Origin of the sequence: Pseudomonas indica NBRC 103045 (genome assembly GCF_002091635.1) — a bacterium.
GTDB classification, from domain to species: Bacteria; Pseudomonadota; Gammaproteobacteria; order Pseudomonadales; family Pseudomonadaceae; genus Pseudomonas_M; species Pseudomonas_M indica.
The window spans coordinates 220,554-333,246 of sequence record NZ_BDAC01000004.1; the positions used below are offsets into that span (position 1 = coordinate 220,554).

General features: G+C 65.1%; 104 protein-coding genes, 2 tRNA genes and 2 pseudogenes (2 of these 108 only partly in view). 49 read left to right on the top strand and 59 right to left on the bottom strand.

Annotated features, from left to right (window positions below; all coding sequences use genetic code 11):
- From PIN01S_RS07340 to PIN01S_RS07355, 4 genes are all read left to right on the top strand, one after another.
- Positions 1–680 carry the 3' portion of an ABC transporter permease gene (locus PIN01S_RS07340; RefSeq protein ID WP_084334849.1) on the top strand. 118 nt of this gene lie to the left of the window's left edge, so 680 of the gene's 798 nt are visible here — the last part of the coding sequence; its start codon lies beyond the left edge, outside the window; its stop codon occupies positions 678–680.
- The gene (locus PIN01S_RS07345) at positions 677–1,666 is read left to right on the top strand and encodes an ABC transporter ATP-binding protein (protein ID WP_084334851.1); all 990 of its coding nucleotides are present in this window, start codon (positions 677–679) and stop codon (positions 1,664–1,666) included. Before PIN01S_RS07340 ends, PIN01S_RS07345 begins: the two co-directional genes overlap by 4 nt.
- The gene (locus PIN01S_RS07350) at positions 1,667–2,320 is read left to right on the top strand and encodes an HAD family hydrolase (RefSeq protein WP_084334852.1); all 654 of its coding nucleotides are present in this window, start codon (positions 1,667–1,669) and stop codon (positions 2,318–2,320) included.
- A 264-nt stretch (positions 2,321–2,584) separates the two neighbouring features.
- Positions 2,585–2,989: a nuclear transport factor 2 family protein gene (locus tag PIN01S_RS07355; RefSeq protein ID WP_084334854.1), complete on the top strand. Its 405-nt coding sequence runs from the start codon at positions 2,585–2,587 to the stop codon at positions 2,987–2,989.
- Between the two features lie 275 nt (positions 2,990–3,264).
- On the opposite strand, the gene PIN01S_RS07360 is transcribed toward PIN01S_RS07355, so the two are convergent.
- The 8 genes from PIN01S_RS07360 to moeB form a co-directional block, all read right to left on the bottom strand.
- Positions 3,265–4,365, bottom strand: coding sequence for a hypothetical protein (locus PIN01S_RS07360; protein WP_084334856.1), 1,101 nt, complete (start codon positions 4,363–4,365; stop codon positions 3,265–3,267).
- Positions 4,362–5,594 (bottom strand): MFS transporter, encoded by a 1,233-nt coding sequence (locus PIN01S_RS07365; RefSeq protein WP_084334858.1) that lies wholly within the window; start codon positions 5,592–5,594, stop codon positions 4,362–4,364. Before PIN01S_RS07365 ends, PIN01S_RS07360 begins: the two co-directional genes overlap by 4 nt.
- A 12-nt stretch (positions 5,595–5,606) precedes the next feature.
- Positions 5,607–6,821 carry an acyl-CoA dehydrogenase family protein gene (locus PIN01S_RS07370; protein WP_084334860.1) on the bottom strand — a complete coding sequence of 405 codons (1,215 nt, stop codon included), beginning with the start codon at positions 6,819–6,821 and terminating at the stop codon, positions 5,607–5,609.
- 55 nt (positions 6,822–6,876) lie between these two features.
- Entirely contained in the window at positions 6,877–8,526 is a 1,650-nt protein-coding gene (locus tag PIN01S_RS07375) for an AMP-binding protein (protein ID WP_084334862.1), read from the bottom strand.
- Positions 8,523–10,382 carry a CoA transferase gene (locus PIN01S_RS07380; RefSeq protein WP_084334864.1) on the bottom strand — a complete coding sequence of 620 codons (1,860 nt, stop codon included), beginning with the start codon at positions 10,380–10,382 and terminating at the stop codon, positions 8,523–8,525. Before PIN01S_RS07380 ends, PIN01S_RS07375 begins: the two co-directional genes overlap by 4 nt.
- A gap of 217 nt (positions 10,383–10,599) precedes the next feature.
- Positions 10,600–10,878, bottom strand: coding sequence for a MoaD/ThiS family protein (locus PIN01S_RS07385; RefSeq protein ID WP_084334866.1), 279 nt, complete (start codon positions 10,876–10,878; stop codon positions 10,600–10,602).
- Between the two features lie 57 nt (positions 10,879–10,935).
- Positions 10,936–11,367, bottom strand: coding sequence for a M67 family metallopeptidase (locus tag PIN01S_RS07390; protein ID WP_084334867.1), 432 nt, complete (start codon positions 11,365–11,367; stop codon positions 10,936–10,938).
- A gap of 38 nt (positions 11,368–11,405) precedes the next feature.
- A complete protein-coding gene (gene moeB, locus PIN01S_RS07395; RefSeq protein ID WP_084334869.1) occupies positions 11,406–12,578 on the bottom strand; it encodes a molybdopterin-synthase adenylyltransferase MoeB in 1,173 nt (390 codons plus the stop codon).
- A gap of 287 nt (positions 12,579–12,865) precedes the next feature.
- Here moeB and PIN01S_RS07400 point away from each other — a divergent pair, with 287 nt between their 5' ends.
- A complete protein-coding gene (locus PIN01S_RS07400; RefSeq protein WP_084334871.1) occupies positions 12,866–13,792 on the top strand; it encodes an SAM-dependent methyltransferase in 927 nt (308 codons plus the stop codon).
- A gap of 145 nt (positions 13,793–13,937) precedes the next feature.
- Here the strand turns inward: PIN01S_RS07400 and pigE are convergent, their stop codons facing one another.
- The 5 genes from pigE to PIN01S_RS07425 all read right to left on the bottom strand — a co-directional run bounded on the left by pigE (position 13,938) and on the right by PIN01S_RS07425 (position 23,288).
- Entirely contained in the window at positions 13,938–16,457 is a 2,520-nt protein-coding gene (gene pigE / locus PIN01S_RS07405; protein WP_084334873.1) for a prodigiosin MAP biosynthesis aminotransferase PigE, read from the bottom strand.
- Positions 16,458–16,482: 25 nt separating this feature from the next.
- Positions 16,483–18,798: a decarboxylase gene (locus tag PIN01S_RS07410; protein ID WP_244505934.1), complete on the bottom strand. Its 2,316-nt coding sequence runs from the start codon at positions 18,796–18,798 to the stop codon at positions 16,483–16,485.
- Positions 18,799–18,985: 187 nt separating this feature from the next.
- Positions 18,986–20,257, bottom strand: coding sequence for an MFS transporter (locus PIN01S_RS07415; RefSeq protein WP_084334877.1), 1,272 nt, complete (start codon positions 20,255–20,257; stop codon positions 18,986–18,988).
- Positions 20,254–21,306, bottom strand: coding sequence for a methyltransferase domain-containing protein (locus PIN01S_RS07420; RefSeq protein ID WP_084334879.1), 1,053 nt, complete (start codon positions 21,304–21,306; stop codon positions 20,254–20,256). Before PIN01S_RS07420 ends, PIN01S_RS07415 begins: the two co-directional genes overlap by 4 nt.
- A complete protein-coding gene (locus PIN01S_RS07425; protein WP_084334881.1) occupies positions 21,303–23,288 on the bottom strand; it encodes a TonB-dependent receptor in 1,986 nt (661 codons plus the stop codon). The genes PIN01S_RS07420 and PIN01S_RS07425 overlap by 4 nt, the downstream gene beginning before the upstream one ends.
- A gap of 178 nt (positions 23,289–23,466) precedes the next feature.
- Here PIN01S_RS07425 and PIN01S_RS07430 point away from each other — a divergent pair, with 178 nt between their 5' ends.
- Positions 23,467–24,450 (top strand): helix-turn-helix domain-containing protein, encoded by a 984-nt coding sequence (locus PIN01S_RS07430; protein ID WP_084334883.1) that lies wholly within the window; start codon positions 23,467–23,469, stop codon positions 24,448–24,450.
- A 45-nt stretch (positions 24,451–24,495) separates the two neighbouring features.
- Here the strand turns inward: PIN01S_RS07430 and PIN01S_RS07435 are convergent, their stop codons facing one another.
- The gene (locus tag PIN01S_RS07435; RefSeq protein ID WP_084334885.1) at positions 24,496–25,458 is read right to left on the bottom strand and encodes an NAD(P)H-quinone oxidoreductase; all 963 of its coding nucleotides are present in this window, start codon (positions 25,456–25,458) and stop codon (positions 24,496–24,498) included.
- Between the two features lie 264 nt (positions 25,459–25,722).
- On the opposite strand from PIN01S_RS07435, the gene PIN01S_RS07440 reads away from it, so the two are divergent.
- Together PIN01S_RS07440 and PIN01S_RS07445 are read left to right on the top strand one after the other, a co-directional pair.
- On the top strand, positions 25,723–27,807 hold the full coding sequence (locus tag PIN01S_RS07440) for a carboxy terminal-processing peptidase (RefSeq protein WP_084334887.1): 2,085 nt from the start codon (positions 25,723–25,725) through the stop codon (positions 27,805–27,807).
- A gap of 124 nt (positions 27,808–27,931) precedes the next feature.
- Positions 27,932–29,692, top strand: a complete 1,761-nt coding sequence (locus tag PIN01S_RS07445) for a bifunctional diguanylate cyclase/phosphodiesterase (protein WP_084334889.1) — start codon at positions 27,932–27,934, stop codon at positions 29,690–29,692.
- Between the two features lie 12 nt (positions 29,693–29,704).
- Here the strand turns inward: PIN01S_RS07445 and PIN01S_RS07450 are convergent, their stop codons facing one another.
- The 7 genes from PIN01S_RS07450 to PIN01S_RS07480 all read right to left on the bottom strand — a co-directional run bounded on the left by PIN01S_RS07450 (position 29,705) and on the right by PIN01S_RS07480 (position 32,891).
- A complete protein-coding gene (locus PIN01S_RS07450; protein WP_084334891.1) occupies positions 29,705–30,175 on the bottom strand; it encodes a tetratricopeptide repeat protein in 471 nt (156 codons plus the stop codon).
- Complete coding sequence (locus PIN01S_RS07455; protein WP_084334893.1) at positions 30,176–30,541, bottom strand: hypothetical protein; 366 nt, start codon at positions 30,539–30,541, stop codon at positions 30,176–30,178.
- The gene (locus PIN01S_RS07460) at positions 30,538–30,855 is read right to left on the bottom strand and encodes a helix-turn-helix transcriptional regulator (protein ID WP_084334895.1); all 318 of its coding nucleotides are present in this window, start codon (positions 30,853–30,855) and stop codon (positions 30,538–30,540) included. The genes PIN01S_RS07455 and PIN01S_RS07460 overlap by 4 nt, the downstream gene beginning before the upstream one ends.
- A gap of 148 nt (positions 30,856–31,003) precedes the next feature.
- Positions 31,004–31,432 carry a YkvA family protein gene (locus PIN01S_RS07465; RefSeq protein WP_084334897.1) on the bottom strand — a complete coding sequence of 143 codons (429 nt, stop codon included), beginning with the start codon at positions 31,430–31,432 and terminating at the stop codon, positions 31,004–31,006.
- Positions 31,433–31,801: 369 nt separating this feature from the next.
- Positions 31,802–32,545: a BamJ family beta-barrel-assembly machinery protein gene (gene bamJ / locus PIN01S_RS07470; RefSeq protein ID WP_084334899.1), complete on the bottom strand. Its 744-nt coding sequence runs from the start codon at positions 32,543–32,545 to the stop codon at positions 31,802–31,804.
- Positions 32,546–32,723: 178 nt separating this feature from the next.
- Positions 32,724–32,800, bottom strand: a tRNA-Asp gene (locus PIN01S_RS07475).
- A 15-nt stretch (positions 32,801–32,815) separates the two neighbouring features.
- Positions 32,816–32,891 (bottom strand) — tRNA-Val (locus tag PIN01S_RS07480).
- Positions 32,892–33,111: 220 nt separating this feature from the next.
- Here PIN01S_RS07480 and rdgC point away from each other — a divergent pair.
- From rdgC to PIN01S_RS07500, 4 genes are all read left to right on the top strand, one after another.
- Positions 33,112–34,032, top strand: a complete 921-nt coding sequence (gene rdgC, locus PIN01S_RS07485) for a recombination-associated protein RdgC (protein WP_084334901.1) — start codon at positions 33,112–33,114, stop codon at positions 34,030–34,032.
- A gap of 74 nt (positions 34,033–34,106) precedes the next feature.
- The gene (locus tag PIN01S_RS07490) at positions 34,107–35,054 is read left to right on the top strand and encodes a bile acid:sodium symporter family protein (protein ID WP_084334903.1); all 948 of its coding nucleotides are present in this window, start codon (positions 34,107–34,109) and stop codon (positions 35,052–35,054) included.
- Positions 35,055–35,201: 147 nt separating this feature from the next.
- The gene (gene sugE, locus PIN01S_RS07495; protein ID WP_084334905.1) at positions 35,202–35,516 is read left to right on the top strand and encodes a quaternary ammonium compound efflux SMR transporter SugE; all 315 of its coding nucleotides are present in this window, start codon (positions 35,202–35,204) and stop codon (positions 35,514–35,516) included.
- 401 nt (positions 35,517–35,917) lie between these two features.
- Positions 35,918–37,252: a choice-of-anchor Q domain-containing protein gene (locus PIN01S_RS07500; protein ID WP_084334907.1), complete on the top strand. Its 1,335-nt coding sequence runs from the start codon at positions 35,918–35,920 to the stop codon at positions 37,250–37,252.
- Between the two features lie 46 nt (positions 37,253–37,298).
- Here PIN01S_RS07500 and PIN01S_RS07505 read toward each other — a convergent pair whose 3' ends face one another.
- Positions 37,299–39,176: an MFS transporter gene (locus PIN01S_RS07505; protein ID WP_084334909.1), complete on the bottom strand. Its 1,878-nt coding sequence runs from the start codon at positions 39,174–39,176 to the stop codon at positions 37,299–37,301.
- Positions 39,177–39,316: 140 nt separating this feature from the next.
- Positions 39,317–41,398 carry a TonB-dependent receptor family protein gene (locus PIN01S_RS07510; RefSeq protein ID WP_084334911.1) on the bottom strand — a complete coding sequence of 694 codons (2,082 nt, stop codon included), beginning with the start codon at positions 41,396–41,398 and terminating at the stop codon, positions 39,317–39,319.
- A 791-nt stretch (positions 41,399–42,189) separates the two neighbouring features.
- On the opposite strand from PIN01S_RS07510, the gene PIN01S_RS27310 reads away from it, so the two are divergent.
- The 3 genes from PIN01S_RS27310 (at position 42,190) to PIN01S_RS07520 (ending at position 43,338) form a co-directional block, all read left to right on the top strand.
- Positions 42,190–42,324 (top strand): hypothetical protein, encoded by a 135-nt coding sequence (locus PIN01S_RS27310; protein ID WP_255251334.1) that lies wholly within the window; start codon positions 42,190–42,192, stop codon positions 42,322–42,324.
- A 72-nt stretch (positions 42,325–42,396) separates the two neighbouring features.
- Entirely contained in the window at positions 42,397–43,080 is a 684-nt protein-coding gene (locus PIN01S_RS07515; RefSeq protein ID WP_084334913.1) for a Crp/Fnr family transcriptional regulator, read from the top strand.
- 66 nt (positions 43,081–43,146) lie between these two features.
- The gene (locus tag PIN01S_RS07520; protein ID WP_084334915.1) at positions 43,147–43,338 is read left to right on the top strand and encodes a DnrP protein; all 192 of its coding nucleotides are present in this window, start codon (positions 43,147–43,149) and stop codon (positions 43,336–43,338) included.
- 15 nt (positions 43,339–43,353) lie between these two features.
- Here the strand turns inward: PIN01S_RS07520 and PIN01S_RS07525 are convergent, their stop codons facing one another.
- The 6 genes from PIN01S_RS07525 to PIN01S_RS07550 all read right to left on the bottom strand — a co-directional run bounded on the left by PIN01S_RS07525 (position 43,354) and on the right by PIN01S_RS07550 (position 48,818).
- Positions 43,354–45,195, bottom strand: a complete 1,842-nt coding sequence (locus PIN01S_RS07525; RefSeq protein WP_084334916.1) for a nitric oxide reductase activation protein NorD — start codon at positions 45,193–45,195, stop codon at positions 43,354–43,356.
- A 77-nt stretch (positions 45,196–45,272) separates the two neighbouring features.
- Positions 45,273–46,691 carry a cbb3-type cytochrome c oxidase subunit I gene (locus PIN01S_RS07530; protein WP_084334918.1) on the bottom strand — a complete coding sequence of 473 codons (1,419 nt, stop codon included), beginning with the start codon at positions 46,689–46,691 and terminating at the stop codon, positions 45,273–45,275.
- Between the two features lie 4 nt (positions 46,692–46,695).
- Positions 46,696–47,136 carry a c-type cytochrome gene (locus PIN01S_RS07535; RefSeq protein ID WP_084334919.1) on the bottom strand — a complete coding sequence of 147 codons (441 nt, stop codon included), beginning with the start codon at positions 47,134–47,136 and terminating at the stop codon, positions 46,696–46,698.
- 96 nt (positions 47,137–47,232) lie between these two features.
- Complete coding sequence (locus PIN01S_RS07540; RefSeq protein WP_084334921.1) at positions 47,233–47,478, bottom strand: cytochrome C oxidase subunit IV family protein; 246 nt, start codon at positions 47,476–47,478, stop codon at positions 47,233–47,235.
- A gap of 7 nt (positions 47,479–47,485) precedes the next feature.
- Positions 47,486–48,064, bottom strand: coding sequence for a cytochrome c oxidase subunit 3 family protein (locus PIN01S_RS07545; protein WP_084334923.1), 579 nt, complete (start codon positions 48,062–48,064; stop codon positions 47,486–47,488).
- Positions 48,048–48,818 carry a CbbQ/NirQ/NorQ/GpvN family protein gene (locus PIN01S_RS07550; RefSeq protein WP_170837177.1) on the bottom strand — a complete coding sequence of 257 codons (771 nt, stop codon included), beginning with the start codon at positions 48,816–48,818 and terminating at the stop codon, positions 48,048–48,050. Before PIN01S_RS07550 ends, PIN01S_RS07545 begins: the two co-directional genes overlap by 17 nt.
- A gap of 288 nt (positions 48,819–49,106) precedes the next feature.
- Here PIN01S_RS07550 and nirS point away from each other — a divergent pair, with 288 nt between their 5' ends.
- The 10 genes from nirS to PIN01S_RS07600 all read left to right on the top strand — a co-directional run bounded on the left by nirS (position 49,107) and on the right by PIN01S_RS07600 (position 57,877).
- Positions 49,107–50,825 (top strand): nitrite reductase, encoded by a 1,719-nt coding sequence (gene nirS / locus PIN01S_RS07555; RefSeq protein ID WP_084334927.1) that lies wholly within the window; start codon positions 49,107–49,109, stop codon positions 50,823–50,825.
- Between the two features lie 56 nt (positions 50,826–50,881).
- Positions 50,882–51,202, top strand: a complete 321-nt coding sequence (locus PIN01S_RS07560; RefSeq protein WP_084334928.1) for a c-type cytochrome — start codon at positions 50,882–50,884, stop codon at positions 51,200–51,202.
- Positions 51,199–52,377, top strand: a complete 1,179-nt coding sequence (locus tag PIN01S_RS07565) for a cytochrome D1 domain-containing protein (RefSeq protein WP_084334929.1) — start codon at positions 51,199–51,201, stop codon at positions 52,375–52,377. The genes PIN01S_RS07560 and PIN01S_RS07565 overlap by 4 nt, the downstream gene beginning before the upstream one ends.
- Positions 52,378–52,379: 2 nt before the next feature.
- A complete protein-coding gene (locus PIN01S_RS07570) occupies positions 52,380–52,838 on the top strand; it encodes an Lrp/AsnC family transcriptional regulator (RefSeq protein ID WP_084334930.1) in 459 nt (152 codons plus the stop codon).
- Complete coding sequence (ahbB, locus tag PIN01S_RS07575; RefSeq protein ID WP_084334932.1) at positions 52,835–53,332, top strand: siroheme decarboxylase subunit beta; 498 nt, start codon at positions 52,835–52,837, stop codon at positions 53,330–53,332. The genes PIN01S_RS07570 and ahbB (PIN01S_RS07575) overlap by 4 nt, the downstream gene beginning before the upstream one ends.
- The gene (locus tag PIN01S_RS07580) at positions 53,325–53,768 is read left to right on the top strand and encodes an Lrp/AsnC family transcriptional regulator (RefSeq protein WP_084334934.1); all 444 of its coding nucleotides are present in this window, start codon (positions 53,325–53,327) and stop codon (positions 53,766–53,768) included. The genes ahbB (PIN01S_RS07575) and PIN01S_RS07580 overlap by 8 nt, the downstream gene beginning before the upstream one ends.
- Positions 53,743–54,255, top strand: coding sequence for a siroheme decarboxylase subunit beta (gene ahbB, locus PIN01S_RS07585; RefSeq protein ID WP_084334936.1), 513 nt, complete (start codon positions 53,743–53,745; stop codon positions 54,253–54,255). Before PIN01S_RS07580 ends, ahbB (PIN01S_RS07585) begins: the two co-directional genes overlap by 26 nt.
- Before the next feature lie 118 nt (positions 54,256–54,373).
- Positions 54,374–55,552 (top strand): heme d1 biosynthesis radical SAM protein NirJ, encoded by a 1,179-nt coding sequence (gene nirJ / locus PIN01S_RS07590; RefSeq protein ID WP_084334938.1) that lies wholly within the window; start codon positions 54,374–54,376, stop codon positions 55,550–55,552.
- A 13-nt stretch (positions 55,553–55,565) separates the two neighbouring features.
- Positions 55,566–56,402, top strand: a complete 837-nt coding sequence (gene cobA, locus PIN01S_RS07595; RefSeq protein WP_084334940.1) for a uroporphyrinogen-III C-methyltransferase — start codon at positions 55,566–55,568, stop codon at positions 56,400–56,402.
- The gene (locus tag PIN01S_RS07600; protein ID WP_084334942.1) at positions 56,393–57,877 is read left to right on the top strand and encodes a nitrite reductase; all 1,485 of its coding nucleotides are present in this window, start codon (positions 56,393–56,395) and stop codon (positions 57,875–57,877) included. Before cobA ends, PIN01S_RS07600 begins: the two co-directional genes overlap by 10 nt.
- A 155-nt stretch (positions 57,878–58,032) precedes the next feature.
- Here the strand turns inward: PIN01S_RS07600 and PIN01S_RS07605 are convergent, their stop codons facing one another.
- From PIN01S_RS07605 to PIN01S_RS07650, 10 genes are all read right to left on the bottom strand, one after another.
- Complete coding sequence (locus PIN01S_RS07605) at positions 58,033–58,359, bottom strand: AzlD domain-containing protein (protein ID WP_084334944.1); 327 nt, start codon at positions 58,357–58,359, stop codon at positions 58,033–58,035.
- Positions 58,359–59,072 carry an AzlC family ABC transporter permease gene (locus PIN01S_RS07610; RefSeq protein WP_084334946.1) on the bottom strand — a complete coding sequence of 238 codons (714 nt, stop codon included), beginning with the start codon at positions 59,070–59,072 and terminating at the stop codon, positions 58,359–58,361. The genes PIN01S_RS07605 and PIN01S_RS07610 overlap by 1 nt, the downstream gene beginning before the upstream one ends.
- Before the next feature lie 143 nt (positions 59,073–59,215).
- A complete protein-coding gene (gene pqqE / locus PIN01S_RS07615; protein ID WP_084334948.1) occupies positions 59,216–60,361 on the bottom strand; it encodes a pyrroloquinoline quinone biosynthesis protein PqqE in 1,146 nt (381 codons plus the stop codon).
- A complete protein-coding gene (pqqD, locus tag PIN01S_RS07620) occupies positions 60,333–60,611 on the bottom strand; it encodes a pyrroloquinoline quinone biosynthesis peptide chaperone PqqD (RefSeq protein ID WP_084334949.1) in 279 nt (92 codons plus the stop codon). The genes pqqE (PIN01S_RS07615) and pqqD (PIN01S_RS07620) overlap by 29 nt, the downstream gene beginning before the upstream one ends.
- A complete protein-coding gene (pqqC, locus tag PIN01S_RS07625) occupies positions 60,608–61,360 on the bottom strand; it encodes a pyrroloquinoline-quinone synthase PqqC (protein ID WP_084334950.1) in 753 nt (250 codons plus the stop codon). Before pqqC ends, pqqD (PIN01S_RS07620) begins: the two co-directional genes overlap by 4 nt.
- 26 nt (positions 61,361–61,386) lie before the next feature.
- Positions 61,387–62,301, bottom strand: coding sequence for a pyrroloquinoline quinone biosynthesis protein PqqB (pqqB, locus tag PIN01S_RS07630; protein ID WP_084334952.1), 915 nt, complete (start codon positions 62,299–62,301; stop codon positions 61,387–61,389).
- Positions 62,302–62,385: 84 nt separating this feature from the next.
- Entirely contained in the window at positions 62,386–62,457 is a 72-nt protein-coding gene (gene pqqA / locus PIN01S_RS07635) for a pyrroloquinoline quinone precursor peptide PqqA (protein ID WP_003243383.1), read from the bottom strand.
- Positions 62,458–62,612: 155 nt separating this feature from the next.
- Positions 62,613–63,662, bottom strand: a complete 1,050-nt coding sequence (locus tag PIN01S_RS07640) for an endonuclease/exonuclease/phosphatase family protein (RefSeq protein ID WP_084334954.1) — start codon at positions 63,660–63,662, stop codon at positions 62,613–62,615.
- Between the two features lie 834 nt (positions 63,663–64,496).
- Positions 64,497–66,017, bottom strand: coding sequence for an acetaldehyde dehydrogenase ExaC (gene exaC, locus PIN01S_RS07645; protein WP_084334956.1), 1,521 nt, complete (start codon positions 66,015–66,017; stop codon positions 64,497–64,499).
- Positions 66,018–66,492: 475 nt separating this feature from the next.
- The gene (locus PIN01S_RS07650; protein WP_084334958.1) at positions 66,493–68,115 is read right to left on the bottom strand and encodes a methyl-accepting chemotaxis protein; all 1,623 of its coding nucleotides are present in this window, start codon (positions 68,113–68,115) and stop codon (positions 66,493–66,495) included.
- A 380-nt stretch (positions 68,116–68,495) separates the two neighbouring features.
- On the opposite strand from PIN01S_RS07650, the gene pqqA (PIN01S_RS27410) reads away from it, so the two are divergent.
- The 6 genes from pqqA (PIN01S_RS27410) (at position 68,496) to PIN01S_RS07680 (ending at position 72,524) form a co-directional block, all read left to right on the top strand.
- Positions 68,496–68,570 carry a pyrroloquinoline quinone precursor peptide PqqA gene (pqqA, locus tag PIN01S_RS27410; protein ID WP_076714217.1) on the top strand — a complete coding sequence of 25 codons (75 nt, stop codon included), beginning with the start codon at positions 68,496–68,498 and terminating at the stop codon, positions 68,568–68,570.
- A 53-nt stretch (positions 68,571–68,623) separates the two neighbouring features.
- Positions 68,624–68,917 carry a pyrroloquinoline quinone biosynthesis peptide chaperone PqqD gene (gene pqqD, locus PIN01S_RS07660; RefSeq protein WP_084334960.1) on the top strand — a complete coding sequence of 98 codons (294 nt, stop codon included), beginning with the start codon at positions 68,624–68,626 and terminating at the stop codon, positions 68,915–68,917.
- Positions 68,886–70,019, top strand: a complete 1,134-nt coding sequence (gene pqqE / locus PIN01S_RS07665; RefSeq protein WP_084334962.1) for a pyrroloquinoline quinone biosynthesis protein PqqE — start codon at positions 68,886–68,888, stop codon at positions 70,017–70,019. The genes pqqD (PIN01S_RS07660) and pqqE (PIN01S_RS07665) overlap by 32 nt, the downstream gene beginning before the upstream one ends.
- A 103-nt stretch (positions 70,020–70,122) precedes the next feature.
- Positions 70,123–70,614: a urate hydroxylase PuuD gene (locus PIN01S_RS07670; RefSeq protein WP_084334963.1), complete on the top strand. Its 492-nt coding sequence runs from the start codon at positions 70,123–70,125 to the stop codon at positions 70,612–70,614.
- The gene (gene serC, locus PIN01S_RS07675) at positions 70,595–71,674 is read left to right on the top strand and encodes a 3-phosphoserine/phosphohydroxythreonine transaminase (RefSeq protein WP_084334965.1); all 1,080 of its coding nucleotides are present in this window, start codon (positions 70,595–70,597) and stop codon (positions 71,672–71,674) included. The genes PIN01S_RS07670 and serC overlap by 20 nt, the downstream gene beginning before the upstream one ends.
- Positions 71,667–72,524 carry a beta/alpha barrel domain-containing protein gene (locus tag PIN01S_RS07680; protein WP_084334967.1) on the top strand — a complete coding sequence of 286 codons (858 nt, stop codon included), beginning with the start codon at positions 71,667–71,669 and terminating at the stop codon, positions 72,522–72,524. Before serC ends, PIN01S_RS07680 begins: the two co-directional genes overlap by 8 nt.
- A gap of 88 nt (positions 72,525–72,612) precedes the next feature.
- Here PIN01S_RS07680 and PIN01S_RS07685 read toward each other — a convergent pair whose 3' ends face one another.
- Positions 72,613–73,509, bottom strand: a complete 897-nt coding sequence (locus tag PIN01S_RS07685; RefSeq protein ID WP_084334968.1) for a LysR family transcriptional regulator — start codon at positions 73,507–73,509, stop codon at positions 72,613–72,615.
- 170 nt (positions 73,510–73,679) lie between these two features.
- On the opposite strand from PIN01S_RS07685, the gene PIN01S_RS07690 reads away from it, so the two are divergent.
- The 4 genes from PIN01S_RS07690 to PIN01S_RS07705 all read left to right on the top strand — a co-directional run bounded on the left by PIN01S_RS07690 (position 73,680) and on the right by PIN01S_RS07705 (position 77,632).
- Positions 73,680–74,942: a D-amino acid dehydrogenase gene (locus PIN01S_RS07690; RefSeq protein ID WP_084334969.1), complete on the top strand. Its 1,263-nt coding sequence runs from the start codon at positions 73,680–73,682 to the stop codon at positions 74,940–74,942.
- A gap of 17 nt (positions 74,943–74,959) precedes the next feature.
- Positions 74,960–75,316: a RidA family protein gene (locus tag PIN01S_RS07695; RefSeq protein ID WP_084334971.1), complete on the top strand. Its 357-nt coding sequence runs from the start codon at positions 74,960–74,962 to the stop codon at positions 75,314–75,316.
- 12 nt (positions 75,317–75,328) lie between these two features.
- Entirely contained in the window at positions 75,329–76,045 is a 717-nt protein-coding gene (locus PIN01S_RS07700) for a gamma-glutamyl-gamma-aminobutyrate hydrolase family protein (RefSeq protein WP_084334973.1), read from the top strand.
- A gap of 135 nt (positions 76,046–76,180) precedes the next feature.
- Complete coding sequence (locus tag PIN01S_RS07705) at positions 76,181–77,632, top strand: alanine/glycine:cation symporter family protein (protein ID WP_084334975.1); 1,452 nt, start codon at positions 76,181–76,183, stop codon at positions 77,630–77,632.
- A gap of 280 nt (positions 77,633–77,912) precedes the next feature.
- Here PIN01S_RS07705 and PIN01S_RS07710 read toward each other — a convergent pair whose 3' ends face one another.
- Complete coding sequence (locus PIN01S_RS07710) at positions 77,913–79,688, bottom strand: PQQ-dependent methanol/ethanol family dehydrogenase (RefSeq protein ID WP_084334977.1); 1,776 nt, start codon at positions 79,686–79,688, stop codon at positions 77,913–77,915.
- 280 nt (positions 79,689–79,968) lie between these two features.
- Between PIN01S_RS07710 and PIN01S_RS07715 the strand changes: the two genes are divergently transcribed.
- Both PIN01S_RS07715 and PIN01S_RS07720 read left to right on the top strand, forming a co-directional pair.
- Complete coding sequence (locus PIN01S_RS07715; protein WP_084334979.1) at positions 79,969–81,201, top strand: ABC transporter substrate-binding protein; 1,233 nt, start codon at positions 79,969–79,971, stop codon at positions 81,199–81,201.
- Positions 81,202–81,443: 242 nt separating this feature from the next.
- The gene (locus PIN01S_RS07720) at positions 81,444–81,791 is read left to right on the top strand and encodes a YciI family protein (protein ID WP_084334981.1); all 348 of its coding nucleotides are present in this window, start codon (positions 81,444–81,446) and stop codon (positions 81,789–81,791) included.
- A gap of 9 nt (positions 81,792–81,800) precedes the next feature.
- Here the strand turns inward: PIN01S_RS07720 and PIN01S_RS07725 are convergent, their stop codons facing one another.
- The 5 genes from PIN01S_RS07725 to PIN01S_RS07745 form a co-directional block, all read right to left on the bottom strand.
- Positions 81,801–82,730 carry a quinoprotein relay system zinc metallohydrolase 1 gene (locus PIN01S_RS07725; RefSeq protein WP_084334983.1) on the bottom strand — a complete coding sequence of 310 codons (930 nt, stop codon included), beginning with the start codon at positions 82,728–82,730 and terminating at the stop codon, positions 81,801–81,803.
- A 132-nt stretch (positions 82,731–82,862) separates the two neighbouring features.
- A complete protein-coding gene (locus tag PIN01S_RS07730) occupies positions 82,863–83,612 on the bottom strand; it encodes a quinoprotein dehydrogenase-associated SoxYZ-like carrier (RefSeq protein WP_084334985.1) in 750 nt (249 codons plus the stop codon).
- 61 nt (positions 83,613–83,673) lie between these two features.
- Positions 83,674–84,555, bottom strand: coding sequence for a substrate-binding periplasmic protein (locus PIN01S_RS07735; RefSeq protein ID WP_084334986.1), 882 nt, complete (start codon positions 84,553–84,555; stop codon positions 83,674–83,676).
- 4 nt (positions 84,556–84,559) lie between these two features.
- Positions 84,560–84,997 (bottom strand): cytochrome c-550 PedF, encoded by a 438-nt coding sequence (gene pedF / locus PIN01S_RS07740; protein ID WP_084334988.1) that lies wholly within the window; start codon positions 84,995–84,997, stop codon positions 84,560–84,562.
- 531 nt (positions 84,998–85,528) lie between these two features.
- On the bottom strand, positions 85,529–85,966 hold the full coding sequence (locus tag PIN01S_RS07745) for a cupredoxin domain-containing protein (protein ID WP_084334990.1): 438 nt from the start codon (positions 85,964–85,966) through the stop codon (positions 85,529–85,531).
- 157 nt (positions 85,967–86,123) lie between these two features.
- Here PIN01S_RS07745 and PIN01S_RS07750 point away from each other — a divergent pair, with 157 nt between their 5' ends.
- The 6 genes from PIN01S_RS07750 (at position 86,124) to agmR (ending at position 91,509) form a co-directional block, all read left to right on the top strand.
- Positions 86,124–87,320, top strand: coding sequence for an ABC transporter substrate-binding protein (locus PIN01S_RS07750; protein WP_084334992.1), 1,197 nt, complete (start codon positions 86,124–86,126; stop codon positions 87,318–87,320).
- A 43-nt stretch (positions 87,321–87,363) separates the two neighbouring features.
- Positions 87,364–88,326 carry a YVTN family beta-propeller repeat protein gene (locus PIN01S_RS07755; RefSeq protein ID WP_084335035.1) on the top strand — a complete coding sequence of 321 codons (963 nt, stop codon included), beginning with the start codon at positions 87,364–87,366 and terminating at the stop codon, positions 88,324–88,326.
- Entirely contained in the window at positions 88,323–89,042 is a 720-nt protein-coding gene (locus PIN01S_RS07760; RefSeq protein ID WP_084334994.1) for an ABC transporter ATP-binding protein, read from the top strand. Before PIN01S_RS07755 ends, PIN01S_RS07760 begins: the two co-directional genes overlap by 4 nt.
- Entirely contained in the window at positions 89,039–89,875 is an 837-nt protein-coding gene (locus PIN01S_RS07765; RefSeq protein ID WP_084334996.1) for an ABC transporter permease, read from the top strand. Before PIN01S_RS07760 ends, PIN01S_RS07765 begins: the two co-directional genes overlap by 4 nt.
- A gap of 301 nt (positions 89,876–90,176) precedes the next feature.
- The gene (locus PIN01S_RS07770) at positions 90,177–90,722 is read left to right on the top strand and encodes a PQQ-dependent catabolism-associated CXXCW motif protein (protein ID WP_084335037.1); all 546 of its coding nucleotides are present in this window, start codon (positions 90,177–90,179) and stop codon (positions 90,720–90,722) included.
- 121 nt (positions 90,723–90,843) lie between these two features.
- Positions 90,844–91,509, top strand: a complete 666-nt coding sequence (gene agmR / locus PIN01S_RS07775; protein WP_084334998.1) for a response regulator AgmR — start codon at positions 90,844–90,846, stop codon at positions 91,507–91,509.
- A 65-nt stretch (positions 91,510–91,574) separates the two neighbouring features.
- On the opposite strand, the gene nahK is transcribed toward agmR, so the two are convergent.
- From nahK to PIN01S_RS07825, 10 genes and pseudogenes are all read right to left on the bottom strand, one after another.
- Positions 91,575–94,214, bottom strand: a complete 2,640-nt coding sequence (gene nahK / locus PIN01S_RS07780) for a hybrid sensor histidine kinase/response regulator NahK/ErcS' (RefSeq protein ID WP_084335000.1) — start codon at positions 94,212–94,214, stop codon at positions 91,575–91,577.
- Complete coding sequence (gene nosP / locus PIN01S_RS07785) at positions 94,144–95,307, bottom strand: nitric oxide-sensing protein NosP (RefSeq protein ID WP_084335002.1); 1,164 nt, start codon at positions 95,305–95,307, stop codon at positions 94,144–94,146. Before nosP ends, nahK begins: the two co-directional genes overlap by 71 nt.
- A gap of 1,021 nt (positions 95,308–96,328) precedes the next feature.
- The gene (locus PIN01S_RS07790; RefSeq protein WP_084335004.1) at positions 96,329–97,507 is read right to left on the bottom strand and encodes a porin; all 1,179 of its coding nucleotides are present in this window, start codon (positions 97,505–97,507) and stop codon (positions 96,329–96,331) included.
- A 457-nt stretch (positions 97,508–97,964) separates the two neighbouring features.
- The gene (gene pqqF, locus PIN01S_RS07795; protein WP_169715794.1) at positions 97,965–100,499 is read right to left on the bottom strand and encodes a pyrroloquinoline quinone biosynthesis protein PqqF; all 2,535 of its coding nucleotides are present in this window, start codon (positions 100,497–100,499) and stop codon (positions 97,965–97,967) included.
- A gap of 287 nt (positions 100,500–100,786) precedes the next feature.
- The gene (locus PIN01S_RS07800) at positions 100,787–101,407 is read right to left on the bottom strand and encodes a DUF2238 domain-containing protein (protein WP_244505933.1); all 621 of its coding nucleotides are present in this window, start codon (positions 101,405–101,407) and stop codon (positions 100,787–100,789) included.
- A gap of 89 nt (positions 101,408–101,496) precedes the next feature.
- Complete coding sequence (gene ubiT, locus PIN01S_RS07805; protein WP_084335008.1) at positions 101,497–101,970, bottom strand: ubiquinone anaerobic biosynthesis accessory factor UbiT; 474 nt, start codon at positions 101,968–101,970, stop codon at positions 101,497–101,499.
- Positions 101,964–102,854 (bottom strand): U32 family peptidase, encoded by an 891-nt coding sequence (locus PIN01S_RS07810; protein ID WP_084335010.1) that lies wholly within the window; start codon positions 102,852–102,854, stop codon positions 101,964–101,966. Before PIN01S_RS07810 ends, ubiT begins: the two co-directional genes overlap by 7 nt.
- 10 nt (positions 102,855–102,864) lie before the next feature.
- Complete coding sequence (gene ubiU, locus PIN01S_RS07815; protein ID WP_084335012.1) at positions 102,865–103,860, bottom strand: ubiquinone anaerobic biosynthesis protein UbiU; 996 nt, start codon at positions 103,858–103,860, stop codon at positions 102,865–102,867.
- 296 nt (positions 103,861–104,156) lie between these two features.
- Positions 104,157–104,627, bottom strand: a complete 471-nt coding sequence (gene recX / locus PIN01S_RS07820; protein ID WP_084335014.1) for a recombination regulator RecX — start codon at positions 104,625–104,627, stop codon at positions 104,157–104,159.
- Positions 104,628–104,635: 8 nt separating this feature from the next.
- Positions 104,636–105,187 (bottom strand): annotated as a pseudogene (locus PIN01S_RS07825) (recombinase RecA family protein); the annotation flags it as partial.
- 266 nt (positions 105,188–105,453) lie between these two features.
- On the opposite strand from PIN01S_RS07825, the gene PIN01S_RS07830 reads away from it, so the two are divergent.
- From PIN01S_RS07830 to PIN01S_RS07845, 6 genes are all read left to right on the top strand, one after another.
- The gene (locus PIN01S_RS07830) at positions 105,454–107,082 is read left to right on the top strand and encodes a hypothetical protein (RefSeq protein ID WP_169715795.1); all 1,629 of its coding nucleotides are present in this window, start codon (positions 105,454–105,456) and stop codon (positions 107,080–107,082) included.
- Complete coding sequence (locus tag PIN01S_RS26225) at positions 107,075–108,955, top strand: hypothetical protein (protein WP_124082590.1); 1,881 nt, start codon at positions 107,075–107,077, stop codon at positions 108,953–108,955. The genes PIN01S_RS07830 and PIN01S_RS26225 overlap by 8 nt, the downstream gene beginning before the upstream one ends.
- Position 108,956: 1 nt before the next feature.
- Positions 108,957–109,496 carry a hypothetical protein gene (locus tag PIN01S_RS26230; RefSeq protein ID WP_032489556.1) on the top strand — a complete coding sequence of 180 codons (540 nt, stop codon included), beginning with the start codon at positions 108,957–108,959 and terminating at the stop codon, positions 109,494–109,496.
- The gene (locus PIN01S_RS26235; RefSeq protein ID WP_108193586.1) at positions 109,493–110,779 is read left to right on the top strand and encodes a site-specific integrase; all 1,287 of its coding nucleotides are present in this window, start codon (positions 109,493–109,495) and stop codon (positions 110,777–110,779) included. The genes PIN01S_RS26230 and PIN01S_RS26235 overlap by 4 nt, the downstream gene beginning before the upstream one ends.
- A gap of 176 nt (positions 110,780–110,955) precedes the next feature.
- Positions 110,956–111,315: a hypothetical protein gene (locus tag PIN01S_RS07840; RefSeq protein WP_019396667.1), complete on the top strand. Its 360-nt coding sequence runs from the start codon at positions 110,956–110,958 to the stop codon at positions 111,313–111,315.
- Positions 111,316–111,612, top strand: coding sequence for a hypothetical protein (locus PIN01S_RS07845; protein ID WP_019396668.1), 297 nt, complete (start codon positions 111,316–111,318; stop codon positions 111,610–111,612). It begins immediately after the preceding gene.
- Between the two features lie 84 nt (positions 111,613–111,696).
- Here PIN01S_RS07845 and PIN01S_RS07850 read toward each other — a convergent pair whose 3' ends face one another.
- The 3 genes and pseudogenes from PIN01S_RS07850 to PIN01S_RS07860 form a co-directional block, all read right to left on the bottom strand.
- The gene (locus PIN01S_RS07850; protein ID WP_019396669.1) at positions 111,697–112,275 is read right to left on the bottom strand and encodes a plasmid pRiA4b ORF-3 family protein; all 579 of its coding nucleotides are present in this window, start codon (positions 112,273–112,275) and stop codon (positions 111,697–111,699) included.
- Between the two features lie 3 nt (positions 112,276–112,278).
- Positions 112,279–112,494: pseudogene (locus tag PIN01S_RS07855) on the bottom strand (transposase domain-containing protein); the annotation flags it as partial.
- 109 nt (positions 112,495–112,603) lie between these two features.
- On the bottom strand, positions 112,604–112,693 hold the end of the coding sequence (locus PIN01S_RS07860) for a site-specific integrase (protein WP_025986894.1). It continues 111 nt past the right edge of the window; the window shows 90 of its 201 coding nt (coding positions 112–201); the start codon falls outside the window, past its right edge; its stop codon occupies positions 112,604–112,606.

Genomic DNA, 112,693 nt, shown 5'->3' on the forward strand with positions numbered 1-112,693 from the left:
GGTCGGCGACCATCCTGCCGGACGGGCTGACCTTCAAGTGGTACCTGCAACTGTGGAGCGACGAGCGCTTCCTGCGTGCCTTCGGCCAGTCGCTGCTGGTGTGCTTCGGCGCCCTGGCCCTGGCAGTGGTGCTGATCCTGCCGCTGCTGTTCGTGGTGCACTACCATTTCCCGCGGCTCGACGCCCTGATGAACATCCTCATCCTGCTGCCCTTCGCGGTGCCGCCGGTGGTGTCCTCGGTGGGCCTGCTGCAACTCTACGGCTCAGGCCCGCTGCCCATGATCGGCACGCCCTGGATCCTGATCGGCAGCTACTTCACCATCGCCCTGCCCTTCATGTACCGGGCGATCACCAACAACCTCCAGGCAATCAACCTGCGCGACCTGATGGACGCTGCCCACCTGCTCGGCGCCAGCACCTGGAAGGCCGCGTTCCTGGTGGTGCTGCCGAACCTGCGCAAGGGCCTGATGGTCTCGCTGTTCCTGTCGTTCTCCTTCCTGTTCGGCGAGTTCGTCTTCGCCAACCTACTGGTGGGCACCCGCTACGAGACCCTGCAGGTCTACCTGAACAACATGAAAAACAGCAGCGGCCATTTCAACAGCGCGCTGGTGATCTCCTACTTCTTCTTCGTCCTGGTCTTCACCTGGGCCGCCAACCGTCTGAACAAGGACAAGACATGAGCTTCCTTTCCATCCGGGGCCTGCACAAAAGCTACGGCGCCACGCCCATCTTCCGCAACATCGACTGCGAGATCGGCAAGAGCGAGTTCGTCACCCTGCTCGGCCCGTCCGGCTGCGGCAAGTCGACCCTGCTGCGCTGCATCGCCGGGCTGACCGACGTGAACGGCGGCCAGATCCTCCTCGACGGCCAGGACCTGGTGCCGCTGTCGCCGCAGAAGCGCGGCATCGGCATGGTGTTCCAGAGCTATGCGCTGTTCCCCAACATGACCGTGCAGCAGAACGTCGCCTTCGGCCTGCGCATGCAGAAGGCCGTCGGCAGCGAAATGCAGAAACGCGTGGCCGAGGCGCTGGCCCTGGTGGAACTGAGCGACTTCGCCGAGCGCTACCCGAGCCAGCTCTCCGGCGGCCAGTGCCAGCGCGTCGCCCTGGCCCGCTCGCTGGTCACCCGACCACGCCTGCTGCTGCTCGACGAACCGCTCTCCGCCCTCGACGCGCGCATCCGCAAGCACCTGCGCGAGCAGATCCGCAGCATCCAGCAGGAGCTGGGCCTGACCACTGTTTTCGTCACCCACGACCAGGAAGAAGCCCTGACCCTGTCCGACCGCATCTTCCTGATGAACGCCGGCCGGATCGTCCAGAGCGGCGACGCGGAAACCCTCTACACCGCACCGGTGGATGCGTTCGCCGCCGGCTTCATCGGCAACTACAACCTGCTCGACGCCGACAGCGCCAGCCGCCTGCTGGCCCGTCCGGTGCACAGCCGCGTGGCGATCCGCCCGGAAGCCATCCAGTTGGGCGAGGCCGGCGTCATCGATGCCGAAGTGCGCGGCCACAGCCTGCTCGGCAACGTCATCCGCTACCGGGTGGAAGCCCGTGGCGTGGAACTGGTGGTGGATGTGCTCAACCGCTCGGCCGCCGACCTCCACGCCAGCGGCCAGCGCATCGGCCTGACCATCGACAGCACCGCCATCCGCGAGGTGGCCTGAATGCCGCTCGCCATTTTCGACCTCGACGAAACCCTGATCGACGGCGACTGCGCCAGCCTGTGGAGCCGGGAAATGGCCCGGCTCGGCTGGGTGGACGAGGAATCCTTCCTGCGCAAGGATGCCGAACTCATGGCCGAGTACGCCTTCGGCAAGCTGGCCATGGAAGACTACATGGCTTTCAGCCTGGCCCCGCTGGTCGGCCGCAGCCGCGAAGAAGTGGATTACGTGGTGGCGCCCTTCGTCGAGGAGGTCATCGAACCGCTGATCTTCAGCGACGCCATGCGCTGTGTGGCCGCCCACCGCGCCGCCGGCGACCGCATTCTGATCGTTTCCGCCTCCGCCGAATTCCTGGTCAGCGCCATCGCCGAGCGGCTGGGCGTCGATGAGGTGCTGGCCATCGACGTGGAAGAACAGCACGGCTTCCTCACCGGCCGCACCCAGGGCGTGCTCACCTACCGCGACGGCAAGGTGCAACGGCTGGAAGCCTGGCTCGCCGAACAGGGCGAGAGCCTGGATGGCGCGCACTTCTACTCCGACTCGCGCAACGACCTGCCGCTGCTGACGCGGGTGGACTTCCCCCATGTGGTCAACCCCGACCCGGTGCTGCATGAACATGCGGAGCGAGCCGGCTGGCCGATACTCGATTGGAGTTGAGGTGGGGATGAGCCAAGCCCTTCGCTTTCCCGGATTGCGCTGAGGCTTATCCGGACTACGTCCGTGTAGGGGCGAATTCATTCGCCCAACGAAACACCGCGGGCGGTGGATTGCCCAAGTGTAGGAGCGAGCTCTGCTCGCGAATGGGACCACACAAAAGCTTCGCCAGCAGGGCTGGCTCCTACGAAAAGCGGGTCAAAAACGCTCGCCGATTCCGCTTGAGCGCCTACACTGACCCGGTCGCCGATAGTCCTGGAGCACCCCATGAACGCAGCCGACAACAAGCGACGCCTGCAGCATGTCTTCGCGGAAACGGCCAACGGCAACGGCCGCCCCTTCATCGACTGCCTGTCGGATGATGTGCGCTGGACCATCATCGGCTCGACGGCCTGGTCCAGAACCTACGAAGGGAAAGCGGACGTCATCGGGAATCTGCTCAAGCCTCTGGGTGCCCAACTGGGCAACCGCAATGTCATCGTCCCGCTGCGCTTCATCGCCGAGGACGATCTGGTCGTGGTCGAAGCCCAAGGTCGGAATACGACACAGGCCGGCACGCCATACCACAACAGCTACTGCTGGGTCTGCCGCATGTCCGGGGGACGGATCGTCGAGATGACCGAGTACGCGGACACCCAGCTCATCGACTGCGTATTGCAGAGCCCTGGATAGGGCCGTCCCCACCCCGCTCGCCAGGTTGCCCGTGTAGGGCACCTCTAAAAACTACCTGCGTTGTCATCACTGCGTTAAAAACAAGCTCGAATGCGAGCCCAGGCTAGGCGCCCCCATCAAAATGCTCATTTACAGCTCGTAAAGTCGAATGCGACCCCAGTCGCTTTTTCGCTTGTTTTTGTGGGGCCGCCGAGGCCTTGTGCTGACTGCCTCGCCTACGTTTTTAGAGGTGCCCTGTAGGGGCGAATTCATTCGCCCGCAGCGCCCCGTCCCACTCAGAAGTCCAGCGCTCCCATGCGTCCATCCAGCACCAGCAGCGCGGCGAGGAGGAAGAAGCTGGAGCAGGCCGACTCCACCAGCACCTCGCCTTCGCGGGTGCGGTAGCGCATGCCGCCGAAGAGGCCCGGTGTCGCGCCGCCGACCGTGACGTACCGGCTGCGCACCACCGCCGCCAGCAGACGCTCGGCGTGTTCGCACCAGGGCTCGAGCTGGCCGGGCTGGCCGTCGAGGCCGAGCATGGCCAGGGCGGCGATCACCGCGGCGGAGGGATCGTCGCCTGCGTCGGGGTGGTCCAGGCGGTTCGCCGGCAAGGGTTCGGGGCGCGTTTCCAGCCAGTATTCGCAGGCCCGTCGCGCCTCCGTCAGGAAGGGTTCGCCATAGAGCCCGGCGGCCTGGACCAACCCGAGCATCGCCCAGGCCTGGCCACGCGACCACAGCCCTGCCTGCTCCTCCGGCACTACCCGTTCCTCCCGGCAGTGCACGCTGCCGCAGTAGGCGCCGCGCCAGGTGCCGCAGGCGGCCAGGGTGCCTTGAAGGTGCTGGCCGGCAAGATCGCGCACAGCGCACTGCGGATGCCGCGCCAGCAGACGCAGGGTCGGGGCCAGGGTGTCGATGGCGATGCGCCGGTCGCCCTCCGGCCCGCCGCCCATGTCGGTGCCCAAGGGAATGCAGCCGAGCGCGCGACTGAAGGCCGCCGCCATAGCCGCACCGGCCTGGTCCAGCAGTTGACGGGACTCGAGATGATCGAACCAGAGCGCCCCCGGTGCCAGGCCGTACCAGAAGATCATGCTGCGGTTGAGGGTCGGCGCCTCCAGCTTGGACGCCAGCCGCCGGCCGATCCGAATCGCCTTGTCGCGGTCCGAAGAAGCGCCGGTGACCCGGGCCCGAAGCCACCAGAGCCCGGCCCAGAAACCGCCCAGCCAGGACCCACCGGACGATACCGACCAGCGATCCTCCAGCCCCGGCGAGTACAGCGGAAAATCCTCGCCGCAGGCCCGCTCGATCCCCTCCAGGCGCAGCAGCAGCGAGTCGATGGTCCGGGTACGCTCCGCCCGGCTCAGCGTGGCCGAGGTAACCTCATGCAGCATGCCGTTCATTTCGCCCCCGCCGGACTGGAAAACGCTTCGGCCCCACCCTCGGACGAACGCCGCACCCGCGCCAGCAACAGCGCCAGCAGGCAACCCAGCACCAGCACGCCGACCAGCGCGGTCCAGGCGCCATCGAAGCCCCAGGGACCGGCGGACAGCGCGCCGAAACTCGGCGGACCAAAGGCGAAGCCGCCGAAGAAGCCCACCGAAAGCATGCCCGCCGAAGTGGCCGGAGTACCGAAGGCGCGGTCGCGCAGCAGCATGCTCATGGCGATGGCGTTGGTGGCCACCGCCGTCAGGCCGATGCCGATGGTCCCGGCCCAGAGCATCCAATGCCGCTCCGGGGTCGCCTGCGCGGTCACGCCGATGGCGCAGGCGGCCAGGGCCAGGAGGATCAGCAGCAGCCAGGATTCGTCACGCATCCGTCCGCCAATGGGCGTGAGCACCACGCGGGCTAGGATGCCCATTACGCCGAATACCGCCACCAAGCTGCCGGCCACGACCGAGGACATGCCTTGGCGGGTGGCGAACACGCCGAGGAAGGTGATGTAGGCGGACAACGCGACACCCGCGCAAAGCTGGATCGCCATCAGCAGCGCCAGCACCCGGCTCGGCCGGGCCAGGCCAAAGCTGGCCGGCTTGCCCGCTGCCGCCTTCGGCGCGATGCGCGGGGCGCCCAGGGCCAGCAGCAGGCCCAGCGGTACCAGCAGCAACAAGGCCGCGCGCCAACCGAACTGCTGGGCGATGCCGGGCAGCACCAGCCCGGCGAACAGCGCCGCGACCTGCACCCCCGCCTGCTTCAGGCCCACCACCGCCGCCTTTTTCTGCGGCGGCACCCGTTCGGCGATCAGCAGGTTGGTCGCCGGGTTGGACAGGGCCTGAGCGATGCCGCACACCGCCACCGCCAGCACCACCCCGCCGAAGCCGGGCGCCACGCCGATCAGGCCGTAGGCCAGGGTCGCCACCAGAAACAGCAGCGCCAGCGCACGCCGGGAGCCCAGGCGATTGACCAGCGGCCCGGCCCACAACGACAGCAGTGCGGCGAAACCGAAGGCGCTCATGGTCAGGTAGCCGAGCCAGCCGGGCGCCACGCCCAGGTCCGCCACCAGGAACGGACCGAGGGTGCCGATGGCGTAGAAGATCAGCATCGGCAGCGCCATCGCGCCGGTCAGCACGGTACGCAGCAGGAAGGCATCCAGCGCGCTGTCGGCGGCCGGCGGGGAAGTGTCGGGGGTCATGGCATTACCTCGTTACTGCGCTGCCGGGGTTCCGGACAGCGACGGCCAGTCGAAATCCAGGCTGTCCGCGTCCTGGTAGGCATCCAGCAGGCGGCGGCCGACCGCGCTGACCAGGGCGTCGTCGGTGCCGTCGAGGATGTGCGTGGCGCGTGCCGCCCGGTAGATGCCGGACAGCGGCGTCAGGCTGCTCAGCCCCTCGGCGCCGTAGACCTGGATCGCCGAATCCACCGCCCGGCTGAGCGCCTGGGAGGCGGCGACCTTGGCCACGTTGACCTCGATGGCGTTGGCCACCCTGGCATCGAACTTGCGCGCCGCGTCGCGCAGCAGGCCACGGGCGCTGGCGATAGCCTGGTAGGCCTCGAACACGCGCAGACGCACCAGTTGCTTGTCACCCAGCCGCGCCTGCTCGCCGCGCGCCGAACGGATGCGCGTGCACATCAGGTCGAAGCTGCGTTGCGCCAGGCCCAGCCAGTGCACGGCACGCAGCAGGCGGCCGAGGCCGAGACGCTCCTGCATCAGCGCCAGGCCGGCACCGGGCTGGCCGAGCAGGTTGTGCCGGGGTACGCGCACGCCGTCGAAGACGATCTCGCACTGGCCCTGGAAGCGGCCGAGGATGTCCACCTCGCGGGCGATGGAGAAGCCGGGAGCATCGGTGGGCACCAGGATCATCGACAGCGCCCCGTCCACGCCGGCGCCGTCGGTACGCGCCACCACGGTGACGAAGGTGGCGCGGTCGGCGCGGCAGATGAACCACTTGCGCCCGTCCAGGCGCCAGTGGTCGCCCTCCGCCGTGGCGGTGGTGGCGATGGTCGCCGGAATCGAGCCGATGCTGTCCGGCTCGGACATGCCGTAGGCGGACACCCCCTCCCCGGTGAGCAACGACGCAAGGAAGGCGGCGCGGATTTCCGCACCGCCGTGGCGCGTCAGCATGTGCGTGTCGAGGGCGAGTTCCGTGCCGAAGATCGCCCCGCCGTACTCGGAGCGCCCCTCCTGCTCGGCCACCGTCAGGTACGCCTCCAGGCTGCTCATCCGGCCCGGGTAGAACAGGCCCCAGAGACCCTGCTCGCGGGCAGCGGCGGTCAGTTCGTCCTGGCAGGCCCTGGCGCTCTCGCGCGGGCCGGCCAGTTCGGCTTCGCGGGGCAGGATGCGCTCGTCGACGAACGCCCGGACCCGCTTCGCCAGTTCCTGTGCGTCCTCGGCGGGACGCGATTGCAATGGCTGGTTCATGTTCGGTTCCTCAGAGGGTGTAAAAAATCGAGGCAAGAGTTTTTTTCACACCCTCTCAGCAGGCGATGCCCACACCGCTTTCGAGGAAGGCGACTTCGGCGGCCAGCGCCTTCTTGTCCACCTTGCCGGCCGGGCTCAGCGGCAGGTGCCGGTAGAAGCGCAGGTACTCGGGCAGCTTGTTCACCTCCAGCCCCTGCTGGCGCAGATAGTCGGTCAGTTCGGCGAGGGAGAAGCGCGGCGCGCCCTCGCGTAGGGTCACGCAGATGCACACGCGCTGGCCGAGGTCCGGGTCCGGCACCGGTACGCAGGCGGCGCTGACCACGTCGGGATGGCCGGTGGCGAGCATCTCGATCTGCACCGGGCTGATGTTCTGCCCGCCACGGATGATGATGTCCTTCTTGCGCCCGGCCAGGACCAGGTAACCGTCGCGGTCGATGTAGCCGAGGTCGCCGGTGCATACCCAGCCTTCGGCGTCGCGGTAGCGGGCGTCCAGCTCCGGCGCATTGACGTATTGCATCGGGCTCAACGGTCCGCGCGCCTTAATCTCGCCGACCTCGCCCTGGGGCAGCTCGACGCCCTGATCGTCGACGATGCGGATCTCGCAGACGCTCGGGTTGGGCCGGCCGACGCTGCGCAGCACCACCTCCAGCGGATCGTCCAGGGTGTTGTGGCAGTTCACCCCGTCGGCCGAGCCGTACAGGCTGATGAAGCCGCAGCCGAATGCCTCGACGCAGCGGCGCACGCTGGCCTCGTCGATCAGCGAACCACCGCTGATCAGGCCGACCAGGCTGGATTTGTCCACCTCGGCCAGCAGCGGATCGGCGGCGATGCGCTGGAGCATGGTGGGCACACCGAGGATGTGGGTGGGACGCAGGGTCTCGATGGCGCGAATCGCCGCCGGCACGTCGAACTTCGGCAGGACGACGATGGAGCCGCCCAGCCAGGACAGGCTGCCGAAGGTGGCGGTGGAACCGAACGAGGAGCCCAGCGGCACCAGGTACATGCCCCGGAAGCTCTCGCCGTCCTCATGCAGGCGCTGGAGGAAGCGGCCACGGCCGCCGACCAGGGCGTTGTGCGAGTAGGCCACCAGCTTCGGCTCCGATTCGGTGCCGGAAGACACCAGCAGGCGCACCGGCGAGTTCGGGCAGACCTTGGGCAGCGTCTCGGTGCCCAGCGGCTCGGCATCCATCAGGCGATCCAGCGACGACCAGCCGCGCCGTGCCTCGCCCTCGACGATGAGGATGCGCAGCGACAGCAGGGTCGGACGCAGGGACTCGATCAGCTCGCACAGGTCGATGCCGCCGAACTCGGCCGGCACCACCACCGCGCGGGCGTCGCAGCGGCGCAGCAGGGATTCGATGTCCAGCCGCCCGCGCCCCGGCGGGAACGGCGCCACCACTGCGCCGAGGGCGGCGGCGGCCAGGTCGATGGCACAGCAGCGCCAACTGTTGGTGAGCTGGTAGGCGACCACGTCACCCGGCACGATGCCCTGTGCGCGCAGGCCGGCGGCCAGGCGCAGGGAGCGGTCGAGCAGTTCGCCGTAGCTGATGCTCTCCTCCGGCGACAGCACGGCGAGCTTCTCGGGATGACGCTCCGCATGCTGGCGGAACAGTTGGAAAACCGATTTGTTCGGGTAGGTTCCATTGCGCACCCACTCGCGGCGCACGTCCATGGGAACCAGATCGATGATGCCTGTGTTGTTCATGTGAAACTCCAGGGAGACTTGACCAGGGTGTAGGCTTCCGTACGCAAACACGGCGCTATCCGCCCGTCTTCGTGAACTGCCGACAGGTCTTCTCGAACGGCGGAAGCGGCCAGGCCGAACTCCCGCAAAAGGCTTTGCCAGGCCTGCGCATCGCGCGACGCCAGGCAGCGGACGATCTGCTCGTCGCGCAGCGCCGGCTCCGCATCCAGCGGGCAATCCAGGGCATAGCGCAGGCGCTCCACTTCGGCTGCATCGCGGCATTCGATGGCCAGCAGCCCGGCTGCGGTGGGGTAGACCCCGGCGACGGGCGGCTCGACCGGCGCCTTGCCGTCGCGCAGGGCCAGCAATTCGGTGGTGCACAGCAGGGTCGCGGCGCCGAGCAGCGAGCTGTCGACCCGCCCCGCCTCGCCGCGCAGTCCGCGCTTGAGCAACGCCACGCTGACGCCCTGGGCGGCGACCACGCCGCCCAGCACGTCCAGCACGGTGAACAGCGATCCGCCGGCACTGGCCGAACGGCGGGCGATCTGCCGGGCGACGCCGGAATACGCCTGCACCATGAAGTCGGTGCCGGGCATGGCGTGCAGGCGGGCATCCTCGCCCCAACCGCCGGCATAGGCGTAGATCAGCGCCGGATTGACCCGCGCCAGGTCGGCGTGATCCAGGTTCAGTTCGGCGGCCTTACCCGGCGCCCAGTTGTGCAGGAAAACGTCGGCCTGGCTGGCCAGCTCCAGCAGCTCGGCGCGGCCACGGGCCGACTTGATGTCCAGCTCGCACACCTGCTTGTGGCGGTTCAGTGCGTCGAAGCGCACCGAGCAGCCATCCACCAGGGGCGGCATGCCGCGCAGCGGGTCGCCGCCGGGCAGCTCGATGCGGATCACCTCGGCGCCGAGCAGCGCCAGCAGGTGACCGGCCAGCGGCCCCTGGATGCGCCGGCAGGACTCGATCACCCGCAGGCCGCTCAGCGGCAGGTCGCCGCGCCCGCCCAGGGTGGTCGGCGGCAGGCCGCTGGTGCCGGGGGTGAAATGCCAGGGACCGTGCTCCAGCAACAGCGGCAGGTCGTCGTCTTCCAGCCGCTCGATCAGGCTGCGCAGCGGGCAGATGGACAACCCGGCCTCGGCGCAGCGCTCGGCGATCACCGCATAGGGCAGCCGCGACAGCGCCTCCATCAACTCTGCCGGCATCGGCGAAACCGCCTTGGCATAGCGCAGCAGGAAGGCGCTCCAGCCCTTGCCGGCCAACTCGCCGGGGATGCCGAGACCGTTCCAGAAGCGCCGCCAGGGTTCGGCATCCAGGGTCTCCAGCTCGAACACCACGCCATCGGCGGAGGTGAATGGCGGACGCTCACGCGGCGAGGTACAGCCGGGCAGCAGCCGCTCGGCCCCTTCCGGCGCGGTGGCACCGGCCAGGTACTGGCCGATGGCGAGGGTCGCGGCGCCGGCCAGGGAGACATCCACCCGGGTGTGGCCGCTGCCACGCAGTTGGCCGATGGCCGCGGCGAAGGTGCCTTGCAGGGCCAGGCTGGCGGCCAGGGTGGACACGTAGTCCACCCCCAGCGGCCGCGCCCCGCCGCTGGCGCGGCCATGCACGGCCATCAGCCCGGAGGCGGCCTGTACGGTCAGTTCGCTGGCACCGTCCGGACGGCCGTCGGCCCAGCCGAGCAGGCGCCCAGCGATGGGCGCAAGACCCGGCACCTCGAAGCGGAAATCCAGCCCGTCGGCACAGGTGCCAGGCTGGAAGACCACGCCGATGCCCAGGGCACCTGCCTGGTTGAACACAGCCGATGCCGCGGGGGCGAAGGCCGCCGGGACATGAGCGAAAGCGCCGGACAGCGTGCATCCGGCCAGGGGAAAGGTCATAAGGTTCACGCCGAATCGATCCATGAAAAAACCCGCGTGCCGACTACGGCACGTGGCCACCAATCAATGAAGAGCGGTAAACCTGTTCACGATCTCGCGAGCTAGAGCCAGGCAAGGCAAAAATGGCTGAGGAAGCGGAGTTTGCTGGCTGCAAATGAGCATTCCGAAGCCATTTTTAACGCAGCATGGCCGACGCGCAGCAGATCGTGGGCAGGTTTCAGCCACCGGCGACGGCGGGCAGGATGCTCACGTTGTCGCCATCCTTCAGCGCCGTACCCAGGTTGTCGGCGAAGCGGATGTCGTTGTCGTTCACGTAGACATTGACGAAACGGTGCATCTCGCCGCCGTCCAGCAGACGCTCCTTGATGCCGGGATACTGGCTGTCCATGCGCTCGATGAGCTCGCGTACGGTGGCGCCTTCGATCTCGATGCGCTTCTGGTCCTGGGTCAGCGGACGCAGCAGGGTGGGAATGGAAACGGAAACGGAAACGGGCATGCCTGACTCCTTGGGGCCTGTTGGCGAAAAACGATGGGATGAAGAAAAAGGTCCGGCTCAGCCGGCCAGGGCGGTGGGGTACTGCGCCACGGCCTGGATGGTTTCCTCGGTGGCCTTGCCGTCGACGATGCGGAAGCTGCGCACCGGCGCACCGGCGTTCTCGGCGGTGCAGAGAATCACGTAGTGCGCCTGGGGTTCACCGGCGAGCCGGATATCGTCGCGGCTGGGGTAGCCGGCCGAATGGGTATGCGAGTGGTAGATCACGCACGGCTCTTCGCCGAGCGCCTCCATCTCCCGCCAGACCCGCAGTTGTTCCTGCGGGTCGAACTGGAAGAAGGTCTCCGACTGCGCGACGTTGCGCATCGGAATCATCCGGGTCGGCCGCCTGGAGCCGATCGGCCCGGCGATCACGCCGCAGGTTTCGATCGGGTGGTCCTCGCGCGCCTGGGCGAGCATGGCGTCGAGCAGTTCGGAAAGAATGATCAGCATGGCGTCCTTACTCCCGTGGTCGGGTGGTCCTGATCGAGTCAATAGCTGGGCAGCGTCGTATCCACGTCGCGGACCCAGGCGAGAATCCCGCCTTCCAGATTGCGCACGTCGCTGAAGCCCAGGCGTTGCAGTTCCAGCAGCACCGCCTTGGAGCGCAGCCCGCTCTTGCAGTGCAGGATCAGCGGGGTGTCCTTGCCGAAGCGCGCCTCGATCTCGCGGGCGAGCGACGGGCTCTTCGGCATGTGCCGGGCGCCGTCGATATGCACGATGTCCCACTCGGTGCGTTCGCGGACGTCGATCACCTCGTGATGCGCCCCCCGCTCGCGCAGCGCCTTCAGCTCGACGGCGCTGATCGAGGGGATGTCCGAATCCTGCACACCGAGAGGCCGGTTCAGGCCGCAGAAGACCTGGTAGTCGCTCAGCTCGGTGATCGACTTGCGATCCGGGGCGCGGCGCAGGGCGATCTGCCGGTAGGTCATGTCCAGGGCGTCGTAGACCATCAGCCGGCCGAGCAGCGGTTCGCCGATGCCGGTGATCAGCTTCACCGCCTCGGTGGCCATGATCGAACCGATGGAGGCGCAGAGAATCCCCAGCACCCCGCCCTCGGAGCAGGACGGCGCCAGTTCCGGCGGTGGCGGCTCGGGGTAGAGGTCACGGTAGTTGAGGCCGACGCCACCGGGCGCGTCCTCCCAGAACACCGAAGCCTGCCCCTCGAAACGGAAGATCGAGCCCCACACGTAGGGTTTGCCGGCCAGCACGCAGGCATCGTTGACCAGGTAGCGGGTGGCGAAGTTGTCGGTACCGTCGAGGATCAGGTCGTACTGCGCGAACAGTTGCACGGCCATTTCCGGTTCGAGGCGGTCGGTATGCAGTTCCAGGTTCACATGGGGGTTCAGCTCGCGGATCGCGGCGGCGGCGCTCTCGACCTTCAACTGGCCGACGGTGGAGACCTTGTGGATCACCTGGCGCTGCAGGTTCGATTCATCGACCACATCGAAGTCGATGATTCCCAGCGTGCCGACCCCGGCTGCGGCCAGATAGAGCAATGCCGGCGAGCCCAGGCCACCGGCGCCGATCACCAGCACCCTGGCGCTCTTGAGACGGCGCTGGCCGTCCACGCCCACATCCGGAATCAGCAGGTGCCGGCTGTAGCGGACAACCTCTTCCTTGCTCAACGTCGCGGTGGGTTCAACCAAAGGTGGAAGTTTCATCATCGGGTCCCTGACTGTCTGAATGCGAAAGAGTCTCGAATAACGCCCCGGTCCGATCAATTGATGGCCCGGCCAAATTCGTATGCCGTCGGGACCTATTCATATGCAGGGCGGAGAGCCCTCCTCCACGGGACGGAATACCGCAAAAAAGCTGGCCTTTGGCCTGCTACCGCCCAGCGGCCGATGGTCCATCGGGGGCGAATATTTCGGTCGACTTCACGCCTTGGATTTGCCTACCCGGTCACACTGCCGCCGGACATTTCCCTTAACGGTATGGATGGCCTCCGATGAACACTCCGAACACGCCCCCACCCCGCGACAATCTGATTTCCCACGGCACCGGCGCATCCGCCGCCTTCGACGAGCGGCTACAGGCGATCGGCCTGCGCCTGCGCACGGCCGGCGACCACCCCAGCGCGACGGTCGAGCGCCAACTGCAGCTACTGGATGAACTGGCCGGAATCGAACTGGGCCGCTTCCTTCTCGAACATCGCGGTCTCGACGCCTACTGGACGCACCGCGTGGTGACCCACCTCCCCGGCGGCCAGACCGCCTCGCCGATGGAACGCTGGCTGCTCGAGCAGGCACCGTCCGCCCGGGCGACGCGCGAGCGCTTCGGTATTTTCCGCAGCCAATTGCAGGCCCTGCTCCGCCCGGGCGCGGTCATGGCATCGGTTCCCTGCGGGCTGATGGGCGAGTTGCTGTTGCTGGAGCACGGCCCCGATGTCCGCCTGATCGGCATCGACCTGGACCAGCAGGCCCTGGACGGCGCACGGAAACTGGCGGAGGAGCATGGCCTGACCGGCTCCCTCACGCTGCGTCGCGAAGACGCCTGGGCCCTGACGCTGAAAGAGGAAGCCGACGTGCTGGCGAGCAACGGCCTGAACGTCTACGAGCCGGACGACACGCGGGTCGTCGCGCTCTACCGCACCTTCTTCGATGCCCTGAAACCGGGCGGTACCCTGGTGACCAGCTTCCTCACGCCGCCGCCGGTACTGTCCCCGGAGTCCCCCTGGAGCATGGCGGAAATCGACCCCGAGGCGCTGGCCTTCCAGCAATTGGTGTTCATGCGGATCATCGAAGCCAAGTGGAACGCCTTCCGCACCCACGCCCAGACCCGCGCCCAGCTCGAAGAGGCCGGTTTCACCGACATCCGCTTCATCGACGACCGCGCCCGCCTGTTCCCCACCGTGGTGGCGAGCAAGCCGGCGTGAGTGGGCAATAGCAGGAAAGCCGCATAGCGGGCGAATGAATTCGCCCCTATGGGTGTTCGAACGTTATCCGGCTACGGTTCCTTGGCAGAGGCGAATTCGTTCGTCCGGCAGCGCCTCGCCGGATGAACGAACCCGCCCCTCACGCTTACTCCAGGAACGTCGACATGTCCTTGCACACCGCTGCGAAGGCGTCGACGAAGCGCTGCGCCTCCTGCTCGCTGAGCACCAGCGGCGGCTGGATGCGCATGACCCGGTTGTTGTTGGCGGTGACGAAGGTGAGGATGCCGTGCTCCTTCGACAGCTTGGTCACGAAGCGCAACACGAACATCTCCTCGAAGTTCTTTTCCAGCTCCTCGATGGCTTCGCGGATCAGCCGCTTGGCCTTGCCCGACATCATCCGATAGGTGCCTGCCGCGTTACCCGGCATGCGGCTGGCGAACTCGCGGACGAACGCCTCCACCCCGCCGCCGAAGCTGTTCTGGAACTCGATGGCGATCATCAGCCCGCGCCCGCGAACCTCGCGGATGAACGGGTAGCCGGCCACCGCCTCGCTGAGCGCCTCCTTGAGCATGCCGCCGACCCGCGCCGCATTGCCCGGCAGGTCTTCGGCGGCGATCACGTCCAGGGTCGCCAGGGCCGAGGCCGCCGCCAGGTTGCCGCCGCCGAAGGTGGAGGTGTGCAGGGCGAAGCTGTCGATGTTGCCGTAGGCGCGGTCCCAAAGGTCCGTGCGCGACAGTGTCGCGCCGATGGGCACGGCACCGCCGGAGAGGGACTTGGACAGCACCAGGATATCCGGCTCGACGCCCTCCCACTCACAGGCGAACAGCTTGCCGGTGCGGCCCAGGCCGGTCTGGATCTCGTCGAGGATGAGGATGCAGTCATGGTCGCTGCACAGCTCGCGGACGCGCTTCAGGTAGCCCGCCGGCGGCACCACCACCCCACCCTCGCCCTGGATGGGTTCCAGGATGAAGGCGCCGACGTCGCCTTCCAGCAGGGCCTTTTCCAGCGCCTCGGTGTCGCCGAAGGGGATCGAGTCGCAACGCGGCAGCAGCGGCTTGAACGGCTGCCGGTGCTTGTCGCGGCCGGTGACGGAGAGCGCGCCGAGGGTCTTGCCGTGGTAGCCGTTGTCGCAGTACAGCACCCGCGAAACCCGCGAGCGGTCCATGGCGGCGATGGCCAGCTTCAGCGCCGCCTCCACCGCCTCGGTGCCCGAGTTGCTGAAGAACACCCGGCCCAGGTTGCCCGGTGCCAGCTCGCTCAGGCGCTGCGCCAGCAGGCTGGTCTGCAGCGGCACCGAGACGTACTGGACGAAGGTCGGGTGCTCCTGTTGCAGGTAGCGCTGCAGGGCGGCGTTGATCTGCGGGTGGTTATGACCGGTGTTGAGGCAGCCGTAGCCGGCAACGAAATCGAGGTAGCGGCTGCCGTCCAGGTCGGTCAGCCAGCAGCCGCGCCCGTGGCTGAACACCCGTTCGATGTGGTTGAAGGCGTAGAACTCGCGAAGGATCGGGTTGATGTGCTCGCCGAAGCAACGCAGCGCCTCGCTGCGCAGTTGCGGCTTCTCCTCCAGGGTCAGCGGCTGGCTGCGCGGGTGATGGAAACGCCGTAGCCCATCGAAGTCCGCCTGGGTCAGGCGTTCGCCGTAGGAGGCCATCGGTGTTGGCAGCAGCCCGTGGCCTTCCGCCAGGCGGCCGATTTCCAGCACCTTGTCTTCCGGTAATTCGCGGCCGATGGAGAATGGCTCGGCGCGCCCCTCCAGGCCCAGCACCAGGGTTTCCGCCAGGCAGCCGTTGAGGAACTTCTTCGGCGACAGGCCCATGCTCTCGCCGCCGAAGCGCAGCGAAGAACCGGCCGAGACCAGACCGCCGTCGACGATCAGGATGTCGCTGCGATCCTGCCGGTAGGGCATCACGTCGCGCGGCAGCGCCGCGTCCACCACCACCGAGCCCGGCGCCAGGCGGTACGGGTCGATGACGCCGCCGCTGGAGGTGGCGGCGACGTAGAAGCGCACGCTGTCGTAGCAGCTCTGCATGTCGTTGCTCAGCCGCACGCGGCCGCGCAGGTCTTCCGGCAAGTACTCCAGTCCCTGGCGCGCCTGTTCCTCGCCGCCGCGGTGGATCAGGCACAGACGGCAACCGTCATGGCCGAGCAGCTTGGCGATGGCCAGGGCGATGGAGCCGGGATAGCCGACCACTGCCACCTCGGTGTCCACCGGGTTCACGTCCAGGCGTTCCATGGCTTCCAGCACGTTGCGGTAGGCCGCATAGGCGGTCAGCGAGTTGCCGGTGGTGACCGGTACGCCGGTACGCTCCAGGGTTTGCAGGCCACGGTTGCCGACGATGGCGGTGAAGCCGCCGAGGCCGACCAGTTGGGCGCCCTGCTCCTTCAGGCTGTCCACCCCTTCGATCACTCGCCGGGCGATGGCACGCGGCTGGGCGAGCATTTCCTCGGCGGTCAGCGGCATGTAGTGGACGATGCCCTCGCAGACCGCGCCGCGCGCGCTGACGATGCGGCCGAAATCGGCGAAGGGCACCAGGTTGCGCCATTGCCAGAGGTCATGGCTGTAGCCGCGGTCCTGCTCGGCGATGTTGCGGTCGAGCAGGTCGAGGAGTTTCACGTGACGCTTGAGCGCTACCGAAGTGGGGTGCGCGATGAATCCGAATTTCATGGTTCGAGAGTCCTTGTGGCCAGTGTCACTGGCGGTTCCAGGCGGTTTCGGAGACCAGGCTGAGGCCGTCTCCGTCGGAGTTGTGGGCGAGGGTCACGTCGATGATGTTGAGCTGGCCGGGGGCGGTCAGCACGTTGCGCAGGAAGTCCGGGTCGAACTGCACCACCCGGCTGCGGTTCACGCTGATGGGTCCGACCCGCTCCACGGCCGGCGACGGCGCCGGCGCGGTCACCGCCACCTGGCGCGCGCCGTTGTGCGCGTAGCGCTTGTCCAGGTAGGTCTGGATCATCGAGAGCACGCCGTTGGTCAGGTAGAACAGCGTGACGCTCTTCGTTGCCCCGCGCGGGTCCTGGGCCAGGCTGGCGGCCAGACGGGTCTCGATGTCCGGCACCAGCGCCCGCGCACCGTCGCCGATGAAGGCCAGCACGTTGCCCTCGGTGGTGATGGCGATGTAGGGCAGCGCCATCAGTCCGTCGCCCATTAGCGCCCGGCCGTACCAGCCGGAGAACCCCGGCCCGGTGCGCGGCACGTTGCGCAGCGCGGAAATGCCGCAGCGACCGACGTCGTAGATGCCGGTGTAGAGGTAGTCATGACGCTCGATCAGCTCGCGCACCAGATCGCCCAGTCGCAGGAAGAAGTAGTTGGCGGTCATCGGCAGCGTGGCGATGTGATCCACCGGCACCGCCTCGGGAATCGCCCGCACGCTGGCCAGCCTGGCCCGGCGCAGGGCCAGGACTTCCGGGTCCACCGCCAGGTTGGCCTGGACGTGACCGAGAAACAGATCCAACGGAATATCCAAAGCCAGATCGGTGAACGGCGACAGATGACGCGGCTCATGGTTGACCTGCACAACCCGGACCTGCCGCTTCAACTTGCCTTCGGAAAACGGCGTGGCGGCTTGGTCCACCTTGCTCTTGAGAAAGAACAGGCACTGCTCGTCCGGCCCGACCACTTCGTGATCCTTGTGCAGGAAGCGGTAGACGCGCCGACTGAAGCCGTACAGCGACAGCGGCCCCAGGTAGTTCGGCACCGGCCGGCCCTGGTGGTACGGCCCGACGCTGCCCGGCTGGGTAATGGTGTCGGCCAGGGCGATGCCGGCCGCCTCGGCGATGGCATAGACCCGTTCGCGCTGTGCGTCGGAGAGCTTGCCGCACTGCCAGAGCATCTGCAGCGGCGCCTGGTTGATCAGCCGCAGCGCCTCCTCCAGGGCGGCGCGCTGAGCCTCGCTCAGCACGGGCCGGGGCTGCTCGCCGACAGGTGGCAGCGGTACGCCCAGTGCCTCGAGCGGACGCGACTCCAGCACCGCCTGGGTGGCCAGCACGAACACCGGTTCGGCGCGCTCGGCCAGCAGGGCGAAGGCCTCCGACAGCTTGGCCGCCACTTCGTCCACCTTGCGGATGAACACGTAGCGCAGGCCCCGGGCGGCGATCACCTGGCGGCCGTCGTGGTCCGCATCCAGGGTGCCCTGGAAGGCGAACCAGGCGTTGTCCGGGCTGTCCGCGCAGATGATCAGCCCCGGTGCGCCGGCCCTTTTCAGGTTGGCCAGGGTGCCACGGAATTCGTCGATCATCCCGGAGGTCACCGCGATCACGTAGGCACGCCCGTAGAGCTGCCAGCCGGCCAACGCCGCGACGGCCAGGCCGTGCTCGTTGCAGCCGTGCAGGCAGCGCACGCCGCTGCCGGCGGTGGTCTGCTGCATGGACTGGATCAGCCCGGCCACCATCGACCCGGTGTAGGAATGGAAGTCCCAGCCGTCCTGCCAGCGGTCGGCCATGAAGCGCGTCACCTCGGTCGCAATACTCACCGGCGGCAGCGCATGGCTCACCGAGCGGGCCAGCATGCGGTTGAAATGCACGTGCTCGAGGTGGTCCACGGCGATCCGCAGCAGATCGGCGCGGCTGGCCGCCCGGTCTTCCAGCGGCACGCGCAGGTGGCGGTTGCCGCCGGCCCGTACCATCCAACCCGGCAGCGCCGGACGGGAGCAATACAGCACCGCCGAATGCGGCGACAGGCGCGGGCCCTCGTCCTCATGCCGGCAAGCGGCGAACAGATCGTCGAACGGGTCTTCGTCCGCCTCCTCCTGCCGGCAGGCATCGACGATGAACAGCCCCACCCGCGAGCGCTCGCCATGCCGCGTCAACTGTGCCCGCGCAACCTCCAGCGTGGGGAAGTGCAGTAGCTCTACCTCCAGCGGCTGGCGGTTGGCCACCGCGTTCTCCTGCAGATAGTTCTCGGCCTGGACCATCAGGGTTTCCAGCACCTCCTCGCTACGCGGCCGCCCGCCCATCGCACGGCACATTTCCTCGATGCAGGCGGTCGCGTTCCACGGTTCGGTCGACACGGGGACCAAGCCCCTCCTCAACTGTTCGACGACGAAGGCGACATCTTCGAACAGCGTTTGCGTCTGGGTGACCAGACACACTCCCAACATTCCCCTCATAGGTCCTTCCCTCTGCACAGCTTTTTATCGCCGCGGTATCTTCCGCGGCTGCCTCTGCGCGCCTGTACAGCTCACGCGCATTACTCCTTCAGGGGCGGCGTCCTCCCTGCTCCATGGCGGTCAGCCGCGCCGCGCCCCCGTTTCGTTCCGTTACCCGTGCCAGGGTCCGCCCGGCGCCCACGGCCAGGGCAGAGACCCCGAGCATCGCCAGGGTCAGCCCCAACAGCATGCCGGTGTAGCCCAGGCGATCGAGCAGCATCCCGGCGGCCACCGGTACCGCCAGCCGGGAGACCACGAACAGGCTGGCCTGCAGGCCGTAGTCGGCGGCCTGGCGTTGCTGGCGGGTGAAAAACATCATCAGGCCGAAGACCAGCGCGGAAATCGCCCCCATGGCCGCCGCCACCAAAGCCGCACCGAGCACCAGCCCGAGCGTGCCGGCGCCGGCCCAAACCACACAGGTCAGGCTGGCCAGGGCGACCAGGGCAAAGCCGGTGAACAGCGGCATGGCCCGGGCGACGCCGAGCAGGCGGATCAACCTCCCGCTCGCCACGCTGGCCAGGGCGCCGATCACTCCGCCGCCGACCCCGGCCACCCAGGCCACGCGGTCGGGCGGCATGCCCTGGTCGAGCAGCAGGGGCTTGAGGTACAGCCAACTGGCACCGATGAACGGAAAGCAGGACAGCAGCAGGCAGGTCCAGAGCGCCGCGCCGGGCTGCTCGAAATAGCCGCGCCAGCCATCGCCGTGGGGCGTCTCCGCCACGACCGGGCGCGTCTCGGCTGGAACCTCGCCGAGCAACGGAAGCAATGCCGCGCCGATCAGCAAGGCGGCCACCATCAGCAGGAACGGCGCCTGCCAGCCCCAGCGGTTGTGCACCAGCAGCATCAGGCCGCCTCCGGCGATGGCGGCCAGGAACAGCGCCGCCGAGCGGATCGCCCCGGCGCGCATGCGTTCGCTTTCCGGCAGCAATTTGATCGCCAGGGCGTTGACCGGGATGTCCACCCAGGTCGCCAGCACCCCGGCAAACAACGCCAGGGCGAAGAACAGGCCGCGGTTGCCGAGCAACTCCTGGCGGCCAATCAGCGCCAGGATCGCCGCCAGCAGCAGGCACAGCAGCAACGCCCAGCTCCGGTAGTGGCCGCCGGCGAAGCGCCAGCGCTCCACCGGCATGGCCAGGAGGAACTTGAACACCGCCGGCAGCCCCGCCAGTTGGAACAGGCCGATGTCGGTGCCCGACCAGCCGTGCTGGCGCATCACCAGCGGCAGCCCGAGCAACAGGTAGATGCTCGGCACCGCCAGGGCGAAGTTCAGCCAGCCGAACACTGCCTGGCGCCCGAACAGGCGCAGGACAGGCGCGCTCATCGCTGACTCCGGCGACCGATCACGGCGGTGACCGGCGTCATCGGGAACGGCACCTCGCGGAGGGTTTCCAGCGCCGTGAAACCGGCCCGCTCCAGGGCGCGGCACAGGCCACCGGCGCGGGTCACCTGGCGGCCGAGCATGCGCATGGACAGGTAGTAGGGCAGCACCTCCCGCGCCGCGTCCGGGCTGTCGGGGATTTCCGCCTGGGCGCAGACCAGCACCCCGCCCGGCCGCAGGGCGGCGTGGATCTTCTCCAGGGCGCGGTCGAGATCGGGCACGAAGTGCAGGACGGAGGAACACCAGATCAGGTCGTAGCCCTCGCCTAGGGGATCGCGAGTCAGATCGCCGCCGCGCCCACGCAGGCGCTCGCCGAGCCTGGCACGGGCGATGTTCTCCTCGGCCACGCCGATGGTTTCCGGGAAGTCGAATACCTCACCGTGCAGCGCCGGATTGGCCTCTGCCAGGGCGATGGCGACCAGGCCGGGGCCCCCACCCAGGTCGAGCAGCCGCTCGGCGCGGGCAAACTCGGGCAGCCGCGAGACCACCGCCAGCGCCGCCTCGGCCGTGGCCGCGCGCTGTTCCTGGGCGATCTGCAGGCGTGCCGCCGCCTGCCAATTGGCCGCCGTCCCGACCAATCGCGGCGCGGTGCTCGCCTCGCCGGTGCGGACCTGTTCGCCCAACTGGCTGCCGAAATGGCGCAGCGCCTGCAGGCGGAAGCTCCAGGCATCGCCGCAGTAGTGGTCCGAATCCTGGTCCAGGTAGCGCCGGGCCACCGGTGCGGCCCGGTAGCGCCAGTCGCCGGGCGCCGCGTCGGCGCCCTGGCGTTCCAGCAGGCGCATGCTCCAGAGCATTTCCAGCAGGTGCGCCGTGTTGACCGGGTGCAGGCGCAGGCGCTCGGCCACCACCGTGGCCGGCAAGGGCTCGGCAAGCAGGTTGAACAGGCGGAATTCCAGGGCCACGCGCAGGGCGTCGGCCTGCACCGAGGCCAGGGCGATCTCCCAGTAGGGTTGCAGGGGGTGGCGGGCATTCATGGACGAGTGATGGTTCATAACTGGTAGCTCAGGCGCAGGCCGATTTCGCGCGGTTCGCTGTACACCCGCGCCATGCCGTTGAGGTAACCGACCGCGTCGTAGCGCTTGTCGGTGGCGTTTTCCACGTAGACGGCGAGGCCGTAGTGGTCGAAGCGGTAGCCGGCGCTCAGGTCGAGCAGGCCGTAGCCGCCGCGGCTATACCGGTTGGCCGGATCGAGGTAGGTGCGCCCCACCCCGCTCAGCCCGGCCTGGGCGTACCAGCCTTCGGCCGCGTCGTAGCGCAGGCCCAGGTAGCCAGTGAGGTCGGGGGCGAAGGGATTGCGGTTGCCTTGGTAGTCGGCGCTGCCGTCCCGGAAGCGTTCGAAGCGCGTGCGGTTGAGGCCGAGGGACGCCTGCACGCGCCAATGGGCACCGAGCAGGTAGTCGGCCTCCAGCTCCAGGCCGGTGGAGCGCGCCTCGGCGGCGTTGGTGATGTAGACCACCCCGGGCTGGACGACCTGCTGCACCTGCATGTCGCTGACGTCCATCCAGTAGAGCGCGGCCGAATAACGCAAACGGCGGTCCGCCGCCCAGCCCTTGAGGCCGATCTCGTAGGCATCGACCTGCTCCGGGTCGTAGCCCGGATAGCCGGCCGATGCGGCGAACGCGTTGAAGCCACCGGCGCGGAAACCTTCGGAGTAGCTGGCGTAGAGCTGGGTATCGGCGGTCCAGGCGTAGTGCAGTGCCAGCTTGGGCGTGAAGCGTTGCCATTCGTCGCTGCGGCTGCCACCGTTGCGGGGCGACAGGCTGACCTTGTCCTGCTCGACACGGGCGCCCAGGGTCAGCGACCAGCGCGACGCCAGGGGCAGGGTCCACTGGCCGAACAGGGCGGTGGAGTTGCCGCCCAGGTCCACCCGGGTGCGGGTCAGGCCCAGGGGCAGTTTCTGGCGGAAATCCAGGTCGTGGTCGTCGCGATCCGCATAGAGTCCGAGCAGCCACTGGCTCTGCTCCCACTCGCCTTCCAGGCGGAACTCCTGGGACAGCGTGCTCAAGTGGTGGTCGCGCTCCACGTGCAGCACATCGGCGGGAAGGAAGTCGGTGTCCTGGCGGACACGGTCGTAGAAGTCGTTGCGCGCGGTGATCGAGCGCAGGCGCAGGCCGGAGTCCAGTTCGTGGACCACGTCCAGCGACAGGCTGCGGCCGCTCGAATGGTTCCAGCTCGAGGTACCGGAGCGGACCTCGCGGTGCGCCGCCCCCGCCGCACCCCACTGCGAGCCGCCGTCGCGGTAGTCCTGGCGGCTGTAGCGCAGGGTGGCGCTGGTGGTCACGACCGGCGTCCAGCGCAGCACGGCCCGGCCGTTATGGCGCTCGCGGTCGTCCTCGTCGCCGCCCCGGTAGGCGTTGTCGATGAAGCCGTCCTGCTCGCGCCACTCCCCGGCGATGCCGGCGTACAGGGTATCCGCCACCAGCGCCTGGCTCTGGTCGAAGCGCAACGAGCGCTTGTCGCGGCTGCCCAGGGTGGCATCGACCAGGGCATAGGGTTCGTCGCCGGGCTGGCGGGTATGGATGCTCATCACCCCGGCCTCGGCGTTGCGTCCGTACAGCGTGGATTGCGGACCACGGAGAATTTCCACCCGTTCCACGCCCAGCAGGTTGTTGTCGAAGCCCTGCCCCATCAGGGTCGGCACGCCATCCACCAGCATCAGCATCGACGAGGAAAAGGCCGTGGCGCTGGAGGTCAGGCCGCGCATCACCGGCACGTTGGTGCCGGACTGGCCGAACGGCTGGAAACCGAAACTCGGCGTGCGCCGGGCCAGGGCCTCCAGGTCTTCCACCCCGGCATCGCGCAGATCCTCGCCCTGCAACACCGAGAGGCTGGCCGACACTTCCTCCTGGCGCTGTTCGATCTTGTTGGCGGTCACGGTCATGGCCGGCAGCTCCTGCTGCGTTTCGGCCACCCCCAGCGCCGGCACCAGCACGCCCCCCAGCAGACCAAGCCCCATGCGGACACTTTTATTCATCTCTCCCCCGAGTAAAACAAAAGCAAACGGAGTCACAGAAGCACCCACAAACAAGGCATCTGTCACAAAGTTCGTGCTATTGACGTCACCGGAATCTTAGAGATAAATAAGAATGCGTATCATCTAGATTTGTATGATTTCAGGATTTTCCCGTATCGAAACTGGAGAAGGACACCTCATGGCTGCTTTTCAAAGGATTTCCCAGCCATACCGGTTAGCGATGACCCAGGCGCGCGTTACCCGCCGGGAAACCTCCGGCTGGGAGCGTCACCAGCTTCCGGAAGAGTTGGGCGAGTGCTATTCGGAACGTTTCGCTCTGGATAACGACCTGATGGTGGTGCGCTCGCGTTATCACCCCACCCACGACCTGATCGAAGAAACCATCAACCCCCACGGCCGCCCCATGCTGGTCATCACCTTCGGTCTGCAAGGGCATTCCGGCTACAAGGGCTGCAACGGCGATGCCCTGTGCTTCCGCGCCGGCTACACCACTGTCACCACCTTCCAGAGCAGCCACGGCGAGCGCTGCTACGATGCCGGCGCGACGGTCTCCCAACTGCGCCTGCTGGTGGGCGAAAACACCCTGCGCAAGTACGTGGGTACGGAACGGGCCGACGGCCTGCTGGGCAGCGGCAACATCCGCCAGTTGGCGTTCCGCAAGTCGTCCGGCGCCAGCAACGCCCATGCCGGCGCGCTGACCCGCTACCTCAGCGACCCGCAGAGCGCGGCTCCGCTGGATATGCATATCCATGCCCTCAGCCTGCTCGCCGAGCAGCTCCACCTGCTCAGCCCGCCGGCACCGGAGACGCTGCAGTTCAGCCCCCGCGACGTGGAGAAACTGGAGCGTGCCCGCGATCTGATGATCGAGAAGATGGACCAGCCGCTGACCATTCCCTACCTGTGCGCGGCGGTGGGGCTGAACGAATTCAAGCTCAAGGAGGGCTTCCACTACCGCTTCAACACCACGCCGCACCGCATGCTCCACGAGCTGCGCATGCGCAAGGCCTATGCCCTGCTGGAAAGCGGCTGCCAGGTGGCCCAGGCGGCCTATCAGGTGGGATATCGCTACCCGAACAACTTCAGCGCGGCGTTTTCCGCCTTCTTTGGCAAGGCGCCGAAATCCGTGTTCGGCAAGCGGCGGCGGGAGACGAGCAGCGTCTAGGCAAGGCCCTCCCCCTCTCCCGCCTGTGGGAGAGGGGAAGCCAGGTCAGGCGAGCGTTTCGTCCAGTACCAGCACCACCTTGCCGGCGATCCGGTTGCTCGCCAGGGCGTCGAAGGCGGCGTCGGCGTCCTTCGCCGGGAAGCGCTTCTCCAGCCGCGGTTGCAGGCGGCCTTCGTCGAACAGCGGCCAGACGTTGCGGCGCAGCTCGCCGATCAGCTCGGCCTTGTACTGATCGTCGCGGTTGCGCAGGGTCGAGCCGATCAACTGGACGCGCTTGCCGAGCAGCAAGGCCAGGTCCAGCTCCGCCTTGCGCCCGCCCATCAGGCCGATGTTCACCCAGCGGCCGTCGCGGGCCAGCAGGTCGAGATTGAGGGCCGCGTAGTTGCCGCCGACCGGGTCGAGGATCATGTCGAACGGGCCGAAATCGCGCAGATCGTCGAGATTTTCATCGCGCAACGCGCCGCCCTGGGCACCCAGGGACTCGCAGTAGGCCAGCCGCTCGGCCGACCCGACGCTGACCCAACAGGGATTGCCGAACGCCTTGCACAACTGGATTGCCGCCGATCCCACACCGCTGGCACCGGCATGCAGCAGGACCTTTTCGCCCGGTTGCAGCGCGCCGAGGCGGAACAGGTTGAGCCAGGCCGTGGCATAAACCTCCGGCAGGGCCGCCGCTTCGGCCAGCGACAGGCGCTCCGGCACCGGCAGCACGTGACGGGCATCGACCACCACGTCCTCCGCCATGCCGCCGCCGGCGAGCAGCGCACAGACCCGGTCGCCGACCTGCCAGGCACTGCCCGGCCCCACTTCGGCGATCACCCCGGCGCATTCCAGGCCGAGGGTATCGCTCGCCCCGGGCGGCGGCGGATAGAGCCCCGCCTTCTGCAACAGATCGGCCCGATTCAGCCCGGCGGCGGCTACCTTGATGCAGACCTGGCCCACATCGCAGAGCGGAACCGGTCGATCCATCCACTCCAAGCGTCCTTCCACACCTTGCAATGCCTTCACGCTGCCTCCATAGTGAGTTCTGACCAGCCCAGCGCTAACAGACTGTGTGAACCATGACGGACTGCACGCGTGACGCGGCGTCGAACCAGGCTCGCAAACTCCGCTTTCCCGCCGGTTCCCAGCTTCGTCCCACCCTTGCCCCGCACGCCTTCGCACAGCCCGCCAAGTCGGGCTTTCGCGTTATGCCGCCTCGTTCCAGACGGAACCGGGCGCCCTTATAGACGGCCTAATATGCGTCATCACTTGCCCGCACGTCGAATCAGTATGAAACGCCTCCTGCCCAGCACCGCCCTTGCCTTCATCCTTGGCTTCAGCGCCATGCCGCTGTTCGCCAAGACCACCGCCGGCCCCGATGGCTGGGATGCGTTGCAGCCCGACCGTGAGCAGGTGATCGCCAGTCTCAACGTGGTGGAACTGCTCAAGCGCCATCACTACAACAAGCCGCCGCTGAACGACGAGCGTTCGGAAAAGATCTACCAGGGTTACCTGAAGATGCTCGATCCGTCGCGCAGCTATTTCACCGCCGCCGACATCGCCGAGTTCGACAAATGGCGGACCCAGTTCGACGACTTCCTCAAGAGCGGCAATCTCGAACCGGGCTTCACCATCTACAAGCGCCACCTCGATCGCCTCAAGGAGCGCCTCGACTATGCACTGGCCCTGCTCGACAAGGGCGTCGACAGCTTCGACTTCAGCGTCGATGAAACGCTCCTGGTCGACCGCAAGGACGCCCCCTGGGCGAAAGACAAGGCCGAGCTGGACGACCTCTGGCGCAAGCGCGTGAAAGACGAAGTGCTGCGCATGAAGATCGCCGGCAAGGACCCGAAGAACATCCAGGAACTGCTGACCAAGCGCTACAAGAACCAGCGCGCGCGCCTGGAGCAGACCCGCGGCGAAGATGTCTTCCAGAGCTACATCAACGCCTTCGCCCAGTCCTACGACCCGCACACCAACTACCTGTCGCCGGACAACGCGGAAAACTTCGATATCAACATGAGCCTGTCGCTGGAAGGCATCGGCGCGGTGCTGCAGAGCGACAACGAGCACGTCAAGGTGGTCCGCCTGGTGCCGGCCGGCCCGGCCGAGAAGAGCAAGCAGATCGCTCCCGCCGACAAGATCATCGGCGTTGCCCAGGGCAACGGCGAAATGGTCGACGTGATCGGCTGGCGCCTGGACGAAGTGGTCAAGCTGATCCGCGGGCCGAAAGGCTCGGTGGTGCGCCTGGAAGTGATCCCGGCGAGCAACGCGCCGAACGATCCGACCAGCAAGGTGGTGTCCATCACCCGCGAAGCGGTGAAGCTGGAAGAGCAGGCGGCGAAGAAGTCCGTCCTCAAGCTGGAGCATGACGGCCGCGAGTACAAGCTGGGCGTCATCGACGTGCCGGCCTTCTACCTGGACTTCAAGGCCTTCCGCGCCGGCAACCCGGACTACAAGAGCACCACCCGCGACGTCAAACGCCTGATCACCGAACTGCAGAAGGACAAGGTCGACGGCATCGTCATCGACCTGCGCAACAACGGCGGCGGTTCCCTGCAGGAAGCCACCGAGCTGACCAGCCTGTTCATCGAACAGGGCCCGACCGTACTGGTGCGCAACAGCGACGGCCGCGTCGACGTGCTCGCCGACGAGAACAGCGGCGCCTTCTACACCGGCCCGCTGGCCGTGCTGGTCAACCGCCTGTCGGCCTCCGCCTCGGAAATCTTCGCCGGTGCCATGCAGGACTACCACCGCGCGCTGATCCTTGGCGGACAGACCTTCGGCAAGGGCACGGTGCAGACCATCCAGCCGCTCAACCACGGCGAGTTGAAGCTGACCCTGGCCAAGTTCTACCGCGTGTCCGGGCAGAGCACCCAGCACCAGGGTGTGATTCCCGACATCACCTACCCGGACGTGGTGGATACCAAGGAAATTGGCGAAAGCGCCCTCCCCGAGGCCATGCCCTGGGACAGCATCCGCCCGGCGATCCGCCCGGAAATGGACCCGTTCAAGCCGTTCCTGACCGAGCTCAAGGCCCGTCATGACGCCCGCACGGCGAACGATCCCGACTTCGTCTTCACCCGCAAGCGCCTGGCCCTGGCCCAGCAGCTGATGCAGGAAACCACCGTCAGCCTTAACGAAAGCAAGCGCCGCGCCCAGCAGACGGACATCGAGGCCCAGCAACTGGCCATCGAGAACGCCCGGCGCAAGGCCAAGGGCGAAGAGCCGCTGAAGGAGCTGAAACAGGAAGACGAGGAAGCGCTGCCGCTGGACGACGAGAAAACCAAACCGGAAGACGATGCCTATCTCTCCGAGAGCGGTCGCATCCTGCTGGATTACCTGGGCCTCAGTGCCACGGTGGCCAAGCACTGAAAACCGGCGCCCGGGCAGCGGGCGCGCGGTGAAGCAATTGTCATAAAAGGGTCACGCGTTTGTCGTGAAATGCAGAGGCCGGCACCAATGCCGGCCTTTTGCCATCCGGCCTACGAGACCTGCCATGACCGTCACCGAGCAGTTGAGCGCACTGGCCCAGATCCTCGCTCACGGCGACCTGAACAGCCTGTTCCAACCCATCGTGTCGCTATCCGAGCGACGTATCCTGGGCTATGAGGCCCTGACCCGCGGCCCGTCCAACAGTTCGCTGCACTCCCCCGTCACCCTGTTCGCCGTGGCCCGTCATGCCGGCCGTCTCAACGAACTTGAAATCGCGTGCCGGCGCCGCGCCTGCACCCGCTTCCACGAACTCAAGCTGAACGGCAGCCTGTTCCTCAACGTATCCCCGGAATCGCTGCTCGATCCATCCCACCAGCCCGGCCGCACCCTGCAACTGCTGGAAGCCTTCGGCATCCCGCCGAGCCAGGTGGTGATCGAGCTGACCGAGCAGACCCCCACCGAAGATTTCGGCCTGCTCGACACCGCCCTGCACCATTACCGCGCCATGGGCTTTTCCATCGCCCTCGACGACCTCGGCGCCGGCTACTCCAGCCTGCGCCTGTGGTCCGAACTGCGCCCGGACTATGTGAAGATCGACCGCCACTTCATCGACGGTATCCACCAGGACGCGGTGAAGCGCGAATTCGTCGGCTCCATCCTGCAGATGGCCAAGGCCTCCCGCGCCCAGGTCATCGCCGAGGGCATCGAACTGCCGGAAGAACTGGCCGTGCTCGCCGAGATGGGGGTCGACCTGGTGCAGGGCTACCTGCTCGGCCGTCCCCAGGACCAGCCGCCACGGGACGCCCGCGGCCTGCTGCCACGCTTGGATGCCTCGGCGGCATCGCTGGCCGAGGAAGGCACCGATCTCTCCGCACTGCTCATCGACCAGCCGGCGATGGCCGACAACGCCCTGGTGGGCGACGTGCTGGATGCCTTCCGTAGTCAGCCGAACCTGAACTCCCTGGCAATCCTCGACGCCCACCGCCAGCCTGTCGGTATCGTGCATCGCCATTCGTTGTCGGATGCGCTGCTCAAGCCCTTCGCCACCGAGCTGTACGCGCGCAAGCCGATCAGCCGGCTGATGAGCGAGGACTTTCTTGCCGTCGAGTTGGGGCAATCGTTGCAACAGGTCAGCCGCCTGCTCACCAGCCGGGCCCGCCAGCGCATCGAGGAAGATTTCATCATCACCCTCGATGGCCGCTACCAGGGCCTGGGCCGGGTCATCGACGTGCTCAAGCTGATCACCGAACTGAAGATTCAGCAGGCCCGGCACGCCAACCCGTTGACCCTGCTGCCGGGCAACGTGCCCATTCAGCAATGCCTGCAACGCCTGCTCCAGCAAGGCCGCGAAGCGGTGGTCTGCTACGTGGACATCGACAGCTTCAAACCCTTCAACGACCTCTACGGCTATGCCAAGGGCGACGAAGTGCTGCTCTGCCTGGCGCAATGCCTGAGCGAGCGGGTCGATCCGACGCGGGATTTCGTCGGCCATATCGGCGGCGACGACTTCATGCTGGTGCTCGGCTCGGAAGACTGGCGTCCGCGCCTCAATCAGCTCCTGGAGGATTTCCAGGGGCAGTGCCGGCGCTTCTACCGTGCCGATCACTTGCAGGCCGGCTGTTTCGTCAGTCATAACCGCCTGGGGGTGCGCGAGGAATTTCCGCTGTTGTCGCTGTCCCTGGGCGTGGTGCGGCTTCGTTCCGAAGCGTCCACCAACCTCGACGCCAGCCAACTGGCCAGTCTGGCCTCGGAAGCCAAGCGCCAGGCCAAGGCGGTGCCCGGCTATAGCCTGCACATCATCGATACGCAACAGTGGGTGGGGTGAACGGCTACGGCATCAGAGCCCAAGCTGGCTGGCACGTTGACTCAATTGTTCGGCCTTTAGCGGATCGGCTGCCAAGCCGTGTCCACCGTCGCGGTATAGATCGGCGAGCTTGCGCGCCGCCAGCGGATGGCCGGCTTCGGTGGCGAGGGTCCACCAGCGTGCGGCCTCCACGCCATCCGGGGCTTTGCGTGCATCGCCATTGAGGCTGGCGACGCCGAGCTGGTAGGCCGACTTGGCGTCCCCCGCCTGGGCCGCCAGTCGCAGCAGACGCAAGCCTTCGTCCCTTGCGCCCAGCCCTTGGCCACGGAACAACAGCAAGTGCCCGTAGAAACTCTGGGCTGGGACATGCCCCAGGTTGGCCATGCGCGCGAACTGGCCTTCCATCCAGCGCCAGACGCGCGGCTGCTCCATCAGCCTCCGCCAGTGGAACAGGCGGCGGGCCACCGTGTAACCCAGTCGTGCACGCAAACGCCACCAGAGCATTCAGGGCTCCTCGGGGTAGTCGAACTCGAATACACGCGCCACTTCGGCCGCATGCCAGGACGCCGCCGCCACGCCATCCGACGGGCCGGCGAAGCGCCCGATGCGTGCCACGCAATCGAAGAAGCCGGTACGCGGCAGGCGACTCGCCCCCTGGCTGATCACCAGCGAGCTGCGCAACGGCCGCTCGGCACGCGCATCCAGTACGGCCAGATGCTCCAGCGCGGCAGTGAGTGTCTGCATGGCCGGCGGCGGCAACTGCAAGCGCTCGATCAGGGCGCGGTAGGTGAGCAGATGGCGCTGGCGGCGTGCATCGTCCAGTTCGTTGAGAAGCGCCTGCCAATGCAGGCGACTGATACGCACACTCAAGACGGAGACTCCCAGCCTGCTACACCCAGCGCCCGCGCCAAGGCACGGCGGATGGCCATGTCGGGCTGGCGCTCGCCTTTCTCGATCAGATCCAGATAGTGGGGGCTGACGCCGACCGCCTGAGCCAACTGTTGAACGGTCATCCCCCGGGCTTCGCGCAACGCCGCGAGGCGCTCCAGGCCGGTGGGTTCCGCTGACTCATCCGGAGAGACTTGCCCGCTTCGTCCGGCGGCCTTCAGCAAAGCCTGATACTCGGACCAGGGCAGGACGGCGTACTCCGCCTCGCCGTCACGCATGATCACTTGCACACTCATCACGCTCTCCATGGAAAAAGAAGTGCTCGCAACCTCGGCACTTTCCGTGCAGGGCGTCATCTTAACAGGCCATACCGAACGAAGGGCGCTCGGAGCGGCACGCATTTTCCCGACGGTTCCGCGGATACGATGGAATGCGCTTCGCTCGTTACTCCTGACGGCCCGGAGCCGGCAGCAAAGGCGGCGCGACCCGCTCCGCCGGCTGGGCGAAATGCCAGGCCCGGAACGCGTCCAGTTCGGTCCGCCAGGTGCGCAACACCCAGGCCAGGACCGCCAGGTCGTCGATCAGGCCGATTGCCAGGAGCCAGTCCGGAATCGCATCCATCGGCGAGAGGAAATATGCCAGCGCCGCCACCGAAGCCACCAGTGCCTGGGAGCCGATGGCCCGGTACTCGCCGCGCCACCAGGCGAGGCACAGTGCCTGCAACAGACGCAGATCGTCCTTGACGCCCCCCAGCCGGCGTCCTTCACGGCCACCCTTTTTTGCCACCGCGAGCAACAACTTCGGCAAGCGCCCCCGCACCAGCAGACGCTCGGCCACGGGCAGGTAACGTGCAAAATTCCACGGTGCTTTCACCCTTCCTCCTCCACAGCCCGCAAGCTTGGCGGGCTCGTCCCGGTTATCCACCAAAGCTGTGGATAACCTTGTGAACAGATCTGTGAGCAGCTTACCAAAGGCCCGGTTCACGGGGCCTGGCCACGGATCGGATAAAATTTATCCAGCCAGAAAAGTTGAATAAAAACAGCAACTTAAAAATCGACCCAAACTTACGTTCGGTCACCTTGAAGATCAGAAATAAAAACCGCCGTCAATGTGCATAACCGTAACATCGGAACAGGGCGACATATCCATTGAGACTCGCCGGTCAGCTACCGGGTTCGTCTTTTGAAGGCCGGAAACGACAACGCCCCGTCGAAACGGGGCGCTGTGTGAAACGGGTACGTCTTACTGCTGAGGCTGTTCGGCCGGCTCGGTCTGCTCAGGTGCTTCGCCCTGGCCCTGACCCTTGATGCCGAGGAGTTCCAGTTCGAACACCAGCACCGAATTGGCCGGGATCATCGGCGACGGGCTCTGCGCACCGTAGGCCAACTCGCTGGGGATGAACAGCTTGTATTTCTCGCCGACATGCATCAGCTGCAGGCCTTCCACCCAACCGGGGATCACGCCATTGACCGGCAGGTCGATGGGGCTGCCACGCTCGATGGAGCTGTCGAAGACGCTGCCGTCCACCAGGCTGCCCTGGTAGTGCACGGTGACCACGTCAGTGGGCTTGGGCTGCGCGCCGTCGGTCTTCTTCAGCACTTCGTACTGGAGGCCGGAAGCGGTGGTGGTCACGCCTTCGCGCTTACCGTTCTCTTCCAGGAACTGCTTGCCCTTCTTGGCGTTCTCGTCGCTGATCGCCGCCATGCGCTCTTCGGCACGCTTCTGCAGGAAGGCGAAGGCTTCCATCAGCTCTTCGTCCTTCAGGCGCTGCTCTTTCTTGCCGATGGCGTCTTCGATGCCTTGGGCGACCGCTTTCGAATCGAGGTCGTCCATGCCTTCCTGGGCCAGGCTCTTGCCCATGTTCAGGCCGATGCCGTAGGAGGCTTTCTGGGCCGGAGTCTTCAGTTCAACGCTGGTCTGCGAATCGCAGCCCGCGAGAACCAGGCCTACCAGGGCCATCGCTGCGGCCAACCGATGTTGTCTCATGCTGTTTCCTTGTTCGTGCGCCAGAGGCAGTCGAGTGAAAGGGCGAGCTTAGCAGGCCGCCATCATGACTGGCTACGGGGATACGAACGGGAAAACCACGATAAGTTCAGGTGTTCAAAAGGAATTTTAAGAAATGAAGCGAGGTGTCACAGGAGGGGAAAAGCGAGGAGGGAAAAAGTGGCGCAGCGGACGGGACTCGAACCCGCGACCCCCGGCGTGACAGGCCGGTATTCTAACCGACTGAACTACCGCTGCGCGTAACCCCGAGATTGGTGGGTGGTGACGGGATCGAACCGCCGACCCTCTGCTTGTAAGGCAGATGCTCTCCCAGCTGAGCTAACCACCCTTCGCTCTCGAAGTGGTGCGCATTCTAGAGAGGCATTCCGACCTTGGCAAGCCCCCGATGAAAAAAATTTTCAAAACTTCCAAAGAGTTAGAGAGGCCCTTCTCTATTTGCCGGGCGGCACCCGATTAATTGCGCCCGCCGCTTCGCCCAGGGTTGGCCTGGAGCGCCGGGGGGAGAATAATGCGCGCTTTCGCTTTGCGTAATGGAGAGTTCCCCCCTCATGTGGTTCCGCAACCTGCTCGTCTACCGCCTCACCCAGGACATCCCCTTCGATGCCGAAGCGCTGGAAGCGCAACTGGCCGCCAAGCCGGCCCGCCCCTGCGCCAGCCAGGAACTGACCACCTATGGCTTCATGGCGCCGTTCGGCAAGGGCGAAGACGCTCCGCTGGTGCACGTCAGCCAGGACTTCCTGCTGATTGCCGCGCGCAAGGAAGAACGCATCCTGCCCGGCAGCGTGGTGCGCGATGCCCTGAAGGAGAAGGTCGACGAGATCGAGGCCGAGCAGATGCGCAAGGTCTATAAGAAGGAGCGCGACCAGCTCAAGGACGAGATCATCCAGACCTTCCTGCCGCGCGCCTTCATCCGTCGCTCGGCGACCTTCGCCGCGATCGCCCCCAAGCTGGGCCTGATCCTGGTCGACTCCGCCAGCCCGAAGCGCGCCGAAGACCTGCTCTCCACCCTGCGCGAAGCCATCGGCTCGCTGCCGGTGCGTCCGCTCAGCGTCAAGGTCGCGCCCACCGCCACCCTCACCGACTGGGTGAAGTCGCAACAGGCCGCGGAAGGCTTCTTCGTCCTCGACGAATGCGAACTGCGCGACACCCATGAAGACGGCGGCGTGGTGCGCTGCAAGCGCCAGGACCTGACCAGCGAGGAAATCCAGCTGCACCTGAGCACCGGCAAGCTGGTCACCCAGTTGTCCCTGGCCTGGCAGGACAAGCTGTCCTTCGTGCTGGACGACAAGCTGGCGATCAAGCGCCTGCGCTTCGAAGACCTGTTGCAGGACCAGGCCGAGCAGGACGGTGGCGACGATGCTCTCGGCCAGCTGGATGCCAGTTTCACCCTGATGATGCTGACTTTCTCCGAATTCCTCCCGGCGCTGTTCGAAGCCCTGGGTGGCGAGGAGATTCCGCAGGGTATTTGATGCCCATGGCGGTATGCGGGCGCCAGCCATCCCGCATACCGCCAACCTGATCGCATAACGACAAGGATCTGCCCATGCGTGCGCTTGCTGCTTTCAGCCGCTTCGTCGGCAATACCTTCGCCCTCTGGGTGCTGTTGTTCGCCGTGCTGGCGTTCTTCCAGCCGGCCTGGTTCCTGCCGGCCACCGCCTGGATCGTGCCGCTGCTGGGGCTGATCATGTTCGGCATGGGCCTGACCCTGAAGACCGAGGACTTCCGCGAGGTGGTGCGCCGTCCGCTGTGGGTGCTGCTCGGTGTCGCCGCGCAGTTCCTGATCATGCCGGGCCTCGCCTGGCTGCTCTGCCAGGTGCTCGGGTTGCCGCCGGAAATCGCCGTCGGCGTGATCCTGGTCGGCTGCTGCCCGGGCGGCACCGCATCCAACGTCATCACCTGGTTCTCACGCGGCGACGTCGCGTTGTCGGTATCGATCACCGCCGTCACCACCCTGCTCGCGCCACTGGTGACCCCGGCGCTGATTTGGCTGCTGGCCTCCGCCTGGTTGCCGGTGAAGTTCGGCGCTCTGTTCATGTCCATCCTGCAGATCGTACTGCTACCCATCGTCCTCGGTCTGATCGCCCAGCGCCTGCTCGGGAAACGGGTGCATCACGTGGTGGACGTGCTGCCGCTGGTTTCGGTGGTCAGCATCGTGATCATCGTCGCCGCCGTGGTGGCGGCCAGCCAGGCGAAGATCGCCGAATCCGGGCTGCTGATCATGGCCGTGGTGGTGTTGCACAACAGCCTGGGGCTGGGCCTGGGCTATCTGATCGGCCATCTCTTCGGCTTGCCGCTGGCACAGCGCAAGACACTGTCCATCGAGGTCGGCATGCAGAACTCCGGCCTGGGCGCCGCCCTCGCCAGCGCGCATTTCTCGCCACTGGCGGCAGTGCCCAGCGCCCTGTTCAGCGTCTGGCACAACCTCTCCGGCGCCCTGCTGGCGACCATCTATCGTCGCATCGGTCAGGATTCCGAAAAAATCCCGAAATGATTCAGGTGGTTCCGTCGATCCGGGGTAGCTTGCCCCGGCGTTGGACCTGTGCAAAATGACGGCATGTGAGGACGACCTCACCACGCCTGATGTGTGACCACCCGGGGACGGCCCCTTCCTCATGACCGTTACCCGAGGAGGTCGTCCATGTCCTGGTTCATTCTGTTTTTCGCCGGTCTGTTCGAAGTCGGTTGGGCCGTCGGCCTGAAATACACCGACGGCTTCAGCCGCCCCCTCCCCACCCTGCTCACCGTAGGCGCCATCCTGGCGAGCTTGGGCCTGCTCGGCCTGGCCATGAAGGAATTGCCCCTGGGTACCGCCTATGCAATCTGGACCGGCATCGGCGCGGTGGGCACCGTGATTGCCGGTGTGATCCTCTTCGGCGAATCGCTGGCCCCGTTGCGGCTGGCCAGCGTGGCGCTGATCGCCTGCGGCCTGGTGGGGCTCAAGTTGAGCCATTGAGCGGAACGCAGTTGGGCGAAGGAACTCTATTAGCGGTACGTAAAAACCTGTAGGAGCGAGCTCTGCTCGCGAAACGCAACACAAGCGCTTCGCCAGCAGAGCTGGCTCCTACAAAAGCACGCGACCGTAGGGGCGATTTATTCGCCCCACGGAACCTCGCAAGGCGAATGAATTCGCCCCTACGAAGAGCAGGGTGCACCTGTGGTAGGGAAATTCCACGCAGGCACGCTCGCTTCTCCCGCACCCACCAGACGGATGGGAACCCGGCAACGGAACCGAGCCCAGCAACCAAAGTCAACTCGGTGATCGCAAGGACTTCACCCCATGCGCATCCCCACGCGGAAGCCGCGCCGTGTCCGCTCCGAAGACACTCGCGGCCATACGCCGCAAGGATGGAACCCATGCGTACGCTGCTGACCGCCGCCCTCCCCCTGGCGGCATTTGCCCTTGGCGCCTCACCGTCTTTCGCCAACCAGGAACTCGAAGTCACCACCACCGCCGACAGCCTCGACGGCCTCTGCAATATCCACTGCTCATTGCGCGATGCGATACAAGTCGCCAACGAACGCCCCGGAGAGGATCTGATCCGGTTGCCCGAGGGCGACTACCAGATAGCGATCCAGGACCCGGACGGGACTGAAGAAGACGATAACCAGAGTGGTGACCTGGATATCACCGACGCCCTGACCATCAGGGGATTCGGTAGTGCCAGCCGTATTCTTGGCGGGGGTTTCAGCCGGCTGATCGAAGTTCAGGCCGGGGCCCATGTGAAACTGATGTACCTGACCTTGGAACGCGGACACGCCAAGGACGCCGGCGGCGGCGTGGAAAACCATGGACACCTGTTATTGCGCCGAGTTCGCATATACGACAACCATGCAACTCCGCCTGAATCCGTAGATCCAGACCCAGTGATCGAACATGGCCGAGGAGGCGGAATCGCCAACTACGGTGAACTGGAAATCTACCTCTCTCTGTTCAGCCGAAATGGTTCCGCAGGTAATGTTTCGGATGATGGCGAAAACGGCCGGGGTGGTGCGATATTCAATCGCGGAAACCTGTACGTACGGGAAAGCGAGTTCAGTCAGAACGGGTCCGGTACCGGTGGAGGCATCTACAACGAAGGCAAGGCGGATATTTCACGCTCGTTGTTCCTCCAAAGCTCCAGCGGCGAATTTTCCGGAGGCCTGGCCATCGGTAACGCCGCAGGAGGCGACCTGCTGCTGACCAACAGCACCATCAGCGGTCATCGCGGAAGTGTCTTGTATAACGAAGGCCTCTCCCCGGAACAGGTGGGCAAGGTACGTCTGGTCAACGTCACCATCGCCAACAACCAGGGGATTGGCTTGTTCAATCGCGGTGAGGCCACAGTCCGCAACAGCCTCTTTGTCGGCAACAGCGATCCCTACAATGACTGGGCCCCCTATAACTGCGTCAACTATGGAAAGTTCTATCGCTACAGCGCCTCTGGCCTGATGCTGGAGATCGGCGACCGTACCTGCTCCGCCGATCTCTACATCGACCCCACGTTGACCTACAGCCAAGTGATCGAACCTCTGGCCGACAATGGCGGCGCCACGCGCACCCATGCGCTGCGCCCCGGTAGCCTGGCGATCGATGCGGGAATCGGTAGTTGTACCCGACACGACCAGAGGCGCATGCCGCGTCCAGAGGATGGCGACGGTGACGGCGTGGCCCTCTGCGACCTGGGTGCCTACGAACGGGCCGTTCCTTGAGACCCATGAGGACGGTGCGAGGGCCTCCTCGCACCGTATTCAGCCTTTACCGCACCGCCCCACGCAATTCGCTCACCTGGGCCTGGAGCGTCTGCCGGTCGGCGTTTTCCGGCGCCAGGGCCGGGCCGGCGACCAGGGTGATGCGTGACCAGAAGCGTTTGAAGAAGCCCTTGCTCGGGTCGCGGCTGAAGAAGCTGCCCCACAACCCCTGCAGTGCCATGGGGATCACCGGCACCGGGTTTTCCGCGAGGATGCGCTCGACGCCGGCCTTGAACTCGTTGATCTCGCCGTCGCCGGTCAGCTTGCCCTCGGGGAAGATGCACACCACTTCGCCGTTCTTCAGATATTCGCCGATCTTCTTGAACGCCGCGTCGTAGATCAGCAGGTCCTCGTTGCGCCCGGCGATGGGCACGGTGCCCGCGGTGCGGAAGATGAAGTTGAGCACCGGCAGGTTGTAGATCTTGTAGTACATGACGAAGCGCACCGGCCGGCGCACCGCGCCGCCGATCAGCAGGGCGTCGACGAAGGAGACGTGGTTGCACACCAGCAGCGCCGGCCCCTCATCCGGGATGGCGTCCAGCCCCTTGTGCTCGACCCGGTACATCGAGTGGCCGAGCAGCCAGACCATGAAGCGCATGCTGAACTCGGGGACGATCTTGAAGATGTAGGCGTTCACCGCGACGTTCATCAGCGACACGGCGAGGAACAACTCGGGGATCGACAGCCCGGCGACGGTCAGGAAGAGGATCGCGACGATGGCCGAGATCACCATCAGCAGCGCGTTGAGGATGTTGTTCGCGGCGATCACCCGTGAGCGCTCGTGCTCGGCGGTACGGGCCTGGATCAGCGCGTACAACGGGACGATGTAGAAGCCGCCGAACATGCCGATGCCCAGCACGCAACCGAGGACGGCCCAGGCCTGGCCGTGGGCGAGCACGCCCAGCCAGTCGTGCGGCTGCGCGGCTTGGGGGAAGCCGCCGGACAGCCACCAGAGCAGGATACCGAACAGGGTCAGGCCGGCGGAGCCGAAGGGCACCAGGCCGATTTCCACCTTGTGCCCGGACAACCGCTCGCAGAGCACAGAGCCCAGCGCGATGCCCACAGAGAACACGGTGAGGATCAGCGTGACCACGCTTTCGTCGCCGTACAGCAGGTCCTTGGAATAGGCCGGGATCTGCGTCAGGTAGACCGCACCGAGGAACCAGAACCAGGAGTTGCCCAGCATCGAGCGCGACACCGAGGGCAATTGCTTGACCAACCCCAGGTGGAGGATGGCCCAGGATTGCCGGAAGATGTTCCAATCCAGCGCCAGCTCCGGCAGCGCTGCGTGGGCACGGGGGATGCCGCGGCTGGCCAGGTAGCCCAGGGCCGCCACCAGGATCACCGAGGTGGCCACGATGCCGGCGTAGCCCTCGAAGGACATCATGATCCCGGCGCCGATGGTGCCGGCGAGGATGGCCAGGAAGGTGCCCATTTCCACCAGGGCGTTGCCGCCGACCAGCTCTTCTTCCTTGAGGTGCTGCGGCAGGATCGAATACTTCACCGGCCCGAACAGCGCCGACTGGGTACCCATGCAGAACAGTACGGCGAGCATCAGCGGCAGGCTGCCCAGCAGCAGCCCGGTCGCGCCGGCGGCCATGATGACGATCTCGGCGAACTTGATCGTGCGGATCAGCGAGTCCTTGGCGTACTTCTCGCCGAACTGCCCGCCGAGGGCGGAGAACAGGAAGAACGGCAGGATGAACAGCAGTGCGCAGAGGTTCACCAGCAGGCTCTTGTCCGCACTGGAACCGAGCTTGTAGAGGATGGCGAGGATCAGCGACTGCTTGAAGATGTTGTCGTTGAAAGCCCCCAACGACTGGGTGAGAAAGAACGGCAGGAAACGCCGTTTGCCGAGCAAAGCGAATTGAGAGGGTGCGCTCATAGTCCCTTACCTGATAGCCCGTGATGGCCTGCCCTATTGGATGGCAGGAAGCCAGCCGGAAGCCACAGGTTTTTACGCGTTTTTTGCGCGGATCGAGACAAGAGGCCGAGCCCCGCGTCTGGCGCGGGGCTCGGAAGGCGTCAGAAGGAGACGCTGGTCTGCAGGTACAGCGTACGCGGCTGCCCGAGGTATTTGCCCCGATTGGTGTCGGTGGAGCGCGTGTAGTACTCGCGGCCGAACAGGTTCTTCACCCCGGCGGCCAGCTTGAGGTTGGCCAGTTGCGGGCCGAAAGCGTACTCGCCACGGGCGTTCCAGTAGCCGAAGCCGGGAATCTCGCCAAGAGAGCCGTCGGCGCTCTCTTCGTCGGTGTTGGCCGCATCGGCGAACTGGCGGGACTGCGCGTAGCCGTCCAGGTTCCAGGTCCAGGGGCCGGTCTCGTAGCGCAGGCCGAGGGTCGCCACTTCGCGGGAGTATAACGGCAGGTCGTTGCCCTCGTTCTCGCCTTCCTCGCGGGTCGCCTTGGTCAGCGCCAGCGAGGCGTAGATCGACAGCCCTTGCAGGCGCGGGTCGAGGCCCGCCAGTTCGTAGCCACCGGCCATTTCCACGCCGCGGTGCAGCGTCTTGCCGGAGTTGACCCAGATATCTCCCGCCGACTGGTATTCGAGCTGGTCGTCGAAGTCGATCTGGAACACCGTCAGCTCGGCATTCCACAGGCCGTCGTCGTAGCGGGTGCCGACCTCGTAGGTATGCGCCTTTTCCGCCTTCAGGCTGGCGTCGCGGGAAAGCTGGTAGTGCTGGATGCTGCCGAACGAGGTGTTGGCGTTGGCGTACAGCTTCCAGGCATCGGACAGGTGGTACATGACGTTCAGCGACGGCAGCGGCTCACGGGAGCGCTGCTGGCTCTTCTCGCCATCCAGGCGGTTGGTCGAGTTGACCCGCACCCGCTCGTAGCGCACGCCGGGAGTGACGGTCCAGTTGCCGATGTCGATGCGGTCGTCGATGTAGAAAGAATGCGCCTCGGTGTCGGCCACGTTATAGATAGCCAGGCGCTTGGGCACGCTGTACGGATCGCCGCCGGTGCCGAAGCCCCTGCGGTCGTAGCGCTTCTCGGTGGAGTCCTCCTCTAGGTAGCGGTAGCCGATGCCCACTTCGTGGCTGCTGTCGCCGGCGTAGAAGATTTGCGAATAGCGCGGCTCGATGCCGAACACCTCGTAGTCGCGCGGCAGTTCGCGCAGCCAGGTCATGCGCTGCGGCGTGTTGTTGGCGAGCATGCCGCTGCGGTAGCTGGTGTTGTAGAAGGCGGTCACCTCGAACTGGCGCTCGGCGTCCGGGGTGCGGGTGTACTTGACCACCGCTTGCTTGCGGTCGCCTTCGAAGCTGTCGTACGGGCGGGTGCTCTGGTACGGGTCGGCGTCGAAATCGGCGGCGCTCAGGCCGCCCGGCATGTCGGCGTCGGCCTGGTAGAACTGCAGGCTGCCGGACAGCTCGTCGATGTCGCTCAGCGCGTACTTGTACTTGAGCATCACGTCGTCGATGCGGGTACCGCTGTGGTCGCGATAGGTATCGCCGCGCACGCCGGAGTACAGCAGGGCCGCGCCCAGGCCGTTGTCGGCGGTACCGCCGAGGAAGGCATTGGTGCGGTTGAGGAAACCGCCCTGGGCCGGTGCCGATTCGGTCTGGTAGCTGATTTCCCGCACCAGTTCCTCGGGAATTCCGCGGGTGACGAAGTTAATGATGCCGCCGACGTTCTGCGGGCCGTAACGCACCGCGCCGCCGCCGCGCACCACGTCGATGGACTCGATGTTGCCCAGGCTGGTGGGCGCCAGTGACAGTTGCGGCTGGCCGTAGGGCGCGATGGCCAGGGGAATGCCGTCCTGCAGGATAGTGGCGCGCGGCGACAGGCGGGAAGTCAGGCCGCGGCTGCCGACGTTCAGGGAGATGTCGCTGCCGCCCGTGCCGTTGCTGTCCTGCACCTGCAGGCCGGGGACCCGGCGCAGCACGTCGCGCACGTTGCTGGCGCCGCTCTCCTCGATCTGCTGGCGGCGCACCACGGTCCGCGCGCCGGGGTGGTTCTTCACGTCCTGCTCGGACGCCTCGCCGAGCCAGTCGCCGACCACCGTGGTCTCGCCGAGATCATGGGTCTCGGCGGCGATCAGAGGCAAAGCAGAAAAAGCCAGGGCAACGCCAAGGGCCAGGCGCGAAGGCATGCAGACAGACGACATCACTTGTCTCCCCCAGAGAAAAGAACAGAAACGGACCTGTCCGAGCGGACAGGTCCCAAAGGTTGGGGCGGGACTATATGTGAATTTGTATCGACTGTTAATAAGAATGCTTACAATTTCTTGACAAAAATCGCCTTGGGTTTCAAAGGCTCTGTTTGCGGCTTGGGATGGATTACGCCAGTACAACCTTTGCTGTCGTGCATGGCCAACCCTCTCCCCCGGCCCCTCTCCCGTAAACGGGAGAGGGGGAGATTTCGTGGTGCCCGGCGTAACGAAGTGAGCCGACGCTTTGTCATTGCCAAGACTGGTGGAAGAGGTGCGGCTAACTCGGATGCCCCGTCAGAAGGCCGAGCGGAATCGTCGTGTAGGGGGACGAGCGGCATGGATGCCGCGAGAGGCGCGATTGGCCAGGGATGGCCCTTCGTGCGGGGCCGCCGAGGTCGGCCCCCGGAACGGCGATGGAGCGAGGGAACCCCGGCGAAGCCGGGCGGGGACGCCCAGTTCGGATGTCGGGGCAAGCCCTCTTGGTTACCTTCTGGGGCGACTGCCAGAAGTAACTCGCCGGGGGGCGAAACAAGAAGTTTTCTGCTGAACTCAGTAATCGGTTTGGCTCAGAACCTCCTAACAACACTTAACGCAGACAAGAGCCTTCAAACGACGACCGGCCTCCGTTTTCCCACCGGCTTATTGATCCAGGACAGCATTCGCCCCGGCCCCAATCGTCACACTGCCAGCCTGAAAAAGGGGCGCCCAGATGCCTCATTCATCCATGCCTGCTGGAGAACCTACCCATGAAGCTGTTCTATCCGCTGATCTGGGGTTGCGTGCTGGCTTCCGTGCTGTCGCTGGCCAGTGGCGTCGCGCTGTCGCTGACCACCGCCCCGAGCGCCACCCCGGCCGCAGGCCAGACGAGCGCCGTCCGCTAACCCCGTATCCGGTCCATCATCGTTTTTCCGGCCGCGGCTTGCCCGCGGCCCAGTCATTTCCAGGAACACCCCATGGGCCCACATCGCGTTCACCACCAGATCCTACGCAGCCATCACCTTTTCGAGCCGCTGAGCGACGACCAGCTCAAGGAACTGCTCGCCGCCAGCCAACTGCTCAACCTCGAGAAGGGCGACACCCTGTTCAACCAGGGCGACAAGGCGACCGCGTTCTACTTCGTCATCTCAGGCTGCGTGAAAATCTTCCGCCTGACGCCGGACGGCCAGGAGAAGATTTTCGAGATCATCGGCGACCGCCAGACCTTCGCCGAAGCCATGATGCTCATGGACACGCCCAACTATGTGGCCTCCGCCCAGGCCGTGGGGCCGACCCAGCTCTACCGCTTCTCCAACGCCGCCTACATGCGCCTGTTGCAGGTCAACCAGCAACTGACCTTCGCCCTGCTCGGCAAGCTCTGTGTGCGCCTGCACCAGCGCCTGAACGAGATCGAGACGCTGTCGCTGAAGAACGCCACCCACCGGGTGATCCGCTACTTCCTCAGCCAGATGGCGCAGCTTCCCGAGGACGAGGACCGCATCGAGCTGCCGGTGGCCAAGCAACTGGTGGCCGGGCACCTGGGCATCCAGCCGGAGACCTTCTCGCGGATCATCCGCCGCCTGAGCGACGAGGGCATCATCGACCTCGACGGCCGGCAAATTCGTATCCTCGACCGCCAGCGCCTGGAACAATTCGAGTGAGGCTTGATCGCCATCAAGCGTGAACGCGCGCATGGCATGCCAGTCTTCGCCCCCCGGAGGTGACCCATGGCGAACTGTCTGTACTGCGGAGAAGAGCACCCGGCCGGCACCGTCGCGTGCCGGCGCTGCGGCATGCCGTTGCCGGTGCGGGCCGATGGCGCGGCGGCGCGCCGGCAGCGGCGTTTCCTCTGGTTCTGCATCGGTCTGGCGCTGTTCTGCGCGGCGATGATCGTCTGGCTGCCGCGCAGCCTGTCCTGACCCGCCCCCTCGCCATCAGCGCTGAGTCAACTGTCGGTACAACTGCGGCAGTCGCAGCGGCAACTGCCGGGGTTGGCGGATCAACGTGTAACCGTTGGCGCCGAACATGTACGGCAGGTAGTCGCCGGCCTCCTGATCGATGGTGATGCAGAACGGCAGGATGCCCTGGCGGCGCGCCTCCATCACCGCCTCGCGGGTGTCCTCCACCCCGTAGCGTCCCTCGTAGAGATCCAGGTCGTTGGGCTTGCCATCGGTGACCAGCAGCAACAGCTTGCGCCGCTGGCCGCGCTCGGCGAGCAGACGGCTGGCCTGGCGGATCGCCGCGCCCATGCGGGTGTAGTAGCCGGGCTTGAGCGCCTGGATGCGCCCACGGGTGTGGTCGTCGTAGCGTTGTTCGAAGGCTTTCAGTTCCGACAGGCGCACCTGTTGGCGGCGCAGCGAAGAAAAGCCGTAGAGGGCGAAGGGATCGCCGAGAGCGGATAGGGTTTCGCCGAACAGCAGCAGGCTGTCGCCGATCACGTCGATGACCCGGTGCTCGTTGTCCAGATGTGCCTCGGTGGACATCGACAGGTCCGCCAGCAGCAGGCAGGCCAGGTCGCGGCGGGTCTGGCGCTGTTCAAGGAACAGGCCCTTCTCGACGCACTGGCCGTGGCGGCGCTCGACGTGGAAATCCAGCCAGGCCTGCAAGTCCAGCTCGTCGCCCTGGGGTTGCTGGCGCAGCCACTGGCGATCATTGCGCAGGTGTTCGAACTGACGCCGCAGCCGCCGCGCCAAGGGGGCGAGGCGGTCCGGCAGGGGCTTCGGCTCGGCGCCGCGCGGCAGCATGCGCTGCACCTGCACGAAGTCGGCTTTCAGGCGCTGCTGGCGGTAATCCCATTCCGGCAGCAGCAGCCCTTCGCCCAGCGGCAGGTCGTCGGCCTCCGCCGGCGGCAGGTCCAGGTGCAGCTTGAGCCCGCCGCCTTTGCGCAAGCGCTGGCGCGACAGCGCCATCTCGTCGAGGTCTTCCGCCACGCGGGCGGCGTCCAGGTCTTCGCTGTCGTCGCCGCAGCGGTCCAGATCGACATGCTCGGACCAACTGAACAGGTTCTCCAGGCGAAACAGCAGCAGGCCGCCCTTGCTGGTGCTCTCCTCCACCCGCCGGGCCCGCTTGCGCAGGTCGTTGCGCTGGCCAGCCGACGATTGCAGGGCGCTCTCGTCGTCCTCATCGAGATTACCGGCCTGGGGCTGGTCGAGACGTTCGGCGGGGTACAGCCAGAGCGGCAATGGCCAGGGCGCGCGTTCGCTGGACGGAAACGCCGAAACGCTGCCGGGCTCGCGCAGGGCCTGCTGCAAGGCGCGTTCGAGAGCGGCCTCGCCGGACGGCAGGCGCGCCGGGTCCGGGCGCAGCGGTAGGTGCGCCTCCACCAGCGCGCGGTAGCGCGGACGCAATGCCGGATAGCGCTCCAGCAGGGCACAGGTCCAGGCCTGGTTGTCCCGCGCCCAGTGGCGCATGTCGCCGGCCTGGGCGGCGAGCAGCGCCAGCCAGCGGTACAGCTCGCGGTTCAGCGCGGCATCCGGGTACACCGCCAAGCTCTGCGGCAGGCGCAGGTGGCTGGCGTCGCACCAGGCCACCGGCAGTTGCTTGCAGGTGCCGGCAACCTGTTGCAGCAGACTGCGCCGCAACAGCAGGTCGCGCGGGTTGGCCGCCGCCACGCCGACGCCACTGGCGCCGCCGAGGGCGCGGAACAGCACGCCAATGGCACGCTGCTCGCTCTCCAGCTCGACCCGCGCCTCCGGGAAGTCCGGGCTGGCGTGGCGGGTGATGAAGCGGTGCCAGGCGCTGCCGACCCACTCTTCCAGTTCGACGGTAAAGGCCATGACTCACTCCGCTGCCGAGGGAAAAACGGCCCGGTCTGTCGCCAGCCGGGCCGTTGTGCGCATCAGAACCAACCGCTTCAGGCCGTTACGGCAGCCGCCACCGGCAGCCGGCCGCGCTGGCGGAAGCTGAACAGGTAGCAACCGAGGCCGATGAAGAACAGCACCCCGGCCACCAGCCGCAGCCAGAAGAACACGGCGAGCTGGTCCATGGTGTTCATGAACGACATGGCCGCGCCGTCCTCCGGCAACCGCTGCAGCCACACCTGCACCACGCCGGCGGCGGTGAGGAACAGGGTGATGGCTACCATCGACAGGGTCATCAGCCAGAAGCCCCAGACCTCGACGGTCTGCGCCCGCGCGTCCGGTGCCTCGCCGATGCCCCGCAGGCGCGGCATGGCGTAGCTGATCATGGTCATCACGATCATCGCGTAGGCACCGTAGAAGGCCAGGTGGCCGTGGGCCGCGGTGATCTGCGAGCCGTGGGTGTAGTAGTTCACCGGCGCCAGGGTGTGCAGGAAGCCCCACACGCCGGCACCGAGGAAGGCGGTGACGGTGGTGCCGATGGCCCAGAGCGCGGCGGCGCGGTTCGGGTGCTCGCGACGGCGGCGGTTCACCATGTTGAAGGCGAACAGCACCATGGCGAAGAACGGCAGCGGTTCCATGGCCGAGAAGATCGAGCCCAGCCACAGCCAGACGCCCGGCGCGCCGATCCAGAAGAAGTGGTGGCCGGTGCCGATGATGCCGGTGATCAGGGCCATGGCGATGATCACGTAGAGCCACTTCTCGATCACCTCGCGGTCGACGCCGGTGATCTTGATCAGCACGAAGGCCAGCATCGAGCCCATGATCAGCTCCCACACGCCTTCCACCCACAGGTGCACCACCCACCACCAGTAGTACTTGTCGCGGGCCAGGTTTTCCGGGTTGTAGAAGGAGAACAGGAAGAACACCGCCAGGCCGATCAGGCCGGTCATCATCACCATGCTGATGGCGGTCTTGCGGCCTTTCAGCAGGGTCATGCCGATGTTGTAGAGGAAGCCCAGGGCCACCACCACGATACCGGCCTTGGTGATCGTCGGCTGTTCGAGGAACTCGCGGCCCATGGTCGGCAGCAGTTCGTTGCCGGTCAACCTGGCCAGCCCGGCATAGGGCACCAGCAGGTAGCCGAGGATGGTCAGCACGCCGGCGATGGCGAACACCCAGAACAGCAGCAGCGCCAGTTTCGGGCTGTGCAGCTCGCGGTCGGCCTCCTCGGGGATCAGGTAGTAGGCCGCACCCATGAAGCCGAACAGCAACCAGACGATCAGCAGGTTGGTGTGCACCATGCGGGCGACGTTGAACGGGATCAGCGGGAACAGGAAGTCACCGACCACGTACTGCAGGCCCATGATCAGGCCGAACAGAATCTGCCCGACGAAGAGCATCAGGGCGAACACGAAGTACGGCTTGGCGACGGCCTGCGAAGCGAATTTCAGATGGGGATTGGTCAGGCTCATGGAATCAGCCCTCCTTGTTCGGCGGCCAGTCGTTGGTGTTGATCTGCGAGGTCCACTTGAGGAAGTCGGCCAGATCGTTCACCTCGTCTTCGCTGAGGTTGAACTGCGGCATCGCGCGGCGCCCCGGCACGCCCAGCGGCTGGGCCTTGAGCCAGGCGTGCAGGTAGGGCTTGAAGCCCGCCTCGCCGCCCCGGCGCACGTACACGTTGCCCAGCTCCGGCGCGAAGTACGCGCCCTCGCCCAGCAGGGTGTGGCAACCGATGCAGTTGTTCTGTTCCCAGACCAGCTTGCCGCGCACCACCGATTCGGTTATCGCCGCCTCGTTGGATCGCTCGGGAAAGGTCTGCTCGCTGTGGTAGGTCAGGGCCAGGAACACCAGGAAGAAGAACACGCTCCCCCCGAAATAAATGTTCCTGGCCATGCCCTTGGTGAAGGTCTCTGACATGGACGCCTCCTCATGGCTGTGCGCGGCCATTCTAGGAAGCGCCCCGGCGAAACCCGCTTGATGAGAATCAAGAAAACCGATTGGAACAGTCGGGATTCAGCGCAGGGCCAGGGTCAGCCCGATGGCCGCCGCCATCGCCAGCGGCCAGGCCAGCAACAGGCCGCGCCAGAAACGCGGCGCGCGATGCAGTTCCATGAAGCGGTCGACGATCAGCCAGGCCTTGCCCAGCGCGGCGACCAGCACGCCGCCGGCCATGAGCGCACCGCTGCCGGCCGAGCCGAAACCGACGGTGGCCAGCGACAGCAGCGCCAGGCCGATCCAGCACAACGACAACACGCTCATAGCGTCCTCAACGCAGCACGTAGACCAGGGGGAACAGCAGCACCCAGACCAGATCGACCATGTGCCAATAGAGCACGCCGGACTCCAGCCCGCTGCAACGCCCCGGCCCGTAGGCCCGCTGTCCGCAACGCAGGGCCAGGAAAGCGAGGATCGCCATGCCCAGCAGCACGTGGAGGAAGTGGAAGCCGGTGAGAATCCAGTAGAGGGTGAAGAAGGTGTCGTGTTCGATATCCAGGCCGAGCCGCGTCAGGTGCGCGTACTCACCCAGCTTGAGCACCACGTAGACCACCGCCGAGGCCAGCGCGGCGAGCAGCAGCACGGCGGCCCGGCGCGGCCGGTCGTCGCGCACCCGCTGCACCGCCAGCGCCGCCAGCCATCCGCCGGTAAGCAGGCTCAGTGTCAGCGCCAGCCCGGTGGAACCGTCCAGCGCGGCCTGCCCCTCGGCGAACAGCGCGGGATGCAGCAGCCGGGTGACGGCGAAGGCCAGGATCAGCAGGCCGAACACCGCCAGCTCGGCGAGGATGAAGAACCACATCGCCAGGTCGCCCGGCAACGGGCGGACGGCGGCCTCAGGCGAAGTGGACATCCACCACATCCATCAGCGCGGCGACGGTCTGCGGGTCGTCCGACAGCGGCTCGGCGAGGCAGGCCAGGCAGGCCTCGCGCGGCGCCACACCGGCACCGATCAGGCGCGCGGCGAAGATCAGCAGGCGGGTCGAGGCCACTTCCTCCAGATCGTGCTGCTCCAGGCGGCGCAACGCCTGCCCCAGAGCGACCACCCGCTCGGCCAGCTCGATGTCCACCTGCGCCTCGTGGGCGACGATGCGCACCTCCTCCGCCGCCTCGGGGTAGTCGAAGCGCAGGGCGACGAAGCGCTGGCGGGTGCTGGGCTTCATGCCCTTGAGCAGGTTCTGGTAGCCGGGGTTGTAGGACACCACCAGCATGAAACCGGGCGGCGCGCGCAACGCCTCGCCGGTACGCTCGATGTACAGCTCGCGACGGTCGTCGGCCAGCGGGTGCAGCACCACGGCGGTGTCCTGGCGCGCCTCCACCACCTCGTCCAGGTAGCAGATACCGCCCTCGCGCACCGCGCGGGTCAGCGGGCCGTCCTGCCACCAGGTGCCGTCGGCGCCGATCAGGTGGCGGCCGACCAGGTCGGCGGCGGAGAGGTCGTCGTGGCAGGCCACGGTGTACAGCGGCAGCTCCAGGCGCCGGGCCATGTGCTGGACGAAGCGGGTCTTGCCGCACCCGGTGGGGCCCTTGATCAGCACCGGCATGCCGTGCCGCCAGGCCCGCTCGAACAGCGCCACCTCGTTGCCGAGCGGCGCGTAGAACGGCAGGTCATGGCCAAGGGAAGAAAGGACGGCGGACACGGGAATCACCTCGGACGGCAACGGAAACTGCCCCGCACGCTACCGGCCCCTGCGACAACGTGACAAGTCGCACGCCGGGCAAACTTGATTCCGGTCAAGCGCCTCGTCGGGACACCCGGCATAGGGTCTGTCACGGGCTTCAGCGCCTTCAGACCTGTTCAAAGTCCAGGCAATGAACAGGCCATTGGAAAAACGCTTCAACGCCGTGAACAAGCACATGGAACGCCGCCCCGCCGGCGCTCTCAGGAGGAATACATGACAACCGTTGGCAAGCCGTTCGCCGCGACCCTGGTCGCTACCCTGTCCCTGCTCGGTCTGGCCGTCGCCCAGGCCGCGACCAACCTCGAAAACGCCGATGCCGCCCAGCGCGGCCAGGCCTCGGCCATCGACCCGGCCAGCGCCCAGGTCGTCCACACGCCAGGGGCGCCCGACCTGAGCGAGGCGGAGTTCACCCAGGCCAAGGAAATCTACTTCCAGCGCTGCGCCGGCTGCCACGGCGTGCTGCGCAAGGGCGCCACCGGCAAGCCGCTGACCCCGGACATCACCCAGGAGCGCGGCCAGGCCTACCTCGAGGCGCTGATCACCTACGGCTCGCCGGCCGGCATGCCGAACTGGGGCACGTCGAACGCGCTGACCAAGGACCAGATCACCCTGATGGCCAAGTTCATCCAGCACACCCCGCCAACCCCGCCGGAGTGGGGCATGGCCGAGATGCGCGAATCCTGGAAGCTGCTGGTCAAGCCACAAGACCGGCCGAAGAAGCAGCTCAACAACCTCAACCTGGGCAACCTGTTCTCCGTCACCCTGCGCGACGACGGCAAGATCGCCCTGATCGACGGCGACAGCAAGAAGATCGTCAAGACCATCGAGACCGGCTACGCGGTGCACATCTCGCGCCTGTCCGCCTCCGGCCGCTACCTGCTGGTGATCGGCCGCGACGCCAAGATCGACATGATCGACCTGTGGCCGAAGGAGCCGACCAAGGTCGCCGAGATCAAGGTGGGCATCGAGGCGCGCTCGGTGGAGACCTCCAAGTACAAGGGCTACGAGGACACCTACGCCATCGCCGGCTCCTACTGGCCGCCGCAGTTCACCTTGATGGACGGCGAAACCCTGGAGCCGAAGCAGATCGTCTCCACCCGCGGCATGACCGTGGACAAGCAGGAATACCACCCCGAGCCGCGCGTGGCGGCGATCATCGCCTCCCACGAACGGCCGGAGTTCATCGTCAACGTCAAGGAAACCGGCAAGGTGCTGCTGGTCAACTACGAGGACATCGACAACCTCACCGTGACCAGCATCAACGCCGCACCCTTCCTGCATGACGGCGGCTGGGACAGCACCCACCGCTACTTCATGACCGCTGCCAACAACTCCAACAAGATCGCCGTGATCGACTCCCGCGACCGCAAGCTCACCGCCCTGGTGGACGTGGGCAAGATTCCGCATCCGGGCCGCGGCGCCAACTTCGACCATCCGAAATACGGGCCGGTGTGGGCCACCAGCCACCTGGGCGACGAAAGCATCTCGCTGATCGGCACCGACCCGGAGAAGCACCCGCAGTACGCCTGGAAGCACGTCGACACCCTCAAGGGCCAGGGCGGCGGCTCGCTGTTCATCAAGACGCACCCGAAATCGCGCCACCTGTACGTGGACACCACCTTCAACCCCGACGCCAAGATCAGCCAGTCGATTGCCGTGTTCGACCTCGACAAGCTGGATGCCGGCTACCGCGTCCTGCCCATCGGCGAGTGGTCCGGCCTGAAGGACGGCGCCAAGCGTGTGGTGCAGCCGGAGTACAACAAATCCGGCGATGAGGTCTGGTTCTCGGTGTGGAGCGGCCAGGACCAAGAGTCGGCGCTGGTGGTGGTGGACGACAAGACGCTGAAGCTGAAAACAGTGATCCGGGACAAGAGGCTGGTCACCCCGACCGGTAAATTCAACGTCTACAACACCCAGCACGACGTGTACTGAGCCGTCTGGGGCGGGCCTCACGGCCCGCCCCAGCCCCTCAGCCAAAGGAACTGCGCATGTCACTCCTCCGCCTCGCCCTGCTCGCCGCCTGCCTGTCCGGCCCCGTCGCCCAGGCCGAGGGACTTGATTCGGCGCGGCAGGCCGAACTGGACAACCTGCTGCGCCAGGACTGCGGCTCCTGTCACGGCCTGCGCCTGACCGGTGGCCTGGGCCCGCCGCTGACTCGCGAAGCCCTGGCCGGCAAGCCACGCGACAGCCTGATCGCCACCGTCCGCCACGGCCGCCCCGGCACCGCCATGCCCGGCTGGGAGGGCCTGCTCGGCGAGCAGGACATCGCCTGGCTGATCGATCGCCTGACAGAAGGAAACCCGCAATGATCCGAGCGACCCTGCTGGCGCTGGCCAGCCTGCTTTTGACCGCCTGCGCCCAGCAAGCCGACCTGCGCGGCAGCGGCGACCTCGGCGTGGTGGTGGAACGCGCCAGCGGCAGCCTGCAGATCGTCGAGAGCAGCCGCCGCAGCCGCCTGGCCCGCGTCGAGGGCCTGGGCGATTTGTCCCACGCCTCGGTAGTGTTCTCCCGCGACCAGCGCTACGCCTACGTGTTCGGCCGCGACGGCGGGCTGACCAAGGTCGACCTGCTGCGCCAGCGCATCGACCGGCGCATCGTCCAGGGCGGCAACAGCATTGGCGGCGCCATCAGCCAGGACGGCTCGCTGATCGCCGTCTCCAACTACGAACCGGGCGGCGTGCGGGTGTTCGACGCCGCCACCCTGGCACCCATCGCCGAAATCGTCGCCACTCCGCTGGCCGAGGGCGGCAAGCGCTCGCGCGTGGTGGGCCTGGTGGACGCGCCCGGCCAGCGCTTCGTCTTCAGCCTGTTCGACACCGGCGAAATCTGGACCGCCGATTTCAGCCAGGGCCACACGCCCATCGTCACCCGCTACACCGGCATCGGCAAGCAGCCCTACGACGCTCTCATCACCCCGGACGGCCGCTACTACATGGCCGGGTTGTTTGGCGAGGACGGCATGGCCCGCCTCGACCTCTGGCATCCCGAGCGCGGCGTGCAGCGGGTGCTGGAGGACTACGGCCGCGGCGCGCAGAAGCTGCCGGTGTACAAGATGCCCCACCTGGAAGGCTGGACCGTGGCCGGCGAGCAGGCCTTCGTCCCCGCCGTCGGCCACCACCAGGTGCTGGTGCTGGACAGCCGCGACTGGCGCCAGACCGACCGCATCGACGTGCTCGGCCAGCCGGTGTTCGTCATGGCGCGGCCGGACCACCGGCAGATCTGGGTCAACTTCGCCTACCCGGACAACGGCAAGGTGCAGGTGATCGACAGCGAGACGCACCGCATCATCAGCACCCTGGAACCGGGCCCGGCGGTATTGCACATGGAATTCACCGCGCGCGGCGACCAGCTCTGGCTGTCCGTGCGCGACGGCGGCGAAGTGCAGGTCTGGGACCCGTATCGCCTGGAACTGCTCCAATGCCTGCCCGCGCAAAGCCCGAGCGGTATCTTCTTCAGCAGCCGGGCCCACGAGACGGGGCTCTGAGCATGGAACTGGACAACCTCAGCCGGCGCCTCATCGAGCGCTTCCAGCACGGCATGCCGCTCTGTCCCGAGCCCTATCGGGCGATGGCCGAGGCGCTGGACTGCACCGAGGCCGACGTGCTCGACCGGCTGGCCCGGCTCCAGGCCGAAGGCGCGCTGTCGCGGGTCGGCCCGGTGTTCGAACATCGCCGCGCCGGCGCCAGCACCCTGGTCGCCCTGAGCGTGCCCGAGGCGCGCCTGGAGCAGGTGGCGGCGCGCATCAGCCAGTTCCCCGAGGTAAACCACAACTACCGCCGCGAGCACCGCTACAACCTCTGGTTCGTCCTGACCGGCCCGGACCGCGCCCACCTGTCCCGGGTGCTCGACGAAATCGAAGCGGAAACCGGCCTGATGCCGCTGGACCTGCCGATGCACACCGCCTACCGCATCGACCTCGGCTTCCCCCTGGAGACCCTGCGATGAACACCGAGCAACACCTCGAATTGCGCCGCCTGCTGGAACAGGGCCTGCCGCTGGTGCCGCGCCCGTACCGGCTGCTGGCCGAGCGACTCGGCTGTGCCGAAGACGAGGTGCTGGCCCAGGTCGGGGAATGGCAGGCGGAGGGACTGTTCCGCCGCGTCGGACTGGTGCTGCGCCACCACGCCCTGGGCTATCGCGCCAACGCCATGCTGGTGCTGGACATCCCCGATGCCGAGGTGGACGACGTCGGCCGCCGGCTCGGCCAGGCGCCCGGCGTCAACCTCTGCTACCGCCGTCCGCGCCGTCCGCCGCAGTGGCGCTACAACCTGTTCTGCATGATCCACGGCCGCGAGCGCGAGCAGGTGCGCCAGCGCATCGCCGCACTGCTCGGCGAGCAGGGCCTGGCGCACCATCCCCATGCCCTGCTGTTCAGCATCCGCGCCTACAAGCAATGCGGCGGTCGCTACGCCCCCGCCGCGGAGCGCCGCCATGGATGACCTCGACCGCCGCCTGATCGACCGCCTGCAATACGGCCTGCCGCTGGTGCGCCGCCCCTGGGAGGCACTGGCCGACGAGCTGGCCGCGCCCCCCGCCGAGTTGCGCAGGCGGGTGCAGGCGCTGTTGGACGACGGCACCCTGACCCGCTTCGGCCCGATGTTCGACATCGAACGCCTCGGCGGCGCCTTCACCCTGGCGGCACTGGCCGTGCCCGAAACACGCTTCGAGGAAGTGGCCGCACTGCTCCACGACCTGCCCGAAGTGGCCCACAACTACCGCCGCGAGCACGCCTACAACATGTGGTTCGTCCTGGCCTGCGCGACCCCCGCCGACGTCGCCGCCAGCCTGGCGCGAATCGAGGCGCGAACCGGTCTCGCCGTGCTCGATCTGCCCAAGGAGGCGACCTACCATGTCGGCCTGCATTTCCCCCTCTGACGCCGATCTGGCACGGCGGCTGGTCGCCCTCACCGAAGCCGGCCTGCCGCTGGTGGAAGACCCCTGGGGCTGGCTCGCCGAACGCCTCGGGCTGAGCCCGGACGCCACCCTGGCACTGCTCGCCCGGCTCCATGCGGATGGCGCCATCCGCCGCATCGCCGCCGTGCCCAACCATTACCGCCTGGGCTACCGGCACAACGGCATGACCGTATGGGACGTCGCCGACGATGCGATCGAGCGCCTCGGTCCGGCCGTCGGTACCCTGCCCTGCGTCAGCCACTGCTACCGCCGCCCGCGCAAGGACGGCTGGCGCTACAACCTGTTCGCCATGGTCCACGGCCGCAGCGCGGCGGAGATCGATGGCTACCGCGCCGAAATCCGCGCCCTCCTCGGCGACGCCTGCCGCGCCGACGACATGCTGGTCAGCAGCCGCATCCTGAAGAAGACCGGCCTGCGGCTGGGTGAACCCCGCTCACGCATGCGCTGAGCGCGACGCCCTGCCGCACCGGGGCCCGCCCCTTTCTTGCGCGAAATCAAGGAGCGCCTCCCGGCCCTCGCCGATCCTGCGAACACAGGACGGCACCCGAATCCAGGAGGATCTGCCCGTGTTGAGGATCAGCCATTACCTGCGCACCCTGGCCGGCCAGAGCCCGGCCCCGCGCAGCGCACCACCCGGCAGCACACGCCCGCCGGTGGTGATCTGGAACCTGCTGCGGCGCTGCAACCTGACCTGCCGGCATTGCTACGCGACCTCCGCCGACAGCACCTTCCGCGACGAGCTGGACACCGACGAAGCCCTGCGGGTGATCGACGATCTGCACGACGCCGGGGTGCGTGTGCTGATCCTGTCTGGCGGCGAACCGCTTTTGCGCCCTGACCTGTTCCAGCTCGCCGACCATGCGCGGACACGCGGCTTCTTCGTCGCCCTCTCCAGCAACGGCACGCTGATCGACGAGGGCAACATCGAGCGGATCGCCGCGGCCCGCTTCGACTACGTCGGCATCAGCCTCGACGGCCTGGAAGCGGTGCACGACGACTGGCGCCAACTCAAGGGCAGCTTCGCCGCCTCGCTGCGCGGCGTGGACCTGTGCCGCGCCCACGACATCCGCGTCGGCCTGCGCACCACCCTGACCCGCCACAACCACCCGCAACTGCCCGCGCTGCTCGACCTGATGCGCGAACACGACGTGCAGAAGTTCTACCTCTCGCACCTCAACTACAGCGGTCGCGGCAAGCGCAGCCGCGGCGCCGACGCCCACGCCCGGATGACCCGCGAGGCCATGTGGCTGATCTTCGACCGCGCCTGGGAAGACATCCGCGCCGGGCACGACAGCGATTTCGTCAGCGGCAACAACGACGCCGACGCCGTGCTCCTCCTGCACTGGGCCGAACGGCACCTGCCGGAGCAGCGCGACGAACTGGAACGCCTGCTGCGCGCCTGGGGCGGCAACGCCTCGGGGGCCGGCATCGCCAACATCGACAACATCGGCGACGTGCACCCGGACACCTACTGGTGGCAGCACCGCGTCGGCAACGTGCGCCGGCAATCCTTCCGCGAACTCTGGCTGGAGCGCCCGGACCCGCTGCTGCAACGCCTGCGCCAGCACCCGCGCGCGGTGGGCGGGCGCTGCGCCGGGTGTCGCTGGCTGGCGATCTGCAACGGCAACACCCGCACCCGCGCCTGGGCCGAGGGCGACCTCTGGGCCGAAGACCCCGGCTGCTACCTGAGCGATGCGGAAATCGGCCTGTCCGAACCGCGGCGCATCCATAGCGTTTCCCTCTGAGCAAGGAGCTTCCATGGACCCGATGTCGCAACTCCCCGCTGCCCTCGCGGCGCGGCTCGAACCCGGCGAAGTGGCCTTGGTGGGTGCCGGACCGGGCGACCCCGGCCTGCTCACCCTGCGCGCCTGGAGCCTGTTGCAGCAGGCCGACGCGGTGGTCTACGACCGCCTGGTCAACCCGGCGCTGCTGGACATGCTGCCGCCCCGCTGCGAGACCCACTACGTCGGCAAGGCCGCCGGCCACCACAGCCTGCCGCAGGACGACATCAACCTGCTGCTCGCCGGGCTGGCCCTGCAAGGGCTGCGCGTGGTGCGGCTGAAAGGCGGCGACCCGTTCATCTTCGGCCGTGGCGGCGAGGAACTGGACTACCTGCTCAAGCGTGGCATCGACTGCCAGGTGGTGCCCGGCGTCACCGCCGCCTCGGGCTGCTGCAGCTACGCCGGCATCCCCTTGACCCATCGCGGCCTGGCGCAGTCCTGCCAGTTCATCACCGGCCACCTGCAGGCGGATGGCGCCCTGCACCTGCCCTGGCAGAGCCTGGCCAGCGGCGGCCAGACCCTGGTGTTCTACATGGGCCTGGCCAGCCTCGAGGAAATCAGCCGCGAACTGATCGCCGCCGGCCTGCCGCCGCACACCCCGGCGGCCCTGCTCGGCAACGGCACCCGGCCGGACCAGCAGGTGGTTCGTGGCCGCCTGGACGGCCTCGCCGCTCTCGCCCAGGAACATCGCCTCGCCCCGCCGACGCTCACCGTGATCGGCGCAGTGGTGGACCTGTTCGCCGACCGTGTCCTGGACTACCCCGCCCGCCTGCGCGCCGAACGCATGCCACGCGTGGAGGCGCTATGCGGCTGATCCCCTTGCTGCTGGGCCTCGCCCTGCCCCTCCAGAGCCTGTCCGCCGCCACCCCGGACGCCGCCGCGCTGTATCGCCAACACTGCCAGAGCTGCCACGGCGAGAACCGCTTCGGCGGCGCCGGTCCGGCCCTGCTGCCGGAAAGCCTGGAGCGGCTGAAGCCGGCCGAGGCGCGTCGCACTATCCGCGACGGCCGTCCGGCCAGCCAGATGGCCGCCTTCGGCGACCGCCTGGACGACGCCCAACTCGACGCACTGGTCGCCTACCTCTACCAACCCTCCGCCACGCCGCCGACCTGGAGCGAGGCCGACATCCGCGCCAGCCACCGCATCCTGCGCGCACCGGACAGCCTGCCGGCGAAGCCGCAGCACGGCGCCGATCCGCTCAACCTGTTCGTGGTGGTGGAGGCCGGCAACCATCAGGTGAACATCCTCGACGGCGACCGCTTCGACGTGCTCGCCCGCTTCCCCTCGCACTTCGCCCTGCACGGCGGGCCGAAGTTCTCGCCGGAGGGCCGCTTCGTCTACTTCGCCGCCCGCGACGGCTGGATCACCCTCTACGACCTGCACAGCCTGAGCACCGTGGCGGAAGTCCGCGCCGGGCTGAACACCCGCAACCTGGCGGTGAGCAACGACGGCCGCTGGGTGCTGGTGGGCAACTATCTGCCGGGCAACCTGGTGGTGCTGGACGCCCGCGACCTGACCCCGGTGAAGGTCATCCCGGCGCTCGGCGCGGACGGCAGCGCCTCGCGGGTCAGCGCGGTCTACACCGCGCCGCCGCGCGACAGCTTCGTGGTCGCGTTGAAGGATGTGAACGAAGCCTGGGAGCTGTCCTACGCAGGCACGCCGGACTTCCAGCCCCGGCGCATCGCCGCCCGCGACCGCCTCGACGATTTCTCCTTCACCCCGGACTACCGCTACCTGCTGGCCACCTCGCGGGCGGCCAAGGGCGGCCAGGTGATCGACCTCGACGCCGGCCGGGCGGTGGCCGACATCCCGCTGCCGGGTATGCCGCACCTGGGCTCGGGCATCTACTGGAAACGCCAGGGCGAGTGGGTGTTCGCCACCCCGAACATCAGCCAGGGACTGATCTCGGTGCTGGACATCAAGACCTGGAAGCTGATCAAGGAAATCCCCACCGACGGCCCCGGCTTCTTCATGCGCAGCCACAAGGACTCACCCTACGCCTGGACCGACGTGTTCTTCGGCCCGAACAACGACCGGGTGCACCTGATCGACAAACAGACCCTGGAAATCGCCCACACCCTGCGCCCGATGCCGGGCAAGAACGCCGCCCACGTGGAATTCACCCAGGACGGCCGCTACGCCCTGCTCAGCGTGTGGGACAGCGAAGGCGCACTGATCGTCTACAACGCCCGCACCCTGGAAGAGATCAAGCGCCTGCCAATGAACAAGCCGTCCGGCAAGTACAACGTCGGTAACAAGATCGAATTCGCGGAAGGGACGTCGCATTGAGAGGGAGTGGGATGTATCCACCTGTGTAGCTCTTTCGGGCGAATAAATTCGCTCCTACACCGGCGATTTCTGTGGGAGCGAATTCATTCGCCCACACGGCATCGCCCCTACCCGACCGTAGCCAAGCCCAAGCGCAGTCCGGGACCGAACCCCACTCAGATCGGCAACTGCCCCAACGCCCAGCGCAGCAGGAAGAACACCGCCAACCCACCGACGATGGTCGCCAGCAAGTTCCGGGTGACGGCCGCCAGGGCGATGGCGAACAGGCCGGCAAGCAAGTAGGCGTTGTCCAGGCGCAGTGCCAGTTCACCTTCGGGCATCAGCATGGCCGGCACCACGATGGCGGTGAGCACGGCGCCGGGGACGTAGTGCAGGCCCTGGCGCACCAGCGGCGGGAAGCGCAAGTCCGGCCAGGCGAACAGGCTGTAGCGGGTGGCGAAGGTGATCGCCAGCATGCCAAGGATCAGCAGCCAGGTATCCATCAGGCGGTCTCCTCATCCAGTTCGGCATCGGCGCTGCGCTCCAGCCAGACACCCACCACGATCCCCGCCAGCGCCGCCGCCATCAGGCCGAGCTTGTACGGCCAGGCGTGGGCCAGCAGCGCCACCACCGCGGCCACCAGGGCCGCCGCCACTTGCGGGCGGTTGCGCAGCATCGGCACGACAATACCGACGAAGGTGGCGATCATGGCGAAGTCCAGGCCCCAGCCGGCCAGGTTCGGCACCGCCTGGCCGAAGGCGACGCCGACCAGGGTGGAGAGCTGCCAGTTGAGGTACATGGCCAGGGCCGCGCCCAGGTAGTACCAGTGCTTGAACGGCGAGGCGTCCGGTTCGGCATAGCGGTGCTGGACCACGGCGAAGGCTTCGTCGGTCAGCCAGAACGCCAGCGGCACCCGCCAGCGGGTCGGCAGGTGGCGGACGAAGGGTTGCAGGGTGGCGCTGTAGAGCGCGTGGCGCAGGTTGACCACGAAGGTGGTGAGCAGCACCACCGCCATTCCGGCGCCGCCGCCGATCAGGCTCAGGGCGATGAACTGGGCGGAGCCGGCGAACACCAGCAGCGACATGCCGATGGCCTGCCAGGCGGACAACCCGGCCGCGCCGGCCAGGGTGCCGAAGATGATGCCGAACGGCACGGCGCCCATGAGCATGGGCACCATGTCGCGGACACCGTTGAGGAATTCGTGGGAACGGGACATGCAGGACCTCCTTGGACCCGCAACCCTATCCGTTCCTGGGCGTGGCTGTCTTGGACGATCTTGCTCACTGGAGATGGGAGGCGTGAGGGGTGAAGTGGGAGGAGATCAAAAGCCCACACCGAACCGCTCTGCCCCCTCTCCCCTCACCCCTTACAAATAACCCTCGACGCCTTCTCGTTACGGTATTGCAGGCTCTCCAGTCCCTGGGGCGTTTCCTCGGCCTGGCGGCGAGCGTCGAGGATGATGCCGTGCCGGTCAGACTTGGCGCACACCGGGTCGGCGGCGGTCATGTCGCCGGTGAGCATGTAGGCCTGGCAGCGGCAGCCGCCGTAGTCCCGCTCCTTCTCGTCGCAAGAGCGGCAGGGCTCGGGCATCCAGTCATAGCCCCGGAAGCGGTTGAAGCCGAAGGACTCTTCCCAGATATGGCGGATGCTGTGTTCGCGCACGTTGGGGAACTGCACCGGCAACTGACGGGCGCTGTGGCAGGGCAGCGCGGTGCCGTCCGGGGTGATGTCGAGGAACAGCTTGCCCCAGCCGCTCATGCAGGCTTTCGGCCGCTCCTCGTAGTAGTCGGGGGTGACGAAGATCAGCTTGCAGGGATGTTTCTCAGCCGCCAGCCGCGCCCGGTATTCGTTGGTGATGCGCTCGGCGCGCTCCAGTTGTGCCTTGCTCGGCAGCAGGCCGGCGCGGTTCAGCTCGGCCCAGCCGTAGAACTGGCAGGTGGCGAGTTCGACGAAATCCGCCTCGAGGGCGATGCACAGTTCGATGATGCGGTCGATGTGGTCGATGTTGTGCCGGTGCGTGACGAAGTTGAGCACCATCGGGTAGCCGTGGGCCTTGACCGCGCGGGCCATCGCCAGCTTCTGGGCGAATGCCTTGTGCGAGCCGGCCAGCAGGTTGTTCACCTCCTCGTCGGCGGCCTGGAAGCTGATCTGGATATGGTCCAGCCCGGCGTCGGCGAAGGCGGCGATCTTGGCCTCGGTGAGGCCGATGCCGGAAGTGATCAGGTTGGTGTAGTAGCCCAGGTCGCGGGCGGCCTTGATCAGCTCGGCCAGGTCCTGGCGCACCAGCGGCTCGCCGCCGGAGAAGCCCAGTTGCGCGGCGCCCAGTTCGCGCGCCTGGCGGAACACCTCGATCCATTCGGCGGTGCTCAGCTCCTCGCCCTGGCGGGCGAAGTCCAGCGGGTTGGAGCAGTACGGGCACTGCAACGGGCAGCGGTAGGTCAGCTCGGCCAGCAGCCAGAGCGGCGGGCCGGGCCGTTCAGCGCAACTCGATCCAGAACTGGGCATGGGCCACCTCCAGGAACGCGCGGATGTCTTCGTCGATGCCCTGGACGTCCGGGAAGCGCGCCGCCAGCACCTCGATGATGGTGCCGACGCTGCGCTGCCCGTCCACCTCGCCGAGGATCGCCCCGGCGCTCTCGTTGAGCTTGATCATGCCCTCGGGATAGAGCAGCACGTGGCACTCCTGCACCGGCTCCCACTGGAAACGGAAGCCACGGCGCAGGGCCGGGATTTTGTCGAGGATATCGCCGTTCACAGCGCGATCCCCCGGTGCCAGATGCGCTCGCGGGTCACGGTGTGATACGGCGGGCGCTCCAGCTCGTAGGCCATGCTCATCGCGTCGAGCATGCTCCAGAGCACGTCCAGCTTGAATTGCAGGATATTCAGCATGCGCTCCTGAGCCTCGCGGGTGCGGTAGTGCTCCAGGGTGATGCGCAGGCCATGCTCGACGTCGCGGCGCGCTTCTTTCAGGCGCTTGCGGAAGTAGTCGTAGCCGGTCGGGTCGATCCAGGGGTAATGCTGCGGCCAAGCGTCCAGCCGCGACTGGTGGATGGTCGGCGCGAACAGTTCGGTCAGCGAGCTGCTGGCCGCCTCCTGCCAACTGGCGCGACGGGCGAAGTTGACGTAGGCGTCCACCGCGAAGCGCACGCCCGGCAGCACCAGTTCCTGCGACAGCACCTGCTCGCGGTCCAGCCCCACCGCCTCGGCCAGCCGCAGCCAGGCCTCGATGCCGCCCTCCTCGCCCGGCGCACCGTCGTGGTCGATGATGCGCTGGATCCACTCGCGACGGGTCTCGCGATCCGGGCAGTTGGCCATGATCGCCGCGTCCTTCACCGGAATGCACACCTGGTAGTAAAAGCGGTTGGCCACCCAGCCCTGGATCTGCTCGCGGGTCGCGCGACCTTCATACATGGCCACGTGGAACGGGTGGTGGATGTGGTAGTAGGCGCCCTTGGCGCGCAGGGCCTGTTCGAACTCGGCGGGGGACATGGCGGGTGCGGTCATTGCCTGGATCCTTCTCGAAATGCGGGTCAGAGCCGGATGTTCATGCCGTCCCAGGCGACTTCGATGCCATGCTCCGCGAGGCTTTCGCGCTCGGGGGAATCGACGTCCAGGATCGGGTTGGTGTTGTTCACGTGAATCAGGATCTTGCGCGGCGCAGGCAGCCCGTCGAGCACCGAGATCATGCCGCCGGGACCGCTCTGCGGCAGATGGCCCATCTCGCTGCCGAGCTTGTCGCCCACCTCGCAGACGCGCATCTCGTCGTCGCGCCAGAGGGTACCGTCCACCAGCAGGCAGTCGGCCTTGGCCATGAGCGCGAGCAGCGCGTCGTCCACCTGGCCGAGCCCCGGTGCGTAGAACAGCTTGCCGCCGGTCTTCGCGTCCTCGACGAACAGCCCGATGTTATCGCCCGGGTGCGGGTCGTTGCGGTGCGGCGAGTACGGCGGCGCGCTGCTGCGTAGCGGCACGGCGGTAATGCGCAAGTCCGGGCAGGCCGGGATGACGAAGGGTTCGCCGTCCAGGTCGATGGGGTTCCAGACCAGCCCGCCGTTCCAATGCTTGAGCATGTTGAACAACGGGAAGCCGGTGGTCAGGTCCTGGTGGACCATCTCGGTGCACCAGACCTGATGCGGGCAGCCTTCGCGCAGGGTCAGCAGGCCGGTGCAGTGGTCGATCTGGCTGTCCAGCAGGACGATGCCGCCGATCGCCGTGTCGCGCACCTTGCGCGCCGGTTGCAGGGCCGGGAAGGCTTCGATCTGGGCACGGATGTCCGGCGAGGCGTTGCACAGGATCCAGTCGACGCCGTTGTCGCTCAGGGCGATGGAGGATTGGGTACGCGGCTGCGCCCGCAGGCTGCCGTCACGAACGCCACGGCAATTGCGACAGTTGCAGTTCCACTGGGGAAAACCGCCGCCGGCGGCCGAGCCGAGAATCTGGATATGCATGACCAGGCCCTGTCGAACTTCGAAAAAACGCCGAGGGAAGCGGCGAAAACGCGGGAGGCCCCGGCAAGCCGGGGCACGCGGCGATCAGCGGTTGGCGAAGTACATGGTGACTTCGAAGCCAATGCGCAGATCGGTATAGGCGGGTTTAGTCCACATGGCTGATTCCTCTTGTTATGGCGTCGGAGGCATTCCGACAGTCCCATTAAGCACCTGGCCTGCCTTCAGCAGAATGGTACTTTCGAAGGAGACAGCGTCGTGCCTTGGTAGTGCCATGATGGCGACGACGGCCGCTGCGCCGGCGCACCCGCTTGTCAGGCCGGGTCCCAGAGAAACCGGGCCCTGACGATACCGTGGTCGGATGTCGGCCGCTCCGGCCCGTCCCGGTCCTCGGCATCCAGGTGATCGTTCCAGATGCGCTGGTCGCGAAACGACCAGTGGCGCTTCTTCGAATAGTCGTAGAACTGCTCGGACACCAGGATGTGGTCAAGCTGCTCGCGCACGTCCTTGTAGATGTAGGAATAGGCCACATCCTGGAAATCGGCGAGGGCCTGGAGGAAGCTCGCCGCGTACAGTCCGCTGTCGTTGGCACCGGCCTTGCGCGACTTGGCGTAGCGCCGGTAGACCGGCTGGGCGGTGAGGATCGACAGGGTGTTGGCGTGTACGCCGTCATTGAGATCGCCCAGCAGCACGGCAGCGCGGTCGGTCCCCTTGAGCAGGTCGGTGAGGATCATCCGCAACGCCGCCGCTTCCGCCGTGCGGCGGATGGTGGACAACGCCGCGCCGAGGGCGGCCGTATGCGGCTTGAGCGCCGGGTTGCCGGCCTCCGGCTTGTCGAGCGGCGTGGCGTGCTTGGACTTGAGGTGCGCGCAGAACACCTCCACCGGCGGCACCTGGGCGTTTTCATGGCCGAGGGTCAACTGGATCACCGTGCGCGAGAACAGGTCGATGCTCACCTCGATGTCATCGTCGGTGCGCTGCGCATCGGCACCGGGCTCGCCGTGACGGCGCTTGAGCAGGCGGAAACCGTCCGGGAAGCGCTTGTGCAGGGTCTTCGCGCTCACCTTCCAGGGCTTGCGCACCGCGGCGGCCACGGCAATGTCGTACCACTCCTCCTTGATGAACTGCAGGTCGTAGTCGGCGGACAGCCCGGCGGCATCGAACAGCTCACGCAGCGCCTGGGCCGACCATAGTTCCTGGAAGGCGATCACATCCGCATCCAGCTCACGCAGCCGCTCACCGGCCCAGGCCAGCCGGCGCTGATAGGCCTCGGGCGTGAACGGCTTGGCACCCGGATAGGTGGGCTTGCCGGGCAGTTGCAGGTTGTAGAGGTTGAAAGTGGCGAAGCTGATGTCGCGATCCATGACGATCTCCCTGTGCGGTGGGCCCGCACATTCTTCCCTTATGCCGATGACAATAGCGCGATGCGCGTACCGACGACTATAGACCGCCTGTCACTGCATAACTGTTTGCGGTGTGCGCCAGCTCTGCTGGCGAAGACCCGTAGGGGCGAATTCATTCGCCCGGCGGTGCTGGGCCAGACGAATGCTAGCTGCTGCAACGTTGAATGGAGCCCTCTGACACAACCGTCGCCATGTGCATGGCAAACCCTCTCCCCCAGCCCCTCTCCCGTAAACGGGAGAGAGGAGATTTCGTCCGCCCTGCGTAACGAAGTGCCCCTGACGCTTTGCCATTGCCAGAAAGCTTGCAGAAAAGGTGGGGCCAACTCCGACGTCCCGTCAGGAGGCCGAGCGGAATCGTCGTGTAGGGGGACGAGCGGCATGGATGCCGCGAGAGGCGCGATTGGCCAGGGATGGCCCCTCGCGCCGGCCCCCGGAACGGCGATGGAGCGAGACCCGGATGTCGGGGCAAGCCCTCTTGGTTACTTCTGGGGCGACTGCCAGAAGTGACTCGCCGAGGGGCGAAACAAGAGGTTCCTACTGAACTCAGTAATCGGTTTGACTCAAAATCCTTCAGCAACACTTAGCGCAGACAGCCCCAATCAATTCGCCCAATTTAGCTCCGCCGGGCGAATGAATTCGCCCCCACTCAATAAAAAAACGCGGCCAAGGCCGCGTTGCGATGACGATCGGGTCCGGGATTGGAGTGTTTGTGTGCGCTTCCGGACCGACCCGCACCTGACGGTGCACTGGCAAGCAAACCCGGCGCGCGGAGCGACGCGCCGGGGTCCCCAAGGTTCAGAAGAAGCCCAGCGGGTTGATGTCGTAGCTGACCAGCAGGTTCTTGGTCTGCTGGTAGTGATCGAGCATCATCTTGTGGGTTTCGCGGCCGACGCCGGACTTCTTGTAGCCACCGAACGCGGCGTGGGCCGGGTACAGGTGGTAGCAGTTGGTCCACACACGGCCGGCCTTGATGCCGCGGCCCATGCGGTAGGCGCGGTTGATGTCGCGGGTCCAGACGCCGGCGCCGAGGCCGAATTCGGTGTCGTTGGCGATGGCCAGGGCTTCGGCTTCGTCCTTGAAGGTGGTGACGCCCACCACCGGCCCGAAGATTTCCTCCTGGAACACACGCATCTTGTTGTGGCCCTTCAGCAGGGTCGGCTGGATGTAGTAACCGCTGGCCAGGCCGCCTTCCAGACGCTCGGCGGCACCGCCGGCGAGGAACTCGGCGCCTTCGTTGCGGGCGATTTCCAGGTAGGACAGGATCTTCTCGAACTGCTGCTGCGAAGCCTGGGCACCAACCATGGTCTCGGTGTCCAGCGGGTTGCCGCGCTTGATCTTCTGAATCTTCTTCATCACCTCGGCCATGAACGGCTCGTAGATGGACTCCTGAACCAGCGCGCGGGACGGGCAGGTGCAGACCTCGCCCTGGTTGAAGAAGGCCAGGACCAGACCCTCGGCGGCTTTCTCGATGAACGCCGGCTCGGCATTCATGATGTCTTCGAAGTAGATGTTCGGCGACTTGCCGCCCAGCTCGACGGTGGACGGAATGATGTTGTCGGCGGCGCAGCGCAGGATGTGCGCGCCCACCGGGGTCGAGCCGGTGAAGGCGATCTTGGCGATGCGGGTGCTGGTGGCCAGCGCCTGGCCGGCTTCGCGGCCAAAGCCTTGGACGATGTTCAGTACGCCGGCCGGCAGCAGGTCACCGACGATTTCGGCGAGGACCATGATCGACAGCGGAGTCTGCTCGGCGGGCTTGAGCACCACGCAGTTACCGGCGGCCAGGGCCGGGGCGAGCTTCCAGGCGGCCATCAGCAGCGGGAAGTTCCACGGGATGATCTGCCCGACCACGCCCAGCGGCTCGTGGAAGTGATAGGCGGCGGTGTTGTCGTTGATCTCGGCGGCGCCGCCTTCCTGGGCGCGGATGCAGCCGGCGAAGTAGCGGAAGTGGTCGGCGGCCAGCGGCACGTCGGCGTTCAGGGTTTCGCGCACGGCCTTGCCGTTGTCCCAGGTCTCGGCGACAGCGAGGATTTCCAGGTTCTGCTCGATGCGGTCGGCGATCTTCAGCAGGATGTTCGAGCGATCCTGCACCGAGGTGCGGCCCCAGGCATCGGCGGCGGCATGGGCGGCGTCCAGCGCGCGCTCGATGTCGGCGGCGTCGGAACGGGGGAATTCGGCGATGACCTCGCCATTCACCGGCGAGGTATTGGTGAAGTACTGCCCGTTCACCGGCGCGACGAACTCGCCGCCGATGTAGTTGCCGTAGCGCGGCTTGAAGGAAACGATGGCGCCAGGGGTACCGGGTTGCGCATAGATCATGGTGGTTGGCCTCTTCTTGTCGGAGCCTGGCCCCAACATGGGACAGGTCATGGAACCGATCTTTGCAGGGGCCGAAAAGCCGTGGAATGCGCCATTCGCACAGAGCGTCTCGTTATTTGGTAGTAGATTCGCGGGCTCTCTGCGACGCGGGGTCGCGGGCCCTGTCCGATGCAATGGGTGATGGCGGTGCCTCGCCAATCGCGAATGAATTCGCTCCCACAATGAGGGTCCGGTATAGGGGCGAATTCATTCGCCCAACGAAGCCACGCGGGGCCCCTACAAGGATGACGGCATCGGCCTTTTGCGATGGAACGGATTGTCCGCTGTGGGAGCGAATTCATTCGCGATGGGCTGGCGACCATGCTTCGTCAATCGCGAATGAATCGCTCCCACAAGAATGGTCCGGCGTAGAGGCGAATTCATTCGCCCAACGAAGCCACGTCGGCGAATGAATCCGCCCCTGCCGGTGAGCACCTCACGCCGGCAGCCCCACTCTCCCCCGCGCCGTTCGGGTCTGGGCGACCGCCGGCTTGCCCGGACGCTCCGCCCCCTCCGGCCGGTAGCCCAGGCGCAGGCCGCCCCAATGCCGGCCCTTGATGAAGATCGGCACCGACAGGTCATGCATCAGCTCGCCGGTATCGCGGGTGTAGGTCTGCAACAGCAGCGGCTGCTGGTGGCTGCCGCAGCGGATGCCGGTGCGGTCGGTGAATTTGCGCTTGCTGCGGCTGCGCGCCATGTCCTGTTGGCGGTCGCCGGTGGGCGCATGGCTGAACGCCAGGTTGTGGGTCGGCACGTAGCCTTCCGGTGTACAGGCGATGGCGAACACCATGCCCTCGTGACGACTCAGCAGCGGTTCCTGGATCGCCGGCAGCACCTGGTCGGTATAGCTGTCGAAGCGCGTGCGGAACTTGGTCGGGTGGGTATTCGGCAACGCCTGGTACTGGCGGTCGAACAGGTCGTCGAGGCCGATCCGACCGCTGTCGATGTCCGCCTCGAAACGCTCGGCGATCGCCTGGGCGCCCTCGCGGGCCAGGTCGTAGACCCGTTGGTGATAGTCGTTCAGGCCCACCTCGGCGAGCCGCTCGCTGATGGTCTCGGCCTGCCCCTCCAGTTGCATCGCCGCTTCGGCCAAGTGCTGGGTCTGCTCTTCGCTGGCGCGCAGGTCACCGCGCATCTGCTCGATGGCGGCGAACAGGCTGTTCAATTGCTGCCGGTTGGTTTCCGCGCCCTGGGCGATCTCGGTGATCTGGCTCTCCACCTCCAGCGCCAGCCCGGCAATGCTCTCCAGGCGCTGGCCGCTGCGCTCCACCTGGCCGACGCCATCGTCCAGGTCACTGCTGAGCTGGCGGATCTGCTCCACCACCTCCGCCGTGCGGCCCTGGATGTCCGCCACCATCTGCCCCACCTCCTCGGTGGCGCTGGCGGTGCGCCCGGCCAACCCGCGCACCTCGTCGGCCACCACCGCGAAACCGCGTCCGTGCTCGCCGGCCCGTGCCGCCTCGATGGCCGCGTTGAGCGCAAGCAGATTGGTCTGGCTGGCGATGGACTGGATCACCAGCGTCACCCGCTGGATTTCCTCGCTGCGCTGGCTGAGCGCCTCTATCAGTTCGCGGCTGGCGCTGGCGCGCAGGCTCAACTGGTGCATGCAGGCGATGGCCGAGGTCACCCGTTCGCGGCCCTCGTCGCTGCTGCGCCGCGCCTCGCTGGCGGCATCGCGGGCCTGCTGGCTGAGGGCCGAAGTGGCCTCCTCGGTGTGGATCATGGTCTCGGCGCTGCCGACGATGGTCACCGCCGCCGACAACTGCGATTGCAGCTTCTCCGCCAGCCGCTGCACCGCATAGGACACACCTGCCGCCGACAACGCGTTGTGGCTGGTGGTGTGTGCCAGGTCACGGGCGAGACGGCCGATATCCGGCCCCTTTATCTCATCCGGCACCTCCGCCGGCCGCCGCACCAGCCACGACAGCCCGGCAACCGCCAGCGCCAGCGGTATCGCCAAACCCATCGGCCAACCGCTGCCGACGGCGAACAGCAGAACGATCATGAGCAGGCCCTGGACCAGAGCCACGGCAACGGGGGGCAGAGAGAACGTGCGCATGTAGCACCTCGCGGCTCCGGCTGGCTCGCCTGCTGGCCAAGTCGCCGGTTTTCTTGTTGTTCGGTTCCGGCATTAGGCAGAGCTGGCCATCACTTGGCCATTGTGCCTTGGTTGTAGAGGAGGTGTGCTTTGGTGGGAGGGCTGCGGAAACAGGCTGAACGACGAAATAAAAGTTATCTAACTTATTAGGCCACCGAAACTTCGCCCTTGATGAAAATCAAAAACCGCTTCAAATAAACGATTCCGCAACAAACAACAATCCAGCCACTACCAAATACCCGGAAAGTTCCTTCCAAAGTCGTATCAGGCCACAGTGAAAGTTGCCCTAGTTTCGAGATGCGTCATCGAAACAATCCTTTTTCCGAAACAGGAGAGCAACCATGCAGTGGATCGATCCGGCCTTTTGCGACCTTCGCCTGGGCTTCGAAGTGACCGCTTACGTCTACGTGCGCTGACCCACCGTGGCATGGCGCCCCGCCTGGCGCCATGCCGTATCGAGGAGACGCTCATGAGCGCGCATGCCATCACGCCGCACGACCGTTTCGAAATCCGCCCACCCTTCCTGTTCCGCTGGGAAGACTCGCAACAGGCGCATGTTCTTCTTTATCCAGAAGGCATCGTCAAGTTGAACGAAACCGGTGGCGACATTCTTCAGCTATGCGACGGGAAGAATACGGTCGGGCAAATAATCAAACAACTTTCCCAACGCTACTGCGCCGCAGACGAAACAACGATAAGCAACGGCGTATTGAACTTCCTGGAGGTATCCCATGGCAAAGGCTGGATCCGAACCACGGCTTGATGGCGGCGGCAATCCGGTCTGGCTGTTGCTGGAGCTGACCTACCAGTGCCCGCTGCAATGCGCCTTCTGCAGCAACCCGCGGCAGTTCGCCGACTACCGCCAGAACGAGCTGAGCACCGCCGAATGGATCGACGCGATGAGCCAGGCCCGCGCGCTCGGCGCCATGCAGATCGGCTTTTCCGGCGGCGAGCCGACCCTGCGCAAGGACCTGGAAATCCTCGTCGCCGAAGCCGATCGCCTGGGCTACTACACCAACCTGATCACTTCCGGCATCGGCCTCACCGAGGCGCGCCTGCACGCCCTGAAGGACGCCGGCCTGCGCCACATCCAGCTCGGTTTCCAGTCCACCGACCGCGACGTGGCCCGGCAACTGGCCGGCGTCGACTGCTGGGAACGCAAGCTGGCCATCGCCCGCTCGATCAAGGCCCTGGATTTCCCGATGGTGCTCAACGTGCCCATCACCCGCCAGAACATCGGCCAGGTGCCGGACATCATCGATTTCGCCGCCGAACTGGGGGTGGAATACCTCGAGCTGGCCAACGTGCAGTACTACAACTGGGCGCTGCTCAATCGCGACCAACTGATGCCCACCCGAGAGGAACTGGAGCGCGCCGAAGCCGCCGTACGGGAGGCGCGTATCCGGCTGGGCGACCGCCTCACGCTGTTCTTCGTCATTCCGGACTACCATGAAGGCCGCCCGAAAGCCTGCATGAACGGCTGGGGCGCGATCCATCTGACCATCGCTCCCAACGGCGATGTGCTGCCCTGCTCCCAGGCCACGAACTTCAAACACCTGGAGTTCCCCAACCTGCGCCGGCAACGGCTCGAAGCCATCTGGCACGACTCGCCGGTGTTCAAGCTCTACCGGGGCGACGCCTGGATGCCCGAGCCCTGCCGCAGTTGCAGCGAGAAGGAAACCGACTTCGGCGGCTGCCGCTGCCAGGCGCTGCTGCTGACCGGTTCCGGCCACGAAGCCGACCCCGCCTGCAGCAAGTCGCCGCACCACGCCCTGGTCCGACAGGCCGTGCAGCAGGCCCAGCGGGCGCGGCTCGTCGATGCGCCGCTGATACCGCGCCACGCCAGCCAGGGGATCGGGCCATGAAACTGCCCCACGACAGCTTCGCCGGAACCCTGGGCGCCGGGCTGGTCCTGACCCTGGGCGTCTACCTGCTGCTGCGTTTCTGGCTGGTCGCCTAGGAGGATTCATGCTCGCTCTCGATCTCCTGGCCCATTATGCCCATCTGCTGTTCGCCCTGGTGTGGATCGGCCACAACTACGCCAGCTTCGTGCAGCAACCGGCCTACGTACCGTTCCGGGGCGATGCCGCCGCGCTGGAACGCGACCTGGAGCGGCGGATGAAGCGCGAGCACGGCATCTTCCGCTACGCCTCGCTGGTGGTCTGGGCATCCGGCATGGCGATGCTCTGGCAGCGCGGCTGGCTGCCGGACGCCCTGCTGTTGCGCGGCCCGCTGGCGGTGATCGGCCTCGGTGCCTGGATCGGTACGCTGATGCTGCTGAACCTCTGGCTGGTGCTCTGGCCGCACCAGAAGAAGCTGCTCGGCTTCGTGCCGGCGAGCTTCGAAGAACGGGTGCGCTGCTCGCGCATCACCTTCCTGTCCTCGCGCAGCAACACCATTCTCTCGATGCCCTTGCTGTTCCTGATGGCGGCCGGCGGACATGGCCTGCACCTGTTCTGAGGCGATCTACAACTTCGCCGCCGGCCCCTCGCCGCTGCCCGCCGAGGTGCGCGCGGCACTGCGCGAGGCGCTGGTCGAGCAGGGTCCGCTGGAGCAGCCGTTCGGCGCGGCGGCCGTCAGACGGATGCAGGAGGACGTCGAACAAGACCTGCGCGCCCTGCTGCAACTGCCCGCTCACTACCGCGTGCTGTTCCTCCAGGGCGGTGCATCCGCTCAGTTCGCCCTGCTGCCGCTGAACCTGCTGGCGCCGGGCCAATCCGCCGGCTACCTGGAAAGCGGCCACTGGGCGCGCAAGGCCATCGCCGAGGCACGCCGGCACGCTGCGCTGAAGGTGATCGCCAGCGGCGCCGACTCGGGCTTCCGCGCCCTCCCGCCCTTCGAGGCATGGCAGCTCGATGCGAACCTGGGCTATTGCCACGTCACCAGCAACGAGACCGGCGACGGCCTGCAACTGCATGACTTCCCCGAGCTGCCGGTACCACTGGTGGCCGACATGAGCTCGGATTTGCTCACCCGCCCGCTGCCGCTGGAACGCTTCGGCCTGATCTATGCCAGCGCCCAGAAAAACCTGGGCATCGCCGGGCTCTGCCTGGTGATCGTCCGCGACGACCTGCTCCGGCCGCCGCGCCCCGGCCTGCCCTCGGTGTTCAGCTACGCCCTGCAGGCCGCCGCCAACAGCCGCCTGAACACGCCGCCGCTGCATGCCCTGCACTGCGCCGGCGCGATGCTGCGCTGGATCGCCCGCCAGGGTGGCCTCACCGCCATGGCGGCCCTCGGCCTGGAAAAGAGCCGGAGGCTCTATCGCTGCATCGACGGCAGCGACCTCTACCACTGCCCCCAGCACACCACCGACCGCTCGCGGGTGAATGTCTGCTTCCAGCTCCGTGAGGAACGGCTGCTGCCTCTGTTCCTGCGCAGCGCCGAACGCCACGGCCTGCTCAACCTGCACGGCCATCCGGCGCTGGGCGGCGTTCGCGCCAGCCTCTACAACGCCATGCCGCTGGCTGGCGTGGACAAGTTGGTCGATTTCATGACGGCCTTCGAGCGCCAGCATGGCTGAGGTCCAGCAGTCGGACGTCTCGCTGCGCCACCTCCGCGAGCGCCTGCGCCTGAGTCTGGCCTGCGCCGCCGCCCGCCTTGCCATCGAGGACGCCCCCTCCCGGCCGGTCGAGGCCATGGGCCTGCGCTTCGACACGCCCCTGGGCATCGCCGCTGGCTTCGACCGTCATGGCCGCCTGGGACGACGGGCCGGATCGCTGGGCTTCGGTTTCATCGAAGTGGGCAGCCTTCATCCGGCCGAATTGTCCGGCCTGCTCCGTAGCACGGGGACAGCGCAGTTGGGCATCAACCTCGGCCTGACGCCGGGTATTCCCGAGGCCGTCTTCCACGAAGCGCTAGCGCAGCTCTGGCCGCAGGCGGACTACCTCATGCTCAACCTGATCCACCCAGCCTGCGCGCCTCTGCTGGAGCCCGGCGCCCGCTCACACCTGACCCGCCTGCTGGCCAGCCTGCGCGAACGGCAGCACCGGCTCGACCGACTCGGCGGCCGCCAGGTCCCGCTGGCCGCCAAGCTGCGCTGCCTGCCGGGCGACCTGCCCCTCGACCTCGCCGCCCTGCTGCGCGACCTGGGCTTCGACGCCCTCCTCGCCGCCCACGACCCCGGCCCACCCGCCACACCCCAGCGCTACCGCCACTGGCAAGACCCTGCCGTCCAAGCCCAGGCCTGCACCCAGATCGAACGCCTGCGCAGCCTCTGCGGCCCGCGCATGGCCCTGCTGTCGGTAGGCGGCATCCAGACCGCCGCGCACCTGAACGACCGCCTCGACGCCGGCGCGGAGCTGGTGCAGGTGTATGGCGCGCTGAAGGAACAGGGGCCGGGGGTGGCGGGGCGGATGTTGAGCCGCGGCTGACGGACGAACGGGCCTACGCCAGCCACCCCAGCGTGCCTCGACCCTGATGCTTAGCCAGTTGCCCGCCTGGCCGGGCGCGACACGCGGCTCAGCGCTCCAGCAATTGCCTGGCCTGCTCCGCCATCTGCCGGATCAGGGCGCTGGCGGCGGGATGCCGTCCGGCGCTGGAGCGGCTCACCGCATACAGCGTTACCGTGATGCCGGGCTGCAACTCGCGGGCCTGCAGCGCCGAGGCATGGACCAGTGCCGTGAAGGGATCCACTACCGCCATGCCAAGCCCGGCCTCCACCAGCGAGCGCGCCACCTGGTAGGTCTGCACATGGGTGTTGATCAGCGGTCCGTCTTTCAACTCGTCCAGCCGACTACTCAGCAAGCTGCCCAGACCATCGCGGGTATCCAGCGCAATCAGCGGCTGACCCGCCAGCTCGTCCAAGGCCATGGGTTTGCCAGCCAGCTCCTCGCTCCACTGGCCACGCCCCGCGATCACTCGCATGCCGCCCTGGGCCAGGCTCTCGCTGCGCAAGGCCGGATGTTTGGGTTCCTGCAGGCTGAAGCCGATATCCGCCTCGTGCAACAACAGGCTCTCGACCAGCTCCCGGGTGTGCTGGGTCGCCAGCGTGCAGGGCGTCTTCGGGTAGCGCCGTCGCCATTGCGCAATGCTGGCCGGCAGCAGGGTCTGCGCCAGGGTTGGCGTGGTGACGATGCGCAACGGGTGGTCGCTATGGCCGCGCAGGTTGCCGGCCAGCCGGCGCACCTCGCGCAGATCGTCGAAAACCTTGCCGGTGGCGGCCTCCAGCAGGCGCGCCTCCGCGGTGGGATGCAGTTGTCCCCGAATCCGGGTGAACAGGCTGAACCCCAGCTGGGCCTCGGCATGATGCAGCGCCTTGGTCGCCGCCGGCTGAGTGATGTTCAGCAGCCTGGCGGCGCCGGTGACCGAGCCGGTCTGCAGGATTGCCTGGAAGATCTCGATATGACGCAGCCTCATGAGCTTTTCCCAACTCGGACAGGATGAATGCGGAGACGGCACCGCGCCCTTCCGGGCCACAACCCGGCGTCGCCCCATAGCCTGAGGTTATGGCTGCACGGCATCTGTTCATTCGTACTGCGCAGCCGACGACGGCAAGCTTGCCCCATCGAGCAGTCATGGAGGCAGCAATGAGCAAGCACGTCGCAATAGTCGGGGGCGGGGTCGTCGGTCTGGCCACCGCCTATGCGCTGGTCCGCGAGGGTCATGAGGTCAGCCTGTGCGACAGCCATGCGCAGGTGGCCCAGGAAACCAGCTTCGCCAACGGCGGGCAGCTCAGCTATCGCTATGTGTCCCCACTCGCCGATGCCGGCGTGCCGTTCAAGGCCCTAGCCTGGATGCTGCAGGGTGACGCCGCCCCGCTGAAATTCCACCTGCGCCTGGAGCCGCGGCAATGGCGCTGGTGCCTGAGCTTCCTCGCCGCCTGCCGCAGCTCGGTCAACCGGCGCAATACCGGGCATCTGCTGCGCCTGGCCCTGCACAGCCAGCAGGTCCTCGCGCAATGGCGTGCGCAGGACGGCCTGGGCGACTTCGCCTGGCGCAGCAACGGCAAGCTGGTGGTCTACCGCAATGCCGCCAGCCTGCGCCAGGCCGCCGGCAAGCTGAGCGAGGCGGCCGGGCAGCGGCTGCTCGATGCGGCCCAATGCCTGGCACTGGAGCCGGCCCTGGAAGGCATGGGCGGGCAACTGGCCGGCGGCATCTACAGCGCCGACGACGAAGTCGCCGATTGCCTGCGCTTCTGCCAGGTACTGGAACAGCGTCTGCAAGCCAGCGGCCGCTATCGCCGCCTGGGCGGCCGCCCGGCGACCGGTTTCGAGCAGGCGAGCGGCAGGATTCGCGCCTTGCGCCTGGGCGACGAGAGCATCGCCGCCGACGCCTTCGTCCTCGCCGCCGGCAATCGCAGTGCCGGCCTGGCCCGCAGCCTGGGCCTGCATCTGCCGATCTACCCGCTCAAGGGCTACAGCCTGACCCTGCCGCTGGCGCAGGACGCCATCGCCCCGGAGGTCAGCGTGACCGACTTCGACCACAAGGTGGTCTACGCCCGCCTCGACCGCCAGTTCCGGGTCGCCGCGATGGTCGATATCGGCGCCCGCGACGCCCACCCCAGCGCACGCCGCCTGAGCGCGCTGCGCCGCCTGGGCGAACGCACCTTTCCCCATGCCGGCGACTACCGGCAGGCCGAGGCCTGGGCCGGGCTGCGCCCTTGCACCCCGCAGGGCACGCCGCTGCTCGGCGCCACCGCGCTGAGCAACCTCTGGCTGAACAGCGGCCACGGCAGCCTGGGCTTCACCCTCGCCTGTGCCAGCGGCCAGATTCTCTCGGAGCTGATTTCCGGGCGTGCCAGCCCGATCTCGCTGGAAGGCTTGAGCCTTCCGCAATGCCACTCTCGCTAATCGACAGGAGCCTTTACATGCACATCGAGCGTATCGCCAACACCCCGCGCCTCAGCGGCGCCGTGCTTCACGGCGATCTCATCTACCTCTCCGGCCAGGTTCCGGACGACCGCCAGTGCGACTGCGCCAGCCAGACCGAACAGGTGCTGGCCAAGATCGACAGCCTGCTGCAGCAGGCCGGCAGCCACCGCGCCAACCTGTTGAGTGTCCAGATCTGGCTGAAAGACATCGAAAGGGACTTCACCGCCATGAACGCGGTCTGGGAGCGCTGGCTACCGGCTGGTTGCGCACCGGCCCGTGCCACCACCCAGGCCGACCTCGCCTCCGCCGACGTCCTGGTGGAGATGATGGTGATCGCCGTCCGCCCGCACTAGAAAGGAGCCGCCATGCGCAAACCCCTGATTGGAATCACCCTGGATGTCGAACCGCAAGGCGGAGGCTACTCCAGCGACCCCTGGTATGCCCTGCGGGTCAACTATGCCGAAGCGGTGAGCGCCGCCGGCGGCCTGCCGATCGCCCTGCCCCATGATTGCCAGGCCGTGACGGATTACCTGGAGCGAATCGACGCCCTGCTGGTCAGCGGCGGCATGTTCGACATCCCGCCGGAACTCTACAACCAGAGCACGCAGCACCAGAGCGTGAGCACCAAGGCGACGCGCACCCGCTTCGAGATGACCCTGCTGCGCGGCGCGCTGGAGCGGGACATGCCGGTGCTGGGCATCTGCGGCGGCATGCAACTGCTGGTGGTCGCCTCGGGCGGCAGCCTCTACCAGGATCTCGCCAGCGACATGCCCGGCGCCCTCGAGCACATGCAGACCACGGCCCACGACCACCCCTGGCACAGCGTGGCGATCACCCCGGACAGCCAGTTGCAGCGTGTGCTCGACTGCAGCCAGCTGCACGTCAACTCGGTGCACCACCAGGGCGCCTGCCAACTGCCGGACAACCTGTTGCCGGCCGCCCGGGCCGAGGATGGCCTGATCGAAGCGGTGGAGCGCCGCGATCGACGCTTCGCCCTGGGCCTGCAGTGGCACCCGGAATACCGCATCAACCCGGAGGAAAGCCGCCTGTTCCAGGCCTTCGTGGATGCCGCCCGTTCATAACGAGAATCGACAGGTCGTCGAGAACCCGCCAGCGCAACGCCTCCGGCCGCGCCCTGCGGTTCTCCGCACCTGGCACGTCACAAGCTGAATCGTTCTGCCTCGACAATCCCAATTCCAATCGCAGAGAGCTTCGCCATGCTTAACCTCCTCAACGACTTGCTCTGGGGCAAGGTCCTGATCGTCACCCTCGTGGTCATCGGCTTGCTGTTCACCTGCAGTTCCCGTTTCGTACAACTGCGCCACTTCGCCGCCATGTTCGGCATCCTGCGCAGCGCCTTTCAACACCAGAAAGGGCAGATCAGCTCGTTTCAGGCCCTGACCCTGAGCGTCGCCGGGCGCGTTGGCGCCGGCAATATCGCCGGTGTCGCCGTCGCCATCACCCTGGGCGGCCCGGGGGCCGTGTTCTGGATGTGGATGATCGGCCTGCTCGGCATGGCCACCAGCTTCTTCGAATGCACCCTGGCCCAGGCCTTCAAGGTGCGTGGCAGCGACGGCCTGTATCGCGGCGGGCCGGCCTTCTACATCAAGGCCGGACTGAAATCGCCCAGGCTGGCGGTGGTTTTCTCGGTCCTGCTGCTGGTGACGTTCGGCTTCGGCTTCAGCGCCCTGCAGTCCTACACCATCGCCACCTCGCTCAACGACACCCTCGGCTTGCCGGCCTACGCCTGCGCCGCGCTGATCGTCGGCCTGCTCGCCGCGATCATCTTCGGCGGCCTGCAACGCATCGCCAGATTCGCCGAATTGCTGGTACCGGTGATGGCCCTGGGTTACCTGGCGATGACCCTGTACGTGCTGGGCAGCCATGCGGAGCGCATTCCCGAAGCCCTGCTGATGATCTTCAACAGCGCGTTCGGCCTGGACCAGGCGCTCGGTGGCGGTGTCGGCGCGGCCATACTGCACGGCATCAAGCGCGGCCTGTTCTCCAACGAAGCCGGCCTCGGCAGTGCCCCCAACGTGGCGGCGGTGGCCGAGGTCCCGCACCCGGTCAACCAGGGCATCGTGCAGGCGTTCAGCGTGTTCATCGACACCCTGGTGCTGTGCAGCTGCACGGCGATGATCGTCCTGCTATCGGACGCCTACCAGCTGGGCGGCAACCTCGGCGGCATCGCCCTGACCCAGGCCGCCATGGCCGAGCACGTGGGAGAGTGGGGACGCGTCTTCGTCAGCCTGGCGCTGTTCTTCTTCTGCTTCACCTCGATCATCTACAACTACTACCTGGGTGAGAACAGCCTGAGCTTCATGGGCCTGGACAATCCGCTGGCGGTGTCCGGCTTGCGCCTGCTGACCCTGGTGCTGATCCTCTGGGGCGCGCTGCAGGACCTCAACACGGTGTTCGCCTTCGCCGACCTGACCATGGCCCTGCTCGCCCTGGTCAACCTGGCCGCCCTCGTCCTACTGCTCAGGATTGGCCTGCGCCTGATGCGCGACTATGAGCGCCAGCGTGCCGCCGGCGTGGCCCGCCCCGGTTTCGATCCGCGCCTGTTCCCCGACCTGGACATCGACCCGCAGGCCTGGCCGACTCCGCCCGGGCATACCGCTCCAGCCGACGTGGTGGATACGGGCAGAGCGCAGTCCCAGCCTTCCTGATCTCTCGCCGACTGAAGCCCGCCTGACGGCGGGCTGCTGCGACGTTCCCTTCAGAGCCTTCAAGCTGGTGGCCAGTTCGCCGCTATCGAAATGCCCCTGCCACATGCGAATCAAAAAGCACCGTAGTGCCCGGTATGCTTGGTCGCCGAGAACTCGGCCTGCAGCTCTATATTAAAGTTGGGGAAGTGGAGCGGCGGCTATTGAACGAGCCAGTCACTCTGGGATTGCGATGGCAAAAAAAGGCCGGCTATCCAGCCGGCCTTCTTCCACCGCGTTCAACTCACCGCTTGGCGACCATGTCTTTCGGCAGCTTGAAGGTCCAGACCATGCCGCCCTGGTTGAAGTCCTTGATGCGCTTGGCCACTTCGCCGCCCCACAGGGGAACCGCGCCGCCCCAGCCGGAGAGGACGGAGACGTACTGCTCGCCGTCCATTTCCCAGGTGATGGGCGAGCCGATCACGCCGGAGCCGGTGTTGAACTCGTAGAGTTTCTTGCCGGTCTTGGCGTCGAAGGCCATCAGGAAGCCTTCCGGGTTGCCGGTGAAGACCAGGTTGCCCTTGGTGGCCAGCACGCCGCCCCACAGCGGCGCGTAGTTCTTGTAGCGCCAGACTTCCTTGCCGGTCTTCGGATCGATGGCGCGCAGGACGCCGATGTAGTCCTCGTTCAGCGGGTGGATGGTGAAGCCGGCGCCGAGGTAGGCCGCGCCTTTCTTGTAGGCGACGCCTTCGTTCCAGATGTCCATGCCCCACTCGTTGGAGGGCACGTAGAACAGGCCGGTGTCCTGGCTGTAGGCCATGGGCATCCAGTTCTTGCCGCCGAGGAAGGACGGGGCGACGAACACGGACTTGGCCTGGGCGGTGTCGCCCGGGGCGTGCGGACGGTTTTCCTCGTTGTAGATCGGCCGGCCGTTCTTATCCAGGCCCTTGGCCCAGGTGATCTTGTCGACGAACGGGAAGCCACGGATGAACTTGCCGTTGGTGCGGTCGAGTACGTAGAAGAAGCCGTTGCGGTCGGCGGTGGCGGCAGCCTTGACGGTCTTGCCGCCTTCTTCGTAGTTGAAGGAGATCAACTCGTTCACGCCGTCGAAGTCCCAGCCGTCGTGCGGGGTGGACTGGAAGTGCCACTTGATCGAGCCGTCGTCCGGGTTCAGCGCCAGGCGCGAGGAGGAGAACAGGTTGTCGCCGGGGCGCAGGTGCGAGTTCCACGGCGCCGGGTTGCCGGTGCCGAACAGCAGGGAATCGGTTTCCGGGTCGTAGTAGCCGCCCAGCCAGGGCGCGGCGCCGCCGGTCTTCCACAGGTCGCCCGGCCAGCTCTTGCCGGCTTCGCCGCCGGAGATGCCGTTCTCGACCGCCTTGCCGTTCTTGTAGACGTAGCCCATGTGGCCTTCCACGGTCGGGCGGGTCCAGAGCAGTTCGCCATTCTTCGGATCGTAGGCTTCGATCTTGCCGACCACGCCGAATTCGCCACCGGACACGCCGGTGATCAGCTTGCCCTTCACCACCAGCGGGGCGGCGGTGATGGAGTAGCCGGCCTTGTAGTCGGCGACGGTTTTCTTCCAGACCACCTTGCCGGTGTCCTTGTTCAGGGCGACCAGCTTGGCGTCCAGGGTGCCGAAGATCACCAGGTCGCCGTAGAGGGCGACACCACGGTTGATCACGTCGCAGCAGGGCATGATGCCGTCGGGCAGGCGGGCGTCGTACTGCCAGAGTTCCTTGCCGGTGCGGGCGTCCACGGCGAACACGCGGGAGTAGGAGGCAGTGAGGTACATCACACCGTCCTTCACCATCGGCTGGGCCTGCTGGCCGCGTTGTTTCTCACCGCCGAAGGAGAAGCCCCAGACCGGCCGCAGTTGGGTCACGTTGTTGGCGTTCAGGGTGTCCAGGGTGCTGTAGCGCTGCCCTTGCAGGCCCAGGCCGTTGGTCACGACCTGACCGGGGGTTTTGGCGTCGTTGAGGATTTCCTCGTCGGTGACGGCCATGGCCGACAGGCTGGACATCGCCATGGCGGCGCACAGTGCCGTCAGGGCGAAGGGCTTGCGAAGACCGGTGTGCTTCATTGCGGCTACCTCTGCGGGTTCATTGTTATTGGCCGGGAAGTTTTCCCGGTCTGTCGGAAATTCTTGGTTCGGCCCGCCCGGCCAACAATTGAACGCAGTACGGATTTTTCTCATCACTTGGTAGCAATACCTCGCTGCAAGGCCCGCCCCTCGGGCATTTGCGCAGGTTGCCGAAAGCACGACGGCGACTTAAGTCGCAGGTCTTTGCGCGCAAAAGAGCATATCCAGGCCCGGCGCCGCGGCTTAAAAGAACCGCATCGACTGGCGAAGGAGAACTGCCATGCCCCGACTCATTTTCCTGATGGCTCTGTTGGCCGGCCTGGCCGCGCAGGCGGCGGAACCGATCCGGATCGGCCTCAACTTTCCCCGCACCGGCCCGTACAAGGCCGAGGGTGTGGAACTCAAGCGCGGCGCCCTGCTGGCCATCGAGGCCATCAACCGCGAGGGCAGCGTGCTCGGCCGGCCGCTGGAGCTGCTCAGTCTGAATTCCGCCTCCCGCGAGGACACCGCCGAGCGCAACGTGGATAAGTTCGCCCAGTTGGGTGCACGGATGGTCTTCGGCGGCGCCACCAGCGAGGAGGCGATCGCCGCCGGCAAGCGCGCCCACGCCCTGGGCATGCTCTATTTCGCCACCCTCAGCTACGCCAACGAGGTCACCGGGCGCGAAGGCCACCGCTACCTGTTCCGCGAATCGAACAGCGCCTGGATGAGCGCCCAGGTGCTCGGCGAGTACCTGTCCTGGCATCTGCCGAGGCGGCGCTACCACTACATCGTGCGGGACGACGCCTGGGGCCGCAGCATGGAGAGCGCCCTGCGCGCCGCCACCGGCAGCCAGGACCGCGCCCGCCATGGCTATACGCGCATCCCCTCGCACAACGCGCGCCGTGAGGATTACGTGAAGGCGATACAGCGCGCCGCCGAGAGCGAGGCCGATGTGCTGGTGGTCATGCTGTTGGGCGAGGATCTGCTGCACAGCATTCGCCTGGCGCGCAACCTCGGCCTAGGCTCGCGCATGCAGATCATCGTGCCGAACCTGAGCAAGAGCATCGTCCAGCAGGCCGGACCGCGGGTGATGGAGGGCGTGATCGGCACCGAGGCCTGGACCTGGCGCGTGCCGGAACTGGAGAAGAGCAGCGAGGGGCAGCGCTTCGTCGAGGCCTTCGTCAAGGCCCACCAGGAATACCCCGGCAGCGCCGCCGCCTCGGCCTACGGGATCGTCCGCCAGTGGGCCGACGCGGTGCGCCGCAGCGGCAGCCTGGACAGCGAGGCGCTGATCGCGGCGCTGGAGAACCATCGCTATCAGTTGCTCAAGGACGGCCAGGAGTGGCGGGCCTTCGACCATCAGAATGTGCAGAGCATCTATGCGGTGAAAGTGAAGGCCCGCGACGAGGTGATGCGCGATCCGTACAAGCAGGACTATTTCAGCATCATCCACCGCATGACCGGCGAACAGGCCGCGCCCACCCTGGAAGACTGGCAACAGGAGCGCGGCGATATGCTCAGCCTGCAGTGAGTCGCCTATAGGGCACCTCTAAAAACTACCTGCGTTGTCATCACTGCGTTAAAAACAAGCTCGGATGCGAGCCCAGTCAAAATGCTCATTTACAGCTCGTAAACTGCGCTTTTTCGCTTGTTTTTGTGGGGCCGCCGAGGCCTTGTGCTGACTGCCTCGTCTACGTTTTTAGAGGTGCCCTATAGTGGGGGGGCGCGGCCCGAGGACGGTGCCGCCCCGATCCCGCACTCAAGGAGACTGCCGTGAAATACCTCTGCCTCGTGTACAGCGACGAAAAACTGCTGCACTCCCTGCCGGAAAGCCCCCGCGACGAAGAATGCCTGGCCTATGCCCAATCGGTGCAGAGCAGCGGCCGGATGATTGCCGCCGAAGCCTTGCAGCCGGTCGATACCGCTACCACGGTGCGGGTACGCAACGGCAAGACGAGTTACTTCGACGGCCCGTTCGCCGAAACCAAGGAGCAGCTCGCCGGCTTCTACCTGGTGGAAGCGGACGACCGCGAACAGGCCCTGGAGATTGCCGCGAAGATCCCGGCGGCGCGGGTTGGCTGTGTGGAAGTGCGGCCGGTGCGGGAGCTGGAAGTCGACTGAGCCCGCTGCTCAGCGATCCACTCGCCGCAGCCGCTCGGCGGCATAGCGCGGGTACAGGTGGCTGACGCTGCGGATCAGTTCATAGCGGGTCAGGCTGACCCCGGCGAAGCGCTCGGGGATCGGCACCTGCATCAGTTCGTTCATGTCCGCGCCCTTCTGTGCGCCCTGGCGCATCACACTGTCGAGCCAGCCCAGGTAGTCGCGCATCTGGGCGAAGGGCGCGTCGTTGCGCGCCACCGGCCCGTGACCGGGGACGATCAGGGTCCAGGGCAATTGCTCGAGGGTTTTCAAATCGTCGAGCCAGACATCCAGGCCGGGGCTGTTCGGCGTGGTCAAGGCGCGCTGGTAGAACACCAGGTCGCCGGCGAACAGCACGCCGGTGGTCTCGTCGAGGATCGCCAGATCGGCGCCGGTGTGGCCGCCCAGACCGAGCAGGCGCAGCCGATGCCCACCGACCTCCAGAACGCCGGGCTCGACCGTTTCGCCGGGCAGCACCACCTCGGTGCCACGCATCCAGTCACCGACCAGACGGTACATGTTGTCGGCCATGGCGTTGCCCTGCTGGCGCAACAGCTCGGTGGTGCCGGCCAGGGCCTGGATCGGCACGTCGGTGAACGCCTGGTTGCCCAGCACGTGGTCCGGATGGTGATGGGTCAACAGCACGCGCTCGACCGGCTTGTCGGTGACCCTGGCGATAGCCTGGCGCAGGGCCTCGCCGTAGCGCCGCGAGGGGCCGGTGTCGATCACCACCACGCCGGCCCCGGTGACGATGAAGCCGATGTTGACGATATTGCCGCCGTTGGCCTGGGCGAAGTTGTCCGTGCTGCCTTCCAACAGCCAAGTGTCCTCGGCGATCTGCCGGGGTTCCAAGCGGTAGTCGAGTTCCGCCCATGCCGGCAGGGCGAAACAGAGCAGCAAGGTGAGGATCAGCGGGCGCATGGTGCTATCCCTGCAATGACATGACGAAGGGCAGGCTGACCGCCGCCACGAGACCCAGCACGGGGACCAAGAGCGGGATGAAGCGGGACAGGTTCATGGCGTCTCCTTCTGATCTGGAGCTTCTTGGGCTTTCTAGAAATCGGCTTCGAACTCGTTGCCGCTGTTGTCGCGCAACCACAGCCGCGTCGGCTCGTCGCCGCGCACTTCGAAGGTCAGCGAGGGGTTCTCGGATACCGCCGGGAACAGCTCGAGCCGACCCAGCACGCTGCCATCGGCCGCACGCAGCTCGGCTTGGTCGAGGTAAAACTCGGGGATTCCGCCGACCAGGCCGTTGTCCATCGGATGGGAGACTTCCAGGCGCAGCCGGTCGAATTCGCCGCGCGGGAAGCGCCCGCCCAGCACCTGGCCGAGGTGATCCTCCCAACCTTCCTGGGCGCGCACCACACTGGGCGCGGTACAACCGCCGCCGGCGGCATCGACCCGCGCCGAAGCGACATGCCAGACGCCGTCGCGAGTCAGCACCGCGGCACGGATCGGCGTGGCCTGCTCGACACGGATGCGTATCGCCAGCAGCGGGCGCAGGCGTGGCCCGGGATGGAAGGTGAAAATGTGCGGGATAGGGTTCAGCTCGGCCCAGGCGATGATCTTCACCACCTCGCCGTCGAGGGCACTGGCGTCGATGTGGATCGGCACCTGCCGTGCATCTTCGGCGAAGGGAGGCACTTCCAGGCGCACCCGCTGATCGAAGACCACAGGCGCCCCTTCCAGCAGACGGCGGTGGTAGAAGTCCCACATGGCCGACTGCAACGGGTCCTTGCCCTCGGCGGGCAGGTGTCCCGACAGGCCGAGCAGGGCCAGCAGCAACAGGCTACGCATATCCATCGCCGACTCCCCTCAGAGTGGGTGACGCGCCCTCGACTCGGGATGGAACATTCCACCCGTCTCACTGAACGTCTTGATACAGACCCGGCAGCTCGTAACGCAGCCCTTCGGCCTCGTAGAGTGTCTTGACCTTGCCGTCGAGGATCAGCCCTTCGAGCACCTCCTCCACCGCGTAGGCCAACTGGCGGTTGCTTTCGTGCACCGCCATGCCGATGTCCCATACCTGCCGGCCCATGTCCGGGTAGGCGTTTTCCGCCGCCTTCAGCTTCGCGTCGCCGGAATGGCTGAGCAGCCAATCCAACTCGCCGCGCAGGCCCATGACCGCATCTACCTTGGCCGCGCGCATCGCGGCGAAGGCTTCGGAAGGCGTGCGAAAATGCTGGGTATGGCTGCTGAGCCGGCCGCCCATCACGGACGACAGGTAGAACGAGGGCACGCTTTCCAGCTCCACGCCGATGGGGTGGTACTGGAACACCGCGATGCTCGGCACGTCCTTCAGCCGACGGGTGTCGTAGACCACCTGCCAGCATTCGCGCTGGTAGGGGCCGAACATGGCCACCCGCTCGTTGATCAGTTCGCCCAGTTCATTGCGCTTGAAGGTGAAGTCGCGGTCGTAGGGCACGCGCATCATCAGGTCCGCGTGCTCGTTAGGGCGCAGGTAATGGCCTTTCCAGATGTAGTTGCGCAGGTCGTCGTCGAGCTTTTCGCCGGGCTCCATCCAGAGCAGCTCCAGCTTCAGCCCAAGGCCCTCGGCAAGCGCCCCGGCCACGGCGACGTCGACGCCGCGCGGCTGGCCGTCCTGCTTGTAGCTGTACGGGGGGAAGTCCTGGTACACCGCGACCTTGAGCACCCCGGAGGCGACGATGTCGTCATACGGGCGGATCTGTGCCAGGGCCTGCTGCCCGGCGAGCAGCAGGCTGAACAGCAGGACGAACAGGCGCATGGGCCTACTCCGAGACGGCGACGCTTTCCAGGTAGGTACGGATCGCCCAGAGCGCTTCCTGGCTCAGGTAATCGGCCATCCGCGGCATGTACACGGCGCCGTCGCGCACCGCACCGTTGATCACACGCTCCTTGAACCACTCGTCGCCTTCGATGCCGGCTTCGAGATAACGCAGGTCAGGGGCGATGCCGCCGGAGATGGCTTCCAGGCCATGGCAGCGGGCGCAGTTCTGGTTGTAGGCGGAAGTACCGATCTCGACGGCCTTGGCGTGCTTCTCGTAAGGCTCGCGGTAGGGGTTCTCGTCGCGCCACTCGGCGCCCAGTTGCTCCAGGTCGGAAGTGTTGACCGCCTGCGGGGTGACGTCGCCATGTCCCATGACCAGCCCGGAAGCGCTCAGGATCCCTGCGCCGATCAGTGCACGCCATGCGATGTTCTTGTTCATAACTCCACCCTCTTCGTAATGCTGTGCAAGGCCAGGCGCCCCGGCGGAGCGCGTTGAGTCGAATCTTAGGAAGGGTGGCGTTATCCCAGTATCCTGCTTTGGTTTTCAGCGACTACTCCCTTGGTAGTAGGGCGTACGACCAAGGCCAAAAGAGGAGTCGTGCGGGAGCTGTTCAGGATTGGTTCGCTGAATGACGAGAAGCGGCGCGGCCGGGGATCGTATGTTGGGGGAATGGGGCTGATTTGAGGATGGTGACAGGCTTGACTCCGCCCCCTCACCCTAGCCCTCTCCCCAGAGGGGCGAGGGGATCGACCGTGTAGGCTTCAGGTTCATGGCCTGGGCGACACAACGGCGAGAAAAGCTTCAGACGAAGCAACGACAAACGCAAAACCTTAACCCCCGCACAAACAACCCCCTCGCCCCTCTGGGGAGAGGGCTGGGGGCGCCCGGCGTAGGGTGAGGGGGCGGCCCATCTGGCCCCTCAACCGCCGAGCCCAAACACCGATGTCCCCAAACGAGACCATACGGTAATCAGCGAACCACGAAGCGTCCGGACATGCCCTTGGCTTCCAATCCCTTGCAGTAGAACGGGAAGCTGCCCGGCTTGATCGGCACGAAGAAGATTTCCGCCTGCCCGGCGTCCTCGAACTCCAGCTCGGTGAGGGTCATCGCCTTGATCTCCACCCCACCGGCCTCGACCTTGCGCAGGAAGATCGACACCGCGAATTCCGGTGCCTGGAAGGCGCATTCCTTCTGCCCGTGGGAGATGACCTTGAGCTGGTAGGCCTTGCCGGTCTCCAGCGAATACTCGTTCTGCGAGATGAAGTAATCGCTGTCGTCCGAGCCCAGCACCAGGTCCGGCAGCGGCTGGGTACGGCGGGTCAGATCGCCGGCGGCGTGGACCTTGTCGAAACCGATCAGGCTGGCGATGAGTAGCAGCGGCAGGAGCAAGGCTTTGAACAGTTGCATGGCGGGTCCCTTTTCTTGTTATGGATGCACGGGACCATCCTAGGGGCGCAGCGCCCCGGACAACCTACTACCTTGGTACCGGCCAACTGGTACTTTCTTCATATTTCCCGCCCCCTCCGGGCTTCCTATGCTGGCAGCAACCCTGGAGGAATTGCCCATGCGCCTGCTCGCGATCCACGGCCTGGCCTACCTGCTCGCCATCGCCAGCGCCGCTCTGCTCGCCACCCACAGCCAGGCTGCGGACGGCGAACTGCAGGTGCGCATCGGCTACCTGGCCTACCGTCCCGATCCCGGCCCGCTGCTGTCCAACGTCATCCCCGAGCCCGACGATGCCGGCCTGCGCGGCGCCGAGCTGGCGATCACCGACAGCAACAGCACCGGCCGTTTCCTCAAGCATCGCTATGACCTCCAAGTGGCGGACAGCCCCAACCCCGAAGCCCTGTTGGATGAGGCACGCCGGCTGCATGCCGACGGCCTGCGCCTGTTCGTGGTCAACGCCCCGGCCGACAGCCTGCGCCAGCTCGCCACCGCGCTGCCGGACAGCCTGCTGTTCAATGTCGGCAGCGCCGACGACGGCCTGCGTCTCGACGCCTGCCCAGGCAACGTGCTGCACAGCCTGCCCAGCCGCGCCATGCTGGCCGATGCCCTGGCTCAGTTCCTTGCAGTACGCAAGTGGACCCGCTGGCTGCTGATCGTCGGCACCACCGCCGATGACAAGGCCTACGCCGATGCCCTGCGCCGCGCGGCCAAGCGCTTCGGCCACAAGATCGTCGCGGAGAAGCCCTGGACCTTCGATAACGACCAGCGTCGCAGCGCCCAGGCCGAGATGCCGCTGTTCACCCAGACCGCCGAGTACGACGTGGTGCTGGTGGCCGACGAGCGCGGCGACTTCGGCGAATACGTGCCCTACCAGACCTGGTACCCGCGCCCGGTGGCCGGCACCCAGGGGTTGACCCCGACCGGCTGGCACAAGACCGTGGAAACCTACGGCGCCGCCCAGTTGCAGAAGCGCTTCGAGGAGCATGCCGGGCGCTGGATGAACGACCGCGATTTCGCCGCCTGGATCGCCGTGCGCAGCATTGCCACCGCCGTGACCCGCCTGCGCGACACCGCACCGGCGGCGATCCGCAGCCTGGCACTCTCCACCGACCTGCCGATCGACGGCTTCAAGGGGCGCAAGCTCAGCTACCGCGCCTGGGACGGCCAGCTCCGCCAGCCGATTCCGCTGGTCCACCCACGGGCGCTGGTGTCCACCTCTCCGCAGGATGGCTTCCTCCACCCCAGCAGCGAGCTGGACACCCTGGGCCTCGACGCTCCGGAAAGCCGCTGCCGGCTGAGCGACGCGCGCCTGTGACGCTGCCCCCATAACGACAAGAGAAAACGCCATGCCCACTGCCCTGCCGACCCGCCTCCTCGCCACCGCCCTGCTGCTGGCCGCCGCCGGCCCGGCCCTGGCCGCCACCGCCTATGTGTCCAACGAGAAGGACAATACCCTCAGCGTCATCGACCTGGAGCGCATGGAAGTCACCGGCACCCTGGAGGTCGGCATGCGCCCACGCGGCCTGGCGCTGTCCCACGACAACAAGCTGCTCTACATCTGCGCCAGCGATTCCGACCGCGTGCAGGTGCTCGACCTGGCCAGCGGCAAGATCGTCAAGGAACTGCCCTCCGGCGCCGACCCGGAACAGTTCGCCCTGCACCCCAACAACAAGTGGCTGTACATCTCCAACGAGGACGATGCACTGGTCACCGTGGTGGACGTGGACAGCGAAGAGGTGCTGGCGCAGATCGACGTCGGCGTCGAGCCGGAAGGCATGGCCGTCAGCCCGGACGGCAAGTGGGCGGTGAACACCAGCGAAACCACCAACATGCTGCATTGGATCGACACCACCACCCATCAGTTGGTGGACAACACCCTGATCGACCAGCGCCCGCGGCATGTCGAATTCAGCAAGGACGGCAGCCAGCTCTGGGCCTCGGCGGAGATCGGCGGCACCGTCACCGTGGTCGACGTGGCGAGCCGGCAGGTGCTCAAGAAGCTGAACTTCCAGATCAAGGGCATCCACCCGGACAAGGTACAGCCGGTGGGTATCCGGCTGACTTCGGACGGCAAGTACGCTTTCGTCGCCCTCGGCCCGGCCAACCACGTGGCGGTGGTGGATGCGAAGACCTACGAGGTGCTCGACTACCTGCTGGTGGGCCGGCGCGTGTGGCACATGGCGTTCTCCCCGGACGAGCGCCTGCTGCTGACCACCAACGGCGTCAGTGGGGATGTCTCGGTGATCGATGTGGAGAAGCTCAAGGTGAGCAAGTCGATCAAGGTGGGCCGCTATCCCTGGGGCGTGGTGGTGAAGCCATGAGCGCCCTGGAGCTGCACGGCGTCGGTTTTCGCTACGCCACCCGGTCGGCGCTGGAGGACGTTTCCTTCAACGTCCCGCCCGGCCACTTCACCGCCCTGCTCGGCCCCAACGGCGCCGGCAAGTCTACCCTGATCGCCCTGCTCACCCGTCTCTACGACCTGCAGCAGGGCGACGTCAGCGTCTACGGCTGTTCCCTGCGCCAGCAACCGCGCCTGGCCCTGCGCCAGCTCGGCGTGGTGTTCCAGCAGAGCACCCTGGACCTCGACCTCAGCGTCGAGCAGAACCTGCGCTACCACGCCGCCCTGCATGGCATGCCGAGGAAGCTCACGGCGGCGCGGATCGACGAGGAACTGGCCCGGCAGTCCCTGACCGAACGCCGTCGCGACAAGGTGCGCCTGCTCAACGGCGGCCACCGCCGCCGCGTGGAGATCGCCCGCGCGCTGCTGCACAAACCGCGCCTACTGCTGCTCGACGAGGCCAGCGTCGGCCTCGACCCGGCCAGCCGGCTGGCGCTCAACCGCCACGTCCGCCAACTGTGCCGCGACGAAGGGCTGAGCGTGCTCTGGACTACCCACCTGCTGGACGAGGTGCAGGCCGACGACGACCTGCTGATCCTCGACCGGGGCCGTCTGGTGGCCCAGGGCCGCGCCGCCGACCTGGGCGGCGACGACTTGGCCGCCGCCTTCGAACGCCTGACCCGGCGGGAGGCGGCATGAGCACTCCGGAATCCGCGTTCGGTGCCGCATCCCGCCTGGGCCCTGGCGCCTACTGGGAATGCCTGCGCGGCATCGTGGTGCGCGAATGGCTGCGCTTCGTCCAGCAGCGCTCGCGCTTTCTCAGCGCCCTGGTCCGCCCGCTGCTCTGGCTGCTGGTGTTCGCCGCCGGTTTCCGCGCCGCCCTGGGCATCGCCATCATCGAGCCCTACGACACCTACATCACCTACGAGACCTACATCGTCCCCGGCCTGGCCTGCATGATCCTGCTGTTCAACGGCATGCAGGGCTCGTTGTCGATGGTCTACGACCGCGAGATGGGCAGCATGCGCGTGCTGCTCACCAGCCCGCTGCCGCGTGGCTTCCTGCTCTGCGGCAAACTGCTGGCGACGGCGCTGATCTCGCTGCTGCAGGTCTATGCCTTCCTCGCCATCGCCTGGTTCTATGGGGTGCAGCCACCCGTCGCCGGCCTGCTCGCCGCCCTGCCGGCGTTGCTGCTGGTGGCGCTGTTGCTCAGTGCGCTGGGGCTGCTGTTGTCCAATGGCATCCGCCAACTGGAGAACTTCGCCGGGGTGATGAATTTCGTCATCTTCCCGCTGTTCTTCCTGTCCTCGGCGCTCTACCCGCTGTGGAAGATGCGCGAGGCCAGCGAGTGGTTGTACTGGATCTGCGCGCTCAACCCCTTCAGCCATGCGGTGGAGCTGGTGCGCTTCGCCCTCTACGAACGCCTCAACGGCCTGGCCCTGGCGGTGTGTCTGGGCTTGACCCTGGTGTTCGCCGTCCTCGCCGTGCTCAGCTTCAACCCCCAGCACGCCGCCCTGCGCCGCGCGGCCTGAAAGGCCGCCATCCCTCCTTCCGGATTGCGCCAAGGCTTATCCCGGCTACATCCCGTGTAGGGGCGAATTCATTCGCGATGGGGTGACGACCATGCCTAGTCAATCGCGAATGAATTCGCTCTCACAGGAATGGCCGGGTGCAGGGGCCAATAAATTCGTCTCTGCACTGATCACGCCTTGCCGTGAAACACCTCCCACCCCGATTTACTACTTTGGTAGCGGTTTTCCCCTCCATCGTAGGATTCCCAAAGCACTGCCACTTCTTTGTAATGACCGCATCGAAAGGCTCGGGTCAGCCATGATGTCGAAGATGCTCGCTACGCTGTTGGCGGTTCTGGGGTTCGCCCCCCTGGCCATGGCGGCCACGCCGGACCCAGCGCTGTTTTCCGTCGACGGCTACCGTATCGACCGCTACCGCAGCCCGACGCCGGCCCAGGCCGATGGTGCCGTCACCCTCGATACCCCTGCCCTGCAAGCGCTGCTGGAATGCCAGCCGAAGCCGCTGCTGGTGGACGTCTACCGCCTGCCCTGGCTGCACGGCCGCTTCGTCGAGGACGAGCCGCACCGTAACATCCCCGGCAGCCTATGGCTGCCGAACACCGGCGACGGCGTGCTGGAACCGTCCTGGCAGAATTATCTGAGTCGTCACTTGGCAGCCGCGACCGAGGGCGACAAGCGCCGCGCTATCGTTTTCTATTGCCGATCCGACTGCTGGCTGTCCTGGAACAGCATCCGGCGCGCTCGCGCGCTGGGCTACGAATCGCTCTACTGGTACCGTGACGGTATCGACGCCTGGCAACAGGCCGGCCTGCCATTGCAGGCCGCCGAACCGGCACCGTACCCGTAAGACAAGAAGAGGAGCCTTCAGGAAGAGGGACATCCGAGGGAGCGGAACGGGGCCTGCCACCCCGAACGATAAGTTGCTTGATTTGCCAAACTTATAACGACAAGAACCGAGGTGAACGGCCGTGTACAAGATTCTGATAGCCGACGACCATCCGCTGTTTCGTGAAGCCATCCATAACGTCATCAGCGACGGCTTCCCCGGCAGCGAAGTAATGGAGACCGCCGACCTCGACAGCGCCCTGGCCCTGACCGAGGAGCACGACGATCTCGACCTTATCCTCCTCGACCTGAACATGCCCGGCATGCACGGTCTCAACGGCCTGATCAACCTGCGCAACGAGGCGCCCACCATTCCGGTGGTGATCGTCTCCGCCGAGCAGGACAAGCAGATCGTGCTGCAAGCCATCACCTACGGCGCGGTGGGCTTCATCACCAAATCCTCGCCGCGCGCGCAGATGACCGAGGCCATCGAGCAGATCCTCAACGGCAACGTCTACCTGCCGTCGGACATCATCCGCACCCAGAAGAACTCGCCGCGCCGCAGCCACCACGAGGAAAGCAGCATCCCGCCGGAACTGCTGCAGGCGCTGACCCGCAAACAACTCTTGGTGCTGGAACGGATGACCAAGGGCGAGTCGAACAAGCAGATCGCCTACAACCTGGATATCGCCGAAACCACGGTGAAGGCCCACGTCTCGGCGATCCTGCGCAAGCTCAACGTGCACAACCGGGTACAGGCGATTCTCTCCGCCGGCGACATCGACTTCGCCGCCTACCTGCGCCGCTGAGCCTGCTTTCCAAGAGGGTGAACCGGCCCCTCTCCCGTAAACGGGAGAGGGGAACAAACGAGGCCTCAGCCGTGCCTCTCCAACAGATGACTCATCGCCGTCTTCAACTTCATCGGCCGCACCGGCTTGTGCATCAGGGTATGACCCAGCTCGCGCATCTGCTGCTTCAGTTCGTTGCTGTAGTTGGCGGTGATCATCAGCGCCGGTAGCGGCGCGGCGCGGCGGGCGTTGATCGAGGCGACCACGTCGACGCCGTTGAGGTCGTTGTCCAGGTGGTAGTCGGCGATCAATAGATCGGCCTCGTCATGGAAGTTGTCCACTTGCCGTGCCAGGTCCTCCTCGGACAATGCGGTCACCACCAGACAGCCCCAGCCCTCCAGTAGCGTGCGCATGCCGGCGCAGATCGCCGCGTCGTTATCCACCACCCAGACCCGCGCCCCGCGCAGCCGTTCCACCAGCAACTCCGGGGTGTCCAGCGCCTGGCGCACCCGTGCCGCACGCTTGGCCAACGGCACCTCAATGGCGAACATCGAGCCCTTGCCCGGCTGCGAGGCGACGCGGATGCGGTGGCCGAGCATGCGGGCAATCTTCTCGACAATGGCCAACCCGAGACCGAGGCCACGATCCTGGTTGGGCCGCGCACCCTCGCCGCGCTTGAACTCCTGGAATATCTCGCCGAGTTTGTCCGCCGGGATGCCGATGCCGGTATCCCAGACTTCGATAGACAGGCTCTGGCGCACGCGCCGGCAGCCGAGCAGGATGCGCCCCTGGCGGGTGTAGCGGATGGCGTTGGTCAGCAGGTTACGCAGGATGCGCGCGAGCAACTGGGTGTCGCTGCGCACCAGCGCCGAGCTGGGGATGAAGTCCAGTCGGAGCCCTTCGCTGGCGGCGAGCTGGCGGAACTCGGCGGCGAGGTTGTCGAGCAGTTCGCTGACCGCGAAGGAAGCGATGTCCGGCTTGATCACCCCGGCGTCCAGCTTGGAGATGTCTACCAGGGTGCCGAGCAGGTTTTCCACATCCTCCAGGGAGTTGCTGACGTTGCGGATCAGCCCGGCACTGGCGGTCGGCTCGCGCTGTTCCAGCAGGGCGCTGGTGAACAGCCGCGCAGCGTTCAGGGGTTGCAGCAGGTCATGGCTGACCGCGGCGAGGAACTTGGTCTTCGACAGGTTGGCCTGCTCCGCCTCGCGCTTGGCCTCGCGCAGGCGCGATTCCACCTGGGCACGCTCCTCGATCTCGCGGCGCAACTGGTCGTTGACCGTGGTCAGCTCGGCGGTGCGCTCGCGTACCCGCTGCTCCAGGTTCTGGTAGGCCTGGTGCAGCGCCTCGGCGGTGCGGCGGCGCTCGGTGATGTCGCGGATCAGCACGAAGATGCCCACCACCTCGCCGTTGGCCAGGCGGTTCGGCACATAGGAGCGCAGCATGTAGCGTTCCTGGCCGGTGAGGTTGGTCTCCGCCACCTCGAAGGTGATGCTCTCCCCGGACAGCGCCCGCTCGATGTAGGGTTCCAGGCGCCGGCAATGCTCTTCGCTGTGCACTTCGCGCAGGCTCTGGCCGAGCATGGCGCCACGCGGCCAGCGATACCACTCCTCGTAGACCTTGTTGGTGAATTCGTAGACCAGGTCGGCGGACAGGTAGGCGATCAACGCCGGCACGTGGTCGGTGATCAGGCGAATCCAGCGCTCGCTCTCGCGCAGCGCCTCGGCATGGCGGTAGCGTTCGGTGATGTCGGTGAAGGTGTTGACGAAGCCACCGGTGGGCAGCGCGTGGGTGCGGATTTCCAGCATGCGGCCGTCGAACAGGCGCTGCTCCACCTCGCGAATCGGCCGGCCGTTGGCATCGCGGCTGTCCGGCGTGAGCAGTTGCAGTTCGCTTTCCGCCATCACCTCGGCGAACGGCCGGTGCGCACCGATCGGCGCCAACCCGCAGAGCTCGAGGAAGCGGCGGTTCCACAGCTCCAGCGCACCGTCGGTGCCGACCATGGCCACGCCCTGGGACAGGTTATCCACCGCCCGTTGCAGCAGGTGCGACTTCTGCGCCAGGGCCTGCTCGCGGCGAGCGGTTTCGCTGATCTTCACCTCGGTGATGTCGGTGTAGAGGATCACCAGCCCACCCTCGCGGGTCGGTCGTTCGCTGACCTGCACCCAGCGGCCGTCTTGCAGGCGGTAGATCAGGTGCTCGTCATCGCCGCTGCTGCGGTGCTCCTCGACGATCAGCCCGGTGCTCTCGGCCAGCCGCTTGATCTCCGACAACCGGGTGCCGGCACCGATGCGCGCGCGGGTACGCGCCCAGAACGATTTGAAGCGGCTGTTGAAGAGGACGATGCGCTGCTCCTTGTCGAACAGCACGAAGGCGTCGGAGATACTCTCGATGGCATCGATCAGGTGCTGGTGAGCGGTCTCGGCGCGCAAGCGGGCGTCGCTGAGCAACTGGTTGCTGGCCTTCAGCTCGGCCATCGCCTGGTTGAGCGCGTCGGTGCGCTCACGCACCTGCTCGGCCAGCACCACCGAGTGCTGGAAGGCGGCGTAACTGTCGTCGCGGCGCGAAGCACTGGATTCGACGCGCTCGATCAGCGCAGCGTTGATCCGGCGCAGCTTGCGGTTGTCGCTTTCCAGCGCGGCCAGCCGCGCTTCCAGGTCAACGACATACGCTTCCACCGGGTCGTCCGATGACGACGCCGGTGAAGGTCTGGTTGATATGCATGCCATTGAACTGTTCTCCGTAGGTGTTGAAACCGATCACCCGTTGGCGTCGAAGAAACTCCGCGGTCCGCTCCACGCTACCGTCGGCTTCCACTTCCAGGCGACGCAGGAAACAGTCGCAGCCGATGGTCAGCAACGGCGGACCAAGGCGGCTTTCTAGGCGCTCGAACTGCGCCTGCAGGTTGGGCAACAGCGGCCCGGGAGTCATGGCGGTGAGGACGATGCCGTTCTCCACCGCGCAATAAAAAGTCAGGCTGAGGTCGTCGTTGACCCGCTGCACGGAGCGCACGTAGTACTGCTCGTTGATCCGCACCGCCAGCGGATGGGCGGCGAACAGGCGCAGGTCGAGGTCTTCCACCGCCACGCCGATCTGCTGGGCGTACTCCAGCGCCGCCGGCTCGGCATTCAACTCGTAGACCCGCCGCGTCGCGCTGTCGGCGCGGGTCACCACCAGCTTCTCCGCGCGCGGCAGGATGTGATGGGTGGAAAACACCTCGAACTCCAGCCAGGTGTTGACCAGCACCACCACCGCCGCGCCGGCATGGAAGCGCCCGCCGTAGTACACGTGGGTATGGGTCAGGTGGTTGTCGTCGCCGGCCGAACCGCCGAAATGCGGGATGCTGCCGAACGCGGCACTGAGCGCGGCGAGCACCACCTCCTCGCGGCTGGAGAGGCCATCGAGCAGGGTCAGGGCGAAGCTATGGCCCTTGATCGGCGCCAGGGAATTACCCCGGCAATCGTTGACCAGGCGCTCCACCAGTTGCTGCGCATCGAGCAGGCTGAAACGCTCCATCTCGTCGATCAGCGCGCTGGCGATGGAAAAGCTGCGGTGATCGAACCCCACCGCACTGACGCAGCCCCGGCCGTAGCCCAGCGGCGTGATCTCGCCGGCGGTGGTACAGCCGATCACGTTGATACCGCCGAAATACTGCTCCAGGGCATCGCCCAGGGCGTCCAGGTCGTATTCGGCGGAGCAGAAGAACAGCACGAAACCGAGGTGCGGGTGGATCAACTGGCGCGCCAGGTCCTGGGCGACCACCTCGGCTTCCCGTGCGCTGGACATCGCGGTGACGACGCCGTCTGCCAGACCTTCTTGCATGTTCGCCCCGCCTATAACCCCACTGATTACAGGTTGATTCTACGGAGGGGTGACGGGGGGCCGTATCCTACTTGGGTAGTGGCGGGGGACCTCCCAAGGTAGGGGGTGGTGATCGGCGAGAGCTGGTGGCGAACAGCGGCCAAAGCCGCTTTCGTGCCTGGCTGAAGCCTTGGTTTAGGCCAGTTGGGCGATGTGGGGGCTTAGCGGTAGGAAGCGTCTCCGCCCAAGGTTCTTGTCTTTTTTCGGGGGAAATCGCCCTTGATACCGGACTGGCAAGTTTGTGTGATCGTTGGTTAGTGCGCTGGCTGATTTCCGTGTGTTGTTGACACTTCTGGTTGCGCCTCCCGGCGCCTCACTTTTCTTTCGAAAGAAAAGTAAGCAAAAGAAACCTTCCCCGGCATCCGGGTCTCGCTTCGCTCGACTCCCCTCCTTCCGGCACTGCTCCGGGGGCCGGCGTACAAGGGCCGTCCCTGGCCCTTTACGCCTCTCGCGACATCCATGTCGCTCGTCCCCCTACGCAGCGCCTCCACTCGGCCTCCTGACGGGGATTTGTCCGCGCCTGGAGCACCGTGCGCCAAAGCCAACAGCCAACAGCCAACAGAAGCCTGTTTGATTACACCAAGAGGTTGGGCCGGGATTCGGTCCCCTCAGGAGGCCGAGCGGAATCGTTGTGTAAGGGGTTGAGCGGCATGGATGCCGCGAGAGCCATGATGGGCCAGGGATGGCCCTTCATGGCGGGCCCCTGGAACAACGATGGAGGGAGGGAAGTCTCGCGAAGCGAGACCCGCATGCGGGGTGCGCTTTCTTCTTGGTTACTTCTTCTTTGCGCATTTCAAAGAAGAAGTGACTCGCCGGGAGGCGAAACCAAAACGTTCCCCCGAAACACAGAAATCAGCCAGCGCACTGGCCAATAGACACAAGAGCAAGCGACAAACTTGCCAGTCCAACATCAAGGCTCTCCATATGCTGCGAAGAGCCAAATAAAAAGAGCGGGCCCAATGGACCCGCCCTTGCGCAATCGTTACCAGGACAACACAGCCCCCACCGCGAAAGTGTCGGTGTCCTCGTTCAGCCCACTCCCTTCCGCCGCATCGATCTCGAACTGGTTGTACTCGGCCACCAGCTTGAGGTTGTCGTTCACGTCGTGGAAGAAGGCGATACCGCGGGTCTCGTAGTCGGCGGCGACGCCCAGGCCGTTGCCGTCGTCCTTGGTCTTGCCGTAGGACAACGCCACGCGGTTCTTGCCGAAGCGATAGGAGCCTTGCAGCAGGTAGCCGTCGCTGTCCACCTCGCGCAGCGTGGCTTCGCCGGCGTTGTTGGTGAAGAACGGATTGATGCCCTTGGCCTGGAAGCCCGAGGCGGTCAGGGATACCGCGCCCATCTTGGCCTGCACGCCGTAGCCGAGGCCCTTGGAGGTGACTTCGTCGACGGTGGAGTCGGTGTTGTCGGAAGTCTGGTAGCCGCCGTTGATCCAGGAGTAGATCTGCGCGCCGGCCAGGTCGAACTGGTAGGTGATTTCGGATTCGAAACGCGGGTTTTCCTGGTAGGCCTTGCCGGTGGCGCTGTCGTCGTTGGTGTCCACCGGGTCCATGATGCCGACCGCGATGCGCAGGCCGTCCATCACCGGAGAGCGGTAGGTGATCTGCGAGGTCGGGAACGGATAGGGGTAGCCGCTGCCGATGTTGCCGAAGGACACGCCGCCGCCGTCCACCAGGCCGAGGGTGTCGCTGACCTGGCCATAGCCGGCGAGCAGTTCGTCGAGCAGGATGTTGGAACGGGCGAACAGGCCGAAGTCCTTACCCACCAGCACTTCGCCCCAGTCGCTGGCGACGGTGCCGTAGAACTGACGGACGTCGATGGCGGTGTCGGTGCCGTTCTGCTCGCTGTCGTTGATGGTGACCCAGAAGGACGAGCGGCCGCCCAGTTTCAGGTCGCCGACCTGCTTGCCCATGTTGAAGCCGATCCAGTTCGGCAGGAAGCCCATCTTCACCCGCGACTGGCGACGGTCAAATTGCTCGCCGTCGCGGTCCACGTCGCTGTTCACGTAGAAGGCGTTGATGTAGCCATCGGTGGAGAAGGTGGTGTCGTTCTGGTCGTACAGAACGATTTCCGCCATGGCCGGTTGCGCAATGGTCAGCGCCACGGCGCTCGCCAGGGCGAGGGGTAGGAATCCGCTGCGCGCGATGTTGTTCTTGTTCATTTCGCTCTCCGCTGAGTAGGACGACTGCCATGCCAGTCGTGACGGGAGCGATTATCGAAACGGGTCGGTCGGTGCCATACGCTGCCATGGAGGCAACCGGCTAGTACTTTGGCCGGGGCTCGGGCAAGAGCGCGGCGAGCATTAATCCCCCTGCCCGGGAGGAGCAAGGCTTAGGTCGTAAAGTCTCCACGGCAGGCTCTGGATAGCGCATCCGGTTATGGCGTCAAGGCGAAGGAAGACACTGAAAACGGAGCCGGCCGCAGCGGGGAATGAGACCTAAGTAGGCGTTAAGGGGATCGCGGACGAAATTTCGATACGCCCAGCGTTTTGTAGGAGCGAGCTCTGCTCGCGATGAGGGCCGCACAAAGGCCTCGCCAGCAGAGCTGGCTCCTACAAAAGCGGTTCGGTGTAGCGCACAACGTGTAGGGGCGAATTCATTCGCCCGCCTTCGGTTGATTCACTGCCAGCGACTATCCACCGGCGCGGCATTGGCCAATACGCGCCAACCGCCTTGGGCCTCGCGCAAGGCCTGGTGGTGAGCGAGCAAGGTGCTGCGGTCGAGCGTCCGTAACGCCCCGCACAGGCGCTCCAGATGATCGACGGAGACCTGCTCCAGATGGGCCTGCCAATGCCACTCCGCAGCGGCGCGCAGGCTGGGGAATCGGCTCAGGCGACCGGCCAGATCGGCGCCCATTTCCCGCAAGGCCGTTTCTTCCAGGGTGGAGAGCACCGCTGCCTGGTCGTCGAGAAAGGCTTCGATATGGGACAGAATCTGCGCCGCCGTCGCGCTCGGCGACTGCACTGCGAACAGCAATCCACGCGACCGCCCTACCGAGCGAAATCCGGAAAAGATCGCGTAGCCCAATTGCAGCTCGCTGCGCAGGCGCCGGTAGAACGCCGGTTCGAGGCAGCGACCAAGCAGACGCCAGGCCGCTTCAGTCTCCGCTCCGGCATCCGGCAAGGGGCAGAACAGCATTAGCCCGCACTCCCCGGTCGGAATCGCCGCATCGCGCCAACTGTAGCGCGCCTCCGGGATCGGCGCTTGCGCAGCCGCCCGCGACGGCTCGCCGGGAACCTGCGGGAGCACCTGCTCCAGACGCTGCCGATCCGCACCGGCGTAGCCCAGGGCCAACCCGTCCCAGCAGGCCGTCCGCCAGCAGCGGGCGAGAGCATCCTGCCAGGCGCCCGCGTCGATGGCGTCCGCCTCGGTGGGCGCTCCGAAGGCATTGGCCAGCTCTTTCAATAGCCGGCGGATCAGCAGTTCGCCGGCTGCACGACGACGCTCGGCGTCGCGTCGTTGAATCCCCCGCGCCCAGGCATCGGCGGACGGCGCCGACAAGCATTTCAACGCAGCGCCAAGGATCGCCGGCTGCGATAACGCCAACCCGCACAGACTCAGCACCCAATCGCCGCCCTGCCCGTCGAGGCGCACGTCCACCGCCGCCTGCCGCGCAGCCTGGACAACGGGTTGCAGCGCCGCCGCCAAGGCGTGGCGCAGCTCATCGCCTGCCGGTTGCTCAGGAAAACGCCAGCGTAGAAATACGGCAGCCTGTCCGGGGAACGATGGATTGCATTCCTTCCAGTGGAAGGCCTCGGGAACGGCCATCTGTTGGCCGGAAGGCGCCCCGGGCAGGGCGAGGAATGGATTGGCCGGGGGCAGGCGCCAGGGTCCGCATTGCCCCTGTACACCCGGCAGCAAGGATGCCTGCTCCGCCTTGACCGGGAATCCCCGATCCGCGGGCGCGCTTGATACTGCCGCAACGGTAAGCAGCTCCACCCGCTGCTGGCGACGCAGTTGCGTCAGGATCGCTCGCAGGGCCAGCAGCCCCGATTCCGACAACCCTCCGCCCTCGACACCGTCATCGCGCGGCCCCGACCGCTCGGCCCAGGCCCGGGCACGTGCCAATGGCGGCGACACTCGCTCGCGCATCGCGACGCTGCGGGCGTGTTCACAACGCAGGTCGCCCCAGTCGGCGGCGGCGAAGAAATCCAGCCAATCGAAGAAGGCCGAGACACAGGCCCCCGCGTTGGCCTCACCCGCCTCACCCAAGCCGAATTCGACAGCCACCACGGCCTGACCGGCGTAACGATAAGGCACGCGCAGACGCAGACTGTCGCAGCCCGCCTGGGTACTCAGCCATTCGGACAAGCCGCCGGGCTCTTCGCGGGCCAGGCACTCGCCGAGAAAATCCAGTGCCTCGCCGGCCGTGTCGGGTAGGTCGTCGAACAGGCCATACAGGCTCAGGCGGCCCGGCTGTGCTTCGACACGCAGGCCCGTGGAAGCCGGCAGGCGCAAAACGGGTGGCACCGATTGTGGAACGTAGGTGCCGGCCGGCAGACGTCCGCCATATAGTTCCGCCAGTTCGCGCAACCGCTCGAGTGGTTGCGGACCGGCCAGCACCAGCAGCATTTGCCCAGCCTGGTAGAACCGCTGGTGGAAGCCCGCCAAGGCGTTCTGAAAGGCAGCCTGCTCCACCGGCAGGGTGCCGCGATGACCGGCATGAAAGCCGAGGAAGGGATGGTCCGACGGCTGCATCACCCGGGCCAGGGCGGCATCGCAGAGGGTATCCGTGTCGCGGCTGCGCGCCTGGAACTCGGCCTCCAGCACCTCCCGCTCGCGCAACTGCGCCTCCAGCGCCAACCGGGGATGGGCGAGCATGTCGCAGAGGCGCGCCAGACCGCCGTCCAGGTCCGACACCGGCACTTCGAAAAAGTAATAGCTGTCGCGTTCGCGGGTGCTGGCATTGACCTGCCCGGCGCAGCGCTGGACATAGGCCATCAGCCCCTGATCGGCAGGAAAGGCCGCGCTGTCGAGGAATAGCAGGTGCTCGAGGAAATGCGCCAGCCCCGGATACTCGACGGGGGCGTCATGCCCACCGGCCGCCACCCGCACCACGGCTGCCGCCTGGACCAGCGCGGGATCGTGCAGCAAGGCCACACGCAGCCCGTTGGGCAGCGTGAGTTGGACAGGCGGGTCGGTCTTAGTGGGCATGGGGCGTTCGCTGGCACTGGTCAGATCTAGGCTCTGTACGAAAAGTGCCTGCGCTCGGTGATGCGTCGTTAAAAATCGGCTCGGAATGCTCATTTACAGCACGTAAACTCCGCTTCCTCACCGATTTTTGCCTAGCCTGACCTTCGCTCGGCGACTTTTCGTACAGACCCTAGCATCCGGAGGGCGCGCCGGGCTGGCAATAGTTCTTTATGCCGACATCAGCGCACGGGCGATGGCGAAAATAATGGCGTGGCCCACACGTAGAAATAGGGCTACAGACTCCTCGGTTACGTTCGACTCGGGCGCGCCAGGCTCCGTCCCAATCGCAGGATCAGCAACGTCGCCAGTCCTCCGAGCATCGCCAGGCCGGCGTCTTTCTGGGCGTCCCACTCGTCCCCTTGCGTCCCGAGGAAGGCCGAACCCAGTTCCGGGTTGACGATCAGCGCCGCAGCCATCTCCACCTGTTCGTAGAAGGCGCTCATTGCCATCACCACAGACAGGCTGAGGATCGCCAGCCAGCGACCGGTCAGCCCAGCCGAGCGCTGCAGAATCTCGCGCAGGGGATAGAGCAGCAGCAGACCGAAGGAAAAATGCACCACCCGGTCGTAATGGTTGCGCTGGGTGCCGAACAGATCGCGCAGCCAATAGCCGAGCGGGGTTTCCGCATAGGTGTAGTGCGAGCCGTAGAGGTGCATGACCATGAACAGGGTGAACAACCAGTAGGACGGCAGGGAAAAGCTGAAGCGCCGGTAAGTCGCCAACAACAGCGCGGCAAAGAAGAACACCAGCAGGTTCTCCAGCAGCCAGTCCTCGCGGCTGAGCGGGGCGATGGCGGCCCAGAGCCAGACGAGCAGGAGAATCGAAAGAATCAGGAACAACTGCAGGCGGGAACCCGGTTTTTCGATCACGTCATGCCCTCGGCGCGGCTATTCGAAGAAGGCCCGCCTTACCGCAGCGGGCCCTTCCTGTAAGCCTAGCCGGTGATGAACGGAACGGCTCAACCCGCCGCGACCACACCTTTGCCGGCCGCTTCCAGCCCGCGCCACAGCCAGGAAGGCAGGAGTTCCGGGTCGAGGCTGTCGATCAGGTTTTTCACCGCCAGGCCCAGCTCGGTATCGCCCTCGATGGACAGCCGGCGGCGGAAGAACAGGGTGTCCGGGTCTTCCTGACGGCTGGCCAGCAGCAGGAATTCGCGCCAGTCGCCACTGATGCTGGCATCCGCCTGCTCGCGCGCGGCGATACACAGGCCGGTGCGGCTGCGGGTCAGGCACCAACTCAGGCCGAGGTCACGGATATGCAGGCGCAGCCAACGCCCCTCCAGCATGTCGAAGGCGCCGTCTTTCAACGGACCGGCGAATATCCGGTTGAGCCCTTTTTCCAGGGCCAGCCGCTGCAGCTTGAAGGGCACGCGGGAGGCCAGCGGCAGCAAACGGTCGCCAAGGCCGAGAAGCATCGGGGTCGGCTTCAGCATAGTCCGGCCTCCTCTGCCCGCAGCATTCCCGGGCGGCCATGCCAGTAGCCGTTGCAGCCCTCTACCGCGAGCGGCGGCGCGTCTCCGCGGCGGACCGCGTCGAAGCGCTGGATGCACTCCGCCATGCCTTCGGCTCGTGGGCTGAGACGCAGCAGATCGGCCCCGGCCGCCTGCACGGATGGGTAATCGGCGAGCAGGTTGCTCACCGCCGCTGACATGGTCTGGATACCGTTGAGAGTGAACAGGGCCTGGCCTTCCTGGCTGAGTAGCGGAATGCCCTCCGGGTAGTTCTGGCAGCAGAATTCGCAATCGTCCTTCGGGCGGTTCTCCGCCCTTGCGGTGAAACAGCGCGCCGAGTAGGCCAGCGGCAGATGGCCGTAGGCGAACACTTCGATCTCCGGCCGCGTCATGCCGAGTTCATCGAGCTGCTCACCGACCGCCTTGATCAAGGCGCCGGAACATTCCACCGGTGGAACCCAGCGGGTCATACCACAGGCCATCAGCTCGGCAACCGCATAGGCGTTGTAGAGGTTCAGCGCCGGCCCGGCGACGAAGGGCACACCCCGCTCGGCGAGGTAATGCACCGCGCCCATGTCGTTGGCCTCCACCTTCAGTTCGCCGTTCTCGCACAGCCGGCGCAGGCTGGACAGCTCAGATGCCGCCTCGATCAGCGCCAGCCCGGACAGCACCAGCTCGGCGCCACTGCACTCCTTCAGCTCGCGGGCCAACCCCAGCCAATCATCCAGCGACAACGCGCGACGCTTCGAGCAAACGGTCTCGCCGAGATACATCACATCCAGCGGCTGGGACGCCATGTCGGCGTAGAAATCCATCAGCCGCATCCGATCCCAATAAAACAGCACAGGCCCAAGACTGAGCTTCATCGATGATTCCTCACTGCCAGGAACGGTGATAGGCGCCCAGGGTGGTCTGGCTGCCTTCGGAAAGGCCCTCCAGCGCCCGCCGCCATTGCGGTTGCACACTGAAAACCGAAGGTGCCCGGCGATAGGCATCCAGCGCCTCGCGCCAGACCTGGGTGACCCGCTCCACATAGGCCGGGCTGCGCTGGCGCCCCTCGATCTTCACCGCCGCCACGCCGATCTGGACCAGCTCGGGAATCAGATCCAGGGTATTCAGACTGGTGGGCTCCTCGAGGGCATGGAAGCGCTGGCCGTTCACCTGGAAGCGGCCCTTGCAGAGGGTCGGATAGCCGGCCGCCTCGCCTTCGCCGTAGCGGTCGATCAGCACATCGTTGAGGCGCGACGTCAGCCCTTCGGGCTCCTCGCTCCAACGCACCGCCTTGGCCGGCGAGCAGACACCACACAGGTTCGGCGATTCACCGGTGATGTAGGAAGACAGATGGCAACGGCCCTCGGCCATGATGCACAAGCTGCCGAAGGCGAAGACCTCCACTGGCACCGGACTCTTGGTCGCCACTTGGCGCACCTGGGCCAGCGACAGCACGCGCGGCAATACGGCACGACGGATGCCATAGCGTTCGTGATAGAAGCTCAGCGCCGCGGCATTGGTGGCCGAACCTTGTACCGACAGGTGCAGATTGAGATCGGGATGACGCCGGCTGGCGTAGGCCAGCACCCCGGAGTCGGCGGCGATCAGCGCATCCACGCCGAGATCGGCGGCCTGATCCACGGCGCGCTGCCAGCGGCTCCAGCCATCCGGCCGGGCATAGGTATTCACCGCCATATAAAGATGTCGCCCATGCTGACGGATCAGAGACAGGCCGGACTCCAGTTGTTTCTCGTCCAGATTGAGCCCGGCGAAATGACGGGCGTTGGTATCGTCGCGAAAGCCGACGTAGATGGCATCGGCACCCTGGCGGACGGCCGCCTTGAGCGCGGGCAAACTTCCCGCCGGGCAAACCAGTTGCATGCGTACTCCTATTGCGACATCTGAATCGACGGAACTCTAAGGAGTCGGTCCCGCAACGCCCTTGACCGAGATCAAGGGCATTACGGGGTGGTCGCCGCGACAGAGTGTCGCGAGGGGGGGCTATGCGCTGAAACGCAAGGTAACTGGAGGTTCTTGCCTGGGAGCAGTGGGATGCAAAGGGGTCAGAGGGCAGCCCTACGGCTGTTTGGGCGAATAAATTCGCCCACCACCTAGGCGACGCTCGCCCTACGCTTTATCGAGGCTATGCACTGAGGGAAGTGGGATTAGCGAAACATCTAAAGATCTGCTGCCCCCGCCCCGCGCAGCAAGCGATTGATCAAATCCAGCGGGTACCCCCGGTACGCCAGGAAACGCCCCTGCTGGGTCCGCGCGCGGGCATCGCTCGGCAGTTGGCCACCGAATTTGCGCCGCCAGATGTCTTCGAGCAGTTCGTACCAATCCTCGCCGGACTCCCGCAGCGCCTGTTCGATGGCATCGCGAGGCAGGCCCCGTTGCGCCAACTCCTCACGGATGCGCACCGGGCCGTAGCCGGATCGCGCCCGGCTGGCGACAAAGCTTTCGAGATAACGGGATTCGGAGAGCAGCCCCTCTTCCGCCAGGCGATCGAGAGCGCTGTCGATCAGTTCGGAGGGAGCACCGCGCCGGCGCAACTTGCGGGTCAGCTCGACCCGACCGTGCTCACGTTGCGCCAGCAGATCCATGGCGGCCCGCCGCACCGCGGCGGGACTATCGAGGATGACGGGCATCCGCGGAATCAGACGTCGACGTCGGCCAGGTCGTCCTGGGTCGCGCTCGACTTGGCGGTGTTACTGCTGACCAGCAACTTGTCACGGATGGCCTTCTCGATGTTGCTGCCGACTTCCGGGTTGTCTTCCAGGTACTTGGCGGCATTCGCCTTGCCCTGGCCGATCTTGTTGCCCTGGTAGCTGTACCAGGCACCGGACTTCTCCAGCAGGCCGAGCTGCACGCCCAGGTCGATGATCTCGCCGTTGCGGTAGATGCCCTTGCCGTAGAGGATCTGGAACTCGGCCTGACGGAACGGTGGTGCCACCTTGTTCTTCACGACCTTGACGCGGGTTTCGCTGCCAACCACTTCCTCGCCTTCCTTCACCGCGCCGGTACGACGGATGTCCAAGCGGACGGAAGCGTAGAACTTCAGGGCGTTACCGCCGGTGGTGGTTTCCGGGTTGCCGAACATCACGCCGATCTTCATGCGGATCTGGTTGATGAAGATGACCAGGCAGTTGGCGTTCTTGATGTTGCCGGTGATCTTGCGCAGTGCCTGGGACATCAGGCGGGCCTGCAGGGGAAGCAGTACGGATTTGGGTTCATATAGGCTGGCGCCTGAGAAACCAACACGTTGCAAAGCCATACTGTTCATACACTTTACCCTTACGGAAGCCCTATCCCTGACTACACTGTCTATCTGAACCAATTTCAGGTAGGAAAGCGATGAGCAGGATGCGGGAAGATTTGGTCGATAGTATCAGGGCTTGCTGCCCTGAGGACATCCTAATCTGGGTAGAAAAGCATCCTCCGAAGCGCCGGGCGCCCCTCATCCGCGTTTTTTTCATGATCGCTCACGAACTTGATTCAGAGTGGTATCGGAACCCTGTGGCAATCACCAATGCTTGCCGCCAATTTCTCTCTCATCGACGCAGTGCAATATCCGAAATTACAGGCAAGCCAATCAAAGAAGTCACCGTCATCTCTGACTACACCGCCGTTCGTTATTACTTGAACAGGCTTCAAAAAGCCAAAAAGCTACCTAGCAATGCGCTGATCCTACCAGTCCCAAACTCGACAGACGTATTCTCAGAAAAAGAATGCAACATTCTTGGCTATCTGACCTTGGAACATGCCATTCAAGCGAATTCAATGGAAAACGCTCTTAACGAGATTGCCCATCAAATCGAAAAACATAGAACTGTCATTCTCTCCAAATGCAAGCGCATTGTAGCAGAGGGTTATGCACGGTTTTTGGAAGTTCCAGGCATGATTCGCAGAAGCGATGTGGCCGCCATCCGACTCACAAAAGACAACCTAGATCCTAACCTGAGAGGATCTCGCTCTGGCCAACATATAAGCTTTTTCTCACCATCACATCCAAATGGCTTCAGCAACTCTGTTGCGTACCTAGCCACAGAACAAGATGGTCTATTTACACGCAAATCTTTCCCTGGCGCGCACCACATTTATTCCTGGTCTACTACGAAAATCAAATCCTACCTGGGAATTACCGAAGAGTTTGCTGTGGCGGCCATGTGCATCATCATTGACGAACTCGGGATAAATGTTTTCGACTTAGCAAATGCCCAAGTCAAGAAAACAAAAGATGGTCAATTTGTCACCATCCGAGAAGATGGCGGCATAACTATCACCACCCTTAAACCTAGGGCTAACAAATTAATTGAGCGCCACGCACCAAAAGCTACGGACGAGATTGAAATCGATGCAGAAAGTATAGACGCCCATACTGCGCTATGGATGCTATTGCAAATGAGAGTCCAGCACTCCAAAGCCTTGAATTCCAACTATCTTTTCGTCATGGATGGTTCTAGCCCTACTCGCCACGGGGATGAACACCTCTACCGTATCTTAGACACGAGACGTAAAAACACTTTCAAAGCAATCATTGATTCGCTGCCTTCATGGGTAGCTGAAGCTGAACCAACCATGCCTAAAATTAGGGTTTCACGAGGACTGCTGAAATGGATTGAGAGTGGTGGAGACACTTTGGAAACGACCATTTACCTAGGAAATTCCCTGCTAACAGCCCTGAGAAACTACATCCCACCTTCAATTCAAGAATTTGTTTACCGAAAGAGAATACGTGACCATCAAAAAATTCAACTACTAATAGCAGAAGATATCTCAACCCACTCCCCCCGCATTAAGAATAATAATTACGAGTGCGCCAAGATGCAGTTTATCGAGGCTGTGAAATTTTTAAGAACTAACAGCCGCCACACGACAACCCACAACCCAGGTCAAGTATTCTGTTTCCTTTGCTCACCAGAAGCAATTGGGTTGATAGTCTCTTACGCGACATATGGGACAAAACAAGAGCTCATCTCGACTTGCAAGAAAATCATCACAAAAATCCAAGACGAAGGCAGTCGAAAGATGATCAAGCTACTGGCGGACGCTACTCCGATACCAATGAACTTTGAGCTTCTTGAGGTACACGTAAATGAATAATGAAAAAATCAAGAAGAGCTCTCCATCTACAGCAACCTCCCAAGCGATCCTTCCTAGTTGGATCCACCCCAACTCCTCAAATATGAAGTGGTATCTTCCTCGCACCGGCACCAAGGTTACAGTTTCGGAAGATCCGAACAGCAGTCGCTATGTAAAGCTTAGCTTTGACTACCAGCTATTTGATGGGTCATCCACATCAGATCTGATATGGAATTTATTTATCAGAGATTTACAATCATCAGCGATAGCCCTCATCGAAAGCTCAAAGTCAAAACGACCGTGCGCATTAGTCGGCTTTGTTAGAACGGCTTTTGAAATTGCCGACCATGTGTATGAAGCCAGGCACCGCTTAAATCAGCCCCCTAAAATCGTCACCCTAGCCGATATCACCCTGGAAGACATAAAGACCTTCCTAGAAGCTCACGACCTCACGCTCATGGGGATAAATTTACTCAATCTCGACACGCAGTTAGGGCCTACGCCAAGAGGCCGCGAAAACATTGCATCCTGCATTTCAGGAATGCACATACCACCCATAACACAAAAGATCTTAATCCAGAAACTTAAAAATAACAGGTCTGACATCTGCCGGGAATTCACCTGTACGCACTCAGCAAATGAAGAGAATGAAGAGAATGAAGAGAATGAAGAGGACACACTCAGCATCTCCACAATCCAAAATAAATGCACCAACTTAACCTACCTACACTCCACTAAAGAATATCAAATTCATTCCTTTAAGGTAGGAACGCACGACATCTCAGATGTAATTAACAGCATGACCGGCAGATTTGTAGATAAAAGCCAAACCCCACTGATGCCTACAAATATTGCATTTCACTACATCAGCAATGCTATTGTTTTTCATCGCAACTATGCGCCACACATCCGAGCCTACATAAAGCAACTGGACAACCATTACAACAGAGAAATTATAGATAAATATGCCGCAAGCACAATTAGATCAAATGTGCACATTTTCAAGAAGCAAACCTTTGAGGCTGTACCAATCCCCAAGGCACTACAACATCTAAACATTAAAACATATGGTAAGTGCGGCAGCAACAGAGGTGGTATTTATTGCAACTCGATTATGCGCGAACACATCTCCACTGATGAACTAATTGATTTTTACGCTATCACAACACGCATCCTTATCCATACTTTTTCAGCTTGCCGAGTATTGAGTACCGCCTTGCTCGACGCTGACTGTCTTACAATTTCAAAACTGGATGGCTTGTGGGATCTGAAGCTTAAAATCCCGAAAGCCAGTAACAGCCATGAGCTTGAGATTATAAAGCGCCCAATACCTAAAGTCATTTGGGACTTCATTAACGAGTACATAGAGTTTATGGAGGATCGCCACCCAGGCATGACCTCCATCTGGCCCTCCGGCTCATTCAAAGGAAAAGATCGCAGTGAAATGACTCTACTAAAAAAACTGGATCAATACTCCGATTGGATTCAAGTACCTAAGATAGGCGAAACTAGATGGTATGCACGACCTCATCAGTTCAGGCGTTTCTTCGCCGCCTTTTTCTTCTACCTAAGCGGCAGTACAGAAATTGAACCATTGCGCTGGATGATGGGGCACATTGAACCTAGCGTGACCCTTTACTACGCCAATATCGCGAACCAGCCCGGTTGGGAGCGAGAAACCTTAGAATTCTTAATAGACTACTTGGAGGGGCATGTAGGCAAAAACGTATTAGTCGACGAAGATCTACAAGAAAATTTTGCTGAGTGTGAGCTTGAAATCAAACTTGGCGACCACGCCTTATTATCTGAACACCTTCAGGAACTGGCAAACCATCGCGAAATAAGACTCCAAATCATCAACAACAAAAAAATCTTTGTGTACGCGAGTAAATAATATGAGCCGTTATTCAAAGGGTGAAACTTCAGCAGCCAAGCTTCAGGAGAAGCAAGCCAAAACACAAAGCCTGATTACCAAAATATTGCTGATTAGAAAAGCAATCGAAGACCGGCAAAGACTTCCTTCCCTGGACGCACTTAAGAGCAAAAGAGGCATACCGTTCAAGTCCGCCCTTAATTGGTCAGATGCCGACCTTGGAGTTATTTCTTGCTCTTATAATACATCGCGAGAACCCTACAACACTGAATACTCAGATCAACTAGCAGCCGCCTTAGAAACATACAACAACCTCACGCCCGCCACACAAACCCTCCCACCTCAAAAGCGAACAACCCAGCGTTCACAGCAAGAAGAAATCTCCACTCTAAAAAATCAAGTCGACTACCTCACAAATACATTAGGCGAAGTCTACAGGGCGTACATGCAACTGGTTGCTAGAGTGGACGAACACACTCGCCAGGACATCAGATATCAGCAAGTTTTGAAAAGCCACACCCTGGCACTTGATAGAGCTCATCTCACCTTGGTGAAACCATGATACATGTAGCAAAAGCTCCGCGTCTTGACTTCCTTTTTAATCACGGCCACACCACACCTCCGTCTCTTCCAATGCTTTTTGACTCCCGAGGTAACTTTTGCTGGGAGCTCAATAGCTACCTTACGAGTATCGGCGGTGGTGCCAACAGCTATGGGGTCCGGCCAGCAATTAAAACAGTGTTCAGCCATGCTGATACTCTAAACGTCTTCCAGAAATACATAGAACGCAACAAGTTAACCATTCTTGATGTCACTGACGAAACCCTTTACGACTTCGTTAAGTACAAACAAAACTCTAGAACGGCAAACTCGACCACAATCAAGAAAATTGTCCGACGCATATTAGCTCTATTAGAGCACACGCAAAAAGAAAACAAATTCCAGAACCTACTTACCACTGACCCTCGCGCACATAACTTTCAAATTAATGCTACAGAGGACTTCTACAGACTTAACAGGCGGACGCCACTGCGTTTTCTAACCCATCCCTGCCTAGATGAACTAAGGGATACTCCGACCAAACCAACAAGCTTCATAAGAAACAATGAACTGAACGCATGGCATGAAGCAATTCACGACTACACATCCAACCAGTATATAATTGATAGATGGTACATCCTTGCCACATTACTCGAACACACAGGCAGCCGAATAGAAGAAGCCATTAACATCCCAGCAAGCTCCATTATTAATGCCTATAAAAATAACGGCCCTGTAACAAACATCCCCGTTTTAAAAGGAAAATACAAAGGTTGCTTACGCCAGGTACTAATACCGAGAACCGAGCTTCAAGAAATCTACAAATTCGTTCTACTCACTCGTTCCAGCCATCCTCACAGCGAGCTTCATGACAGGATATTCGTTAGCGAAGATACTGGATATCCTCTGGCGCGCACCACCTTTAACTCCTATTACAACGTAGTCATCAAGACTTCAAGACACGCAGAACTCCTCAAAGGTATCTCCTATCATAACTTCCGCCACCGATACTTCACCATATTAGTCGCCAAGAACATCAGTACGCTTTCAAAAATGTCGAAAGCCAATATTCTAGACGTAGCGATGGCCATCGCTCGCAAAAACTCATACCACGCATCCAAGAGCACACTCTCTACTTATATCCATCTCACACAAGATGCTGAAATACAAGACATCCTGAAAGCAGAACCAAATGCGTCCACGACCCTCCATGCGATCCAAAGCATTGTCGATGCAACTGACGACAGATCCCCTGATGAGAAGCTCACGGCAATAACGGCATTGATACAAGCCAAGCTCTCTTGAAATGCTACTTCTTCTATTTTTCTAACCCGGAGTGGTCAGCGGAAGTGGCATCAAGCGAGAGGGACATTTGTACCTTTGTACCTTTTCTGGACAACGGTGAATCGGGGTTATGACAATAGCGTGCATTCTACGGCCCTCCAAATATGGAGCGCCGCTCCAGAAAAAGGACTCACGCTATGCTCTATCTTTCGGATGTCCAGCCTGCCTATTGCCCTCAGTGCGGCAAACCCATGGAGCCGAGGCTGCATGGTTGGGAAGCCCAGGATCGTTTCTATAACGCTAAACAGCCTTTTCTCTGCGAATGCGGCGCACGTTATCTTCTCAGGGAGAATGTCGTTGCCAATGCGCTCGACCATGCCGAGTCGGTAGGCGGTGATGCTGGCTTCGACCGTGCCGCTAGGATGAACGTGTTCTCCGAGTTGTACGTGATTCTCGGTGCTCTCGATGCCCCCGAGGCTGTGCTGGACCAGGTATTAGCCGCAGCCGAAGGTGATTTGCTGCCTTACTCCACGTTGCTCCCATTCGAGAAGGAATAGATGGACAGAATCCATTGGTTTGCCGTTTCAAACCCCGAGCAGAAGCGCTTCCCAGAATGGAGGCGCTCGTTTGGTATTAGCGACAACGGCATCGTCTTCGTGCCGGCTGCGATGGCTGGCGATGACTCAGAGTTGAACGTCATGCTCTGCGCGGCTGCCGAAGGCCAAAGCACAGTCGTTCACCTCGATCACCACTTCGTGCCCAGCGGCTGGCTCAAGCGCGAGTTCCCCAAGCACTTCGAGCTGATTGAGATCATCGAGGCCCGTGCACAACTGACGCTGGCGGCAGCTTTTTGAGCAACACGAGGGTTGATAACTGATCAATCTTTTTCTTGGGTAAAGCGATAGAACGTAAGCGTCCGAGCTACACCGTCTTGCAACTCAAGCCTTGATCCTCTTAAACCACTGATTCACGCGCTCGCAGTCAAATGCCGCCGGCTCAAATATTTCACCGTACCAACCCACCATGTCGTCGTGTTCTGGATGCTTGGGGTCTGCCATGGCCTCTAGAAAACCCTCGTAACCCGGCACCCCACCTACATCTTCCGGTGGGCAAGCATTGGCACCTTCAATGCAATACGGCAGTTGAGGGGCTGTGATGGCAGGTAGCCTTTTCTCGACTTTGATTCGGTGATCCCAGCTGTCACCAAAGTCGTAGAGATAGTCAAACGTCTTTTTACCGAACAGCGCTTTGACCAATGTCTTGCGAGCTTCTGGATTCACCGGCGGCCCCCAGCCATCAGAATCGGGAATCCCGTATTTTTCACCTGCTATTTCAAACTCATGCAGATGACTGTCGCTCCAGCCCATCACGACCTGAATCACGTGATGCAGCTTGCCCAAGGTAATGTTTTCAGGGACTACGAAACGACGCCAGATCGTCGGTGTGATCCACTTCAGCTCAATGTGCAACAGCAAGAGATCAGGTGCAGGTTTGGGTAGGCTGACAGTTTTAACCATGGATCAGGCGGCCTCGCAGTGGTCAGTGTGGTTCAAGGAAATATTCCAGGGCAGCAGTTCGCCCACCCGGTTAACGGGATGTTCGGCGATGTGCTCAAGCACGTAGGTCAGATAGGCCTGCGGATTTAACCCGTTTAGCTTGGCAGTACCCACCAGGCTGTAGATCGCCGCCGCTCGTTCCCCTCCCGCATCGGATCCGGCAAACAGGTAATTTTTGCGGTTATGCCGAGCTCGGCATAACCGCAATTATGTTCAGCCCGCGATTATGTTGAGTCGCCTGCGACAGCCCCGCTGTCTGTGGCGACCCAGCTCTGTCAGCTACGCATAATCAAAGCCCCTGCAGGAACTTCAGCAGGGCATCCGTTGGGCGGTAGCGCGTGCGCCGAAGTTCGGGCGGCGCGATTGCGGCGAGGGCCCG

Bases quoted from the DNA above. Each gene is read 5' to 3' on its own strand.
- PIN01S_RS07745 (WP_084334990.1), bottom strand. From the start codon at position 85,966: ATGCAACTGTTCAAAGCCTTGCTCCTGCCGCTGCTACTCATCGCCAGC.
- PIN01S_RS07490 (WP_084334903.1), top strand. From the start codon at position 34,107: ATGCGTGCGCTTGCTGCTTTCAGCCGCTTCGTCGGCAATACCTTCGCC.
- PIN01S_RS07400 (WP_084334871.1), top strand. From the start codon at position 12,866: ATGAACACTCCGAACACGCCCCCACCCCGCGACAATCTGATTTCCCAC.
- PIN01S_RS07845 (WP_019396668.1), top strand. From the start codon at position 111,316: ATGGACAGAATCCATTGGTTTGCCGTTTCAAACCCCGAGCAGAAGCGC.
- PIN01S_RS07365 (WP_084334858.1), bottom strand. From the start codon at position 5,594: ATGACCCCCGACACTTCCCCGCCGGCCGCCGACAGCGCGCTGGATGCC.
- ahbB (WP_084334932.1), top strand. From the start codon at position 52,835: ATGAACACCGAGCAACACCTCGAATTGCGCCGCCTGCTGGAACAGGGC.
- PIN01S_RS26225 (WP_124082590.1), top strand. From the start codon at position 107,075: ATGAATAATGAAAAAATCAAGAAGAGCTCTCCATCTACAGCAACCTCC.
- PIN01S_RS07695 (WP_084334971.1), top strand. From the start codon at position 74,960: ATGCACATCGAGCGTATCGCCAACACCCCGCGCCTCAGCGGCGCCGTG.
- PIN01S_RS07530 (WP_084334918.1), bottom strand. From the start codon at position 46,691: ATGAGCCTGACCAATCCCCATCTGAAATTCGCTTCGCAGGCCGTCGCC.
- PIN01S_RS07570 (WP_084334930.1), top strand. From the start codon at position 52,380: ATGGAACTGGACAACCTCAGCCGGCGCCTCATCGAGCGCTTCCAGCAC.
- PIN01S_RS07360 (WP_084334856.1), bottom strand. From the start codon at position 4,365: ATGAACGGCATGCTGCATGAGGTTACCTCGGCCACGCTGAGCCGGGCG.
- pigE (WP_084334873.1), bottom strand. From the start codon at position 16,457: ATGAAATTCGGATTCATCGCGCACCCCACTTCGGTAGCGCTCAAGCGT.
- PIN01S_RS07500 (WP_084334907.1), top strand. From the start codon at position 35,918: ATGCGTACGCTGCTGACCGCCGCCCTCCCCCTGGCGGCATTTGCCCTT.
- PIN01S_RS07420 (WP_084334879.1), bottom strand. From the start codon at position 21,306: ATGAACCATCACTCGTCCATGAATGCCCGCCACCCCCTGCAACCCTAC.
- exaC (WP_084334956.1), bottom strand. From the start codon at position 66,017: ATGATCTATGCGCAACCCGGTACCCCTGGCGCCATCGTTTCCTTCAAG.
- PIN01S_RS07790 (WP_084335004.1), bottom strand. From the start codon at position 97,507: ATGAACAAGAACAACATCGCGCGCAGCGGATTCCTACCCCTCGCCCTG.
- PIN01S_RS26230 (WP_032489556.1), top strand. From the start codon at position 108,957: ATGAGCCGTTATTCAAAGGGTGAAACTTCAGCAGCCAAGCTTCAGGAG.
- PIN01S_RS07515 (WP_084334913.1), top strand. From the start codon at position 42,397: ATGGGCCCACATCGCGTTCACCACCAGATCCTACGCAGCCATCACCTT.
- PIN01S_RS07715 (WP_084334979.1), top strand. From the start codon at position 79,969: ATGCCCCGACTCATTTTCCTGATGGCTCTGTTGGCCGGCCTGGCCGCG.
- pqqE (WP_084334962.1), top strand. From the start codon at position 68,886: ATGGCAAAGGCTGGATCCGAACCACGGCTTGATGGCGGCGGCAATCCG.
- PIN01S_RS07680 (WP_084334967.1), top strand. From the start codon at position 71,667: ATGGCTGAGGTCCAGCAGTCGGACGTCTCGCTGCGCCACCTCCGCGAG.
- PIN01S_RS07450 (WP_084334891.1), bottom strand. From the start codon at position 30,175: ATGCTCTGGTGGCGTTTGCGTGCACGACTGGGTTACACGGTGGCCCGC.
- bamJ (WP_084334899.1), bottom strand. From the start codon at position 32,545: ATGAGACAACATCGGTTGGCCGCAGCGATGGCCCTGGTAGGCCTGGTT.
- PIN01S_RS07460 (WP_084334895.1), bottom strand. From the start codon at position 30,855: ATGAGTGTGCAAGTGATCATGCGTGACGGCGAGGCGGAGTACGCCGTC.
- pqqF (WP_169715794.1), bottom strand. From the start codon at position 100,499: ATGCCCACTAAGACCGACCCGCCTGTCCAACTCACGCTGCCCAACGGG.
- PIN01S_RS07345 (WP_084334851.1), top strand. From the start codon at position 677: ATGAGCTTCCTTTCCATCCGGGGCCTGCACAAAAGCTACGGCGCCACG.
- PIN01S_RS07765 (WP_084334996.1), top strand. From the start codon at position 89,039: ATGAGCACTCCGGAATCCGCGTTCGGTGCCGCATCCCGCCTGGGCCCT.
- PIN01S_RS07770 (WP_084335037.1), top strand. From the start codon at position 90,177: ATGTCGAAGATGCTCGCTACGCTGTTGGCGGTTCTGGGGTTCGCCCCC.
- serC (WP_084334965.1), top strand. From the start codon at position 70,595: ATGGCCTGCACCTGTTCTGAGGCGATCTACAACTTCGCCGCCGGCCCC.
- PIN01S_RS07370 (WP_084334860.1), bottom strand. From the start codon at position 6,821: ATGAACCAGCCATTGCAATCGCGTCCCGCCGAGGACGCACAGGAACTG.
- PIN01S_RS07685 (WP_084334968.1), bottom strand. From the start codon at position 73,509: ATGAGGCTGCGTCATATCGAGATCTTCCAGGCAATCCTGCAGACCGGC.
- PIN01S_RS07750 (WP_084334992.1), top strand. From the start codon at position 86,124: ATGCGCCTGCTCGCGATCCACGGCCTGGCCTACCTGCTCGCCATCGCC.
- PIN01S_RS07545 (WP_084334923.1), bottom strand. From the start codon at position 48,064: ATGTCCACTTCGCCTGAGGCCGCCGTCCGCCCGTTGCCGGGCGACCTG.
- PIN01S_RS07840 (WP_019396667.1), top strand. From the start codon at position 110,956: ATGCTCTATCTTTCGGATGTCCAGCCTGCCTATTGCCCTCAGTGCGGC.
- PIN01S_RS27310 (WP_255251334.1), top strand. From the start codon at position 42,190: ATGAAGCTGTTCTATCCGCTGATCTGGGGTTGCGTGCTGGCTTCCGTG.
- PIN01S_RS26235 (WP_108193586.1), top strand. From the start codon at position 109,493: ATGATACATGTAGCAAAAGCTCCGCGTCTTGACTTCCTTTTTAATCAC.
- PIN01S_RS07600 (WP_084334942.1), top strand. From the start codon at position 56,393: ATGCGGCTGATCCCCTTGCTGCTGGGCCTCGCCCTGCCCCTCCAGAGC.
- PIN01S_RS07580 (WP_084334934.1), top strand. From the start codon at position 53,325: ATGGATGACCTCGACCGCCGCCTGATCGACCGCCTGCAATACGGCCTG.
- PIN01S_RS07380 (WP_084334864.1), bottom strand. From the start codon at position 10,382: ATGACCTTTCCCCTGGCCGGATGCACGCTGTCCGGCGCTTTCGCTCAT.
- PIN01S_RS07390 (WP_084334867.1), bottom strand. From the start codon at position 11,367: ATGCTGATCATTCTTTCCGAACTGCTCGACGCCATGCTCGCCCAGGCG.
- PIN01S_RS07605 (WP_084334944.1), bottom strand. From the start codon at position 58,359: ATGGATACCTGGCTGCTGATCCTTGGCATGCTGGCGATCACCTTCGCC.
- PIN01S_RS07350 (WP_084334852.1), top strand. From the start codon at position 1,667: ATGCCGCTCGCCATTTTCGACCTCGACGAAACCCTGATCGACGGCGAC.
- PIN01S_RS07850 (WP_019396669.1), bottom strand. From the start codon at position 112,275: ATGGTTAAAACTGTCAGCCTACCCAAACCTGCACCTGATCTCTTGCTG.
- nahK (WP_084335000.1), bottom strand. From the start codon at position 94,214: ATGGCATGCATATCAACCAGACCTTCACCGGCGTCGTCATCGGACGAC.
- rdgC (WP_084334901.1), top strand. From the start codon at position 33,112: ATGTGGTTCCGCAACCTGCTCGTCTACCGCCTCACCCAGGACATCCCC.
- PIN01S_RS07730 (WP_084334985.1), bottom strand. From the start codon at position 83,612: ATGGATATGCGTAGCCTGTTGCTGCTGGCCCTGCTCGGCCTGTCGGGA.
- sugE (WP_084334905.1), top strand. From the start codon at position 35,202: ATGTCCTGGTTCATTCTGTTTTTCGCCGGTCTGTTCGAAGTCGGTTGG.
- PIN01S_RS07375 (WP_084334862.1), bottom strand. From the start codon at position 8,526: ATGAACAACACAGGCATCATCGATCTGGTTCCCATGGACGTGCGCCGC.
- PIN01S_RS07565 (WP_084334929.1), top strand. From the start codon at position 51,199: ATGATCCGAGCGACCCTGCTGGCGCTGGCCAGCCTGCTTTTGACCGCC.
- PIN01S_RS07725 (WP_084334983.1), bottom strand. From the start codon at position 82,730: ATGCGCCCGCTGATCCTCACCTTGCTGCTCTGTTTCGCCCTGCCGGCA.
- pqqD (WP_084334960.1), top strand. From the start codon at position 68,624: ATGAGCGCGCATGCCATCACGCCGCACGACCGTTTCGAAATCCGCCCA.
- nirS (WP_084334927.1), top strand. From the start codon at position 49,107: ATGACAACCGTTGGCAAGCCGTTCGCCGCGACCCTGGTCGCTACCCTG.
- PIN01S_RS07445 (WP_084334889.1), top strand. From the start codon at position 27,932: ATGACCGTCACCGAGCAGTTGAGCGCACTGGCCCAGATCCTCGCTCAC.
- pqqB (WP_084334952.1), bottom strand. From the start codon at position 62,301: ATGCATATCCAGATTCTCGGCTCGGCCGCCGGCGGCGGTTTTCCCCAG.
- PIN01S_RS07425 (WP_084334881.1), bottom strand. From the start codon at position 23,288: ATGAATAAAAGTGTCCGCATGGGGCTTGGTCTGCTGGGGGGCGTGCTG.
- PIN01S_RS07440 (WP_084334887.1), top strand. From the start codon at position 25,723: ATGAAACGCCTCCTGCCCAGCACCGCCCTTGCCTTCATCCTTGGCTTC.
- PIN01S_RS07650 (WP_084334958.1), bottom strand. From the start codon at position 68,115: ATGCGCACGTTCTCTCTGCCCCCCGTTGCCGTGGCTCTGGTCCAGGGC.
- pqqE (WP_084334948.1), bottom strand. From the start codon at position 60,361: ATGCCCAGTTCTGGATCGAGTTGCGCTGAACGGCCCGGCCCGCCGCTC.
- pedF (WP_084334988.1), bottom strand. From the start codon at position 84,997: ATGAACAAGAACATCGCATGGCGTGCACTGATCGGCGCAGGGATCCTG.
- ahbB (WP_084334936.1), top strand. From the start codon at position 53,743: ATGTCGGCCTGCATTTCCCCCTCTGACGCCGATCTGGCACGGCGGCTG.
- PIN01S_RS07385 (WP_084334866.1), bottom strand. From the start codon at position 10,878: ATGCCCGTTTCCGTTTCCGTTTCCATTCCCACCCTGCTGCGTCCGCTG.
- PIN01S_RS07830 (WP_169715795.1), top strand. From the start codon at position 105,454: ATGATCGCTCACGAACTTGATTCAGAGTGGTATCGGAACCCTGTGGCA.
- PIN01S_RS07640 (WP_084334954.1), bottom strand. From the start codon at position 63,662: ATGGATCGCGACATCAGCTTCGCCACTTTCAACCTCTACAACCTGCAA.
- PIN01S_RS07610 (WP_084334946.1), bottom strand. From the start codon at position 59,072: ATGTCCCGTTCCCACGAATTCCTCAACGGTGTCCGCGACATGGTGCCC.
- PIN01S_RS07710 (WP_084334977.1), bottom strand. From the start codon at position 79,688: ATGAAGCACACCGGTCTTCGCAAGCCCTTCGCCCTGACGGCACTGTGC.
- PIN01S_RS07735 (WP_084334986.1), bottom strand. From the start codon at position 84,555: ATGCGCCTGTTCGTCCTGCTGTTCAGCCTGCTGCTCGCCGGGCAGCAG.
- PIN01S_RS07505 (WP_084334909.1), bottom strand. From the start codon at position 39,176: ATGAGCGCACCCTCTCAATTCGCTTTGCTCGGCAAACGGCGTTTCCTG.
- PIN01S_RS07415 (WP_084334877.1), bottom strand. From the start codon at position 20,257: ATGAGCGCGCCTGTCCTGCGCCTGTTCGGGCGCCAGGCAGTGTTCGGC.
- PIN01S_RS07525 (WP_084334916.1), bottom strand. From the start codon at position 45,195: ATGGCCTTTACCGTCGAACTGGAAGAGTGGGTCGGCAGCGCCTGGCAC.
- pqqC (WP_084334950.1), bottom strand. From the start codon at position 61,360: ATGACCGCACCCGCCATGTCCCCCGCCGAGTTCGAACAGGCCCTGCGC.
- PIN01S_RS07540 (WP_084334921.1), bottom strand. From the start codon at position 47,478: ATGAGCGTGTTGTCGTTGTGCTGGATCGGCCTGGCGCTGCTGTCGCTG.
- ubiU (WP_084335012.1), bottom strand. From the start codon at position 103,860: ATGCAACTGGTTTGCCCGGCGGGAAGTTTGCCCGCGCTCAAGGCGGCC.
- PIN01S_RS07510 (WP_084334911.1), bottom strand. From the start codon at position 41,398: ATGTCGTCTGTCTGCATGCCTTCGCGCCTGGCCCTTGGCGTTGCCCTG.
- moeB (WP_084334869.1), bottom strand. From the start codon at position 12,578: ATGAAACTTCCACCTTTGGTTGAACCCACCGCGACGTTGAGCAAGGAA.
- PIN01S_RS07430 (WP_084334883.1), top strand. From the start codon at position 23,467: ATGGCTGCTTTTCAAAGGATTTCCCAGCCATACCGGTTAGCGATGACC.
- ubiT (WP_084335008.1), bottom strand. From the start codon at position 101,970: ATGCTGAAGCCGACCCCGATGCTTCTCGGCCTTGGCGACCGTTTGCTG.
- PIN01S_RS07535 (WP_084334919.1), bottom strand. From the start codon at position 47,136: ATGTCAGAGACCTTCACCAAGGGCATGGCCAGGAACATTTATTTCGGG.
- PIN01S_RS07705 (WP_084334975.1), top strand. From the start codon at position 76,181: ATGCTTAACCTCCTCAACGACTTGCTCTGGGGCAAGGTCCTGATCGTC.
- cobA (WP_084334940.1), top strand. From the start codon at position 55,566: ATGGACCCGATGTCGCAACTCCCCGCTGCCCTCGCGGCGCGGCTCGAA.
- PIN01S_RS07355 (WP_084334854.1), top strand. From the start codon at position 2,585: ATGAACGCAGCCGACAACAAGCGACGCCTGCAGCATGTCTTCGCGGAA.
- nosP (WP_084335002.1), bottom strand. From the start codon at position 95,307: ATGCAAGAAGGTCTGGCAGACGGCGTCGTCACCGCGATGTCCAGCGCA.
- PIN01S_RS07760 (WP_084334994.1), top strand. From the start codon at position 88,323: ATGAGCGCCCTGGAGCTGCACGGCGTCGGTTTTCGCTACGCCACCCGG.
- recX (WP_084335014.1), bottom strand. From the start codon at position 104,627: ATGCCCGTCATCCTCGATAGTCCCGCCGCGGTGCGGCGGGCCGCCATG.
- PIN01S_RS07560 (WP_084334928.1), top strand. From the start codon at position 50,882: ATGTCACTCCTCCGCCTCGCCCTGCTCGCCGCCTGCCTGTCCGGCCCC.
- PIN01S_RS07810 (WP_084335010.1), bottom strand. From the start codon at position 102,854: ATGAAGCTCAGTCTTGGGCCTGTGCTGTTTTATTGGGATCGGATGCGG.
- PIN01S_RS07690 (WP_084334969.1), top strand. From the start codon at position 73,680: ATGAGCAAGCACGTCGCAATAGTCGGGGGCGGGGTCGTCGGTCTGGCC.
- PIN01S_RS07700 (WP_084334973.1), top strand. From the start codon at position 75,329: ATGCGCAAACCCCTGATTGGAATCACCCTGGATGTCGAACCGCAAGGC.
- PIN01S_RS07520 (WP_084334915.1), top strand. From the start codon at position 43,147: ATGGCGAACTGTCTGTACTGCGGAGAAGAGCACCCGGCCGGCACCGTC.
- PIN01S_RS07670 (WP_084334963.1), top strand. From the start codon at position 70,123: ATGCTCGCTCTCGATCTCCTGGCCCATTATGCCCATCTGCTGTTCGCC.